Below are 113,155 nucleotides of genomic sequence, written 5' to 3'. Positions count from 1 at the left end.
ACAGGATCCCCACCGTCAACGGCCATGGAACAGGACGGGGCGACGGGGCGTCGAGGAAGCGACGTCTGAAAGCCGGGGCCTTGGGTTTATCCGCCCGGCGGCTTTTTGCCTTACCGTGGGCGGGGCTCCTCCGCAGGGACAGCCCGCCTGTCTCTGCGCGCTATCGCTGGCTTAAGGGAAATCGGTTGACCTAATACTATTCACACCGTTAAATGCAGCGGCGTACGCTATGCGTTTTCCTGTACGTATTCGATGCCCGTATCGCTATCGTGCTCGGTCAGACGTGCCGTCGGCGAGATCTGCCGCCGTGCTTCGCTGCAGCAGGATCGGCGTGATACGGCTACTCAACGTTGGCTTTGATGATGAGTTGGTGATGATGAACACGCGATTATCCTGCACGCTGGCGCTCTCCGCGCTGCTGCTCTCCTCGGGCGCCCAGGCGTCTACGCCGCCGTCGGCAGAGATGCGGGTCGCCGAGGCGGTGAAACAGACGATCCCTGCGCTGATGCAGCAGCAGCAGATCCCCGGCATGGCCGTGGCCGTAATCTATCAGGGAACCCCTTACTACTTCAACTATGGCGTCGCCGATAAGGCCACCCGGCGGGCAGTGACGCCACAAACGCTGTTTGAGCTGGGGTCCGTGAGCAAGACCTTTACCGGCGTGCTGGGTGGCTATGCGCTGCAGCGTGGCGATATTCGCCTGCAGGACACGGTCGCGTCCCAATGGCCGGCGTTAAATGGACCGCAGTGGCGGGCGATAACCCTACAGCAGCTGGCGACCTACACCGCGGGCGGCCTGCCGCTGCAGGTGCCCGACGCCGTTACCGATACGGCACAGCTGCTCGACTTTTATCAACGCTGGCAGCCGCGCTGGGCTCCGGGAACGATGCGCAGCTACTCCAACGCCAGTATTGGCCTTTTTGGCATGCTGGCGGTACGGCCCAGCGGCATGGATTTTAGCCAGGCGATGACACGCTGGGTGCTGCAGCCGCTGGGATTGAAGCATACCTATTTCCGCGTACCGCCTGCCGCGGAGGGAGAATATGCCTGGGGATACCGCGAGGGTAAGGCCCTGCGCGTGAGCCCGGGTATGCTGGAGCAGGAGGCCTATGGAATTAAATCCAGCGCGCAGGATATGGCCACCTGGCTACAGGCTAATCTGGATCCCGCCGCGGTGCCACAGGCGACGCTGCGTCAGGCCTTGCTGCGGGCGCAGACGCGCTACTACCAATCCGGTGAGATGTATCAAGGGCTCGGCTGGGAGATGCTCAGCTGGCCTCTGCAGGCGCAGACCTTGATAGACGGTAGCGATAATCGGGTCGCTCTGCAGCCGCAGCCAGTCCATCTCATCGAGCCGCCGACGCCGCCGCAGCCGGCTTCCTGGGTACATAAGACCGGTTCAACCAATGGATTTGGCGCCTATATTGCCTTTATTCCCGGATCTCGGCTGGGGATCGTGATGTTGGCCAATAAAAACTACCCGAACCCGGCGCGGGTTCAGGCCGCCTATACCATCCTGCAGCAGCTGCAGTAACGTCCGCTGCGTGCGGCGCCGCGGTGCCGCACGCACTCTAGATGAAAATTTCTCAACGCTCCGGCGCTGTACAAACGGCGTAAAACTGATTAATTTAGCTATCTAGATGTCCAAATGGACAAGGATCGCCTTTGATCGCCGCAGGAGAGCGTTTATGCCAATCAGGATCCCCGACGCGTTGCCCGCCGTTAATTTTTTGCGTAATGAAAATGTCTTTGTTATGACCGACTCTCGGGCCGCGGTGCAGGAGATTCGTCCGCTGAAGGTGCTGCTGCTGAATCTGATGCCAAAGAAAATCGAGACTGAAAATCAGTTTCTGCGTCTGCTGTCGAACTCGCCGCTGCAGATCGATATTCAGCTGCTGCGCATCGATCGGCGCGAGTCAAAAAATACGCCGACGGAGCATCTGAATAACTTTTACTGCCATTTTGAGGATATTCAGCAGGAAAACTTTGATGGTCTTATCGTGACCGGCGCACCGCTGGGGCAGGTGGACTTTGGCGATGTTGCCTATTGGTCGCAGATCGTACGGGTTATTACCTGGGCGCGGGCGCACGTGACATCCACCCTGTTCGTCTGCTGGGCCGCCCAGGCGGCGCTCAATGTACTGTATGGGCTACCTAAGATGACGCGGACGCAGAAGCTCTCCGGGGTGTATGAGCATCAGACGCTCGATCCGCTGGCGCTGCTGACCCGCGGCTTTGACGACGGCTTTTTGGCGCCGCACTCGCGCTATGCCGACTTTCCGTCGCAGGCGATCCGCACGCATACCGATCTGCAGATTTTTGCCGAGTCTGTGCAGGCCGGCGCCTACCTGTTTGCCAGCGCCGATAAGCGGACGGTGTTTGTGACGGGCCATCCGGAGTATGACGCCCACACGCTGGGCGCGGAATATTGGCGCGATCTGCACGCGGGCCTGGCGCCGGCGCTGCCGTTCAACTATTTTCCCCGCGACAACCCAGACGGTGCGCCGTCGGCGACCTGGCGCAGTCACGGTCACCTGCTGTTCAGTAACTGGTTGAACTACTGCGTTTACCAGATAACCCCTTACGATCTGCGTCAGATGAATCCCACCCTGGAGTAAGCTCTGCGCGCCATTCCCCCGGGCGGAGTAGTAGACGGGGGAATGACAAATAACCCTCACATTTCTCCGCTGTAATGCGTATAATCGCCGCCCTGATCCTGATGATTTGTTCACCAGACCTGCCTGTCTTATCAATACAAGAGTACCGTCATGAGTAGTGTCAGCCTGATCCAACCGGAGCGCGATCTGTTCTCCTATACCCCTTATTGGGCCGAATGTTTCGGCACCGCGCCTTTTTTACCGATGTCGCGTGCAGAGATGGATAAGCTAGGCTGGGACAGCTGCGACATTATCATCGTGACCGGGGATGCCTATGTGGATCATCCCAGCTTTGGTATGGCGATTGTTGGCCGCATGCTGGAGGCGCAGGGTTTCCGGGTCGGCATCATCGCTCAGCCGGACTGGACCAGCAAAGACGACTTTATGCGTCTGGGTAAGCCGAACCTGTTTTTTGGCGTCACCGCCGGGAACATGGATTCGATGATTAACCGCTATACGGCCGATCGTAAGCTGCGCCACGATGACGCCTATACGCCGAACAACGAGGGCGGCAAGCGCCCGGATCGCGCCACGCTGGTCTACAGCCAGCGCTGTAAAGAGGCTTTCAGCGATGTCCCAGTGATCCTTGGGGGTATCGAGGCCAGCCTGCGCCGCGTGGCGCACTATGACTATTGGTCGGATACGGTGCGCCGCTCTGTGTTGGTGGATGCCAAGGCGGATATGCTGATGTATGGCAACGGCGAGCGCCCGCTGGTCGAGGTCGCGCACCGTTTAGCGGCGGGCGAGCCCATCGCCTCTATCTGCGACGTGCGCAATACCGCCATCATGCGCAAAGAGGCCCTGCCGGGCTGGAGCGGGGTAGATTCGACCCGTATCGACATGCCGGGGCGGATTGATCCCATTCCAAACCCCTACGGCGACGATTTGGCCTGCTCGCCCAAGGCCGCGGATGAGGCGACGCCGATCAGCGTACGCGCGCCTAAGCCAAAGCCGTGGGAGAAGACCTATGTGCTGCTGCCGTCGTTTGAGAAGGTGAAGGGCGATAAGGTGATGTATGCCCACGCCTCGCGTATTTTGCACCATGAGACGAACCCCGGCTGTGCCCGAGCCCTGATGCAGAAGCACGGCGATCGCTACGTGTGGGTCAACCCGCCGGCGATCCCGCTGAGCACCGAGGAGATGGACAGCGTCTATGCGCTGCCGTTCCAGCGCGTGCCGCATCCCGCTTACGGCAAGGCCCGCCTGCCAGCCTATGACATGATCCGCTTCTCCGTCAACATTATGCGCGGCTGCTACGGCGGCTGCGCCTTCTGCTCGATCACTGAGCACGAGGGCCGCATCATCCAGAGCCGCTCCGAGGACTCCATCATTCGTGAGATCGAAGAGATCCGCGATAAGGTCCCCGGATTTACCGGTATCATCTCCGATCTGGGCGGCCCGACCGCCAATATGTATATGCTGCGCTGCCAGTCGCCGCGCGCGGAGCAGACCTGCCGCCGCGCCTCCTGCGTCTATCCGGATATCTGTCGTCATATGGACACCAACCATGAGCCGACCATTAATCTCTACCGGCGCGCCCGCGATCTGCAGGGGGTGAAGAAGATCCTGATCGCCTCCGGGGTGCGCTACGATCTGGCGGTACAGGATCCGCGCTATATCAAAGAGCTGGCCACGCACCACGTCGGCGGCTATCTGAAGATCGCGCCGGAGCATACGGAAGAAGGGCCGCTGTCCAAGATGATGAAGCCGGGGATGGGCAGCTACTATCGCTTTAAGGAGCTGTTTGACGCCTATTCGAAACAGGCCGGGAAAGAGCAGTACCTTATCCCCTACTTTATCTCCGCGCACCCGGGAACCCGGGATGAGGATATGGTCAATCTGGCGCTGTGGCTAAAGCAGCACCGCTTCCGCCTCGATCAGGTGCAGAACTTCTATCCGTCACCGCTGGCCAACTCGACCACCATGTATTACACCGGCAAGAACCCGCTGGCCAAGGTGGACTATAAGAGCGAGGATGTGGTGGTGCCGAAGGGCGAGCGCCAGCGCAGGCTGCATAAGGCGCTGCTGCGCTATCACGATCCGGCTAACTGGCCGATGATCCGCGCCGCGCTGGAGGAGATGGGGCTACAGCACCTGATCGGCAATCGTCGCGAGTGTCTGGTGCCTGCGCCGACGCTGGAGGAGCAGCGCGCCGCGCGCCGCGGCTATCAGCGCAACATGACGCCGGCCATGACCAAGCATACCGGCGCTCATCCTCAGGGGACGGGACGACCGGCAACGCGCGGGGCCGCGAAGGGCGCCGCGCAGCCCGCGCCCCGCTCGGGCGGAAAGGGAAATAATGGCCGTCCTGCTCGCCCCGAAGGGCGTAACGCCCGTCCGGCGCGTCCTGCCGGGCAGGCGAAAAAGCCGCGCTAATGCCCCAGCCCAAATAGCCCTGATGCCTTAGCATCAGGGCTGTGCTCACCGCCTACAGGCGCATATAGGTGGCGGGATCGGAGCCTAAGCGCTTGCCACACTCTAGGCGAGCGATCTGCGCCCGTTCAGCCGCCTCCAGCGTAAAGTCAAATACGTCGATATTTTCCTTCAGACGCATGGCCGAGACCGTTTTGGGGATCACGATCCTCCCGCTGTCCAGATGCCAGCGGATCACGATCTGCGCCGGTGTCTTGCCATATTTGGCCGCCAAACGACGGATCGGCTCCGCGTCAAATACGCCCTCTCCCCCCTGCGCCAGTGGGCTCCAGGCCTCCGTGGCAATACCGTGGTGACTATTCCATGACTGCAGCTCCCGCTGCTGCATCAGCGGGTGTAGCTCAATTTGGTTGATGGTCGGCACCACGCCGGTTTCGTCCAGCAGGCGCTGGAGATGGGCAATGTTGAAGTTGCACACCCCGATGCTTTTAACCACGCCCTGACGCCGCAGGTCGATCAGCCGACGCCAGGCGTGAACAAAGGTATCCTGCAGCGCCATTGGCCAGTGGATCAGGTACAGATCAACATACTCAAGGCGCAGCTTATGCAGGCTGGCGTGGAACGCCTTATCGACCGCCATGTGGTCCGCGTTCCACAGCTTAGTGGTGATAAACAGCGACTCTCGTGCCAGACCGCTTTGCTGCAGCGCCTGGCCGACGCCGCTCTCATTGCCATAGATCGCGGCGGTATCAATGGCGCGATAGCCGACGCGCAGCGCCTCGCTGACCACGTCACGGGCCAGCGTATCGCTGACCTGCCAGACGCCGAGTCCCAGCTGGGGAATGCGGTTACCGTCATTCAGCGTAATAAAAGGAGGGGTGGACATGGGGCATCTCCGTTGCGGATGGGTGGGGAATATATCGTCAGATTTTCACCTTAGCATATTCATCTCAGCTATGGATCTCCGCGCAGAGGCGGCGCAGCGAGAGCGTGACCCCGCTGGTGTTTTCCCTTCGGTTAAGGGTATGTTATGACGTGGAGCGCACCGAGGTGCTGCCCCGGTACGCCGCCACGGCCGGTGCCGGGCTGCCGTCGGTGACGGATCCCTTACCCTAGGACCGCGCCAACAAGGAGCCCCCGTGTTTGAACATGTAGATGACTATGCCGGCGATCCGATCCTCTCCCTGATGGAGAGCTATCAGCGGGACGCCCGCGCGCACAAAGTGAATCTGAGCATCGGCCTGTACTATGACCAGCGGGGCGAGGTGCCGATGCTGGCCTCTGTCGCGACGGCGCTGGCCCGGCTGAACGCCGCGGCGCCGGCGGCACCGCTCTATCTACCGATGGAGGGGATGGCAGACTACCGCAGCGCGGTGCAGTCGCTGCTGCTGGGGGACGATCATCCCGCGCTGCGCGCGCGGCGAGTGGCGACCATCCAGACCCTGGGGGGCTCAGGCGCGCTCAAGGTGGGCGCGGACTTTCTGCGGCGATATTTTCCCCGGGCCGAGGTCTGGGTCAGCGATCCGACCTGGGAGAATCATATCGCGATTTTCGAGGGCGCAGGGTTCCGGGTGCATCGCTATCCCTATTTTGACCCTCAGACGCTGGGCGTCTGCTTCGATGCCATGCTGGCGACGCTGGAACAGCTGCCGCCCCACAGCATCGTGCTGCTTCACCCCTGCTGTCATAATCCCACCGGTTCGGATCTGACGCCGGCGCAGTGGGATAGTCTGGTGTCGCTGCTGCGACGTCGGGCGCTGATCCCGTTTCTGGATATCGCCTATCAGGGGTTCGGCGGCGGCATGGAGCAGGATGCCTATGCTATCAGGACGATGGCCGCCGCAGGGCTGCCCTGCTTGGTCAGCAACTCGTTCTCTAAAATTTTCTCGCTGTACGGCGAGCGCGTCGGTGGTCTATCGGTCATGTGCAGCGATGAGGCCGAGGCCGGGCGGGTGCTGGGGCAACTGAAGGCGACGGTGCGGCGCAACTACTCCAGCCCGCCGCTGCACGGCGCCGCCTTGGTGGCCGCCGTGCTGAATGACGCCGCGTTACAGCGTCAGTGGCGCGAAGAGGTCGAGGCGATGCGCCTGCGCATCATCGCCATGCGCGAGCGGCTGGCGTCGCACCTCAACCTGGCGCTGCCGTCGCGCCGCTTTGACTACCTGTGTCAGCAGCGAGGCATGTTCAGCTATACCGGACTCAGTGCGCAGCAGGTCGGCGATCTGCGCCGGCGCGATGGCGTTTACCTGGTCGGCAGCGGGCGCATGTGCATGGCGGGACTCAACGAGGGCAACCTCGATCGCGTGGCCGCCGCGCTGGTTCGCGTCATGGCGTCGCAGGAATAGCGGCCGCGCGGGCGGACGCTGCGTAGATTCTGCGTTTAGTAACGCGTATCTCCCCTTGTCTACGCGTTACTGACGCGGCGTCTGGCTATCTTTACAGAACTTTCCGCTGCGTTTTCTTGCTGCCGGCTGTACAAAGAATATACTTATTGAGGACGTCGCAAGATGTGGTATCAGCATACCCTGGTTCTGCGGGCGAGACCGCGTGGTTTCCACCTGATTACTGCCGAGATTATTGCCGGCCTGCCCGCGCTGCGTCAGGTGCGGGTCGGGTTGTTGCACCTGCTGTTACAGCACACCTCTGCGTCGCTTACCCTCAATGAAAACTGTGATCCCACAGTGCGCTATGACATGGAAGGTTATTTTTCGCGCACGGTGCCGGACGGCGCTCCCTATGCGCACGACGATGAAGGCGCGGACGATATGCCCGCCCATATTGCGTCGTCTCTGCTGGGCGTCTCGCTGACGGTGCCGGTGCGTCAGGGCGCGTTACAGCTTGGAACCTGGCAGGGTATTTGGCTTGGCGAACACCGCATACAGGGCGGCGCGCGCCGTATTGTAGCAACCATACAAGGGGATAGGATTGATGAATGATTCGGCTTTTATGCAATACTGCCTGTCAAAGCCCGGCGCGCAGCAGAGCCTGCAAAATCGCTGGCGGACGCATCAGGCGCGCGTCGGCGGTGTTTTGTTTGCCATGGTTGAGAACGGCGAAGGGCGTCCGGCGGTCGCGGTGAAAACCAGCTGCGAACAGGCCACCCGCCTACGCAGCCTGCATAAAGACATCGTGCCGAGCCGTCGGCTGAACAAGGCGCACTGGAGCACCGTGTTTCTGGACGGCGCGATCAACGACTCGCTGCTGTATCAGCTGGTGGATAGCTCCTATCAGCTGGCGCTGCACCAGGCCAGCGACGTACACCCGCTACAGTAGCCCCTCCGTCGGCGCACCTATCGCCGGTGCGTGGCATCCGGCGTAGGGGCGGATGACGGCGTGTTTTTCCACGCCGTCAGGTTCCCTTAGGCATTGTCCAGGATCGGACGCAGGAAGCGGGCCGTATGGGAGGCTTCACAGCGGGCGACGGTTTCCGGCGTGCCGGCGACCAAGATCTCGCCGCCGCCGCTGCCGCCTTCCGGCCCCAGATCCACGATCCAGTCCGCCGTTTTGATCACGTCCAGATTGTGCTCGATAACCACGATGGTATTGCCCTGATCGCGCAGCTGGTGCAGTACCGCCAGCAGCTGCTGAATGTCGGCAAAGTGCAGACCGGTGGTCGGTTCATCCAGGATATACAGCGTTTGTCCGGTGCCGCGTTTGGAGAGCTCGCGTGAGAGTTTGACCCGCTGAGCCTCGCCGCCGGAGAGGGTGGTGGCCGACTGCCCTAGGCGAATATAGCCCAGGCCGACGTCCATCAGGGTCTGCAGCTTACGCGCCAGCGCAGGAACGGCGTCAAAAAAGCTGCGCGCCTCCTCAATGGTCATTTCCAGCACCTCGTGGATGCTTTTGCCCTTGTACTTGATCTCCAGCGTTTCACGGTTGTAGCGCTTGCCCTTGCACTGGTCGCACGGCACATAGATGTCCGGCAGGAAGTGCATCTCCACCTTGATGACTCCATCGCCCTGACAGGCCTCACAGCGCCCGCCGCGCACGTTAAAGCTGAAGCGTCCCGGGGTATAGCCGCGCGCCCGCGACTCCGGCACCCCGGAAAATAGCTCGCGGATCGGGGTAAAGATGCCGGTATAGGTCGCCGGATTGGAGCGCGGGGTTCGCCCGATGGGGCTCTGATCGATGTCGATCACCTTATCGAAATGCTCCAGCCCCTCGATGCTGCGGTAGGGGGCCGGTTCGCCCAGCGTGGCGCCGTTTAGCTGGCGCTGGGCGATGGGGAACAGCGTATCGTTGATCAGGGTGGACTTGCCGGAGCCGGAGACGCCGGTGATGCAGGTGAACAGCCCGACCGGCAGGGTCAGGGTCACCTCTTTCAGGTTATTGCCGCGTGCGCCGCTCAGCTTGAGCACCCGCGTTGGATCGGCGGCGACCCGCTGACGGGGCACGGCGATCTTCCGTTGACCGCTGAGGTACTGTCCGGTCAGGGAGCCCGGCGTCGCCATGATCTGATCCACGTTACCCTGGGCGACGATCTCGCCGCCGTGAACCCCGGCGCCCGGGCCGATATCGATGATGTGATCGGCGGCGCGGATGGCGTCCTCGTCGTGTTCGACCACGATCACCGTGTTGCCCAGGTTGCGCAGGTGCATCAGCGTATCGAGCAGGCGCTCGTTATCGCGCTGATGCAGGCCGATGGAGGGTTCATCGAGCACGTACATCACCCCGACCAGCCCGGCGCCGATCTGGCTGGCCAGACGAATGCGCTGCGCCTCGCCGCCGGACAGGGTCTCGGCGGAGCGGGAGAGACTCAGGTAGTTCAGGCCGACGTTGACCAAAAACTGCAGGCGCTCGCCGATCTCTTTCAGCACCTTCTCGGCGATTTTGGCGCGCTGTCCCTCGAGCGCCAGTCCGTGGAAGAAGCGCAGCGCAGCGCCGATGCTGAGATCGGCTATCTGCGGCAGCGTGGTGTCTTCAATGAAGACGTTGCGCGCCTCTTCACGCAGGCGCGTCCCGCCGCAGGCGGCGCAGGGACGGTTGCTGATGAATTTGGCCAGCTCCTCGCGCACCGCGCTGGACTCGGTCTCTTTGTAGCGGCGCTCCATATTGTGCAGCACCCCTTCGAAGGGGTGACGACGTACGGTGGTATCGCCGCGATCGTTAATGTACTTGAATTCGATCTCGTCTTTGCCGGAGCCGTACAGCACCACGTGGCGCACCGTTTCATCCAGAGAGTCGAAGGGTGCCTCAATATCAAAATGATAATGGTCGGCCAGCGAGCGCAGCATCTGGAAATAGTAGAAGTTGCGGCGATCCCAGCCGCGAATGGCGCCGCCCGCCAGCGACAGCTCGCCGTTTTGTACCACCCGCTCCGGATCGAAATACTGCTGTACCCCGAGGCCGTCGCAGGTGGGGCAGGCGCCCGCCGGGTTATTGAAGGAGAACAGCCGTGGCTCCAGCTCCCGCATGCTGTAGCCGCACAGCGGGCAGGCGAAGTTGGCGGAAAATAGCATCTCTTCCGCCTGGGGATCGTCCATATCGGCGACCACCGCGCTACCGCCGGAGAGCTCCAGGGTGGTTTCAAACGACTCCGCCAGGCGCTGGGCCATATCGGCCTTCACTCGGAAGCGATCGACGACCACGTCGATGCTGTGTTTTTTCTGCAGCTCCAGCTTCGGCGGATCGGAGAGATCGCACACCTCGCCGTCGATCCGGGCGCGGATGTAGCCCTGCGCCGCTAGATTTTCCAGCGTCTTGCTGTGCTCCCCTTTGCGATCCTTGATGATCGGGGCCAGCAGCATCAGGCGTTTGCCCTCCGGCTGGGCCAGAACGTTGTCCACCATCTGGCTGACGGTCTGCGCCGCCAGCGGCGTGCCGTGCTGTGGACAGCGCGGCTCACCGACGCGGGCGAACAGCAGGCGCAGGTAGTCATGAATTTCAGTGATGGTTCCCACGGTGGATCTTGGATTGTGGGAGGTGGATTTCTGCTCGATGGAGATGGCCGGAGATAGCCCCTCGATATGGTCGACGTCCGGTTTTTCCATCAGCGACAGGAACTGGCGGGCGTAGGCAGAAAGGGATTCGACGTAGCGCCGCTGCCCTTCGGCATACAGGGTATCGAATGCCAGAGAGGATTTGCCGGATCCGGACAGACCGGTGATGACCACCAGTTTGTCGCGGGGGATAATCAGATTGATATTCTTGAGATTATGGGTGCGAGCACCGCGTATTTCTATTTTATCCATTGCCTACTTCCCGGATTAACAGTTACCGATCTCACCGTGCACACGCTGGATCAATGATTATGACATATCCGAAACTGAATGGATATCCAGTATTCGATAACCGATGTGGCGCGCCCTAAACCGGATCTCGAACGCCTGCACAAAACGATGATGAGTGCTCAAGCGTCGCTGGCGTGTTAGAATTTACGGTTTAGACTGAATAAATTTACTTCATCAGGAGAGTCGACATGGCCAGCAGAGGCGTAAATAAAGTGATTCTTATCGGGAATCTGGGTCAGGACCCGGAAGTCCGCTATATGCCGAACGGCGGCGCCGTTGCCAATTTGACGCTGGCAACTTCTGACAGCTGGCGTGACAAGCAGACCGGTGAGCAGAAAGAGCGCACCGAATGGCACCGTGTTGCGCTGTACGGCAAGCTGGCGGAGATCGCCGGTGAGTACCTGCGCAAAGGCTCTCAGGTGTACATCGAAGGTCAGCTGCGTACCCGTAAGTGGCAGGATCAGAGCGGCCAGGATCGCTACACCACGGAAGTCGTGGTCGATATCAGCGGCTCCATGCAGATGCTGGGTGGTCGCCAGGGCGGCGGCGCACCGATGGGCAACCAGGGGCAGCAGGGTGGCTGGGGTCAGCCGCAGCAGCCGCAGCCGTCGCAGGGTGCCGCGTTCAGCGGTGGCCAGTCGGCACCGCGTCAGCAGTCACAGCAGGGCGGCTATTCCGCGCCGGCCCAGCCGGCCGCGCCGCAGAGCAGCGAACCGCCGATGGACTTTGATGACGATATCCCGTTCTGATAACGCGCGGGTATTCCCCCTTAAAGCCCCGCAGCGCGGGGCTTTTTACTATTTTTGCCGCCAGAGAGCGGACACCACCCAGCATAACCGTTCCGTAGAGACGGGCGTCATGGGATAAGGGAGAACATATGGTATTACGACGGCTTTCCTGGATGGTCGGTAGCGGCGCCTGGCTGATGCCCTGGGTACTGCTGCTGTGGCAGTGGCTGGAGACCGGGCAGCATCAGGCGGCGATCTCGCCGCAGGCCTACAGCGGCTGGAAGATGACGGTACTGCTGGCCGATGCCGCCTTCGCCGGCGCGCTCTCGCTGCTGGCGCTGCTGGTCGGCGCCGTCGCGCTGGCGCGAACCCCGCAGGAGGCGCTGCGCCCGCTGCAGCGAATGGCGGAGCTGCTGGTGCTGGCGCTACCGCTGCTGTTTTGCCTGTTTGTCCTTGGGCTGTTCTGGGTGCACGGCTAAGCGGCGGGCGGCCCGGGCAAACGGGCCGCGCGGCGTATCAACCGGCCGTTAGCTCGTACTTCTTTATCTTGCGATAGAGGGTGGCAATGCCGATGCCCAGCTCCTCCGCCGCCTGCTTCTTGTTGCTGTAGCGCGCCAGCGCCTCGCGGATCATCTGTTTTTCCATCTCCTCCAGCGCCGTGCTGCCGTGATCGTCGCCGCAGGCTACGCTGCTCTGATAGGCGCTGTTATCTTCCCGATAGTTCAGGGTGACCTGCCCGTTGATCAGGTTGGGCGGCAGCAGCGCGGTGTCGATCACCTCGCCGCTGGGCACGACGTTGATCAGGTACTCCATCAGGTTACTCAGCTCGCGTACGTTGCCCGGCCAGCGGTAGCGCTTGAGCAGCATCATGACCTCCGGCGAAATGCCGGGATAGACCAGGCCGATGCGCTTGGTGTGCAGGTTAAGGAAGTAGTGGATCAGCAGCTCGATGTCGCCCTGCCGCTCGCGCAGCGGCGGCAGCGCCATCGGGATCACATTCAGGCGGTAGTAGAGGTCTTCGCGAAACTTACCGTCGGCGATGTACTGTTCCAAGTTTTGGTTGGTGGCGGAGATAATGCGAATATCGACGGCGATGGGGCTGCTGGAGCCGATGGGCTGTACCTCACGCGACTCGATGGCGCGCAGCAGTTTGGCCTGTAGGGTCAGCGGCATGTCGCCGATTTCGTCCAGAAACAGCGTTCCGTGGTTGGCGGCCTGGATCAGCCCCATTTTGCCGTTGGCGGAGGCGCCGGTGAAGGCGCCTTTCACGTAGCCGAACAGCTCGCTCTCCAGCAGCTGATCCGGAATGGCGGCGCAGTTGATGGCGATAAACGGCTTGTTATTGCGATCGCTGAGCTGGTGGATGGCGCGTGCCACCACCTCTTTACCGGTGCCGCTCTCGCCCACGATCAGTACGCTCGATGGGCTGGGCGCGATGCGGCTGATCAGCCGCTTCAGGTTGCGCATTGGGCGGCACTCTCCGACCAAGTGCTCGATGCGCGGATCGTCGGGGTTCAGTTCGACGTTCATCGGCGAGTGGGACTGATGGAACGCCATCAAAAATAGCTGGTGGTCCTGAATATCGTGCAGCTGGCCGATAATCAGCTCTTGGTGCTGATCGAAAGCGACAATATGCTGCAGATGACCGCTGAGATAGTTCTGTTGATAGGTCAGCGGCCGAATATTAAATGTCTTACCAATAACTTGCTCATTAATGGCATTCAGCTGTTTTAATGCCGTGGCATTGGCAAACTGCGCCTGGTTATTTTCATCCAGAACCAAGACGCCCTGATCCATATTCTCGATCAGGCTGAGTAATATTTTGCTGGCGCCATCGTTTCCGCCCTGGCTTTCCAAGAGTTTAGAAACAAATATGTTGGATATATGCCGGACATAATCGGAGAACTCATGCAAATTATCCTTTATTCTCTCCTGCTGCTCCTGGGTAAAGGCCACCAGGCTGATAACGCCGATGCAGTTCCCCTGGAACAGGATCGGCGTCCCGAGAAAGGCCTTTTCCTTACAGTTGTCCTTACTGCTGCATCCCTCGCAGACCGGATCGAAGCGGGAGCGGATCACCACCTTTTCCTGCTTGGTATCGAGCACATAGCGCAGCAGACGTGAGTTGCTGTTGAGCTTGCGGCCAAAGAATTTACCGTAGGGGCCGGTGCCGGCGACGCGCGTCATGGTGGCATCGACGATCTCGACCTCCAGCTGCAGTACGCTGGAGAGCATTTTGGTAAAGCGCAGGATAGTGGGTTGGATCTGCATTAAAACGGATTGAGTGTTTGCGGGTGTCATAATTGAACCTTTCTTTAGCACTTAACCAGTTACCCTGCATTACGGGTATGTTGGCTGATGTTAGAACCTATTCCATTAGGCCATAAGCGTGTTCTTTTATCGCATGATACTAACTCAGCAATATTGAAGTTTGATAAAGAAGCGTTTCTTTTCGCCCGCGATACGACAAATATGTAAGAGCCATCACACTTTATTATCAAAATGAGAGATACACCCTTAACGTTATCAATATGGGTTGAGGATTACGGGGAAAGGGGGCGGAAATATTCCCGCTGCGGCCGGTCTTCTGCGTATTTACTCTGCTGATAATATGCATTCAATAGATAAAAACCGCCGTTTTCCGCTGCCGATGAGCACTATTTTGTGATGGCTCTCGCACAATGTTATGGGATCTCCGTTGGCCCCTCTGCAGAAAACAAATTTGGCACAGTTATTGTTTAAGTATTGCCAGTCGCTGTTATCGACTGTTTGCAGGTTGGACTCTCACCGCCTGTGCGGCGTAGCAGGTTAGTCAGGTAGCCAGTCATTTAATCATTAGGGCCATACGATGAAAACTGTTAATGAAATTATCAAGGATATCAACGCGCTCAAGTCTAATCTTCATGACAAGGACTTTCTGCTGACCTGGGAGCAGAGTCCGGAGGAGCTGAAGCTGGTGCTGGATGTCGCCGAGGCGCTGAAGACCATGCGCGCTGAAAATATCGCGACCAAAATCTTTAACAGCGGGCTGGGTATCTCCGTGTTCCGCGATAACTCGACCCGTACCCGTTTCTCCTATGCGTCCGCTCTGAACCTGCTGGGTCTGGCCCAGCAGGATCTGGATGAGGGTAAATCCCAAATCGCCCACGGCGAGACCGTGCGTGAAACCGCCAACATGATCTCCTTCTGCGCCGATGCCATCGGCATCCGTGACGATATGTTCCTGGGCGCCGGTAACGCCTACATGCGTGAGGTCGGCGCGGCGTTGGATGAGGGCTACGAGCAGGGCGTTCTTCCGCAGCGTCCGGCGCTGGTCAACCTGCAGTGCGACATCGACCACCCGACGCAGTCCATGGCCGATCTGGCCTGGCTGCGTGAGCACTTCGGCAGCCTGGAAAACCTGAAGGGCAAGAAGATCGCCATGACCTGGGCCTATTCTCCGAGCTATGGCAAGCCGCTGTCCGTGCCACAGGGCATCATCGGCCTGATGACCCGCTTCGGGATGGACGTCACGCTGGCCCACCCGGAGGGCTATGACCTGATCCCGGACGTGGTGGAGGTCGCCCATAATAACGCCAAGGCGTCCGGCGGTAGCTTCCGTCAGGTGAGCTCCATGGAAGAGGCCTTCAAGGATGCGGATATCGTGTATCCCAAGTCCTGGGCGCCTTACAAGGTGATGGAGCAGCGCACCGAGCTGCTGCGCGCCAATGATCACGATGGCCTGAAGGCGCTGGAGAAACAGTGCCTGGCGCAGAACGCTAACCATAAAGATTGGCACTGCACCGAAGAGATGATGAAGCTGACCCGCGGCGGCGAAGCGCTGTATATGCACTGTCTGCCGGCCGATATCTCCGGCGTCTCCTGTGAGGAGGGCGAGGTGACTGAAGGGGTATTCGAGAAATACCGCATCGCCACCTATAAAGAGGCCAGCTGGAAGCCGTACATCATCGCCGCGATGATCGTCGCCCGTAAATTCCCCAAACCGGGCCTGGTGCTGGAGCAGCTGCTCAAGGAAGCCCAGAAGCGTATTAAGTAACACCGTCGGCCGGCCGAGTCGGCCGGCCTCTCCGCCAGCGCGGATTTCTTATTCGATGGATGAGGTTGGGTTATGTCTGTTTTCTCGCTGAAGGTGGATATTGCGCAAAACCGTTTCTTCAATGGTGAAACGTCGCCACTGTTCTCCCGCGCAGAAGCGCAGAAAGCGCGGGCCTTTCATAAAAAAATCACCGGCTACCGTCCAACGCCGCTGTATGCCCTGGATGAACTGTCGCACCTGTTTGGCATCGGCAAGATCCTGGTGAAGGATGAGTCGCAGCGCTTTGGCCTGAACGCCTTCAAGATGTTGGGGGGCGCTTACGCCATTGCACGCCTGCTGTGCGAAAAGTATCACATGGATATCAATGACTTCTCCTTCGAGAAGCTCAAGTCCACCCTGACCGAGCGGATGACCTTTGCCACCACCACCGACGGCAACCACGGCCGCGGCGTGGCTTGGGCGGCGCAGCAGCTGGGGCAGCATGCCGTGGTGTACATGCCCAAGGGATCGGCGCGCGAACGCGTGGAGCATATCCGTAACCTGGGTGCTGAGTGCATCGTCACGGACATGAACTATGACGACACCGTGCGTCTGACCATGAAGACGGCGCAGGAGCGCGGCTGGGAGGTGGTACAGGATACCGCCTGGGAGGGCTACACCAAGATCCCAACCTGGATCATGCAGGGGTATGCCACGCTGGCGGATGAAGCGGTAGAGCAGATGACGCAGATGGGCATTGCCCGTCCGACCCACGTCTTCCTGCAGGCCGGCGTGGGCGCCATGGCCGGCGGGGTGCTGGGCTACCTGGTCGACGTCTACGGTGCGCAGAACCTGCACTCGGTGATCGTCGAGCCGGATCTGGCGGACTGCGTGTTCCGCTCCGGCGTGAAGGGCGAGATCGTCAACGTCGGCGGCGACATGGCCACCATCATGGCCGGCCTGGCCTGCGGCGAACCTAACCCGCTGGGCTGGCCGCTGCTGCGTAATTGCGCCACCCAGTTTATCTCCTGCCAGGATAAGGTGGCGGCGCTGGGCATGCGTGTGCTGGGCAACCCGCTGGGTCAGGATGCCCGCATTATCTCCGGCGAGTCGGGCGCCGTCGGCCTGGGGGTTCTGGCCGCCGTCCATCACCATCCGCGCCGCGAAGAGCTTATGAAGACGCTGGGGCTGAACCGTGACTCCGTGGTGCTGCTGATCAGCACCGAAGGGGACACCGATGTGAAGCACTACCGTGAAGTGGTTTGGGAAGGGAAATACCCGGCGTGTGAATAAGCGCGGGGGCATCGTTGAATTCATGCTCCCCGCCCGGCGGGGGGATCACCACTGGAGAAGAATATAATGGCTAAGCAAGTTCCGTTCGATATGATTCTGGAGAAGGCGCATCAGTATAAAGACGACATGTCCCGTTTCCTGCGCGACATGATTGCCATCCCCAGTGAAAGCTGTGATGAAAAGCGCGTCGTGCAGCGCATCAAAGAAGAGATGGAGAAGGTGGGCTTCGATCGGGTTGAGATCGACCCGATGGGCAACGTGCTGGGCTATGTGGGCCACGGTCCGCACCTGATCGCCATGGATGCCCACATCGACACCGTCGGCATCGGCAACATCAAAAACTGGACCTTCGACCCCTATGAGGGGATGGAGACCGACGATCTGATCGGCGGGCGCGGCGCGTCGGATCAGGAAGGCGGCATGGCCTCCATGGTGTATGCCGGTAAGATCATCAAGGATCTGGGGCTGGAGGATCAGTATACCCTGCTGGTGACCGGTACCGTTCAAGAGGAGGACTGCGACGGCCTGTGCTGGCAGTACATCATCGAGCAGTCCAAGATCCGTCCGGAGTTCGTGGTCAGCACTGAGCCGACCGACTGCCAGATCTACCGCGGCCAGCGCGGACGCATGGAGATCCGCATCGACGTGCAGGGCGTCAGCTGCCATGGCTCCGCGCCGGAGCGCGGCGACAACGCCATCTTCAAGATGGGGCCGATCCTCAACGAACTGCAGGAGCTGTCGCAGAGTCTGGGGTACGACGAATTCCTTGGTAAGGGAACCCTGACGGTATCCGAGATCTTCTTTACCTCACCGAGCCGCTGCGCCGTGGCCGATAGCTGCGCCGTCTCCATCGACCGTCGCCTGACCTGGGGCGAGACCTGGGAAGGGGCGCTGGAGGAGATCCGTGCGCTGCCGGCGGTGCAGGCGGCTAACGCCACCGTCTCCATGTATAACTACGATCGACCCTCCTACACCGGGCTGGTCTACCCGACCGAGTGCTACTTCCCCACCTGGAAGGTTGAAGAGGATCATGTCACGGTGAAAACCCTGAGCCAGGCCTACCAGGGGCTGTTCCATAAGCAGCCGGTGGTCGATAAGTGGACCTTCTCTACCAACGGCGTTTCCATCATGGGCCGCCACGGTATCCCGGTGATCGGCTTTGGTCCGGGCAAAGAGCCGGAGGCGCATGCGCCGAACGAGAAAACCTGGAAGGATCACCTGGTGACCTGCGCGGCGATGTATGCCGCCATCCCGCTGACCTATCTTGAGCAGCTGAAGAAGTAATCCTGACGCTATCTTCCCCGGCACCGTGCGTGCCGGGGTCTCTTTGCGGAGTCACGACGATGAAAAGCCTGATCAAAAACGGCACGGTGGTGAATCACGACGGCGAACGGCGCGCGGACGTGCTGATCGAACACGGCATTATCAGCCGCCTGGATCCCGGCCTGTCGGAGGATGAGGCGGACGAAGTGATCGACGCCGAAGGTTGCTACGTGATGCCCGGCGGGGTGGACGTACACACCCACTTTAATATCGATGTCGGCCTGGCCCGCAGCTGTGATGATTTTTTTACCGGTACCCGCGCGGCGGCGTGTGGCGGTACAACAACCATTATCGACCATATGGGCTTTGGCCCGAAGGGCTGCTCTCTGCATCACCAGCTGGCGGCCTATCACGGCTACGCCGCGGACAAGGCGGTGATCGACTACGGCTTTCACGGCGTAATCCAGCATATTGATGCGGCGATCCTCGACGAAATGGCCTCGATGGTGCAGGAGGAGGGGATCAGCAGCTTTAAGCTCTATCTGACCTACGGCTTTAAGCTGGACGACGATGCGGTGCTGCGCGCGCTGCGCCGTCTGCATCAGGTCGGCGCGCTGACCACGGTGCACCCGGAAAACGATGCCGCCATCGCCCAGCGGCGCGCCCATTATCTGGCCAACGGTCAGGTCGCGCCGATCTTCCATGCCCGCAGCCGTCCGCTGGAGTGCGAGGCGGAGGCCATTGCGCGCATGATCAATCTGGCGCAGCTGGCGGGGAACGCGCCGCTGTATATCGTTCACCTGTCCAACGGACTGGGGCTGGACTATCTGCGTCTGGCCCGCGCGCGCCATCAGCCGGTGTGGGTCGAGACCTGCCCGCAGTACCTGCTGCTGGATGAACGCAGCTATCTGCGCGAAGACGGCCTGAAGTTTATTCTCAGCCCACCGCTGCGCAACCTGCGCGAACAGGATGCGCTGTGGTGTGGCATCAGCGACGGCGCCATCGACGTGGTGGCCACCGACCACTGCACCTTCCCCTACCGCCAGCGGCTGGCGCTCTCCGGCGGTAACTTTAGCCGCTGCCCCAACGGCCTGCCGGGCGTTGAAAACCGGATGCTGCTGCTGTTTTCCGCCGGGGTCATGACCGGACGTATCTCGCTACCGCATTTCGTGTCGCTGACCAGCGCGACCCCGGCGCGCCTGTTTGGGCTGTGGCCGCAGAAGGGGGCGATCGCGCCGGGCGCCGACGCCGATGTGGTGATAATCGATCCGCGCCGGACGACGACGGTGCGTCACTGCGACTTACATGACAACGCCGACTACAGCCCCTATGAGGGCATGGTATGCCGGGGGGCTATTCGCCATACCCTGGCGCGCGGCGAGCGTATTTTTAGTGAGGGCGAGTTTAGCGCCGAGCCGGGGCGCGGGCGTTTCCTGAAGCGAAAGGCGTTTCAGGCACCGGTATAAGCAGTACGGCTGCGCCCGCATACCGCCGGGAAGCTTGCGCGACGGGATGCAGTCCGGTCCAACAACATACGAGTGAGGATATGATGAAGAAAAAAATCGTGCTCGCGCTGGGGGGAAACGCACTGGGCGAGGGGCTGGCCGAGCAGATGAAGGCGGTGAAGACCACGGCGCGGGCGATTGTCGATTTGATAGCGCAGGGGCACCAGGTGGTGGTCACCCACGGTAACGGTCCGCAGGTGGGGATGATCAACCAGGCGTTTGAGGCGGCGGCGAAAACCGAGGCCCATACGCCGATGCTGCCGATGTCGGTCTGCGTCGCGCTCAGTCAGGGGTACATCGGCTACGATCTGCAGAACGCGCTGCGCGAGGAGCTGCGGGATCGCGGCATGCAGACGCCGGTGGCGACGCTGATCACCCAGGTGGAGGTCGATGGAAACGATCCGGCCTTCCTCAATCCGACCAAGCCGATCGGCTCCTTCTTTACGCAGCAGGAGGCGGAGCTGCTGACGCGCAATGGCTACAACATGAAAGAGGACGCTGGGCGCGGCTATCGCCGCGTTGTCGCCTCGCCGAAGCCGGTGGACATTATTGAGAAAGAGACCGTTAAGGCGATGATCAACGCCGGCCAGGTGGTGATCACCGTCGGCGGCGGCGGGATCCCGGTGATCCGCGAGGGCAATCACCTGCGCGGCGCCAGCGCGGTGATCGACAAGGACTGGGCCAGCGCCAAGCTGGCGGAGATGATCGACGCCGACATGCTGATCATCTTGACGGCGGTGGAGAAGGTCGCCATCAACTTTGGTAAGCCGAACCAGCAGTGGCTCGATCGCCTGAGCCTGACGGACGCCCAGCGCTTTATCGATGAGGGGCACTTTGCCAAGGGCTCCATGCTGCCGAAGGTGGAGGCTGCGCTCTCCTTTGCGCGCACCCGTCCGGGGCGCGAGGCGCTGATCACCGTACTGGATAAAGCCAAAGAGGGGATCGAGGGGAAAACCGGCACCGTGGTGTGTCAGTAACCGCAGGGAAAATCTAAAGGGGCGCTTGGCGCCCCTTTTTACTGTCTGACGGTCCGAACGCACACTAGGGGCGCGGGCTCAGCTTCATCATCGCCTCTAGCACCGCGCCGCCGATGGCGCGCGCCTTATCGGAGACGGTGGTGTAGTCGGCCTGCGCTCCGCGCGGATCGACGTCGCCGATTTTAAACCCGGCGCTGACCTCCAGCCCCTCGCTCAGCAGGCCGCGTACCATCCCCTGCAGCGGGGAGACCACCGGCGTCGTATCGATATGGGCGATGATATCGCCCTCGTTGACCAGATCGCCCAGCTTAACGCAGCAGTGCATGATGCCAGCGTGCGGGGCGCGGATCACCCGGCGGGTGGTGTGGCCATTAATGTTGCCCGGGATCCCGGTATTGGCCTGGGCAAAGCCGCGGTAGATCACCCGCCCAAGGTGGTGTCCACGGTTGGTTTCGATCACCGCGTCGCAGTCTTGGCCCGCCTCGAAGCCGGGGCCGAGGGCGACGGTCACCGGGGCCATATCGCGGCGGGTGCCCAGGTTTTGCTTGGCCAGAATGGCATCGACCAGATAGTGGGGCTGCAGCGCCGCCAGCGTGAGGCACTGCGGATCGACCAGCACCGGGATGATCCCCTGCTCGATTAGGCTGAAGGCCTGCTCGGCGCCGTCGGCGCGGCGGGCGGTGACGCCTTCGACCGTGCTCTCCCCGTCGAAGACGGCCTGGGCAAAGGCGACGCTGCGGCGGATCACCGTCGGCTTGGCGACCTCCAGCATCAGTACCTGAAACCCGGCGTGGTACAGCCTCAGCGCGACGCCGGTGGCGATATCGCCGGCGCCGCGGATCGCCACCAGGCGATTGCGCTGCAGACGGATATTCTGTTTCATCAGGCCGCCGGCGGCGCGGTTTTTGATCTGCAGCACCTCGGCCAGAATGCTGATGGCGATCTCCTCCGGCGTTTCGGCGCCGATGTTATAGCCGATGGGGGCATGCAGACGCGCCAGCTGCGCTTCGTCCGTGCCGCTCTGGCGCAGCTGCTGGCAGAAGGTCTGTACCTTGCGACGGCTTCCCAGCAGGCCGAGGTAGTTCAGGGGTTTATCGATCAGGCAGTCGAGCGCCTCTTTGTCCTGACTGTTGGTGGCGATGATGACAAAGCTCTCTTCTTCTATCTGCATTTCATTGATAAGTTTAGTGAAATTATCACCGTGGTGCAGGCGGGTGCCGGCGGGAAACAGCGCGGGATCCAGGCTGTCTTGGTAGGTATCGGCGACGTGGATGTCAAAGCCCAGCGAGGCGGCGGCGTGGGCGATGGCGCGGTTGACGTGGCCGGCGCCGATCAGCACCAGGCGCGGGCGCAGGCCGTGAACGTCGATATAGACCGACATGGCGCCGCCGCAGTCGGAGCCGACGGCGTCCTGGCCGCTGCGCGCCATGCGGCCGTGGAATACGCGCGGCTTGCGCTCGGCCAGCGCCAGCATGGCCTGCTCAATGACCAGCCGTTCGATCATGCCTCCGCCGATGGTGCCGATGATGCCGCCGTCTTTCAGTACCAGCATCTGTGCCGAATGACGCGGCGTGGAGCCACGGCTCTCGATGATTTGAGCCATGGCAAACGGGCGGTTTTGTTCCTCGAGTTTCGCAGCTTGTGCAAAGATATTCATAACGACCTCAATGTCGACTGCCTTGTTGTTATTCCCGGCGCGGCGGCGGGCCGGCGCGGGTATCGTTGTTGTCATGGCGCTGCAGAATGCGCGTAATCGGGGGCTGTTCACGGACGGCGCCGAGCCAGATGGCGTCCAGCGTCCCGTCGTTCAGCAGGGCATACAGGCTGGCGTCCGTGACGTTATCAGATTGATAAAATCGGTTGATCAGCCAGACCCTGCGCGCCGTGGCCGGGGTGCCTTTGAACATCCCCTGCGGGTGGCGGATAAAGCGGCCCATCGCCGTCATATCCAGGCACTCGCCCTCTGTCAGGCCGCTGTGGGCGGCGAACAGCGGCCAACGGTGTACACAGCGCTCGCCGACCGGATGCCCTAACGTTTGTCCCCCGCTGACGGCAATCACGCAGTGGCTACGCTCAGGGATGCAAGGTTCGTGCCCCGCCGGCGCCTTCAGCGGCAGGCGGTGGGCGCCATCGGCCTCGACCAGGATCACATCGACCAGGCTGCGCTGGGACAGGGTATCGATCTGGGCCGGGGTAAAGCCTTGCACCTTACCCAGAGCAGGGTCCCAGGCGGCGAAGCAGGCGGTGATCGCCGAGCGCAGCGCCGCGGCGGGGAGGGCGGCCGGATGGCGGCAAAACAGCGTGGGGAGGGTATCCGGCAGATACATGCGGGTGGTGGTGGTGACCATCACCCGCAGGCCGCGCTCGGCAAAGGCGTGCGCCAGCCAGCGCAGGGCGCTGGTTTTTCCGCCGGCGCCGATCAGGCTTATCAGCAGTGGGCCGGGCTTCGCATGGCGGTCCCTTAGCACCTCCTGCAGTTCGGGTATCATGGTGTTCGGCATATGTGCTATTAATAGAACCGGTGCCCCGCGGCCATTTTTATTCATCGCGTTGTATCCGCGCGCCGTGTCCGGCGGCGGAGCTCGGCGTCGATGTCAACGGGCTGCAATTGCCATCATGATGCCGACAGGGCGCAGCGCTAATGCTCCTAATCCAGTGGAAAAATAGAATGATGCAGCTAACAGAGAATATTATTCCCGAGGCGGTAGAGGGGATCATTACCGCCGCGGGGCTCTCTTCGCGGATGGGACAGTGGAAAATGATGCTGCCCTATCGCGGTGGCACCCTTCTGGATGCCAGTATTAATAACGCATTGGGGTTTTGTCAGCAAATTATATTGGTCGTTGGCTTTCGCGCAGACGAATTGCTGCAACGCTACGGAGATCATCCAAGAATTCGCACGGTGGTTAATCCCGATTATCGCAGTGGGTTATTTTCCTCCGTTCGCTGCGGCGCGGCGGCGGTGCGAAGCGACTACTGTTTTATTAGCCACGGCGATATTCCCTGTCTGACGCCGGCGCTGTTTTCCCGCCTGTGGCAGCGGCGCGGCCCCTATGCCCTGATGCCGCGCTATCGGGGGACGCCCGGCCATCCTGTGCTGTTGCCGCGTGCGCTGCTGCCGCAGGCTGGACAGCGTTATCCCCAGCGCAGCATGCGTGAATATTTGTTAGCAAAGGATTATCGTTATCTTGATATAAATACGCCTGAAATTATTCTGGATGTCGATACGCCGCAGGCCTATCAATTGCTATTGGGTAAGTAAGGTATTTGCTTTTTATATTTAAGCGATTGCGTTCACAGTTAAAATAATTATCGCAAAATTCGCATATCAAAGTGATACGGCCTCTCTTTTTTTGATAATCTCACCGTCGCTGAATAAGCGGCGCGGAGGCCGCTGTGGTTTATTGATTTATATTCTCATTTGGCTCGTGTGAGCTATTTCACAAATAGATAAAACAATTAGATATTACTCACGATTTTTATCATCCAAGGAATAGGAATAAATATCTGGCGTGATTGTTGCTGATATCTGGGTAGCCGCCGGTGTGCGCGGGACGTACCCCGGTAAATCGATATCAGCGTTATGTCGCAGCAAGGAGAGAGTCATGGGTGATATTATGCGTCCCGTTCCGTTTGAGGAGCTTCTGACGCGCATTTTTGATGAATACCATCAAAGCCGCTCTATCTTTGGTATTCCCGAGCAGCAGTTTTACCGTAAGGATAATCAGCGCCTGATCAAGGTGTTCGGTGAAACCTGTGAGACCCCCATCGGCCCTGCCGCCGGCCCCCATACCCAGCTGGCGCAAAACATCATCGTCTCCTGGCTGACCGGCGGTCGTTTTATTGAGCTGAAAACCGTACAGATCCTCGATCGTCTGGAGCTGGATAAGCCCTGTATCGATGCGGAAGACGAGTGCTTCAACACCGAATGGTCCACCGAGTTCACGCTGCTGAAGGCGCACGATGAGTATCTGAAAGCCTGGTTCGCCCTGCATCTGCTGGAGGAGATCTTCGATCCGCGCACCCAGGGTGAGGCCAAATCCTTCATTTTCAACATGAGCGTGGGGTATAACCTCGACGGCATCAAGCAGCCGCCGATGCAGCAGTTTATTCACGACATGATGGACTCTGCCTCGCATCCCAAGTTTGCCGAGTACCGCCGCATCCTGGCGCGCTGGGTCGGCGACGAGGCCTTCCTGTCCCGGCTGGGGCTGGCTGAGCGGCGCGATCGTCTGACGGCGCTGGCCGCGGGTATTCCCGCGGACATGGCGCACGGCGTTACCCTGTCGACCATGCACGGCTGTCCGCCGGACGAGATTGAAGCTATCTGCCGCTACATGCTGGAAGAGAAGCACCTGAACACCTTTGTGAAGCTGAATCCGACCCTGTTGGGCTATGCGCGGGTGCGCGAGATCCTTGATACCTGTGGCTTTGACTACATCGGGCTGAAAGAGGAGTCCTTCGATCACGATCTGAAGCTGGCGCAGGCGCTGGAGATGCTGAAGCGCCTGATGACGCTGGGTCGGGAGAAGCAGCTGAGCTTTGGCGTTAAGCTGACCAATACCCTGGGCACCATCAACAATAAAGGGGCGCTGCCCGGCGGAGAGATGTACATGTCCGGTCGCGCGCTGTTCCCGCTCTCCATCAACGTGGCGGCGGTGCTGTCGCGCGCCTTTAACGGCGAGCTGCCGATCTCCTACTCCGGCGGCGCCAGTAAATTCAACATCCGCGATATCTTTGAGACCGGTATCCGGCCGATCACCATGGCGACCGACCTGCTGAAGCCGGGTGGTTACCTGCGGCTGACCGAGTGCATGCGCGAGCTGGATCGCTCTGAATACTGGGATATGCCGAAGGTGGACGTCGCACGGCTGGAGGCGCTGGCCGCCCGCGCCGTCAGCATGGAGTACACCCAGAAGCAGTGGAAGTCCGACGATCGCATCGACGCCGGCGGTCCGCTGCCGCAGACCGACTGCTATGTGGCGCCCTGCGTCACCGCCTGCGCCATTAAGCAGGACATTCCGGAATATATCCGTCTGATGGGCGAAGGGCGCTACGCCGACGCGCTGGCGGTGATCTATCAGCGTAACGCGCTGCCGGCGATTACCGGCCATATCTGCGATCACCAGTGCCAGTACAACTGTACCCGCTTGGACTATGACAGTGCGCTGAATATCCGCGAGCTGAAGAAGGTGGCGCTGGAGCGCGGCTGGCAGGAGTACAAGCAGCGCTGGCACAAGCCGGCCGGCTCTGGGAACAAACACCCGGTGGCGGTGATCGGCGCCGGCCCCGCCGGGCTCTCCGCCGGTTACTTCCTGGCCCGCGCCGGGCACCCGGTGACCCTGTTTGAGCGCGAGGCCAACGCCGGTGGGGTGGTGAAGAACATCATTCCGCAGTTCCGCATCCCGGGCGAACTGATCGCCCACGATATCGAGTTTGTCGCCGATCACGGCGTGAAGTTTGCGTTCGGCTGCGATCCGCAGCTGACGGTAGAGCAGCTGCAGCAGCAGGGCTTCGCCTATGTGCTGGTCGGGGTTGGGGCCGATAAGAACAGCGGCGTGCGTCTGGAGGGTGACAACCGCAACGTCTATCGCTCTCTGCCGTTCCTGCGCGACTACAACCGCGGCGTTGCGCTGAAGCTGGGCAAACACGTGGCGGTGGTCGGCGCCGGTAACACGGCGATGGACTGCGCCCGCGCCGCCCTGCGCGTGCCGGGGGTCGACGATGTCACGGTGCTCTACCGCCGTACCCTAAATGAGATGCCGGCCTACCGCGAGGAGTATCAAGAGGCGCTGGAGGACGGGGTGAAATTCATGTTCCTGACCAACCCTGAGCGCTTCGAGCAGGACGGCACCCTGGTGGCGCGCGTCATGGCGCTCGGCGAGCCGGATGCGCAGGGGCGTCGCCGTCCGGTCGCGACGGAGCGCACCGTGACGCTGCAGATGGACGCCCTGATCACCGCGATCGGCGAGCAGGCCGACTGCGAGCGCCTGGCGGCGATGGGGGTTCCGTTGGACGACAGCGGCTGGCCGGCGGTACGCGATGCCAGCGGTGAAACGACGCGTGAGAACGTGTTCCTGATCGGTGACGTGCAAAGTGGCCCCTCGTCCATCGTGGCCGCCATCGGCACCGCCCGCCGGGCGACGGATGCGATTCTGGCGCGGGAGAGCATTGCGAGCAGCTACGGCGATAAGTACTGGAACAACGTCGATCCGGCGCGCATCTACCAGCGTAAAGGGGCGATCTCCGTCACGCTGGTGGACAAAGATGACCGCGACGCCTTCGTGGCGCAGGAGGCGCAGCGCTGCCTGGAGTGTAACTACGTGTGCAGCAAGTGCGTGGATGTCTGCCCGAACCGTGCCAACGTCTCTATCGCGGTGCCGGGATTCCAGAACCGTTTCCAGACCCTGCATATTGACGCCTACTGCAACGAATGCGGCAACTGCGCCCAGTTCTGTCCGTGGCAGGGAAAACCCTACAAAGACAAGATCACCATCTTCAGCCTGGCGCAGGATTTTACTAACAGCACCAACCCCGGCTTCCTGGTTGAGGGATCTCAGGTGAGCGTGCGTCAGGACGCGCAGATCTGGCAGCTGCGCATCGACGAGGTGGGCGAATTCGCCGAGGTGCCGCCGGCGCTCAGCGACATGTGCCGCATCATCAGCCACGTTCATCGCCATCATCACTATCTGCTGGGCCGGGTGGAGGAATAACCATGCTGATTCTGAAGAACGTCACCGCCGTACAGTTTGAGCCGGCGCGGGTCCTGGAAGGGGTCGATATCGCCATCGACGGCGCGGAGATCCGCGCCGTGGGTGACAACCTGCGTGCGCAGTACCCCGAGGCCAGAGTTAAGGAGATGCACGGGCGTCTGGTGATGCCGGGCATCGTCTGCGCTCACAACCATTTTTACTCCGGTCTGTCGCGCGGCATCATGGCCAACATCGCGCCGTGCCCGGACTTTATCTCTACGCTGAAGAACCTGTGGTGGCGCCTGGATCGGGCGCTGGATGAGGAGTCGCTGTACTACAGCGGGCTGATCTGTTCGCTGGAGGCGATTAAGAGCGGCTGTACCGCGGTGATCGACCATCACGCCTCGCCCAACTATATCGCCGGCTCTCTGGCGACCCTGCGCCAGGGATTTCTGAAGGCCGGTCTGCGCGGCATGACCTGTTTTGAGACCACCGATCGCAACGGTGGCACCCGAGAGCTGCAGGCGGGAGTAGAGGAGAATATCCGCTTCGCTCACCTGATCGACGACGCCAAGGCGAAGGGGAGCGAGCCCTACCTGGTGGAGGCGCACATCGGTGCCCACGCGCCCTTTACCGTCTCCAACGCCGGTCTGGATATGCTGCGAGAGGCCCTGCGCGCCACCGGGCGCGGGCTGCATATTCACGCGGCGGAGGATCGCTATGATGTTTCCCACGGCCACGACAAATATGGGCAGGATCTGGTGGTTCGCCTGGCCGAGTATGATCTGATTAACGATAAGACCCTGTTGGCCCACGGGCTGTATCTCTCCGATGAGGACATTCGCATCCTCAACGCGCAGGATGCCTTCCTGGTGCACAACGCCCGCTCCAATATGAATAACCACGTCGGCTACAACCAGCGTCTGGCGCAGTATCGCAATCTGGCGCTCGGCACCGACGGCATCGGCGCGGATATGTTTGAAGAGCTGAAGTTTGCCTTCTTTAAACACCGCGACGCCGGTGGCCCGCTGTGGCCGGATAGCTTTACTCGCTTCTTGTACAACGGCAACCAGCTGCTTGACCGTAACTTTGGCGCCCGCTTTGGCCGTCTGGAGGCGGGCTATAAGGCGGATCTGACCATCTGCGACTACCCGTCACCGACGCCGCTGGCGGCGCAGAACATCGGTGGGCATCTGGCCTTCGGCCTGGGCGCATCCAGCGTGCACAGCGTGATGGTCGAAGGGGTGATGGTGTATGAGGATCGCGCGTTCCCGTTTGACGTCGAGCCGATTTACGCCGAAGCCCGCAGGGTCGCCGCCAAGATGTGGCAGCGTATGGATGCACTGAACTGAGACCATAAAACCGCGCGGGCTTTGGCCCGTGCGGTTTTGCACAAAGAGGGTGGAACATGATTGAGCAATTTTTCCGGCCGGACTCCGTAGAGCAGGCGTTGGAGCTTAAGCGCCGCTTTCAGGATCAGGCTGTTTACTTCGCCGGAGGAAGTAAATTAAACGCCACGCCCACGCGCACCGAGAAGACGGTGGCTATCTCCCTGAAAGGGCTGGGGTTGGATCGGGTCACCTGGCATGACGGGGCGCTGCACCTCGGCGCCCTGATGACGCTGCAGCAGCTGCGCGATACGGCGCGGCTGCCCCAGGCGCTGCAGGATGCGCTGGGCTTTGTCTATTCACGCCATCTGCGCAACCAGTCGACGCTGGGCGGCGAGCTGGCGGCCCGCCAGGCCGAATCGGTGCTGGCGCCGGTGCTGATGGCGCTGGACGCCCGTCTGCAGAGCGCCGACGGCGCGGCGATCGCGCTGGAGGAGTATCTGGCTGCGCCGGACGATCGTCTGTTAACGGCGGTGATCATCGACGATCCCCTGCGCTGCTGCGCGACCCGTAAGGTGAGCCGTTCGGCGGCGGGCTGGTCGGTGGTGACGGCGGCCGTCGCGTTTCCGAGCGACGGGGGGCGGCGTATCGCCCTGGACGGCGTCGCCTCTCGCCCGCAGCGTCTGCGCGACGTGGAGGGGCTGGCCCTTGAGGGTGAGCCGCTGGCGCAGGCGGTCAGCGCTGCGATCGCGCCGAGCGCAGATCTGGGCGGCAGCGAAGCGTATAAGCGCTATATCGCGGGCGTAGTGGTGGCTGAACTGTTGGCGGACTGCCAGCAGATGAGGGAGGAAGCAAAATGACAATTCGCTTTACGCTGAACGGCACCCCGCGCACGCTGGCGTGTCAGCCGGGCGACAATGTGCAGCAGCTCTTGTTTGGACTCGGCATGCACTCTGTTCGCAACAGCGACGATGGATTCGGCTTTGCCGGCTCCGATGCCATTATCTTCGACGGGGTGGTGATCAACGCCTCCCTGCTGATCGCCGCCCAGCTGGAAGGGGCGGTGGTACGCACCGCCGAATCGCTCGGTGCCTGGAATCAGCTGAGCCCGGTGCAGCAGGCGATGGTCGACGTGGGCGTGGTGCAGTCCGGCTATAACGATCCGGCGGCGGCGCTGATCCTGACCGATCTGCTGGAGCGTATTCCGGCGCCGAGCCGTCAGGATATCGATGACGCCCTCTCCGGGCTGTTTAGCCGCGACGCCGGCTACCAGCAGTTTTACCAGGTGGTGGCGCTGGCGGCGGCGCGGATGCGCGATCCGCTGTATCAGATGGAGGTGGCGCCCGAGTTTCGCGACGATCTGAGCGTGGTCGGTAAAAACTGTCCGAAGGTGGATGCGGCCAAGATGGTGCAGGCCAAGCCCTGCTACGTCGAGGATCGCATCGCGGCGGACGCCTGCGTGATCAAGATGCTGCGCTGTCCCCATCCCCATGCGCTGATCGCCCGTCTGGACGTTAGCCGGGCCGAGGCGCTGCCGGGCGTGGTGCACGTCATCACCCATCTGAACTGCCCGGATGTTTATTACACCCCCGGCGGACAGAGTGCGCCGGAGCCGTCGCCGCTCGATCGCCGCATGTTTGGCAAGAAGATGCGCCACGTTGGCGACCGCGTCGCCGCCGTGGTGGCGGAGAGCGAGGCGATCGCCCTGGAAGCGTTGAAGCTGATCGAGGTGGAATACCAGATCCTGCGGCCGGTGATGTCCATCGACGAGGCGATGGCCGACGATGCGCCGCTGATCCACGACGAACCCATCGTGTACGTCAACGGGGCCCCGAGCGATCTGGAGGTGCAGAATCGGGGCTCGGCGCAGCGCGGCGAGCACATGATCATCAACTTCCCGATCGGGGCGCGCCCGCACGACAATATCGCCGCCAGCGTTCACGGCCGCATTGGGGACGTGGAGCAGGGCTTCGCGCAGGCGGATGTCGTCATCGAGCGCACCTACGAGTCAACCCAGGCTCAGCAGTGTCCGACCGAGCCGCACGTCTGCTACACCTATATGGACGGCGATCGTCTGGTGGTACATGCCTCGACCCAGGTGCCGTGGCACGTGCGTCGCCAGGTGGCGCGCATCGTCGGGATGAAGCAGAACAAGGTCCACATCATCAAGGAGCGCGTCGGCGGCGGCTTCGGCTCCAAGCAGGATATCCTGCTGGAAGAGGTGTGCGCCTGGGCGACCTGCGTCACCGGGCGTCCGGTCTACTTCCGCTATACCCGTGAAGAGGAGTTTATCGCCAACACCTCGCGCCACGTAGCCAAGGTGAAGGTGAAGATCGGCGCGACCAAAGAGGGGCGTTTGACCGCCATCGACATGGACTTCCGCGCCAACACCGGCCCCTACGGCAACCATTCCCTGACGGTGCCGAGTAACGGTCCGGCGCTGTCGCTGCCGCTCTATCCCTGCGATAACGTCAATTTCCAGGTCACCACCTATTACAGCAACATCTGCCCGACCGGAGCCTATCAGGGCTACGGGGCGCCGAAGGGGAACTTTGCCCTGACCATGGCGCTGGCCGAGCTGGCCGATCAGCTGGATATCGACCTGCTGGATATCATCGAGCTCAACCGGGTACATGAGGGACAGGAGCTGAAGATCCTGGGCGCCATCGGCGAAGGCAAGATGCCGACCTCGGTCCCCTCTGCCGCCAGCTGTGCGCTGGAGCCGATCCTGCGCAAGGGGCGTGAGCTGATCGACTGGGACGCACCGAAGCCGGCCGAGGGTGACTGGCGCATCGGGCGCGGGGTGGCGATCATCATGCAGAAGTCGGGCATTCCGGACATCGATCAGGCCAACTGCATGATTAAACTGGAGTCTGATGGCACCTTTATCGTGCACTCCGGCGGCGCCGACATCGGTACCGGCCTGGATACGGTGGTTAACAAGCTGGCGGCCGAGGTGCTGATGTGCCCGATGTCAGAGATCCATGTTATCTCCGGCGATACCGACCATGCGCTGTTTGATAAGGGGGCCTACGCGTCATCCGGCACCTGCTTCTCCGGCAACGCGGCCAAAAAGGCGGCGGAGAATTTGCGCGAGAAGATCCTGTTCCACGGCGCGCAGATGATCGGCGAGCCGCGGCAGGATGTCACCCTGGTCGCGCCGGGGATCGTGCGCGGCAAGCGTGGCGAGGTGAGCTATGCCGATATCGCCCACAAGGCGGAAACCGGCACCGGCTTCGGTACGCTGGTGGCAACGGCCAGCTATATTACGCCGGACTTTGCCTTCCCCTATGGAGCCAACTTTGCCGAGGTGGCGGTGAACGTGCGCACCGGCGAGATCCGGCTGGACAAGTTCTATGCCCTGCTGGACTGCGGCACCCCGGTGAACCCCGAGCTGGCGCTGGGTCAGATCTATGGCGCCACCATGCGCGCCATCGGCCACAGCATGAGCGAGGCGATCCGCTATGACCGCGAGGGGCGTCCGATCACCCGCGATCTGCGCACCTACGGCGCGCCGATGATCGGCGATATCCCGCGCGACTTCCGCGCCTTCCTGGTGCCGAGCGACGATCAGGTCGGCCCGTACGGCGCCAAGTCGATCTCTGAAATCGGGGTGAACGGCGCAGCACCGGCCATCGCGACTGCGATTCACGACGCCTGTGGGGTTTGGCTGCGCGAATGGCACTTTACACCGGAGAAAATACTGAACGCGTTAGGAAAACTGTAAGACCGCGTGCGGGCCGCTCCGGCGGGGCGGCCCTGCGCCAACGATTCAATTAGCCGTTGGATAATGAATATCTGAACTGCACAGCCACAGACGGAGTTAGGGGGAACACACCCTCAGGGGCGCCCCTTGCCGCGCGGCGGGAAAACCGGTAGGCGGATATTTATTAATTGGATCAGATGATCAAATTTACCAAGGAGTAAAGGGATGTCTGATATACCGCGTGCTGGATCCGATCTTATTTATCAGCTAGAGGATAAACCGCCCTTTCACCAGCTCATGGTGGGTGCGGTGACTCACCTGCTGGCGATTTTTGTCCCCATGGTGGCACCGGCGCTGATCGTCGGTACCGCGCTGGGCCTCTCCACCGAAATCACCGCCTATCTGGTCTCCATGGCGATGATCGCCTCCGGCGTCGGCACCTGGCTGCAGGTGAACCGCTATGGCTGCGTCGGCTCCGGCCTGCTGTCGATTCAGTCGGTGAACTTCTCCTTTGTTACCGTGATGATTGCCCTGGGCGGCGCCATGAAACACGATGGCCTGCATGAGGAGCTGATCATATCGACCCTGCTGGGGGTCTCCTTTGTCGGCGCCTTCCTGGTCGTGGGGGCCTCGTTTATCCTGCCCTACCTGCGCCGGGTGATCACCCCGACGGTGAGTGGGGTGGTGGTGCTGATGATCGGCCTGAGCCTGATCAAGGTCGGCATCATCGACTTCGGCGGCGGCTTCGCCGCCAAGAGCAGCGGCACGTTCGGCAACTATGAAAACATCGGCGTCGGCCTGCTGGTGCTGCTGGTGGTTATCGGCTTTAACTGTGCGCGTCACCCCTTGCTGCGCATGGGCGGCATCGCCATCGGGCTTATCGTTGGCTATATCGTGGCGCTGTGCCTGGGGATGGTGGACTTCAGCGCCCTGCGCGACCTGCCGCTGGTGACCGTGCCGGTTCCCTTTAAGTATGGTTTTACCTTTGATATGCACGCCTTCCTGGTGGCCGGCACCATCTATCTGCTCAGCGTGCTGGAGGCGGTGGGGGATATCACCGCGACGGCGATGGTCTCGAATCGCCCCATCGAAGGGCCGGAGTATCAGTCGCGTCTGAGCGGCGGCGTGCTGGCCGATGGGCTGGTGTCGGTCATCGCCTCTGCCCTGGGGTCGCTGCCGCTGACCACCTTTGCCCAGAATAACGGGGTGATCCAGATGACCGGCGTGGCCTCGCGCTATGTCGGTCGGGCGATCGCCGTGATGCTGGTGCTGCTGGGGCTGTTTCCGGTCATCGGGCGCTTTTTTACCACCATTCCGGCCCCGGTGCTGGGCGGCGCGATGACGCTGATGTTCTCGATGATCGCCATCGCCGGGATCCGCATCATTATTTCCAACGGCCTGCGTCGTCGCGAGACCATCATCGTCGCCACCTCCCTTGGGCTGGGGCTAGGCGTCTCGTACGATCCGGCCGTATTCCGGGTCTTGCCGGATTCGCTGTATGTCCTGGTAGAGAACCCCATTTGCGCCGGCGGTCTGACGGCTATCATCCTGAATTTGTTGATCCCGATGCGGAAAAAGGCCGAGGTTCGCGAAGAGAGGGATACGGTGGCCGAGCCGTTACGCGGCGAAGAAGAGATGGATTGAGTCGATGTCTTGGCTGATTAGGAGCTAATCATGGTTTGTGAACATACCCTCAAGGCAGTACGCGGCAGCATTCTGGATGTCACCCGGACGGTAACCGATCCGCAGGAGGTCGAGTCCGCGCTGCGCTTTATTGAGGACGGGCTACTGTTGATCCGTAACGGCAAAGTGGACTGGTGCGGCAGCTGGGAAGAGGGGCGGGAGCGTATTCCCGAATCGATCCGGGTGCGGGACTACCGCGGCAAGCTGATCGTGCCCGGCTTTGTCGATACCCATATTCACTATCCGCAGAGCGAGATGGTCGGGGCCTATGGCGAACAGCTGTTGGAGTGGCTGAACAAGCACACCTTCCCCACCGAGCGGCGCTATAACGATCTCGATTACGCCCGCGAAATGTCTAACTTTTTCCTGAAGCAGCTGCTGCGTAACGGCACGACCACCGCCCTGGTGTTCGGCACCGTGCATCCGGAGTCGGTGGATGCACTGTTTGAGGCCGCCAGCCATATCAACATGCGCATGATCGCCGGCAAGGTGATGATGGATCGCAATGCGCCGGACTATCTGTTGGACGATGCACAGAGCAGCTACGAACAGAGCAAGGCGCTGATCGAGCGCTGGCACAAGAATGGCCGCCTGCTGTACGCGGTGACGCCGCGCTTTGCGCCGACCTCCAGCCCGGAGCAGCTGGCGATGGCCCAGCGCCTGCGCGAAGAGTACCCCGACACCTATCTGCATACCCACCTATGTGAAAACCGCGACGAGATCGCCTGGGTCAAGTCGCTGTACCCGCACCATGACGGCTATCTGGATGTGTATCACCAGTACGGCTTGACCGGTAAGAACTGCGTGTTCGCCCACTGTATCCACCTGGAGGAAAAAGAGTGGGATTGCCTGAGCGATACCGGTTCCTCGATCGCCTTCTGCCCAACCTCTAACCTGTACCTCGGCAGCGGCCTGTTTAACCTGCAGAAGGCCTGGCGTAAGCGGGTGAAGGTGGGGATGGGCACCGACATCGGCGCCGGAACTACCTTTAACATGCTGCAGACGCTGAACGAGGCCTACAAGGTGATGCAGCTGCAGGGCTGCCGCCTGTCCGCCTATGAGGCGTTCTACCTGGCAACCCTGGGCGGCGCGGCCTCTCTGGGGCTGGACGATCGCATCGGTAACTTCCTGGTCGGTAAAGAGGCCGACTTTGTGGTGCTGGAGCCGACGGCGACGCCGCTGCAACAGCTGCGCTATGACAACTCGGTCTCTTTGGTGGATAAGCTGTTTGTCACCATGACACTGGGCGACGATCGCACCATATATCGTACCTATGTCGATGGTCGTTTAGTGTACGAACGAACGTAAAATGTCGCGTTTGTGGGTTGAAATGACGAGGTATTAGGCCAGATAATCGTTTGCCTTTTACTCCCGGCCCATTTTTACCCGAATTTGGTCGCAGGATGTAGTGGCAGGGAGTAGCGGCTGCCCACGGGGGCAGCCGAATGGGGCGGAGGGCAGACACAGCATTATTGGCCGCTCTGCAATAACAGACGTAATCGATTACGTTACAGAAAAGTTTTTTAAATCACTCAGAGGACATCATCATGTCTAGCGATTCTTCTCAGGTATCAGCGGCAGGGAAGTCACGGGGATCACTCGATACATTTTTTAAGATCTCGGTGCGTGGTAGCAGCGTGCGCCAGGAAGTGCTCGCCGGTTTAACGACGTTTTTGGCGATGGTTTATTCGGTGATCGTGGTACCGGGCATGCTGGGTAAGGCTGGGTTTCCGCCGAGCGCGGTGTTTGTAGCGACCTGTCTGGTGGCCGGCTGCGGCTCTTTACTGATGGGGCTGTGGGCCAACCTGCCGATGGCGATTGGCTGCGCTATCTCCCTCACCGCGTTTACCGCCTTCAGCCTGGTGCTGGGGCAGCAGATCAGCGTGCCGGTGGCGCTGGGCGCCGTATTCCTGATGGGTATTCTGTTTACCGCCATCTCGGTGACCGGGATTCGAACCTGGATCCTGCGTAATCTGCCGATGGGGATCGCCCACGGTACCGGTATCGGTATCGGCCTGTTCCTGCTGCTGATCGCCGCCAACGGCGTCGGCCTGGTGGTGAAAAACCCGCTGGAGGGGCTGCCGGTAGCGTTGGGCGCCTTTACCTCGTTCCCTGTGATGATGTCCCTGCTGGGGCTGGCGGTGATCTTCGGTCTGGAAAAGCTGAAGGTGCCGGGCGGCATTCTGCTGGTGATTATCGGTATCTCCATCGTCGGCCTGATCTTTGATCCCAGCGTGAAGTACCACGGTCTGGTGGCGATGCCGAGCCTGGCCGGCGCCGACGGCCAGTCCCTGATCTTTAGCCTGGACATCATGGGCGCCCTGCAGCCGGTGGTGCTGCCCAGCGTGCTGGCTCTGGTGATGACTGCCGTGTTTGACGCCACCGGGACCATCCGCGCGGTCGCTGGTCAGGCGAACCTGCTGGACAAAGATGGTCAGATCATCAGCGGCGGCAAGGCGCTGACCGCGGACTCCGTCAGCTCGATCTTCTCCGGTCTGGTCGGTGCGGCGCCGGCGGCGGTGTATATCGAGTCTGCCGCCGGTACCGCGGCCGGTGGGAAAACCGGTCTGACCGCCGTGGTGGTCGGGGTCCTGTTCCTGCTGATCCTGTTCCTCTCGCCGCTCTCTTATCTGGTTCCGGGCTACGCGACGGCGCCGGCGCTGATGTATGTCGGTCTGCTGATGCTGAGCAACGTCGCCAAGCTGGACTTCGACGACTTCGTCGATGCGATGTCCGGTCTGGTGTGCGCGGTGTTTATCGTGCTGACCTGTAACATCGTGACCGGCATCATGCTCGGCTTTAGCACCCTGGTGATCGGCCGCGTGTGCTCCAAAGAGTGGAACCGTCTGAACATCGGTACCGTGGTGATCGCGGTGGTGCTGGTGGCGTTTTACGCCGGTGGCTGGGCGATTTAAGCGACGTTACTCTCCCCCTGTGGAAAAGCGCCTGCGGGCGCTTTTCTGCTGTCTGGGCGACGCGAATATCAACGGCGGCGCTACCGCAGTGCATTTTCAGTGTTATCTCTGTCCTCCAGGGTAGATTTCTCTTCGGCTCAAAATTCATAAGATGATATTTTGTAAAGCGTTGCGTTAGTCCTGTTGGCCCTGTTGGCATTGAGTCTGAAAGAACATGGAAATATTCTTCACAATCCTGATCCTGATTTTGGTGGTATCGCTCTCCGGCGTGGTAACTCGCCTGCTGCCGTTTCAAATCCCGCTGCCGCTGATGCAGATCGCCATCGGGGCGCTGCTGGCCTGGCCCCACTTTGGCCTGCACGTGGATTTTGACCCCGAACTGTTCCTGGTGCTGTTTATTCCGCCGCTGCTGTTTGCCGACGGTTGGAAAACCCCGACGCGGGAGTTTTTGCACCACGGTAGGGAGATCCTGGGGCTGGCGCTGGTGCTGGTGCTGATCACCGTGGTTGGCGTCGGCTACTTTCTGCACCTGCTGCTGCCGGAGGTCCCGCTGGTGGCGGCCTTTGCGCTGGCCGCCGTGCTGTCGCCCACCGACGCCGTAGCGCTCGGCGGTATCGTCGGCCAGGGGCGGATCCCCAAGAGCATCATGGGGGTGCTGGAGGGGGAGGCGCTGATGAACGACGCCTCCGGCCTGGTCTCCCTGAAGTTTGCTATCGCGGTGGCGATGGGCACTATGGTGTTTACCGTCTCCGGCGCGACGCTGGAGTTTCTGAAGGTGGCGCTGGGCGGCCTGTTGACCGGCGCGGCGGTCACCTGGCTGTACAGTAAGTCCCTGCGGGTGATGAGTCGCTGGGCGGGAGATGATCCGGCGACCCAGATCGTCCTTCTGATGCTGCTGCCGTTCGCCAGCTATTTGATCGCGGAGCATATCGGCGTCTCCGGTATTCTGGCGGCGGTGGCGGCGGGGATGACCATCAGTCAGTCCGGGGTGATCCGCAACGCGCCGCTGACGATGCGCCTGCGCGCCAACAGCGTGTGGGCGATGCTGGAGTTCGTGTTCAACGGCATGGTGTTTATCATGCTGGGTCTGCAGCTGCCGGGGATCCTGGAGAACTCGATTATCCAGGCCGATCGCGATCCCAATATCGAAACCTGGTATCTGTTCGCCGACGTGGTGCTGGTGTATGCGCTGCTGCTGGCGCTGCGTTTCCTGTGGCTATGGGGGATGAAGCGCATCAGCCTGCGCTTTTTTAAGCACAATCCGCTGCAGTTCGCCGCCTACGGCATGCGCGATCTGTGGATTGCCTCGTTTGCCGGGGTCCGCGGAGCCATCACGCTGGCCGGTGTGCTCTCTATCCCCCTGTTTCTGACCGACGGTACGCCGTTCCCCGGTCGCTATCAGTTGGTGTTTCTGGCCGCCGGGGTGATTCTGTTCTCCCTGCTGGTGGGGGTGGTGGCGCTGCCGCTGCTGCTGCGCGGCGTCGAGATCACCGACGGCGTGGCCTACCGCGATGAGGAGCTGATGGCGAAGTCCGTCAGCGCCGAGGTGGCCATTGAGAGCCTGAAGAAGATGCAGGAGCGCCTTGAGGCCGACACCGAGGAGAACATCGATCCGCAGCTGCTGACCGAGGTCAGCTCGCGGGTCATCGGCAGTCTGCGGCGGCGGGTGATGACCAAGGAGAACGCCGACGAAATCCTTGAGGTGGAGAATCTGGAGCGTCGTTTCCGTCTGACGGCGCTGCGCGCCGAACGCGGCGAGCTGTATCACCTGCGCGCCACCCAGAAGATCAGTAACGAGACGCTGCAGAAGATGCTGCACGATTTGGATCTGCTGGAGGCGCTGCTGGTCGAAAAAAACTAAGGGCTAGCGCTGAGTCTTCCCGCCCTGGACGCCGTGCGTCCGGGGCTAATGAGATGGTCACCCCCACCCTGTGAGCGGTACGCTGACAGGGTGTTTTTTGTCTCTCGTCCCCGGTGAGCGCGGGGGGCCTTGATGCTATGACGTCGCCGGCGGCTCTTTGTCGCGCAGGGTCAGACGTTCGGGGTGCATTTCTCCCTCTGGCCAGAACGCGCGGCAGCGGGCGATCCACGCCTGAGCGCTGTGCGACAGATAGCGGCCATGGCACCAGATAAGCCCCAGCCGCCACATGAGCGCCGGCGCGAGCGGCAGCCACAGCAGGCTGTGTGGATCCAGTCGCTGACAGATCGGCTGCGGCAGGATGGCGATACCCACCCCGGCCTGTACCATGGCGGCCAGAAAGTCCCACTGGCCGCTGCGCACCGCGATTTGCGGCTTCACGCCGGCGGCAGAAAAGGCCTGCATTAGCTGCTGATAGAGGGCAAAGTCCTCGTTGTACAGCAGGATGTTTTGCTGGGCCAGATCGGCCATGCTTAGGGTAGAGCGGGTCAGCCAGGGCGCCTGGCGCGGCAGCAGCACATACAGCGGGTGGCTGAACAGCGGCAGCGAGGCGATGGCCGGATCGGGCTGGGCAGAGAGGGCGGTGAGCGCCAGATCCAGCTCGCCGGAGAGCACCGCCTGCTCGACGGTCAGCCCGCCGAACTCGGCGATGTGCAGCTCAATCCCCGGGTAGCGCTGGCGAAATTCGCCGATCAGGCCGGCCATTTGAGTACCGACCATCGGCGGAATGCCCAGCTTTAGGCTCCCCTTTTTCAGGGTGCCCAGGTCATCCAGCTCGGTTCTCAGCTGGCCAAACTGATCGAGGATCGTTTGCGCTCGCTGATAGACCACGCCGCCGCTGTCGGTCAAGCGCAGGCCGCGCCCCTCGCGGATCAGCAGGGTGCACCCCAGCTCCTCCTCCAGATTACGCAGCATTTTGCTGATGGTCGGCTGGGTGACAAACAGCTTCTCCGCCGCGCGGGTGAAGCTCTGTTGGCGCACCACCTCAACAAAGTAACGTAACGTTCTCACGTCCATGCAGGACTCCGCTTTACAGGGTAGGTATGCCATTTATCAATGATGGCAATAATTTTAATTCATTTTAGTCCTGGGATCCTCTTTGCCTATACTGTGCTCCCTATCACATTAATCCCCTTCTGAGGTTTGTATGTCTCTGGCGTTGCGCCCCGTTATGGCGCACCTGCGCACCCACGCCCGGGTGCCGATGCAGGTGGCGCTGTATGCGCTGCTGTTTCTCTTTTCCCAATGGCTGGTCAGCCGTTTTTCCCTGCCGCTACCGGCCAATATCGTCGGTATGCTGCTGCTGTTGGCGCTGATCGCGCTGCGCATTTTGCCGCTGGCGTGGGTGAAGGCGGGTTCCCGCTGGCTGCTGGCCGAGATGCTGCTGTTTTTTGTCCCGGCGGTGGTGGCGGTGGTGAACTACGCCTCGCTGCTGATGGTGGAGGGGTGGCGTATCGTGGCGGTGATCGCCCTGAGCACCCTGTTAACGCTGGGGATGACGGCGCTGGTGGTGGATAGGATCTACCGGCTGGAGCTGTGGCTACAGCGGCGTCGCGCTGGGATGGTGCGCTGATGAGCGGTCTGTGGATCGGCATGCTGTGTCTGGCGGTGACGCTGGCGCTCTACTTCGCCAATAAACGGCTGTACCGCCGGGTTCACCGTATCTGGCTGATGCCGCTGGTGCTGACGCCGCTGCTGTTGGTCGCGCTGCTGCTGATCGGGCATATCTCCTACCGTGAGTACATGGGAGAGAACCACTGGCTACTGTGGCTGCTGGGACCGGCGACCATCGCCTTTGCCGTGCCGGTGTATGAGAACCTGGCGATTATCCGCCGTCACTGGCTGTCGCTGACGGCCGGCGTATTGACCTCGACGTTGGTGGCGGTGCTCAGCTCGGTGTGGCTGGCGCGGCTGCTGACCCTGCCAGAAAGCATTCAGCGCAGTCTGGCGGTGCGCTCGATTACCACGCCGTTCGCCATTGAGGCGGCCAAGCGCCTGGGGGGACAGCCGGATCTGGTGGCGCTGTTTGTGGTGCTGACCGGGGTATTTGGTATGGCGGTGGGAGACATGCTGCTGCTGCGTCTCTCCGTGCGCAGCGGCATGGCCAAGGGCGCCGGACTCGGCGCATCGTCCCACGGCGCCGGGACGGCCAAGGCCTATGAGATGGGACAGACCGAAGGCGTCGTCTCCAGCCTGGTCATGATGCTGGCCGGCGTGGTGACGGTACTGCTTTCGCCGCTGATCGGCCGCCTGCTGTGGTAGGGGCGGCGGACCCCGTCAGCGGGGCGGCGCTCAGGGAAACATCTGCGCCAGATAGTGATTCAAACGTTCGCGCGAGGTAAAGCCGTGGGGAACGCCGATAAAAGCCGGTGACGCGGCGTCGGGATCGGGCGGAAAGCGGACGTAGGCCGGGCTGCTGCGCTGGGCGGCAGAGGGCTGGGCAAAGCGTAGGCTGCGCTGAGCCAGCGCCGGGTGGATCAGCAGCGCGGTTCGCCCGAGCCGCACCTCGCGATTGACGTACACATAGTGCTCTCCCTTGTGAAAACCATAGGCCTGATCGCTGACTGAATCGCGGGTAAATCCGGCGTGCTGCAGAACCTGCGCGACCTCATCGGGACGTAAATACATCGTTATTCTCCCTGTTTATTGCTGTCCTATGACCTTAACGGATAGGCCGTACGTCACAAGCGGACTTTTCTGGAACGCCTGCGATCCACGGCGATCGCCGGTAAGACACGGAGCACTGAGCCAGCGATCGGGCGCTGAGCGGTGACGGGTGGGGCGCGGGGCTATGCGGGCGCGCGGCGGCGCCCGCGCCCACGTAGGCTCAGGGGAAGATGGTGAACGGTGAGCAGACGAACTGCTGGTTGCCGATGGTCATGTTATAGCGATCGGTGCCCGGTACGCCGGTCTGCATCTTGATCCCAAAACGGATGGTAATGTGCGCCGGATCCGGCGTGAAGCGGCCGCTGGCCTCGTCATAGCGCGACAGGGTATAGGCCACCTTGTCGGACATATCCTCGGTGCGCTTGGCCAAATAGATCTGGGTCAGGTTATTTGACGGATCGGTGATTTTCAGCGCCATCATGTTATCGCTGTTGATGGCGGTAGAGAGCACTTTCAGCCCGCCGCAGTTCGTTTCACCCACGGCCGGATAGGGGCCGATCATCTCCGTCGCCTGCGCGATACCTGAAAAGGAAGCCACCGTCAGTAAAGCCATACAAGTTTTTTTCATCATCGTCATGTTTGCCTGATGTGATAAAGGACGTCATGTCGTCAAAATGCAGCCGGGGCAGCGACGCCCCATGGCAGCCGAAAAGCGCCGCCAACGTCATCCGTGGCGAAGCAAAAAGCATCTCCTAGTGTATAAATACGCGCCGTGGCGTCTACGGGGGCAATGCAAAAATTTATGACAACGGCGGGCGGCGGTGGTTCCGTCTATCCGCCGCGCCGGGCGGTGAGTGTCAAGCAGGGTCAGGGCGAGAAATATTTATTTGCCAAAAAAGGGCGTTGGGGGCGGCGCGTTGGCGTAGGATCGCGCTATTGCGCCGGCGGAGGCCGATCGCCGGTCGGGCTACAGAGGAGTATATGATGCCTGATGCCATGAATATTCGCCGCCTGACGTTCGACGTCGATAAAGCGATGTCGCAGCCCACGATCCTGGAGATAGCCCAGGCCATTCACGGCTGTCCGGGCGTGAGCGCCTTTAATATTACGGTGAGCGATATCGATATCGAAACCGTTGGTATGGACATAACCATCGTCGGGAACTACCTCGATCACGATCGGTTGGTCGAGGCGATGGAGAATACCGGCGCCGCGGTGCACAGCGTCGATCAGATCGTCTGCGGCAGCGATATCGTTGAGCGTATCGCGCGGGTGCGTTGAGTATGCGCCTGCTGCGGCGGGAGAATCGGAACTACAACCTGGTCGCCCTGCTGGGCGGCGCGGTCTCCGGCACCCTGACGGCCGCGCTGCTCTCCCTGGGTACCCTGTGCGCCGGACGGGCGTTGCCCGCCTGGCCGACGCTGATGGCCATCGGGATCATCAGCGCCCTTTCCAGCGCCTTTGCCTTTTTGCTGTCGCACTATGCCGGTCTGCGCGACAGTCTGCTGCACGCCGAGCACCAGCTAAACCTGACGGTCTCCGGGCGGCTGGCCAGCGGCGTCCTGGGGCGCAAGATCCTGCGCCAGACCCTGCTGGCCACCCTGTATGCCGCGGTGTGCTACCTGCTGTTTTTCAGCCTGCCGTTCCTGATCGCCAGGCCGTTCCCGGCGCTGACGTGGCTGCCGGGCGCCGTGACCCTGCTGCTGATCGCGGTGATCTCCGCGGCGCTATCGCGGGTGATGCAGTCGCGTCTGTCGGCCACGCTGGGGCTGGTGCTGTCCGGCTTTGCCCTGTGCGTCCTGATTGGGACGCTGCTGCGCTACCGCTAGGGCGCGCGGCGCCGTCAACGATACCGCCGCCACCGTCGTTTCCGCGCAGCGGCTCAGCGCCAGTCTACCGGCGTCGGCGTTTCAGCGCGGGCGCGCATGACCGCATCCTGTTCGATGCTGCCTCGATAGTCGCCCAGCGCGCGCTGCCGGCGGGCCTTGAGCGGCGGCTGTTTTCCACGCGGGTTATCGCTCTCCAGGGATCGCGTTGCCGGGTGTACGGGTATTTGGCCTGCGACTCTCGCGGTGCCGAAAAGAGAAAAGGCGCCCCATCTTGCGATAGAGGCGCCTTTTTTCAATGCATCAACCGACCGAAATCAGTTCATGCCGTATTTTTTCAGCTTCTTGCGCAGCGTGCCGCGGTTGATCCCCATCATCAGGGCCGCACGGGTCTGGTTGCCGCGGGTGTACTGCATCACCATGTCTAACAGAGGCTGTTCCACTTCAGCCAGTACCAGCTCATACAGGTCGTTGACGTCCTGACCGTTCAGTTGAGCAAAATAGTTCTTCAGTGCCTGTTTAACCGAGTCACGCAGGGGTTTTTGAGTAACCTGATCCTGAGAGTTAACGGTAGAAACGGTCAGTACGTCAGAATTTACGCGTTGTTCGAACATAGTTCTGTCAGCTCTTTTTTTACGCTAAGTTTTTCGAAGTATGCCTCCAACGCCTCCAGCTGCTCGCTGGCGTCCTCAATGGCGTTGAATGTGCGCCGAAACTGGTCATTCGGGGCGTGCGCCTGGAGATACCAGGACACGTGTTTACGGGCGATGCGCAGTCCTTTTCCCGAGCCGTAAAAATCATGCAGCTCTTTGACATGCCCGGCCAATAGCCGCTTTATCTCACCCAATGGCATGGGCGGCAGCAGCTCCCCTGTGTCCAGATAATGCTGGATTTCCCGGAAGATCCAGGGTCTTCCCTGAGCGGCGCGACCAATCATCAGAGCATCGGCTCCGGTGTAGTCGAGTACCGCCCTGGCTTTATGCGGGTCAGTTATGTCTCCGTTCGCGATGATCGGAATGGAAACATGCTGCTTAACTGTCCGAATGCTGTCGTACTCGGCCTCGCCGTTAAACAGGCAGGCTCGAGTTCGGCCATGAATGGTCAGGGCCTGAATGCCACAGCGTTCAGCCAATTGGGCAATCTCGACACAGTTACGGTGCGCAGGATCCCAGCCGGTGCGTATCTTGAGCGTCACCGGAACATCCACCGCGTCCACGACGGCACGCAGGATCTGTTCCACCAGACCGGGGTACTGCAGCAGGGCAGAACCGGCCAGCTTGCGATTCACTTTCTTTGCCGGACAACCCATATTGATATCGATGATCTGCGCGCCGTTATCAGCATTGATGCGGGCTGCCGCGGCCATCTCATCGGGGTCGTTACCGGCGATCTGCACGGCTCGGATACCTGGCTCATCCATATGTACCATGCGCAGACGTGACTTATCCGTCCGCCATACTTCCGGGTTGGAAGAGAGCATCTCAGAAACCGCCATGCCGACGCCCATCTCATAGCACAGGGTGCGAAAGGGCCGATCGGTAATGCCCGCCATGGGCGCGGCGATCAGACGATTTTTAAGTTGGATATTTCCGATGCGCATAGACAAAGAGTGACCATACTGTGTCCGCAAGGGCGCGTATATTACGCATTTTTGCACGGATATGAAAGGCCAAACTTTGAACAATCGACTGTTGCAGATCAATGAAATCCGTGCGTCTTGTGCACTTTTTAAAATTATTCTTTTATAATCAATATGTTGAATAAAAAAGGTTAAAAAGTGCGCCGGCGTATTTTCTGCAAAGTTATTGCGACTGTCACGCAGGGAAAACAGTGTGTCCGAGTGAAAACGCTGCTTTTATCCGCAATTATTCGCTATTTTATGCGAGCTGAGTCTCATTTTTCTGCTTAATCTGCCGCGAAACCGCGCGGCGATTAACGGACGGCGGCGCATCGCTACGGGGGGCGGCCGCGTTGGAGCCGGCGTGGACGACGGGAGGGCGTTGGCGCGGGTATCGGCGCATCGCCGGGGGCGTCTCGGGCGTCAACGGGGCGCTGTGCGTCCGGCGGCCGCAGGAGGGCCATGGCCGCAGGCGGGCGCGGTGAGGCTGAGAGGGCGCGCTACAGGGCGTATGACGGCGGTGGTAGCGTCGATGTCGGTGCCCGGCGGCGTAGGGGGATGCTCTGCACGCCAGCGGGCGTCGTCGCCGTTGGCCTGCGGACTCTGCCGGCGGCGGTATCGCGCGCTGGCGGGGCGGATTGCCTCCGCGACGGGGTCATTGGCGGGCTGACGGCGCCGCTGCGCCGTCAGCGTGGCATCAGCGGCGCACGCCGGTGATGCGGCACCACTCCTCGCGTTCGGCCACCGGGTCCAGGGCGAACTTCTCGCGGTAGGCTTCGCAGACGCTCTCGGCCTGGCTTGCCAGAATGCCGGACAGGCCCAGCAGACCGTCCTGACGCGGCAGGCAGCCGATCAGCGGCGCCAGCTCGCGCAGCGGGCCGGCCAGGATATTGGCGACCACCACATCGGCGCTGAGGTCGGCGGGCTGATCCTTGGGCAGATAGAGCTCCAGGCGCTCGGAGACGCCGTTACGTTCGGCGTTGTCGCGGCTGGCCTGGATCGCCTGCGGATCGATGTCGATGCCGATGGCGCGCGCGGCGCCCAGCTTCAGGGCGGCGATGGCTAAAATGCCGGAGCCGCAGCCGAAGTCGATCACCGTCTTCCCGGCCAGATCCAGACCGTCCAGCCACTGCAGGCACAGGGCGGTGGTCGGGTGAGTACCGGTACCGAAGGCCAGCCCTGGATCCAGCATCACGTTCACGGCGTCGGGCTCGGGGATCTCGCGCCAGCTCGGGCAGATCCACAGGCGACGGCCAAACTGCATCGGGTGGAAGTTATCCATCCACTCGCGCTCCCAGTCTTTGTCCTCGATCTGCTCGATCTTGTGGCGGAAGCCTGCGCCCAGCGCCGGATGGTTTTCCAGCTCGGCGATCACCGCAGACATCTCGGTTTCGGCATCGAACAGGCCGATGACGTCGGTATCGCCCCACAGCAGGGTTTCGCCCGGCAGCGGCTCAAAGACCGGGTTGTCGTGGCTGTCCTGAAAGGTGACGGAGACGGCGCCGCTCTCCATCAGCGCATCGCTCAGGGTCTCCGCCTGGCTGCCGGTTGAGTTGATTTTAATTTGGATCCAAGGCATGGCATGTCTCTTTCTAGTCAGTTGATTCGCTGGCAGCGACCGCGGTATTCGGACGGCTGCCAAAATGGTTGCCTGCCCAGAAGGCCAGCAGGCCCAGCAGCAGGGAAGGCACGATCGGGTGCAGGTGGAACAGCTGGATCTTCAGGCTGGCCAGCAGCGCGTAGCTGGCGGCGCCGACGATCATGGAGCTCAGGGCGCCGTGCGCATTGGCCCGCTCCCAGTATAGTCCCAGCACCAGCGGCCACAGGAACACGGCCTCCAGGCCGCCGAAGGCCAGCAGGTTAAGCCAAATGATCATCTCCGGTGGGCGCCAGGCCGCCAGCAGCAGCAGGGCGCCGAGGATCAGGGTTGAGGCGGCCGAGAGGCGAGCCAGACGACGCTCATTGTGCAGCGCCTGAGGGCGCAGCCCCAGATAGAGATCTTTGACGATGGTCGCCGAAGATTGCAGCAGTTGGGCGTTGATCGTCGACATGATCGCCGCCATCGGCGCCGCCAGAAAGATCCCGGCGGCGAAGGGGGGCAGCACCCGCACCATCAGCGTGGGGATCACCATATCCGGCACCGTCAGATCCGGCAGCACCGCCCGGCCAAGGGCGCCGGCCAGGTGCATGCCGAGCATCAGCAGCGCCACCACGATGGTGCCGATGATGATGGCGCGGTGAACCGCCTTGCTGTCCTTGTAGGAGATGCAGCGGACGGCGGTATGCGGCAGACCGATGACGCCAAAGCAGACCAAGATCCAGAACGACGCCATAAACGGCAGGCTCAGGATATCGTCGGCCCCGTGGGGAGAGACCAGCTTGGGATCGATGCGCTGCAGGGTCTCTACGGCGGCGTGCATGCCGCCGGCGGCGTGGATGATACCGATCAACAGCAGCAGGGTGCCCAGTAGCATTACCACGCCCTGCATGGCATCGTTGAGCACGCTGGCGCGAAAGCCGCCGAAGGCAGTGTACAGGGCGATGGTGACCCCAAAGATCAGCAGCCCGGCGTCATAGGGAATACCGGCGGCGCTCTCCAGCAGGCGCGCGCCGCCGATAAACTGCACCGTCATCGCCCCGATAAAGGCGACCAGCAGGCTGAGGCTGGCGACCCACACCAGCAGACGGCTGCCGTAGCGCGCGTACAGCATGTCATTGAGGGTGACCGCCTGGTAACGGCGCGCCAGAATGGCGAACTTCTTGCCCAATACGCCCAGCGAGAGCCAGACGGCGGGCAGCTGGATCATCGCCAGCAGCACCCAGCCAAGGCCATATTTATAGGCCGCCCCCGGGCCGCCTATAAAGGAGCTGGCGCTGATGTAGGTGGCGGTTAGGGTCATCGCCAGGACAAACCCGCCCATCGAGCGGTCGCCCAGAAAATAGTCGTTGAGGAAGTTGCCTTTCTGGCGGCGGCGATAGGCATAAATCGACAGGCCGAACACCAAGGCGAGGTAGCCTACCAGCGGCAGGATTACGTCAGTCTGCATCATCGCTCCCCAGCGGTATGGACTTGAATATCAGGCGGACCATGGTCCAGCACAGCAGAATAAATAGCAGCGGCAGCAGCAGGCAGGCCATTTCGAACCAGTGCGGCAGACCGGTGACGCCCAGCAGGCTGTTGGGCAGGTAGCCTGCGGCAATCCAGGCGAACAGATAGACCAGCGTCAGCCCTAAGGCCCAGCGGGCTTCACGGTGCGCCTGCGCGAAACGTGCATCCATGGGATCTCCCAGTGTCGGTAAGCAAACAAGCAAAAAGCAGGGAATTGTACGGCAATGCGCACACAGATGCAGCGTCGGGTTTACGCAGGAAGACAAAAGGCCGGTTACCCGGCCTTTGAGGAACGGAGCCTAACGGAGCGTTACTTCTCCTGCAGGCCCAGCTTTTTCTCCAGGTAGTGAATGTTGCTACCGCCGGCCTGGAAGTTGGCATCGTTCATGATCGACTGCTGCAGCTCGATGTTGGTCTTGATGCCGTCGATGATCAGCTCCGCCAGCGCATTCTTCATGCGGGCGATGGCCACGTCACGGTTTTCACCGTAGCAGATAAGCTTGCCGATCATGGAGTCATAGTACGGCGGTACGGTATAACCGGCGTAGATATGGGACTCCCAGCGAACGCCGAAGCCGCCCGGCGCATGGAAGCGGGTGATCTTACCCGGGCTGGGCAGGAAGCTCTTCGGATCTTCGGCGTTGATGCGGCATTCGATCGCGTGACCGCGCACCTGCACCTCGTGCTGTTTGATGGACAGCGGCTGACCGGCGGCGATACGCAGCTGCTCTTTGATCAGATCCACCCCGGTGATCATCTCGGTCACCGGATGCTCAACCTGGATACGGGTGTTCATTTCAATGAAATAGAACTCGCCGTTCTCAAACAGGAATTCAAAGGTACCCGCGCCGCGGTAGCCGATATCGACGCAGGCCTTGGCGCAGCGTTCGCCGATGTAGCGACGCAGCTCCGGCGTAATGCCCGGTGCCGGCGCCTCTTCCACCACTTTCTGGTGGCGGCGCTGCATGGAGCAGTCGCGCTCGGCCAGATAGATGGCGTTGCCCTGGCCGTCGGCCAGTACCTGGATCTCGATGTGGCGCGGATTCTCCAGGTACTTCTCCATGTAGACCATGTCGTTGTTGAACGCCGCTTTGGCTTCCGCCTTGGTCATCAGGATCGACTGGGCCAGATCCTTATCGCTGCGTACGACGCGCATGCCGCGACCGCCGCCGCCGCCGGAGGCCTTGATGATCACCGGATAGCCGATGCGCTTGGCGAAGGCACGGTTTTTATCCATGTCGTCGTCCAGCGGGCCATCGGAGCCGGGAACGCACGGCACGCCGGCTTTCTTCATTGCGCTGATGGCAGAGACTTTGTCCCCCATCAGACGGATGGTCTCCGCTTTGGGGCCGATGAAGATAAAACCGGAACGCTCCACCTGTTCGGCGAAGTCGGCGTTTTCAGACAGGAACCCGTATCCCGGATGGATCGCCACCGCGCCGGTGATTTCCGCCGCAGAGATGATGGCCGGGATATTGAGGTAACTTTTAACGGACTGCGCCGGGCCGATACAGATGGTTTCGTCCGCCAGCAGTACGTGTTTTAGATCGCGATCCGCCGTGGAGTGCACCGCTACGGTTTTGATCCCCAGCTCCTTACAGGCGCGCAGGATCCGCAGGGCGATTTCACCACGGTTAGCGATAACAATTTTATCTAGCATGTTCGCCCCGTTATTCGATGACCACCAACGGCTCGTCAAACTCAACCGGTTGACCGTTTTCTACCAGGATCGCCTTAACGACGCCGGACTTATCGGCTTCGATCTGGTTCATCATTTTCATCGCTTCAACGATGCACAGCGGATCGCCGGCGTTGACCTTCTGGCCCACTTCGACGAACGCTTTGGCCTCCGGGCTCGGGGTGCGGTAGAAAGTACCGACCATCGGAGAACGGACGACATGGCCGCTCAGGGCCGCGCTGCCGTTGTCGGCGGCGGCCGGGGCTGCCGCGGCGGGTGCGGCGGCGACCGGGGCAGCAACCGGAGCCGGGGCTGCGGCGTAGAACGGTTGCATGGCCGGCATGGCGGCCGGGGCACGACTGATGCGTACTGATTCTTCACCTTCAGAGATTTCCAGCTCGGCGATGCCGGATTCTTCAACCAGTTCGATCAGTTTCTTGATTTTACGAATATCCATGTGTGATTCCGTACTCGTTGTTGTTACGAAGATTGTGGACGCGCGCCGCGCACAGCGGCGGACGGGCGTACGTCCCGGTTTATCATGATACGTTCAGGCGATTAACCGCCGCCTGCAGGGCATAGTCATACCCCTCGGCGCCCAGACCGCAAATGACCCCCACAGCGATATCGGACAGATAGGAGTGGTGGCGGAACGGCTCTCGGGCGTGCACGTTGGACAGATGGATCTCGATAAACGGGATCTGCACCGCCAACAGGGCATCGCGCAGCGCTACGCTGGTATGGGTAAACGCTGCCGGGTTAATCAGAATAAAATCGGTATTGCCAAACGCGGCATGGATCTGGGCGATCAGCTCATGCTCTGCATTGGACTGAATATGGCGCAGCGAAACGCCGAGCGTCTGCGCGCGCCGATCCAGGCGCGCGACAATCTGCGCCAGCGTCAGGGTGCCGTATTTTTCCGGCTCGCGGACGCCCAGCATATTCAGATTGGGACCGTTAAGAAGCAAAATGTTGAACTTATCTGCCATTGTGCTGCTATCTCCGGCAATCAGACGAATTTTGCCAAAATAACCCGATGTCGCCGCGTTGTCACTCTTTCTCTACCAATTTGTGGCATCGATCGGCGTATAAAGTCGGGCATTATAATGATTTCGGATCAATTCGCAGCTGAATACTGGTCGAATCAGCGAAGATATGCAACCCGCCGCCGCGACGATCGCGACGGCACGTTAAAGGTTAGATTCTAAAAATGGCTGCAAGTTCCACTGGTTATCGCCACCATTGGCGGATTTTTTGATAACGCAATGCTAACAAGATGAGGGCGCCGAGTGCGTAAAAAAACGGCAGCGGAGAGAGTGTCTTGACTGACCACAGGTAGTGCAGCGGAGCGATAATCGCCGCCAGGTAGACCAGGTTATGCAGCTTTTGCCAGCGGGGTCCCAGGGCGGACATGGCGCGCCGGGTCGAGGTCAGGGTCAGGGCCAGCAGGATCAGCCAGGCCGCCAGCCCCAGCGTGAGGTAGGGACGGCGCAGCAGTTCGCTGCCCAGCAGCGCGACGTTGCCGCCCAGCTCCAGCAGCAGGTAGCTCAGCAGGTGCAGCGAGGCCCAGACAAAGCACCATATCCCCAGCAGGCGGCGGGTTCGCATCAGCAGGCTTTGACGGGTCAGCCGCGCCAGCGGCGATACCAGCAGGGTCGCCAGCAGCAGCTTGAGCGCCATCAGTCCGGTTATGTGCTGAATGTCCTTGGCCGGATCGGCGCTGAGCCATCCCTGGCTTGCCGCCAGCGGCAGCCACAGCAGCGGCAGACCCGCCGCCAGCCAAATCAACCACTTCAGCGCGGTAATCTGGGCAGGGCTCAGGCGTTTCATCAGTAGTATTTCCTCAGATCCATCCCCTGATACAGCGAGGCAACCTGATCGGCATAGCCGTTAAACGGCAGCGTCGGCTGTCGCTTGACGTCCAGAATCCCGCCGCTGCCGATCAGCCGCTCGCTGGCCTGGGACCAGCGCGGGTGGTCAACCTGCGGATTGACGTTGGCATAAAAGCCGTACTCTTTGGGGGCGAGCAGATTCCAGGTGGTGGGGGGCGCATTTTCCACCAGGCGGATATGCACGATCGACTTGATGCCCTTAAAACCGTATTTCCACGGCACCGTCAGGCGGATCGGCGCCCCGTTCTGCGGCGGCAGCCCCTTGCCGTAGACCCCAACGCTGAGCAGGGTCAGCGGGTGCATGGCCTCGTCGATCCGCAGCCCTTCGACGTAGGGGTACTTCAGGCCGCCGCCGATAAAGCGATCCTTTTGACCCGGCATTTGCTCGGGATCGTACAGGGTGGTAAAGGCGACATAGCGCGCCCGGCTGGTGGGCTCGGCCTGGCGCAGCAGCTGTCCCAGCTCGAAGCCGACCCAGGGGATCACCATAGACCAGGCTTCTACGCAGCGCATGCGGTAGATGCGCTCCTCCAGCGGGAAGCGGCGCAGGATATCGTCCATATCCAGGGTCATCGGTTTGGCCACCTCACCGTCGAGGGTGATTTTCCAGCCGTCGGTGCGCAGGGTGCCGGCGTTGGCGGCCGGATCGGCCTTGTCCAGGCCAAATTCGTAGAAGTTATTGTAGCCGCTGACCTTATCTTCCGGGGTCAGCGGCAGATCGGCCTGCCAGGCGGCGGGACGGGTGAACTCCAGCGGCTTGCCCGGCGGGGCCGGCGGACGATCGTGTCCTTTAAACCAGCTGAGCAGATCGGCGTGGGCCGACGGGGTGATGGCCAGCGCCGCGGCGCTGATGCCGAGCGCTTTGAGTACGCGGCGCCGCTGGTAGAACAGATCCTCCGGGGTGACATCGGCTTCGCGCAGTGTCGGGTATCGGGCCATGGTCGCACTCCTTGATAATGGGTCTTATATTCATCATGGCAGGAAAGGGCGCGGCGGTGGCGAGTATCACAAAATTGTTATACTTGGCGGCGGGTGCACCCCGCCGCGCGGTGGGGCTAGCGCAGGCGCACCAGCGTGCGGCCGGTGATGCGGTTCGCCATCAGATCGGCCGCGGCCGGGATCGCCTGCTCCAGGGTGATCTCGTTGGCGCAGCGACGGTAGAAGTCGGCCGGCAGCAGCTCGGCCAGGCGCTGCCAGGCCAGAGAGCGCCGGGCCGGGGAGGCCATGACCGAGTCCACCCCCTGCAGCCGCACGTTGCGCAGAATGAACGGCATGACGGTGGTCGGCAGGGTAAAGCCGCCCGCCAGTCCGCAGGCGGCGACCGTGCCGTTGCTGTCCATCTGCGCCAGCGTCTTGGCCAGCACCTCGCCGCCGACGGTGTCAACGGCGCCGGTCCAGCGCTGTTTTTCCAGCGGACGGGCCGGGGTCTGGAAATCGGCCCGCGGCAGCACCTGCTGCGCGCCGAGCGCCAGCAGATAGTCGTGGTTCTCCTCCCGCCCGCTGACGGCCGTCACCCGGTAGCCCAGGCGGCTGAGCAGCGCGACGGCGGTGCTGCCGACGCCGCCGCTGGCGCCGGTGACCAGCACGTCGCCCTGTTCAGGGGTCACGCCTCCCTCCTCCAGCGCCATCACGCACAGCATGGCGGTCAGGCCGGCGGTGCCGATAATCATCGCCCGGCGGCCGTCCAGCCCCTGCGGCATCGGCAGCAGCCAGTCGGCGGCGACCCGCGCCTGCTGCGCCAGCCCGCCCCAGTGCTGCTCCCCAACGCCCCAGCCGGTCAGCAATACCGCTTGGCCGGGGACAAAGCGCGCATCGGTGCTCTGGTTCACGACCCCGGCAAAATCGATACCCGGCACCATGGGAAACTGGCGCACGATCTTGCCCTTGCCGGTGATGGCCAGCGCATCCTTATAGTTAAGACCGGACCAGTGGACGTCGACCAGAACCTCCCCGGCGGGCAGGTCGTCGCTGTTCAGCTGTTGAATGTGGGCATGGGTCTGACCGTCACGGTTGTCGAGTAGCAGCGCTTTCATGATGGGATCCTGTTGATTGAGTGGCTGAATGCCGACGCGTTTCTGCTTTCTGCGGCGGCGATGCCTATTCTATAACAGGAATAGGGCTCCGCCCGCTACGGCAACCATCCCACCGGTGAGCGGCGTCAGATAATGTACCCCGCGCCGCTCTATGCGCCCGAACAGCAGCCCCAGCGTCAGCCCGGCCCCGTGCAGCAGGGCGGTCACCAGGGCAAACCCCAGGCTGTAGCTCAGCCCGCCGGCGTCCGCCGGCATCTCCATGCCGTGGGCGTAGCCGTGGAACAGGGCGAACAGCCCGACCAGCAGACAACTGGGCAGCAGGGGCAGGCGTACCCGGGCGGCGACCAGCAGCCCCATCACCAGCACCGAGGCGGTGATGCCGAATTCGACGGTCTGCCCGGGCACCCGATCGGTCACCAGGGCCAGGGCACCGCCGGCGATCATGGTGAGAACGAAGGCGGCGGGCACCCGCCAGCGCGCCTTACCGCCGCGCTGGGCGGCCCATAGCCCCACCGTCAGCATCGCCAGCAGGTGATCGAGACCGGACAGCGGGTGGTAGATGCCCGCCCAGAAGCCGTGGGTCGCTCCGGCGCCGGTGTGCGCCAGCGCTGGGGCCGCGGCGCACAGCAGCAGGCTGCCGGCGAAAGATAATTTTTTCATAATATATCCCTGTCAGTTAATCATTGTGTTTATATGTAACGCATTGTATTTCAACTGGATTTTTGGTGAATCTCTCCGGCGCTGTAAAGCGCGGTGGCGATGGGCCCGGCGGATAAATGTCAAAACTGTGGCGTATCCGACACTTTGCGCGTCCTCTGGGGTCGTTTGTATTAATGGGGAAAATTCGATCTGAAAAAATAATTTATATAAATGATGATATGGTCGGCGTCGGAATTGTTTACTATTGAGGCAGACGCTCTCTCCGGGCGGCGGCGCGCGTAGAGGGCGCCTTTATTTTCACGGCGATGACGCTTAACGGAATGGGCAGGGTCAGGGATGCGTATTACAACCAAATTCTTTGCCTTCATTACCTTACTGGTTGCGTTAGGGATGTTTCTGATGCTGCTGGGCAGCACCTATAGCTTTTACAGCCAGACCCATCAGCGCGCGGAGACCCAGCTTAATATCCTGACGGCGATGATCGACCAGCAGCTGTTGACCGAGTCCCGCGACAGCGTAAAGCGCTGGCTTCCGGTGATGATGCGATCGGCCGGCGCCGTTGAGCTGTCGGTGTATCACGACGATCGCCAGGTCTATTACCACCACCTGCCCGCGCTGTATAACCCGTGGCGTACCAACGATAACCTGCGCAGCTTCGAGTCGCCGCTGCTGCAGCACCCGGGCTATCGTCTGAAGATGGTCTACATTGAGCCGACGGCCAGCTACAGCCACTCGCTGGAGCGCATGTTCCCGCTCTCGCTCTCCATTGGCGTTATGGTGATCATGCTGTTTTTCGCCTACCGCTGGCTGCGTGGACAGACCCAGGGGATCGAGCGGCTGGAGCGCCGGGCGCGCCGCATTCTGTCCGGCGATCGCGATCTGCGCGCGGGGGGCATCGGCGAGTTTCCCGCCAGCGCCAGCAGCGCGCTCGACTGCCTGCTCGCCGAGCTGTCCGATGCGCGCGAAGAGCGCAGCCGGATAGACTCGCTGATCCGCGCTTTTGCCGCGCAGGACTCGCGCACCGGGTTAAACAACCGCCTGTTTTTCGATAATCAGCTGACCACCCTGCTGGAGGATGAGGGGGCCCACGGCGTGGTGATGATCCTGCGCCTGCCGGATCTGGAGGCGCTGGCCAGCCAGCCGGGGCGGCGCCAGCGCGAAGAGTTTCGCTATGCGCTGACCAATATGCTGTCGACCTATGTCATGCGCTACCCCTCTGGCCTGCTGGCCCACTATTTTCAGAATAACTTTGCCGTGCTGCTGCCGCATCGCTCGCTGAAAGAGGCGGAGGGCTTCGCCGCCCAGCTGCTGGCCTCGCTGGCGGCCATCCCCTCGGCGCCGGGGGTGATCGCCGATGAGGTGCTGCATATCGGGATCACCCTGTACCGCGCCGGCGAGCAGGTGGAGTCGGTGATGGATCGCGCCGAGCAGGCGGCACGCAGCGCGACCCTGCAGGGCGGCAACGGATGGTTTGTCGATCCGATTCCGCAGCCGGAGATGGTGCGCGGCAGCGTGCGCTGGCGTACCCTGCTGGAGCAGACCCTGGCGCGCGGCGGGGCGCGGCTGTTCCACAAGCCCGCGGTGACGGTGGACGGGCGGGTGCATCACCATTACATCCTGCCGTACATCTATGACGGCAATCAGCCGATCCCCAGCGCCGAATTTATGCCGCTGGTGCAGCAGCTGGGGCTGGCGGAGCGCTTCGATCGTCAGATGGTCAGTCAGATTATTCCGTTGTTGCGTCGCCTGCCGGGACAAAGGCTGGCCTTTCCGCTGACGGTTGACTCATTATTACAGCGTAGCTTTCAGCGCTGGCTGCGCGACACCCTGCTGCAGAGTGAGCGCCCGCTGCGCCGACGCATCCTGATCGAGCTGAGCGAGGCGGACGTCTGCGCCCACCAGGCGCGGCTGGGCCCGATCCTGCGCCTGCTGCGCGGGCTGGAGTGTCAGGTGGTGGTCTCTCAGGCCGGGCTGCGTATCGTCAGCACCACCTATATCAAGCAGCTGCAGGTGGCGCTGGTGAAGCTGCATCCGGCGCTGGTGCGCAATATTGACCGGCGTATCGAAAACCAGCTGTTTGTGCAGAGTATCACCGGCGCCTGCGAGGGCACCGTCGCGCAGGTCTTCGCCACCGGGGTGCGCAGCAAAGAGGAGTGGCGAGTTCTCAAAGAAAAAGGGATCGCCGGCGGGCAGGGGGATTTTTTTGCAAAATCACGACCGGTTCTCTAGTCGGAAAAAATATTGTGACGGATAATGAATTGCGCTTTTTGTCAGGGAAAATTCACGTAGAATAGCGTGTAATCTGCGCTTATACGGTTGGTGGGCGCTTACGCGCCGCCCGGCGCGTGTCGTCGGAGTCCTCCCGAAGCGCGGGAAAACGGCGCAGGTTTCCCGCACGCTGTGCCGTTGAAATATGAGTTATCTGAATTATTGATGCGCTGTGTTGCGGCCGGTAACGGATGCGTGGTGCGGTAACGTGGCGATGTGGGGCGTGCTATCGTCATCGGGGCAGCGTTTCCCCGTTTGCGTCGGCGTTCCAGCGTGGTGTCATGATAAATACCACCCTAATCTGTTGAATGGTAAACGCGGTGTAATTTTTCACCGGAGCAGGACGTTTTTGCGCCTTGTCGCTGTTCCGCGTGGTTGGTAAAGTAAGCGGATTTTATTTTTCGCCTCCAGCTTTCAGGATTATCCTTCAGTTATGTTTAAAAAATTTCGTGGCATGTTTTCCAATGACTTGTCCATCGACCTGGGTACTGCCAATACCCTGATTTATGTTAAAGGACAAGGCATTGTTTTGAATGAGCCTTCCGTGGTCGCTATTCGCCAGGACCGCGCCGGTTCTCCGAAAAGCGTTGCCGCCGTGGGGCATGAAGCGAAGCAGATGCTCGGCCGTACGCCGGGCAATATCGCCGCTATCCGCCCGATGAAAGACGGCGTTATTGCCGACTTCTTTGTCACCGAGAAGATGCTGCAGTACTTCATCAAGCAGGTGCACAGCAATAGCTTCATGCGCCCGAGCCCGCGCGTGCTGGTGTGCGTGCCGGTCGGTGCCACGCAGGTTGAGCGCCGCGCCATTCGTGAATCTGCTCAGGGCGCCGGCGCCCGCGAGGTATTCCTGATCGAAGAGCCGATGGCGGCCGCGATCGGCGCCGGCCTGCCGGTTTCCGAAGCGACGGGCTCCATGGTGGTAGATATCGGCGGCGGTACTACGGAAGTGGCGGTGATCTCCCTCAACGGCGTGGTGTACTCCTCCTCCGTTCGTATCGGCGGCGACCGCTTTGACGAAGCGATCATTAATTATGTGCGCCGTAACTACGGCTCTCTGATCGGTGAGGCGACCGCGGAGCGCATCAAGCATGAGATCGGCTCAGCCTATCCGGGCGATGAGGTGCGTGAGATCGAGGTGCGCGGCCGTAACCTGGCTGAAGGGGTTCCGCGCGGCTTTACTCTCAACTCCAATGAGATCCTGGAGGCGCTGCAGGAGCCGCTGACCGGCATCGTTAGCGCGGTGATGGTGGCGCTGGAGCAGTGCCCGCCGGAGCTGGCGTCCGATATCTCCGAGCGCGGCATGGTGCTGACCGGCGGCGGCGCGCTGCTGCGTAACCTGGACCGTCTGCTGATGGAAGAGACCGGGATCCCGGTCGTGGTGGCCGAAGATCCGCTGACCTGCGTGGCGCGCGGCGGCGGCAAGGCGTTGGAAATGATCGACATGCATGGCGGTGATCTGTTCAGCGAAGAGTAATCCCTCTGCGGCGGGCGCGGGCGTCCGCCGGGGATGATACGAATGCCGGACACCGGGCGGGGAGATCTCCCTGTCCGGTGTTCGTGTATCGCGCGATCGCTACATGCACGGGGCTGCGCGCGGCGCAGCGCCGACGTCGAGGATAACGCAATTTTATGAAGCCGATATTCAGCAGGGGCCCCTCCCTGCAACTGCGACTTTTTTTGGCGGTGGTGGCGGCGGTAGGACTGGTGGTGGCTGACAGCCGTTTGGGCATGTTTCAGCAGATCCGCACCTACCTCGATACCTCCGTGAGTCCGTTCTATTATCTGTCCAACGGTCCCCGTCAGTTCCTGGATACCCTCTCTAACACCTTCGCCACCCGCGATCGGCTGGAGCTGGAAAACCGGGCGCTTCGTCAAGAACTCTTATTAAAAAACAGCGATCTGCTGCTACAGGGACAATTGAAGCAGGAAAACGCGCGCCTGCGCGAACTGTTGGGTTCGCCGCTGCGTCAGGATGAACACAAGATGGTGACCCAGGTCATCTCTACGCTGCCCGATCCCTACAGCGATCAGGTGGTGATCGATAAGGGCAGCAGCAGCGGCGTTTACTTTGGCCAGCCGGTGATCAGCGACAAAGGCGTGGTCGGCCAGGTGGTGGCGGTCGGTAAAGCGACCAGCCGGGTGCTGCTGATCTGCAACGCCTCCCACGCGCTGCCGATTCAGGTGCTGCGCAACGATATCCGCGTGCTGGCCGCCGGCAACGGCTGCAGCGACGATCTGCAGCTGGAGCACCTGCCGGCGAACACCGATATTCGCGTCGGCGATGTGCTGGTGACCTCCGGCCTGGGCGGCCGTTTCCCAGAGGGCTACCCGGTGGCGGTGGTCTCGTCGGTGAAGGTGGATAACCAGCGAGCCTATACGGTGATCAAGGCGCGGCCGACCGCCGGTCTGCAGCGTCTGCGCTACCTGCTGCTGCTGTGGAGCGGCGATCGCGACGGCACTCTGCCGCTGCCGCCGGATGCGGTGCAGCGGGTGGCCAACGAGCGCCTGATGCAGATGATGCCGCAGGTGCTACCGCCGCCGTCGGCGATGGGGCCGCCGGCGCCGCCTCCTGCCTCGGGTGCCGGATCTGCGCCGACGCCGCCCGCCGCGCCGGGAAACGCGAAGCCGGCCACCGCGTCGGGCACGGCGACGCCGCAGGGCCGTAAACAGGAGGTGCGCTGATGTCGGGATACCGTAGCCATGGACGCTGGATTATCTGGCTGTTCTTCCTGCTGGCCTATGTGCTGCAGATCATGCCCTGGCCGGATGATATCGCCATGTTTCGCCCCAACTGGCTGGCGCTGTTTCTGATTTACTGGACCATGGCGCTGCCGCACCGGGTGAACGTCGGCACCGGTTTTCTGCTGGGGCTGGGGTGGGATCTGATCCTGGGGTCAACCCTGGGGATCCGCGCGCTGGCCTTTAGTCTGCTGGCCTATCTGGTGGCCTTTAAGTTTCAGCTGCTGCGCAATATGGCGCTGTGGCAGCAGGCCCTGATGGTCATGGTGCTGACGGCGGCGATGGACATCGTGATTTTCTGGGGGGAGTTTGTGGTCACGAGCGCCGCATTCCGCCCGGAAGTATTCTGGAGTAGTGTAGTGAACGGGCTGCTATGGCCGTGGCTGTTCCTGCTGATGCGTAAGGTGCGTCGCCAGTTTGCCGTGCAGTAACGGCGCGCGGCGGCGCAGAATACAGGGTTATCGAAAGTGTATGTGTGAAATCTATCTGGCCTCTGGCTCCCCGCGTCGGCGTGAACTGCTGACGCTGATGGCGATTCCCTTTGAGCGTTTAACGCTGAGCGTGGAGGAGCAGCGTCGCCCGAACGAGGCGCCGCTGGCGTATGTCTGTCGTCTGTCGCGCGACAAGGCGCAGGCCGGCGTGGCCGCCGCGGCGCAGGATCGCCCGGTGCTGGGGGCGGATACCATCGTGGTGCTCGACGGCGAGGTGTTGGAAAAGCCGCAGGATCCGGCGCAGGCGGCGCAGATGCTGCGGCGCCTGTCCGGGCGCAGCCATCAGGTGATCACGGCGCTGACCCTGGCCGATCGGCGAGGCTGCCTCAGCTGCCACGTGGCGACCGAGGTGACCTTCTGTACCCTGAGCGAGGCGCAGATCGCCGACTATGTGGCCAGCGGCGAGCCGCTGGACAAGGCCGGCGCCTACGGCATTCAGGGCAAAGGGGGCTGTTTCGTCCGCGCGATCAACGGCAGCTACCATGCGGTGATGGGACTGCCGCTGGTGGAGACCCGCGAGCTGCTGGCACGCTTTATGGCGTTAAGGGATGTGAGGAGAGAGCATGACAACTGAACTGTTGGTTAACGTTACCCCATCGGAAACGCGCGTCGCCTATATCGATGGCGGTATCCTGCAGGAGATCCATATTGAGCGCGAGTCCAAGCGCGGCATCGTCGGCAATATATACAAAGGGCGCGTGAGCCGGGTTCTGCCCGGAATGCAGGCGGCCTTTGTAGATATTGGTCTGGAGAAGGCGGCGTTTCTGCACGCCTCCGACATTATGCCGCACACCGAGTGCGTTGCCGGTGACGAGCAGAAGAACTTTCACGTGCGCGATATCGCCGAGCTGGTGCGTCAGGGACAGGATCTGATGGTGCAGGTGGTGAAGGATCCGCTGGGCACCAAGGGGGCGCGGCTGACCACCGATATTACCCTGCCGTCGCGCTATCTGGTGTTTATGCCGGGCGCCAGCCACGTCGGGGTCTCGCAGCGCATCGACAGCGAGGCGGAGCGCGAGCGCCTGAAGGCGATCGTCGCCCCGCACTGCGACGAGCTGGGCGGCTTTATTATCCGCACGGCGGCGGAGGGGGCCGACGACGAGGAGCTGGCGCAGGACGCCGCGTTTCTCAAGCGCCTGTGGATCAAGGTGATGGAGCGCAAGCGGCGCAATAAGACCAAGTGCATGCTGTACGGTGAGCTGGCGCTGGCGCAGCGGGTGCTGCGCGACTTTGCCGGGGCCTCGCTGGATCGTATCCGGGTGGATTCGCGCCTGACCTACGATCTGCTGCAGGACTTCACCAGCGAATACATGCCGGAGATGACCCCCTGCCTGGAGCTGTACAGCGGTAAGCAGCCGATCTTTGACATGTACGACGTGGAGAATGAGATCCAGCGGGCGCTGGAGCGCCGGGTGGAGCTGAAGTCGGGCGGCTATCTGATCATCGATCAGACCGAGGCGATGACCACCATCGACATTAACACCGGCGCCTTCGTCGGCCACCGCAATCTGGATGAGACCATCTTCAATACCAACGTCGAGGCGACCCAAGCCATTGCCCGTCAGCTGCGTCTGCGTAACCTGGGCGGCATCATCATCATCGACTTTATCGACATGAGCTGCGAGGATCACCGGCGTCGGGTGCTGCACTCCCTGGAGCAGGCCCTCAGCAAGGATCGGGCAAAAACCAGCATCAATGGCTTTTCGCAGCTAGGCTTGGTAGAGATGACCCGTAAGCGCACCCGTGAGAGCATCGAGCACGTGCTGTGCGGCGAGTGCCCAACCTGTCATGGCCGCGGCACGGTGAAAACCGTGGAGACGGTGTGCTACGAGATCCTGCGCGAGATCGTGCGGGTGCACCATGCCTATGACAGCGATCGCTTCCTGGTGTATGCCTCTCCGGCGGTGGGCGAGGCGCTGAAGAGCGAAGAGTCCCACGCCCTGGCGGAGGTCGAGCTGTTTGTCGGCAAACAGGTTAAAGTACAGATAGAGACGCTCTACAGTCAGGAGCAGTTCGACGTAGTGATGATGTAACGGCGTTGACGCCGGGGACGGGATCGATCCGCTGGGTCATGTTTGAACGATAGGAGAACGGCGTGAGGCGACTGCCCGGTTACCTGCTGGCAACGCTGGCGACCCTGATAGTGCTGGTCGCTTTGCTGGTGAGCGGGCTGCGTTTACTGCTGCCGCACATTGACAGCGTACGTCCGCAGATCGCGGCGCGCCTCGGCCAGTTTATCGGCGCGCCGCTGACCATCGGCGCGCTGAGCGCCAGCTGGCAATCCTTTGGCCCCACGCTGGAGGCGCGCGACATCGCCCTGCGGGGGGCGCAGGGGCAGCTGCAGGTGCGGCGCATGACGCTGGGGCTGGATGTCTGGCAGTCGCTGCTGCACGCGCGTCCGCAGTTCCGCGATCTGACGTTTTATCAGCTGCAGGCCAGCACCGATCGCCCGCTGGCGCGCGAAGAGGGCCACGGCGGCCTGAAGCGCGACGAGCTAAGCAATATCTTCCTGCGCCAGTTTGACCACTTTACCCTGCGCGACAGCCGTCTGCGCTTTCCCTCTCCCTCCGGCGTTCCGCTGCAGCTGACCGTTTCCCAACTGACCTGGCTCAACGGCCCGGATCGCCACCGCGCAGAGGGAGAGGTCAGCTTCTCCACTCCGCAGGGGCAGCACGGCAATCTGCAGCTGCGCATGGATCTGCGCGATAAGAACGGCCTGCTCAGCGACGGGGAGATCTACCTGCAGGCGGACCAAATCGACCTGCGCCCCTGGCTGAGCCGCTGGATCAACCACAATACCGGACTGAACGCGGCCGATTTTAGCCTGGCCTCCTGGCTCAGCGTCCGCAACGGCGAGATGGCGGGGGCGCTGGTCCGCCTGCGCGATGGACAGGCGGGATGGCGCGCCGACGATCGGCCGCACCGGCTGACGGTGCGCGATCTGACGCTCCAGGCGACGCGTCGCGACGGCGGGTGGCAGCTGGATGTCCCCCGGCTCAATCTGGCGACGGATGGGCAGCCGTGGCCCGCGGGGCATCTGAGCCTGCTCTATCTGCCCCGGCAGGGGACGGTGCAGGAGGAAGCGCTGCGGCTGCGGGCTACCGATCTGCAGCTGGCGCGCATTACGCCGCTGCTGCCGACCCTGAGCTTCCTGTCGCCGGCGCTGGTGGAGTCGCTGCAGCGCCTGCAGCCGCAGGGGTACATCCGCCGGGTAGGCGTCGATATTCCGCTGCAGCAGCCCGAGCGCAGCCGGGTGCTGGCCGATTGGCACGACGTCAGCTGGCAGCCCTGGAAGCTGCTGCCCGGCATCGATCGCTTCAGCGGCTCCCTGAGCGGCAGCGGGCAGGATGCTCGGCTGCGTTTCACCCTGAAAGACAGCACGCTGCCCTACGCCGCAATGTTCCGGGCGCCGCTGTTGGTGCAGCGCGCCAGCGGCGTGGTCAACGTGACCCGCGATGCGCAGGGGTGGACGCTGAGCGGACAGGATATGGATGTGCAGGCGCGCGCCCTGTGGAGCCACGGCGGCTTCCGCTACCATCAGCCGACGGCGGGGCCGGCGCTGCTCAGTATTCTGGCCGGTATTCGCCTGACGGACGCCCGCGAGGCCTGGCGCTATTTCCCTGAACCGCTGATGGGAACGGCGCTGACGGACTACCTGAGCGGGGCGCTGGAGGGGGGCGCGGTGGAGAACGCCACGCTGCTGTATGACGGCGATCCGCAGCGGTTCCCCTATCAGCATCACGACGGTCAGTTTCAGGTCTATGTGCCGCTGCGCCAGGCCACCTTCCGCTTTCAGCCGGACTGGGCCCCGCTGACCGATCTGTCCATCGACCTCAATTTCCTTAACGACGGACTGTGGATGTTTGCCCCGTCGGCGCATCTGGGCGCGGCGCGCGGCAGCGCTATTCACGCGGATATCCCGCAGTATGGCGCCGAGCGTCTGCTGATCCGCGCCGGGGTGGCCGGCAGCGGCAAGGCGGTGCGCGACTACTTTATGCTGTCGCCGCTGAAAAGCTCCGTGGGCGCGACGCTGGATGAGCTGCAGGTGGGCGGCGACGTGACGGGGCGTCTGGATCTGGATATTCCGCTCGACGGCGGCGATACCCGCGCCCGCGGCGAGGTGCGCCTAGACAATAACACGCTGTTTATCAAGCCGCTCGGCAGCCAGATGCAGGGGGTTAGCGGCGCGTTTCGCTTCGACGATGGCCGCCTGCAGAGCGATCGGCTGAGCGCCCACTGGCTGGGGCAGCCGCTGGCGCTGCAGTTTGCCACCGTTCCCCAGGCCGATCGGTATCAGGTCGCGGTCGATCTGAACGGCGACTGGCTGCCGGCCCGTCTGCCGTGGCTGCCGCCGGGAATGGATACGCACCTGCAGGGGAGCGCCCCCTGGCAGGGCAAGGTGACGATCGATCTGCCCGATCGCGGCGCCAGCCGCTATCAGGTCGACGTCGAGGCCGACCTGCGCGCTGTGGCCAGCTCGCTGCCCGCGCCGCTGACGAAAGCGGCCGGTGCGGCCCAGCGGCTGAAGGTTAACGCCGACGGCGATATGGCGGGCTTTACGCTCAGCGGCAGCCTAGGCCGCGACAGCCATTTCGCCGCGAACGTGGCGCTCGGCCCGCGCGGCGTGGCGCTGGACAGCCTGAGCTGGGACAGCCAGAGCAGCGCGGTGCCGCAGACGCAGCCCGGTCAGGCCACGCTGCGTCTGCCGCCGCTGGACGGCGCCGGGTGGCTGGCCCTGCTGGCGGCGCCGCTGTCGTCGCAGCTGGACAGCCGCAGCGTGCTGCGCCTGCCGGCGCAGATAACCCTTTCTACGCCGCAGCTGCTGCTGGGTGGGCAGGCCTGGCACCAGCTGAGCCTGGCGCTGACGCGACAGGGCGAGACGACCCAGCTGCGCGCCGATGGCCGTGAAATCCGCGGCGCTGCGCGTCTGGGCGCCGGGCAGCTGAGCGCCGCGCTGGACTTTCTGTACTACGATCCCCAGCCGATGACGCCGGGGAGCGCGGCGGCGGCCCCCATCGATCGACCGGTCGCCGGTCAGCCGCCCCTGTTTCGCCGCTGGCCGGCCATGCAGCTGCGCTGTCAGTCGTGCTGGTTTATGGGGCAAAACCTGGGGAAAGTGGCCGCCGATATGCGGGTGGAGGGGGATACCCTGCTGCTGACGGATGGCCTGCTGGACAGCGGCAACACCCGCCTGACGCTGACTGGCCGCTGGCAGCAGCAGGATGGCATCAGCCGGACGCAGATCAGCGGCGGGCTGCAGGGGGCGAACTTGACGGACAGCGCGGACTTTTTTGGCCTGACCCTGCCGCTGAAGCAGTCCGCCTTTAAGGGCGACTACGATCTCCGCTGGCAGGGGGAGCCCTGGCAGCCGCGCATAGAGACGCTGGATGGCGCGCTGCAGGTGCGTCTGGGCAAGGGGGTGCTCGAAAGCATGGATACCGGGCGCGCCGGTCAGCTGCTGCGCCTGGTGAGCTTTGATGCCCTGCTGCGCAAGCTGCGGCTGGACTTTAGCGACACCTTCGGCGAAGGCTTCTACTTCGATGGCATCAAGGGGCATATCGCCCTGCATAACGGGGTGATGTCGACGGACGATCTGCTGATCGACGGCCTCTCTGCGGACGTGGCGATGAACGGCACGGTGAACCTGGTGACCCAGCGGATCGATATGCAGGCGGTGATCGCGCCGGAGCTGTCGGCGACGGTCGGCGTGGCCACCGCCTTTGCCGTTAACCCGGTGGTGGGGGCCGCGGTCTTTGCCGCGTCAAAAGTGCTGGCGCCATTGTGGAATAAAATATCGCTGATACGCTACAACATAAGCGGCGGGCTCGACAGCCCGGCGATCCATGAAGTGTTACGTCAGCCGAAGAAGGAGAAGGCACAATGAGGAATGCCAACGTCGCCTTACTGCAACTGTGTAGCGGTGAAAACAGCCGCGCTAACCTGGCACAGATTGAGCAGCAGCTGAAGCAGCTCAACGGCGCTATCAGGCTGGCGCTGACCCCGGAGAATGCGCTGCTGTTCAGCGACGCCGCGGGGTACCGCCAGCACGCCGAGCGGGAGGGTGACGGGCCGCTTCAGTCGGCGGTGCGCGAGCTGGCGCGCCGCTACGGGGTATGGCTGTTGATCGGTTCGATGCCGCTGTACAGCCGCGAGGATGCCGGCGGCATTACCTCCAGTAGCCTGCTGTTTGACGACGGCGGCGCGCTGCGCGCCCGCTACGACAAGCTGCACATGTTCGACGTCGAGGTGCGTGACGCGCATGGCCACTACCGCGAGTCTGACGTTTACCGCCACGGCGATATGCTGACGGTGGTGGATACGCCGGTGGGGCGTCTGGGGATGACCATCTGCTACGATCTGCGCTTTCCCGGCCTGTTCCAGGCGCTGCGCGCGCAGGGGGCGGAGCTTATCTCGGTGCCGGCCGCCTTTACTCGGGTGACGGGCGAGGCACACTGGGAGGTGCTGCTGCGTGCCCGGGCGATTGAAAACCAGTGCTATATTCTGGCGCCGGCCCAGGTCGGCAGCCACGGCGCGACCCGGCGCACCTGGGGCCACAGCATGGCGGTGGACGGCTGGGGCCGCGTGCTGCAGCAGAACGCCGACGCTGTACGGCCGATAAAGATTAAAGTGAACACCAACTCACTGAGCGTGCTGCGCGGGCAGATGCCGCTGGCACAGCACAACCGATTCCAGCCTGAGCTGATCCATCTTCACCAAGGGTAAATACACCATGAGTCTGACGTTTGTCAGTGAGCAGTTACTGGCTGCCAACAACCTGAATCATCAGGATTTATATAATGTCTTGGGGCAGTTGAACGCACGCCGCCTGGACTATGCCGACCTCTATTTTCAGTCCAGCGTGCACGAGTCCTGGGTATTGGAAGATCGCATCATTAAAGAGGGCTCTTACCATATCGATCAGGGGGTGGGCGTGCGGGCGATCCACGGTGAAAAGACCGGATTCGCCTATGCCGACCAGATAACCCTGCAGGCGCTGACCCAGAGTGCCCACGCCGCGCGCAGCATCGTGCGCGAGCAGGGCGATGGGCGGGCGCACACGCTGGGAGGGCTCAAGGCGGTCTCCCGCTACGGTATGCACTCCCCGCTCGATAGCCTGCCGCGCGAGGAGAAGATCGCGCTATTGGCACAGGTCGATCGGGTGGCGCGGGCGGCCGATGCCCGGGTTCAGGAGGTGAACGCCAGCCTGACCGGAGTGTATGAGCTGGTGCTGGTGGCCGCCAGCGACGGCACGCTGGCGGCGGACGTACGGCCGCTGGTGCGACTCTCCGTCAGCGTGCTGGTAGAGCAGGATGGCCGTCGCGAGCGCGGCAGCTGCGGCGGCGGCGGTCGCTTTGGCTATGACTACTTCCTGACCCTCCACGACGGCGAGGTGTGCGCCGATGCCTATGCGCGTGAGGCGGTACGCATGGCGCTGGTCAACCTGCACGCCAAGGCAGCGCCGGCCGGCACCATGCCGGTGGTGCTCGGCGCCGGCTGGCCGGGGGTACTGCTGCACGAGGCGGTCGGCCACGGGCTGGAGGGGGACTTTAACCGGCGCGGCACCTCCGTATTCAGCGGTCAGCTGGGTCAGCAGGTGGCCTCGCCGCTGTGTACCGTGGTAGACGACGGTACGCTGGAGGAGCGGCGCGGTTCGCTGGCGGTGGACGACGAAGGGGTGCCCGGCCAGTACAACGTACTGATTGAGAACGGGGTGCTGCGTGGCTATATGCAGGATAAGCTCAACGCCCGCCTGATGGGAATGGCGCCGACCGGCAACGGCCGCCGCGAATCCTATGCTCACCTGCCGATGCCGCGGATGACCAACACCTATATGCTGGCGGGAGAGAGTACGCCGCAGGCGATTATCGAGAGCGTGGAGTATGGGCTGTATGCGCCTAACTTCGCCGGCGGTCAGGTCGATATCACCTCCGGTAAGTTTGTCTTCTCCACCTCGGAAGCCTATCTGATCGAGAAGGGACGGATTACCCATCCGGTGAAGGGGGCGACCCTGATCGGCTCCGGCATGGAGGCGATGCAGCAGATCTCGATGGTGGGCAACGATCTGGCGCTGGATAAGGGCGTCGGGGTCTGCGGTAAAGAGGGGCAGAGCGTGCCGGTCGGCGTCGGACAGCCGACGCTGAAGCTGGATGCGATGACCGTCGGCGGCACCGCCTGAGTTCGGCGCGACTCGCCACGGTATGTCCCGCGGGCCGGCTTTTGCCGGCCCGCGCTATTTCTCCTGACGGGTATCGCGGAAGGTGTCCGCCATCTGGGCAAAGTAGTCGCTCAGGTACTCTAGGCAGAGACGCAGCTTGATGGGCAGGTGCGCCTTCTGGGCATACAGCGCATACACCGGGCGCGGGGTGGACTGGTACTGGGGGAACAGGATCTCGACCTCTTTACGCCGCACCGCGTCGATCACCCACATCAGCGGCAGATAGGTGATCCCGGCCCCGGCGTTCAGCCAGCTTAGCAGGGTCTGGGCATCATTGGTGTGAAAGCGTCCGCTGGGCATCAGCCGCAGCGACTCTCCCTCTGGGGCGATCAGCGTCAGGTCATGGGCGGGCTGGCCGCTAAAGTTGAGCCAGCTATAGCTGCCCAGCTCGGCGGGGCTCTCTGGGGTTCCGTGGCGCTGCAGGTAGCATTTGGCGGCGCAGATCACCATGGGCATGGCCCCCAGGGCGCGACAGAACAGGCGAGAGTCCTGTAGATCGCCGGCGCGGACCACCAGATCCAGACCGTCGGCGATCAGATCGGGCGCCGGGACGCCGGTGACCAGGTTGACCGACAGGCCAGGATATTCGGCCAGCATTCGGGCGCTGATCGGCGCCAGAACGTTTTGCGCCATGGTGGCCGAGCAGCCGATGCGCAGGGTTCCGCTGGGGGTATTGTTGTAGGCGTACAGCTGCTCGTGTACCTCTTGGGCCTCCTGCAGCATCTTGCGACAGCCCTGATAATAGATGCGTCCGGCCTCGGTCAGACTGATGCGGCGGGTGCTGCGGTTGAGCAGCCTGATCTGCAGGGCGTGCTCCAGCTTGGTAATGGTCTGGCTGATGGATGAGACGCTCATCGCCAGCTGCGCTGCGGCGCCGGTAAACGAGCCGCATTCGACCACCCGAGCGAAGATGGCCATATGCTTTAATCGTTCCATTTTTCATCCTGTCTTAATGGTGGTGGCTGAGTTCAGAACCATCTGTTTGTTTTATGCGCATTTTTTCTTATCGACAATAGATAATCAGCGCTGATTGTTTATTTACAATAAAAAGTGATTTGCGTCACAGATTATATATCCCCGCGGCGCATTAGGCTAACATGTCCCCGCGCCGCCGATGTCGGGGCGCATCCGTTCCGCCCTGCGCCTGTGGCGCACACCGCGTAACCGCCACCCCTTTTTCTCTGTCCGCCGTTTTTCGCCGTCAGCCGCGTGCGGGCATGCGTCGTTAAGTAAGGATTTTGCCATGGGAACGCTGCCCGTGATGGTGCTGTTTGGCCTCTCTTTCCCGCCGGCCTTTTTTGCGCTGCTGGCGGCGCTGCCCCTGTTCTGGCTGCTGCGGCGTCTGCTGCAGCCCTGCGGGCTGTACGACATGATTTGGCACCCCGCGCTGTTTAACTGCGCGCTGTACGGGTGTCTGTTTTATCTGGTGAGCTGGCTTTTTATCTGAAGGGGGTTCTGTGAAGCGTTGGATTGGACGCATGACGCGGGTGGCCGCTACGCTGGCCTTACTGGCGCTGGCCGCGCTGGCGGTCTCCAAGGCCTGGGTGTTCTATACCGCTTCTCCCTGGACGCGGGACGCGCGTTTTAGCGCCGACGTGGTGGCTATCGCCCCCGACGTCAGCGGGCTGGTGGAGCGCGTGCAGGTTCAGGATAACCAGCGGGTGGCGCAGGGGGCGGTGCTGTTCCGCATCGATCCACAGCGCTACCGCGCGGCGCTGGCGCAGGCCGAGGCGGATGCGCGCTACTATCAGGCGCTGGTGACGGAGAAGCGACGAGAGTCGCAGCGTCGGGCCGACCTGGGCGGGCGTATCGTCGCCCAGGAGAGCATCGATCGCGCCTACAGCGCGCTGGCGGCGGCCGAGCAACAGTTGGCCCGAGCACAGGCGACCCGAACCCTGGCGCAGCTGGATCTGGATCGCACGGTGGTGCGGGCGCCGGCCAGCGGCTGGGTGACCAACCTGCAGGTCCACGGCGGCGAGTTTATCAACCGCGGGGTTAACGCCGTGGCGCTGATTAAGCAGAATAGCTTCTACGTGCAGGCCTATATGGAAGAGACCAAGCTGGCCGGAGTGCGCCGCGGCTCGCCGGCGCAGATCACGCCGCTGGGCAGCGATCGTATTCTGTACGGCACGGTGGACAGCATCTCCGCCGGGGTCAACGACAGCAGCGCGACGCCGGGGCGCAAAGGGCTGGCGACGGTGGACTCCAATCTGGAGTGGGTGCGCCTGGCGCAGCGGGTGCCGGTGCGAATTCGCCTGGACGCGGCGACCCAGGCTCACCCCTATCCGGCGGGCACCACGGCGACGGTGGTGATCGGCACCGGCGGAGAGGCGCAGGCCGCGCGCCCGGCGCCGTATCGGCGCCTGCTGCAGCGTCTGCGCGAGTTCGGCTGAGCAGGGGGCGAAGATGCTGCATCCACGCGTGATCCGCCTGCGCTTCGCCTGCAAGCTGACGCTGGCGATCGTTCTGTCGCTGCTGCTCGGGTTCTATTTCGGCCTGCAGACGCCGCGCTGGTCGGCGCTGACCGCCGCGCTGGTGGCCGCCGGACCGGCCTTTGCCGCCGGTGGTGAGCCCTTTGCCGGCGCCATTCGCTACCGCGGCTGGCTGCGTATCATCGGCACGGTGCTGGGCTCCCTGTGCGCGCTGCTGCTGATGATGCTGTTGATCCGCGCGCCGTTGCTGATGATCTTGCTGTGCTGCCTGTGGGCGGGCGTCTGCACCTGGCTGTCGTCGCTGGTGCGTATGGAGAACGCCTATGCGCTGGGGCTGTCCGGCTATACGGCGCTGATCATCGTCGTCTCCTGCCTCGGCGAGCCGCAGTTTATCCTGCAGCTGGCCCTGGAGCGCTGTGGCGAGATCGTGCTGGGGATCGCCTGCGCGGTGCTGGCCGATACGCTGCTGGCGCCGCGCTCGGTCAAGGGCGAGGTGGATCGCGTCGTCGGTGGCATGCTGCTCGGTCAGCTATGCCTGCTGCAGCGCTGCGTCGACGGGCGCGACAGCGACGCCGTCGATCGAAGCTGGCATGGGCTGATCCGGGAGAGCCATACGCTGGAGGGGATGCGCGCCAGCCTGGCGCTGGAGTCATCTCGCTGGCCGCGCGCCTGCCGCCGGCTGGCGGCGCTGCACACCCTGTCGCTGACCCTGATCACCCGGGCCTGTGAAATTTTTCTGACCCAGCGCCAGACGCCGACGGCGCTGCCGGCGCCGTTTTTGACCCTGATAGCCGCCCCGGTAAAGACGCCTACGGAGGCCTATCAGCGCTTAAAACAGCTGCGTCGCCTGCTGGCGGCGCACGGGGGACATCAGCTGCCGCCCGCGCTGATCGGCTGGATCGACGGCGCCAGCCAGCTGCAGCTATTGGCCAAAGGCGTGGCGAGCAACGTCCGTATCGGGCGGCATGAGGCGGCGATCCTCGCGCATGACGCCGCGCCGCGCCAGATCTACTCCGCCCAGGGGCACCATGCGCTGATCAATGGCCTGCGCACCTGGCTGGCCACCTCGCTGGGCGCGCTATTTTGGCTATGGAGCGGCTGGAACGCGGGCAGCGGCTGCATGATCATGATCGCGGTAGTGACCTCGCTGGCGGTGCGCACCCCCAATCCGCGGATGGCGGCGATCGACTTCTTGATGGGCTCACTGGTGGCGTTGCCGGTCGGTGCGCTGTATTACACGGTGATCCTCCCCGCCACCCAGCAAAGCCTGGTGCTGCTGTGCCTGAGCCTGGGCGCGCTGACCTTTATCTGCGGGATGGAGGTACAAAAGCGCCGTTTGGGATCGCTGGGAACGCTGGCCTCGACCCTGAATATTCTGGTGCTCAGCAACCCGATGCGTTTTCCGATCGAGAGCTTTGTCGACAGCGCCATCGGCCAGGTGATCGGCTGCCTGTTGGCGCTGGTGGTGCTGCTGGCGGTGCGCGATCGGTCGCGCGCCCGCACCGGTCGAACGCTGATGCGGCGTCTGGCGTTCGGCGCGGTGGCGGCCCTGCGGGGAGAGGGGACGCGCGGCAATCTGCTGCCGGCCCTCTACCGCCAGCTGTTCTTGCTGCTGACGCTGTTTCCCGATGATATCGGGCGTTACCGCCTGGCGCTGACGCTGATCGTCCTGCAGCAGCGTTTGGCGCACTCGGCGCTGCCGTGCGACGCCGAGCGGCTGCGCGCGATCGATGCGGCGGCAACCCGGCTGTTGACCGGGCGCGGTGCGGCGCGACGCCGCGGCGCCCTGCTACAGCTGACGACGGGGCTGAGCGACTATGCCGATGCGCTGGTGCGGCAGGGGGCCGCCGGTGCCGCGCTGCAGCCGCTGTATCAGCTTGCCGATGTGCTGCACCGATACCGCGGCGTGCTGCTGGGATAGCGTCGGCGTTAACCTGAGCGGCGCTCGCGCCGGTGCGAGGATTACTCAAATGGGCGCTTTATTAATCGGGTAACCGTTTGCGCTAAATCAATCTCCGGGGAAGAATGTGCTTGCGGCGAGGCGATCGCTGAGTATAATGCCGGACAATTTGCCGGGAGACAGCATGAGAAACAGCGTTGGCTATTGTGGTTTATCGGTCGTGATGCGACCGAAGACTCTGCCCCATCAGGGCAGCCAGCGGCCGTTTTTCTCCCGTCGCATTCTCGATCGTAGAAAACCCCTCATTTGAGGGGTTTTTTTTGCCCGTAATACGGCAAGTTGAAAAATTAACCCGAGTGAACCGTATGCCCGCGCCGTGCGACGTCGGCGCCAGAACAGGAGAACACCAATGGCCAATCCCTTGTATCTAAAAGACATTATCTCCATCAACGATCTGAGTCGCCGCGAGCTTGAGCTGGTGCTGGACACCGCCGCTCGCCTGAAGGCCACGCCGCAGCCGGAGCTGCTGCGCCACAAGGTGATCGCCAGCCTGTTCTTTGAGGCCTCCACCCGTACCCGCCTCTCTTTTGAAACCGCGATGCACCGCCTGGGCGCCTCGGTGGTCGGCTTTGCCGACAGCAGCAACACCTCTCTGGGCAAGAAGGGGGAGACGCTGGCGGATACCATCTCGGTGATCGGCACCTACGTCGACGCCATCGTGATGCGCCACCCGCAGGAGGGGGCCGCCCGTCTGGCCACGGAGTTCTGCGGTCGCATTCCGGTGGTCAACGCCGGCGACGGTGCCAACCAGCACCCGACCCAGACGCTGCTGGATCTGTTTACTATCCAGGAGACCCAGGGGCGCCTGAACAACATCAACATCGCCATGGTTGGCGACCTGAAGTATGGCCGCACCGTGCACTCCCTGACCCAGGCGCTGGCCAAGTTTGAGGGTAACCGCTTCTTCTTCATCGCCCCGCAGGCGCTGGCGATGCCGGACTATATCCTGACCATGCTGGAGGAGAAGGGGATCGCCTACAGCCTGCATGAAACCCTTGAAGAGGTGATGCCACAGCTGGATATTCTGTACATGACCCGAGTACAGAAAGAGCGTCTGGACTCCTCCGAGTACGCCAACGTGAAGTCGCAGTTCATTCTGCGCGCCGCGATGCTGGAGGGAGCGCGCGATAACCTGAAGGTGCTGCATCCGCTGCCGCGTATCGACGAGATCACCCCCGACGTCGACGCTACCCCCTATGCCTACTATTTCCAGCAGGCGGGCAACGGTATCTTTGCCCGTCAGGCGCTGCTGGCCCTGATCCTCAACGCTGAACTGAATTTCTAAGGGAGAAACGAAATGACTCACGACAACAAACTGCAGGTTGAAGCGATTAAATGCGGCACCGTCATTGACCATATCCCGGCGCACGTCGGCTTTAAGCTGCTGACCCTGTTCAAGCTGACGGAGACCGATCGGCGGGTCACCATCGGCCTGAATCTGCCCTCTAACGCGCAGGGCAGCAAGGATCTGATCAAGATTGAGGATGTCTTTCTCAGCGAGGAGCAGGTGAACCAGCTGGCGATTTACGCCCCGCGCGCCACGGTCAACTGCATTGAGAACTACAGCGTGGTGCGCAAGATGGTGCCGAGCCTGCCGGAGCGTATCGACAGCGTGCTGACCTGCCCCAACAGCAACTGCATCAGCCGCAGCGAGCCGGTGTGCTCCAGCTTCAGCGTGCGCGCCCGCGCCGGCGAGGTGCTGCTTAAGTGTAAGTATTGTGAGAAAGAGTTTGAGCATCACGCCGTGATGGAACAGTGATCCGGCAGGGTGGGATTTGCCGTGCGGGCTCCTTATAATGGGGCCTGGTTACCGTAGTCCCGCGGTAACGTCACATCCTACCATCCTTAAGGAGCAGATATGTCTGGTACCATCAGCACTGAGCACGCACCGGCCGCCATTGGGCCTTATGTACAGGGCGTTGATCTGGGCAACATGATCATCACCTCCGGCCAGATCCCGGTTGACCCGAAAACCGGTCTGGTTGCGGACGATGTGGCCGCCCAGGCCCGTCAGTCGCTGGAAAACGTGAAAGCGATCGTTGAAGCCGCCGGCCTGAGCGTGGCCAGCATCGTGAAGACGACCGTATTCGTTAAAGATCTGAATGACTTTGCGACGGTGAACGCCACCTATGAAGCATTCTTTAATGAGCACAGCGCGCCGTTCCCGGCCCGCTCCTGCGTTGAAGTGGCCCGCCTGCCGAAAGATGTGAAGATCGAAATCGAAGCTATCGCGCTGCGTCGCTGATGCTTATCGGTCAGCCCGGATGGGCTGACCGCTGCGTTATTTTCCCCATCGCTTTCCCCCGCCGATTGGCGGTCTCCCGCAGCGGCGATGGCGCCGTGACGGGGTGGGGGGGTCAGTCCTGCTCTCCTGCTACCTCGGCATTGCCAAAGAACAGCTGCGTAATCAGCTTGTTGTCGATGGCCTCGCCGCTCAGCGTACGTACCAGCAGCTCGCTGCCCAGCAGCTGCAGCGAGAACACCATATCCGGCTGTACCCGCTTGATCTTTTGCAGATGCTTACTGGCGTTGACCAGCGAAATGGTCTTGGTGGCGCCGCCGGCCACCTCCTTGGCGGCCAGGACGATAAAGGCGTTTTCCGCATCGTCCTCGCGCAGCGCCAGAATGTACAGCGCGCGCGGGGCGCCGGCCTCCGTCAGCACCTGCGCGCTGGAGGGATCGCCGACCACCACGTCGGCATCCTGCGGATACTCGTGGGCGATGCCCATCGGGACGATGGCGGTGATCGCATCGCCGCGCTCCTTCAGCCCGTTGTAAATACTGAGCGCCAGCGGCGACGCGCCGGCGATAATAAAGTGGTTTTTCCGCATCACGTGAGAGATCCTGCCTTTAACCATGCGTTTAAGGTTGCCGCCGATCACCGGACCGATGATGGCGCTGATTGACGTGGCGAAGACCGTAATCCCCATCACGATCACCGAGATGGTGAACAGCCGCGCGGTGGCGGTATAGGGAACGATATCGCCAAAGCCGACGGTGGACATGCTGACGACCGAAAAGTAGAACGCGGTGACCACGTCCAGGATCGGCGGCTTGAACTCGTCGCCCAGATACAGCGCGCCAAAGATGGCGTAGATCAGCAACGAGGCAAAGCTGACCAGGGCAAACAGGCTACCGGCGGCCAGGCTGGCCCGGTCAAAGCGCTCCCAGTAGCGGATCAGCAGGGCGATCAGAACCAGGGTATACAGCGTCAGGTTATGGCTGTAGTCCTCCAGGTTGGTCAGCGAGATATCCTGCCAGTTCCACGCCCGGAGATCGTGCCACAGCAGGCGCACCAGATCCTGCGCCTGCCAGATGGGCAGACTGGGATCCTGGATCAGCGACAGCACGGCGATGGCGATCAGCAGCAGCAGGGTAAACGCCCAGGCGACGCGCGCCCGCAGCAGCAGGCCGATGGACATCAGGATCAGCGCGACGCCGAGCATGACCCGCGGGATCTCCAGCAGGTTAACTACGGAGAGCGCCTCTTTCCAGCTGTGGAATGTCTGTAGGGCGCCGGGAACATAGCGGAATGCCTGAATGACGACCGGTTCGGCAAACAGGTAGCCCTCCAGGGCGACCAGCAGCGCTAGGCACCACGAGGGCTTGAACAGGCTATACACGCGGTGGAACAGTTTTTTCATAGCAATGCGCGGTAGAGGAATAATAAAAAAGTGTAACGCGAATGGGCGAAGATGGATAGGGAGAGCGGGCGGCGCCGCGCGCCCCCGCCCCCGCCATGCTCAGCGGCAATCCTCCGGCGCCGACGCGCGCTCATCGCGACAGAACAGAGCGCTATCGCGCAGCAGATGGTCGTTGGCGCGCCGCCGGGTGAAGCCGCAGCGGTCGAAGAACTCCAGGATCTGCACCGCCAGCTTACGGCCAACGCCGAGCTGATCGCGGAAGTCGGCCGCGCTGGTGCTGCCCTGGCTGCGATCCAGTCGGCGGATCAGCTCGGCAAACTGGTAGAGCCGTTCGCTGCGGTAGTAGCGATCGCGCACCACGGCGGTGATGTGTCCGAGCAGCGCCGCCTGGCGCAGCGTTTGGCGCATCTCATCCTCGTCGGCGTTTAGGGCATTGGCCAGATCGCGCACCCACCACGGATCGTCGGCGAACAGCGGCTGCGCCCGCTGCCACAGCGCCTGCTGCGGCGGCGTCATGGCCAGGCTGTGCTGCGGCAGGTGCAGCCAGCCGCGGCTGTTGCACAGCGCGCCCTCGGCCAGCAGCTCGCCAATCAGATGAAATACCAGCGTCTCTGCCTCGGTCGGCAGCGCCATGCGCCGCAGGCGGGCGCGCCCGACGCCCAGCTGATCGCCGTGCTGCTCATGGTAGTGCGCTAGGGTTTCCAGCAGCCGCTGGCGCAGCCGCGCCGCCGTCGCGCGGGAGAGCAGGTGATCGCCGACCACCAGCAGATCGTCCTGCGCCAGCAGCGCTCGGCAGGCGTCTTCCGTTAGCTGGCGCGCCCAGGCCAGGCTGGCGATGCTCAGGGTGCCTGAGGGCAGGCGTAGGCTGAGCGCCTCGCGATCGCCGCGGGCCTGCGCCAGGTGACGCAGGGTCGCCAAAAAGGCGGGCTGACGCTTGCCGCGGCGCGGCGCCTCCAGCTGAAGCACCCGCGCCGCGCCCAGGGTGTGGCGCGCGGCGATGTCGCGCAGGATCAGGGTGTCACCCTCGGCCAGCCAGAGGGGCGCGTCGAGCACCAGTTCGGCCAGGATCGGCACCTGCGGCGCGGCGGCGGTTTCCAGCAGCGAGAGGCGCCCGGTGATATGGCGCGCGGCGTGGTGGAGATGCAGCGGCTGCCAGTGCTGCAGCGGGGCGATGCCGTCGACGGCGACCAGCACCCGCTGGGCCGCCGGTACGGCGGGCCGCTGCGCCAGCAGCCAGTCGCCGCGCTGGATCTGGCTTTTCTCTACGTCGCCGCTGAGGTTCAGCGCCACGCGCTGACCGGCCTGCGCCTGCTGCGCCTCTCGGTTTTGGGCGTGCAGGGTGCGTACCCGCACCGCCTTATCGCAGCCGGTCAGCCACAGCGTATCGCCGCAGCGTACCGTTCCGGCCAGCGCCGTGCCGGTGACCACCAGACCGCTGCCCTTGACGCTGAAGGCGCGATCGATGGCCAGACGGAAGCGCCGATCGGCCTGCGGCGGGGCCGCGCTCAGCGCCAGCAGATGGCGGCGCAGCGCCTCGATCCCCTGACCGCTCAGGGCGTCGGTTTCGAACAGCGCCGCGTCGGGCCAGCCCTGCTCCGCCAGCAGCGCCTGCACCTGCTCGCGCACCTGGGCCCGCCGCGGCGCATCGGCCCGATCGGATTTGGTCAGCGCTACGGTCAAACCGGGGCGTCCGGCCAGGCGCAGCAGCAGCAGGTGTTCGCGGGTCTGGGCCATCACGCCGTCGTCGCAGGCGACCACCAGCAGCGCCTGTGGAATGCCGCCGATGCCGGCCAGCATATTGGCCAGAAATTTTTCATGTCCCGGAACGTCAATAAACCCCAGCACCCGCCCATCCGCCAGCGGCAGATAGGCATAGCCGAGATCGATGGTCATGCCGCGGCGCTTCTCTTCCGGCAGGCGATCGGTGTCGATGCCGGTCAGGGCGCGCAGCAGGGTGGTCTTGCCGTGGTCAACGTGTCCTGCGGTGGCGATGATCATTGGCACAGCTCCTGGAGCAGCGCCTGCTCATCGTCCAGACAGCGAAGATCGAGCCACAGTTTGCCCTCTTGCAGGCGTCCGATAACCGGGCGAGGCAGCGCGCGCCAGCGCTCGGCCAGCGCCGTCAGGGTGCCGCCGCGACCGTCGCGGGGGGTCAGGGTGAGCGCATGGCTCGGTAGGCGATCCACCGGCAGCGAGCCGCTGCCGATCTGTGACAGGCAGGGCTCCAGCGTCAGGATGAACGCCGCCTCATAGCGCGGGCGCAGGCGGGCCAGCAGCCGCTCGCCGCAGGCGGCGATTTCGCTCGCCTCTCGCGTCAGGTGGCGCAGGGTGGGCAGCGCCTGGCGCAGCTTCTCCGGCTGCTGGTACAGCTGCAGCGTGGCGTCCAGCGCCGCCAGCGTCATCTTGCCGCAGCGCAGGGCGCGCTTGAGCGGATGGCGCTGCAGGCGGCGGATCAGCTCTCGGCGGCCAACGATGATCCCCGCCTGGGGGCCGCCGAGCAGCTTGTCGCCGGAGAAGCTGACCAGATCGACGCCGTCGGCCAGCATGCGCTGTGGCATCGGCTCGGCCGGCAGGCCGTAGCTGGCCATGTCCAGCAGCGATCCGCTGCCGAGGTCGCTGATGACCGGCAGGCCATATTCGTGGCCCAGGGCGGCCAGCTCGGCCTCGCTGACGGCGGCGGTGAAGCCCGCGATCGCGTAGTTGCTGGTGTGCACCTTCATCAATAGCGCGCTGTGCTCGTCGATGGCCTGGCGGTAGTCGTGCAGGTGGGTGCGGTTGGTGGTGCCGACCTCGCGCAGACGGCATCCCGCCTGGGTCATGACGTCGGGAATACGGAACGCGCCGCCGATTTCCACCAGCTCGCCGCGCGAGACGATCACGTCGCGCCCCGGTGCCAGGGTCGCCAGCATCAGCAGCACCGCCGCCGCGTTGTTGTTAACGATACAGGCGTCTTCGGCGCCGGTCAGGGCGCACAGCCGATCGGCGATCGCGCGATCGCGGTGGCCGCGCCCCGCGTCGTCCAGATCGTACTCCAGGGTGACCGGGGCGCTCATCGCCTCGGCCGCCGCCGCGATCGCCGGATCGGGCAGTAGCGCCCGGCCCAGGTTGGTGTGCAGGACGGTGCCGGTCAGGTTAAAGACCCGGCGCAGGGCCGGTCGCAGCGTCTCGGCCAGGCGCTGGGCGCAGGCCTGTCCCCAGTCGGTGCACCAGTCGGGCAGCGCCTGCTGCCGCTGGACGGCGTGACGGGCCTGCTGCTGCAGCGAGCGCAGGGTCTGGGTTACCAGCTGACTGCCATACTGCGCCTGTAGGGCTGCGCACGCGGGCGTGCGCAGCAGGGTATCGATCGCGGGGATTTGGCTGTAAAGCGCCTGATGATCTGAACTCATTGAACTGTTCCGTACCTTTATCTGCGCGGGGCGAAGGAGTCCCATGATAAAGGCTGACGGGACAGGAATACAGCCTAGTCGGCCGGCGGCACGGTGCGCAGAAAGCTGTCGCGCTGAAACAGGCGCTCCGCCAGGCGTACCAGCGCCGGGCGGCCAACGCACCAGTTGGGGCAGACGCGGCGGAAGTTGAGATAGCTCAGGCAGCAGCCGGCGGCGATATCGGCCAGGCTCAGCGTCTCGCCGCCGATCCAGCGGCCCGCGGCGACGCTGCGCTCCAGCGCATCCAGCCCGCGCAGGATCTTGTCGCGCTGACGCTGCAGCTCATGCTCATCCCGGCGTTCGGCGGGACGGCGCAGCTCTTTCACAATGGTGACCGCGGCGTCGCAGATGCCGTCGGCCAGCGCCTCGGTCTGGCGCACCCGCAGCGCCCGCTCCCCGTCGAGGGGCAGAAAGCGGGGCGTCTGCGTTAGCCTGTCGATATAGTCGGCAACGATCGGCGAGTCGAAGAAGATCTCGCCGTCGTCCGCCACCAGCGCGGGCACTTTGCCCAGCGGATTCACGTCGGGCACCCGGGAGCTGTCCAGATTGGGATTGTCGTTGACGAACTCGAAGGTCAGCTGCTTTTCCAGCAGCAGAATAAAGATTTTGCGCACGAAGGGACTGGTATAACTGCCGATCAGTTTCATACGGGCCTCCTGTTGGCTGGCTATGACGCTCCATGGCCGGATTGGCGGGGAGAACCGCCGCGACACTCAAGTATGACAGAATTTCAGCATGCTACCGGGCGCACTGCGCAATCCTTGCACAGAAAAAGCCGTTTTCAGAGGATTACCGTTTTATCAGAGCGAGTGCAGGGCGCGCGCCTGTTGTCGCCGCGGACGCCACCGTATGCTGGAGGGATCGGCGTGCGGCCACCGCGGACCCGCGCTACGGCTCAAGGAGAAGATCATGGGATATCGGGTAGTGTGCTGTCTCTGTTTCTGCTGGCTGCTGTCCGGCTGCGCCCAGGCGGGCGACGCCGACGCGCGGACGCTGATCGTGCGCGGCACCCTGAGCGCCGTTTCACCCGGCGCGCTGCAGCTGCGCGAGCGTCACGGCGGCGAGCTGGCGCTGAGGCTGACCCCCGCGACGCGTCTGTTCGGGGTGTTCAGCGCATCGCTGGACGATATCCGCCCCGGCGCATTTCTGGGGGCGGCGGCGCTGCCGCTGGCGGATGGTACGCTGGAGGCTCAGACGCTTCACCTGTTCTCCGATCGTCTGCGCGGGGCGGGCGAGGGGCATACCCCCTGGCGGCTGGTCAACGGTGAACAGGGCAGCATGACCAACGGCACCGTCGATGTCGGGGGAACCTGGCGCGGCGACGGCGACGTGGCGGGGCAGCCGTTGGTATTACGCTATGGCGGGGGGACGCAGCAGATTAGGGTCGGCCTACAGACGCCGGTGGTCTTTGTGGATTCGCTCACGCGCGGCGCGCTGCGGCCGGGGCAGGCCGCGGTGCTGATCCTGACGGCGCGCGACGGACGCGCGACGGCGGAGGTGCAGCGCGCCTTTATCGGCATTAACGGGGCGATTCCGCCCTTTTAGACGTCGTTCCCGCCGTGGAGACCGGGGCCGAGGGGCCCCGGTTCGCTGAGCTTACTGATGCTGCCCCTGCTTTTGCAGGAACTGTACGCCCTTGTCCGGGAAGTCGGTGAACACGCCGTCGACGTCGGCCTGGTTGTAGATCACGTCGTACAGCTGATTAACGTCGGTGACGTAGTCCGGCAGCTTATCGGCGCGAATGGTGTAGGGGTGGACGGCCATGTTGTTGGCGTGCGCCTCTTTCACCATCGAGGTCAGCTTGACGTTGCCCTTACGGGAGTCTTCGCTGACCAGCATGTGGTAGTCCGGGCCGATGCCGTCGGCATACTGGGCAATCTGCTTCATGGCGCCGGGCTTGAACATCCAGTCATAGCTGTAGTTGACCCAGGTGCCGTCCGGCTTCTTCTCCTGGGTTTCGTTCCAGTCGGTATAGGCGATCAGCTGCACCAGCTTGAGGTTCTGCCCCATCTTCGGCATCAGCTCGTTTTTAATTCGCTTGAGTTCGTTGGCATCGAAGCACTGTACGTAGACGTTGGCGTCTTTATTGGTATAGCCGTACTGCTTGAGCACCTGCAGCACCTTAGCGGAGATGTCCTTGCCCTCCTGCTGGTGGAACCAGGGTGCCTTGATCTCTGGGTAGATACCGATGTTCTTGCCAGTGGAGTGGTTTAGCCCCTGAACGAACTCGATCTCCTCTGCAAAGGTATGTACCCGGAAGTCCGATTTCCCCATCGGGAAGCGGCCCGGATAGCTCTGTACCTTCTTGCCGTTATCGATATCAAACCCTTCGGTGAACTTCAGGGATTTGATCTCATCCAGAGTAAAGTCGATAGCGTAGTAGCGGCCATCCTTGCGCGCACGGTCCGGGAAGCGGTCGGCGACGTCGGTGACCCGATCCAGATAGTGGTCATGCAGCACCACCAGCTGGTCGTCCTTGGTCATCACCAGATCCTGCTCCAGAAAATCGGCGCCCTGGGCGTAGGCCATGGCCTTGGCGGGCAGGGTATGCTCCGGCAGGTAGCCGCTGGCGCCGCGGTGAGCAATCACCACTTTATCGTCAGCCGCCTGGGCGCTCATTGCCAGCGTTCCGCCGAGAAGAAGCCCGGCGACAATCGCATTCATTTTGATTTTCATAGGATTATCCTTGTTTTTGGTGTTTTTTTACGCTGCGTAGGGGTAAAGAAAAGGCCGCACCCCGGGTGAGCGGCACAGCCTTGGTTCAACGGCGGCAGCGCGCAGGGCGCCGCCGCAATCGCGTGCTATCAGCCTCTCTTGGCTTCCAGATCGCGGTGGTGTTTGGTTTCGTTGATCATCACGACCAACAGCAGAACCACGGCGAGGATGCTGCCGCCGATCATCACCATAAAGCCGCCGTCCCAGCCAAAGTAGTCAACGGTGTAGCCGACGATGGCGCTGGCCGCCACGGAGCCGCCCAGGTAACCGAACAGGCCGGTGAAGCCCGCCGCGGTACCGGCCGCTTTCTTCGGCGCCAGCTCCAGGGCGTGCAGGCCGATCAGCATGACCGGACCGTAGATCAGGAAGCCGATGATGATCATACAGGCCATATCGACGTTGGGGTTGCCCGCCGGGTTGAGCCAGTAAACGATGGTGGCAATGGTCACCAGGGTCATGAAGAACACGCCGGTGGCGCCGCGGTTGCCGCGGAAGACCTTGTCAGACATCCAGCCGCAGATCAGGGTGCCGGGGATACCCGCGTACTCATACAGGAAGTAGGCCCAGGAGGACTTATCCAGCGCGAAGTGCTTCACCTCTTTCAGGTAGGTCGGTGACCAGTCCAGGATGCCATAGCGCAGCAGATAGACGAACACGTTGGCGATGGCGATGTACCACAGCAGCTTGTTGGGGAAGACATACTGCATGAAAATCTGCTTGGCGGTCAGCTCTTGCTCTGCCTTGTCGGAGTAGTCGTCTGGATAGTCGTTCTTATACTCTTCGATAGGCGGCAGGCCGCAGGACTGCGGGGTATCGCGCATCATGCCAAAGGCGAACAGGGCGACCAGAATGGCGGCGAAGGCCGGCATGTACAGCGCGGCGTGCCAGTCGTTGAACCAGGCCATCCCCAGCAGGAACAGCAGCGGCGGCAGCCCCCCGCCCACGTTATGGGCGCAGTTCCATACCGATACGATACTGCCGCGCTCCTTCTGCGACCACCAGTGCACCATGGTACGGCCACACGGCGGCCACCCCATGCCCTGGAACCAGCCGCACAGGAACAGCAGCACGAACATGGTCATGATGCTGGAGGTTGCCCACGGCACGAAGCCCATCACCAGCATGACGACGGCGGCCAGGATCAGACCGGCCGGCAGGAAGACGCGCGGGTTGGAGCGGTCAGAGACGGAGCCCATGATGAACTTGGAGAAGCCGTAGGCGATGGAGATGCCGGAGAGGGCAAAGCCGAGATCGCCGCGCGAGAACCCTTGCTCGACCAGATAAGGCATCGCGAGGGTGAAGTTTTTACGCACCAGATAGTAAGCGGCATAGCCAAAGAAAATCCCCATAAAAATCTGCCAGCGCAGGCGGCGGTAGGTCGGGTCTACCTGCGCATCCGGCAGCCGCGGTTTATGCGCCGCGGGCTTAAACATGCTTAACATAAATATCTCCGATGACTGTTATTGTTTGTACTGTCTCAATCCGCTTCCCCAGTGAATGCGGTTAAGGCACACCCTATGCTTATCAAGAGAAAAGACGCACATCCACCGGCGTAGGGGGCGAGTGGATATACCGTCTGTTTTCATTTTCGAGCGCAGGATAGGCAATTGCGAGCGTCGATACTGTGAGAGATCGCTCATATTGTTACAGTTTTATGAATTTGATATACAAATTAACCGATTGAGTAAAAAACAACGGTTATTTGTATGATTAAAGCGTGTCTGTAGAGTGATTTTGATCACATTGATGAGCTTTTGTGGTCTGGTTATTTTCGTTTTGTGCGCGTATTTGCTCCTTATCAAACATTTTATCGCCGCACTATGGCCTACTAGCGTCATTACTACTCATTTGGCTTGGGAGCCACTCATGTTACAGAGCCCCGCATCACAGGAAACTGACGTCGTCATTATCGGCGGCGGCGCCACCGGCGCCGGCATCGCCCGTGACTGCGCGCGCCGCGGCCTGCGTTGCATTCTGCTGGAGCGCCACGACATCGCCACCGGCGCGACCGGCCGTAACCATGGTTTGCTGCACAGCGGCGCCCGTTATGCGGTGACCGACGGTGAGTCCGCGCGCGAATGTATTGAAGAGAACCGTATTCTTAAGCGCATCGCCCGCCACTGCGTCGAGCGCACCGACGGACTGTTCATCACGCTGCCGGAAGACGATCTGGCCTATCAGCCGCGCTTTATTGAAGCCTGCCGCGCCGCGGGTATCGATGCCGAAGCCATCGACCCGGCCGAGGCGCTGCGCCTGGAGCCTGCCGCCAACCCGGCTCTACTGGGCGCGGTGCGCGTGCCGGACGGCACCGTCGATCCTTTCCGTCTGACGGCGGCCAACATGCTGGATGCGCGTGAGCACGGCGCCCAGGCGCTGACCTATCATGAGGTGTGCGGACTGCTGCGCCAGGGCGATCGGGTGACCGGCGTGCGCGTTCTCGACCATAAATCGCGCCAGCGCTACGACATTCACGCACAGATCGTGGTAAACGCTGCCGGGATCTGGGGGCAGCACATCGCCGAGTATGCCGATCTGCGTATCAAGATGTTCCCGGCCAAAGGGGCGCTGCTGATCCTGGGCCACCGTATCAACAACATGGTGATCAACCGCTGCCGCAAGCCGGCGGACGCCGATATTCTGGTGCCGGGCGATACCATCTCGCTGATCGGCACCACCTCGACCCACGTCGATTATGATCAGATAGACAACATGATCGTCACGCCGCAGGAGGTGGATGTCCTGATCCGTGAAGGGGAGAAGCTGGCGCCCAAGCTGGCGGCGACCCGTATTCTGCGCGCCTACGCCGGGGTGCGTCCGCTGGTGGCCAGCGACGACGATCCGAGCGGGCGTAACGTCAGCCGCGGTATCGTGCTGCTGGATCACGCGGCGCGCGACGGGCTGGAGGGCTTTATCACCATTACCGGCGGTAAGCTGATGACCTATCGCCTGATGGCCGAGTGGGCCACCGATAAGGTCTGTGAAAAGCTGGGCGTCTCCACCCCCTGTACCACCGCCAGCGAGCCGCTGCCCGGCTCTGAGCAGTCGGCTGAAGAGACGCTGCGCAAGGTGGTTTCGCTGCCGGCGCCGATCCGCGGCTCGGCGGTTTACCGCCACGGCGATCGCGCCGATCGCCTGCTGAACGGCGATCGCCTCAATAGTAGCCTGGTGTGCGAATGCGAGGCGGTGACCGCCGGCGAGGTGCGCTATGCGGTGGATTCGCTGACGGTGAATAACCTGGTGGATCTGCGCCGTCGCACCCGCGTGGGGATGGGCACCTGTCAGGGCGAGCTGTGCGCCTGCCGCGCGGCCGGATTGCTGAACCGATTTAAGGTCACCACGCCGCAGCAGTCTATCGATCAGCTGTCCCACTTCTTGAACGAACGCTGGAAGGGGATCCGTCCGATCGCCTGGGGCGATGCACTGCGCGAAAGCGAATTTACCAGTTGGGTTTACCAAGGGCTGTGCGGGATGGACGCCGCGCTGCCGCAGCGCGGGGAGAGCGACGATGAAATTTGATACCCTCATGATCGGCGGCGGCCTGGCCGGACTGGCCTGCGGCATTCGCCTGGCCGAGGCCGGGCAGCGCTGCGCTATCGTCAGCGCCGGGCAGAGTGCGCTGCACTTCTCCTCCGGCTCCTTTGATCTGCTGTCGCGCCTGCCGGACGGAACGCCGGTTACCGCGCCGCGCGCGGCGATTGATGAGCTGCAGCGCCAGGCGCCGCAGCACCCCTATAGCCTGATGGGCACCGAGCGATTTTCCCGCTACGCCGTTGAGGCCGAGCGCCTGCTGGAGCGCAGCGGACTCGCGCTGGTGGGCGACCATCAGCGTAACCACCTGCGGGTCACCCCCCTGGGCACCCGCCGTCTGACCTGGCTGAGCCCGCATGAGGTGCCGGTGAGCGACGTGGACGCCGCGCTGCCGTGGCGGCGTATCCTGGTGGCCGGTATCGAAGGGTTTCTCGATTTTCAGCCGCAGCTGGTGGCCAGCTCTCTGCAGGAGCAGGGAGCCGAGTGCGAGGTGGTCGAGCTGACGCTGCCGGCGCTGGATCGCCTGCGCGGCAACCCCAGCGAGTTCCGCGCGGTCAACATTGCGCGGGTGCTCGACGTGGCGGAGAACCGCCGCCTGCTGGCCGAGGAGCTGAATCGTCATGGGGCGCAGGCGGATGCCATCCTGATGCCCGCCTGCGTCGGCGTGGACTGCGACGATGCGCTGGCGCAGCTGCGTGCGGCGGTCGCTCGCCCGCTGATGCTGCTGCCGACCCTGCCGCCGTCGGTGCTGGGGATCCATATTCACCAGCAGCTGCGCCGTCGTTTTCAGGCGCTGGGCGGCCTGATCATGCCGGGGGATACGGTGCTGCGCGCGGAGTATGAGAATAACCGCGTGGCCCGTGTGTACACCCGCAATCACGGCGATATTCCGCTGCGTCCGCGTCATGTGGTGTTGGCCAGCGGCAGCTTCTTCAGCAACGGGCTGCGCGCCGACTTCGGCGGCGTGCGTGAGCCGGTGTTCGGGCTGGACGTCATCTCGGCCGCCGATCGCAGTGACTGGTGCAGCGAGTCGATGTTCGCGCCGCAGCCGTACCTGCAGTTCGGGGTGCGCGGCGACGCCGAGCAGCGTGCCGCCGTCAACGGCGCCGTCGTTAATAACCTGTATGCCGCCGGCGCCGTGCTGGGCGGCTATGATCCGATCCATCAGGGCTGCGGCGCCGGGGTTTCCCTGCTCACCGCCCTGCACGCCGCGCAACAGATTCTGGCGGAGGACGCGTAATGAGCCTGCCTGCTGATAACAGCTTTGAACAATGTATCAAGTGCACCGTGTGCACCACCTATTGCCCGGTCGCCAAGGTGAATCCGGCCTATCCCGGTCCAAAACAGGCGGGCCCGGACGGGGAGCGTCTGCGCCTGAAGGATCCACAGCTGTACGATGAGGCGCTGAAGTACTGTACCAACTGCAAGCGCTGCGAAGTGGCCTGTCCGTCCGACGTGAAGATCGGCGACATCATTCTGCGCGCCAAGAATCAGTACGGTAACCATAAGCCCAAGCTGCGCGACGCCATCCTCAGCCATACCGATCTGATGGGCACCCTCTCTACGCCGTTTGCGCCGCTGATCAACGCCACCACCGGCCTGAAGCCGGTGCGTCAGCTGCTGGATAAGGCGCTGAAGATCGACCACCGCCGCGAACTGCCTAAATACTCTCATGGCACCTTCCGCAGCTGGATGCGCAAGCAGAGCGCGGAGCAGGCGCGCTTTAGTGAGCAGGTGGCGTTCTTCCACGGCTGCTACGTGAACTACAACCATCCGCAGCTGGGTAAGGATCTGGTACGGGTGTTTAACGCCATGGATATCGGGGTACAGCTGCTGTCGCGTGAGAAGTGCTGCGGCGTACCGCTGGTGGCCAACGGCTTTATCGATCAGGCCAAGAAACAGGCGCGGGTGAACGCCGACTCCCTGAGCGAGGCGGTGCTGGAGAAGGGGCTGCCGGTGGTGGCGACCTCCTCAAGCTGCACCTTTATGCTGCGCGACGAGTACCCGCACGTGCTGGATATCGATACCACGCCGGTGCGCGATCGGGTCGAGCTGGCGACCCGCCATCTCTACCGTTTGCTCGACGGCGGACGCACGCTGCCCCTGAAGCCGCTGAACCTGAAGATCGCCTACCATACGCCGTGCCATATGGAGCGGATGGGTTGGGCGCCCTATACCCTGGCGCTGCTGCAGATGATCCCGGGCGTAGAGCTTATTATTCTGGACTCGCAGTGCTGCGGTATCGCCGGGACCTACGGTTTCAAGAAGGAGAACTATGAGACCGCACAGGGCATCGGCGCCGGGCTGTTCCGCCAGATCGAAGCCAGCGGCGTGGATCTGGTGGTCACCGACTGTGAAACCTGTAAATGGCAGATCGAAATGTCCACCAGCAAGCGCTGCGAACATCCGATCTCCCTGCTGGCCCAGGCGCTGGCGTAGCCTATCGGCGCCCCGTCGGTGACGGGGCCGCTCTGTATCATCGTGCTTTTCTTGTTATTACTGCCTGTTAGAGTGAGTGTCCCTGTTGGGTCCCGGCCTGCGCCGGGACCTTTTTTTCTTTCTGACGCCCCTGCCATAAATGTGGCGAACGGCGCAGTTACGTCGTCGTCTCCTGGTTAAAATAAAACGCAGTTTTATAAACAAGGGAATGACGAGTCATGTTAACCGGTAACGTTCACTATCTGGATCAAATGCCGTATCTGCCGGCCGCGCTGCGCCAGGCGATTGAGTATGTGATGGCCAACTTCAGCGCCGAAACGCCGGCGGGACGCTATGAAATTGATGCGCAGCGCCAGTTCGTGCTGATCGCCCACGACGATACGGCGCCGGCCGAAACGCGCCGCGCCGAATACCACGCCCGCTACCTGGATATCCAGATCGTGCTGGAGGGGCAAGAGGGCATGGGCTTTAGCAATCTGGCGCCGGGCGTAGCCGGGGAAGATCTGCTGGCGGAGAAGGATATCGCTTTCCTGCCGGTGGGCGCGGGCGGTCTGCAGGAGAAGCAGCTGGCGCTGTGCGCGGGCGATTTTGTGGTGTTCTATCCCGGCGAGGTGCACAAGCCGCTGTGCGCGCTGGGTGAGCCGGCGCGAGTGCGCAAGGCGGTGATCAAGTTGGACGCGCAGGCGCTCGGCCTGCTGTAGCGGTCACGGCGGCCAGCGGCGGTGACCGCTGGCTCGCGCGGCGCACGGTCTCTGACGCCGCGCGCCGTTATTCGCCCAGGGTCGCCACCATCACCGCCTTGATGGTATGCAGGCGGTTTTCCGCCTGATCGAAGACGATGCTGTGGGGCGATTCAAACACCTCATCGGTCACCTCAATCCCGCCGTGCAGCCCATATTGCTCGGCCATCTGCTGGCCTACGCCGGTCATCTCGTCGTGGAAGGCGGGCAGGCAGTGCAGGAATTTTACCTGCGGGTTGCCGCTCAGCTGTAGCGTTTGCATGTTGACCTGATACGGCAGCAGCTGGGTAATGCGCTCTTGCCAGACCGATTTGGGCTCGCCCATGGAGACCCACACATCGGTATACAGGAAGTCGGCGCCCTGTACCCCTTCGGCGACGTCCTCCGTCAGCACCAGCTTCGCTCCGGTCTGCTGCGCGATGGCCTGGCACTGGGCGATCAGCTCGGCCTCCGGCCAGTAGGCCTTGGGCGCGACCAGGCGCAGCTCCATCCCCATCAGCGCGGCGCCCTCCAGCAGTGAGTTGCCCATGTTATTGCGCGCATCGCCCAGATAGGCCAGCTTCATGGCGGAAAGGGGCTTGGCGCAGTGTTCGCCCATGGTGAGGAAGTCCGCCAAGATCTGCGTGGGGTGAAACTCATCGGTCAGGCCGTTCCACACCGGGACACCGGCGTAGTGCGCCAGGGTTTCCACCACCTGCTGACCAAAGCCGCGGTATTGGATGGCGTCATACAGCCTGCCGAGCACCCGCGCGCTGTCCTTGATCGACTCTTTATGGCCTATCTGGCTGCCGCTGGGGCCGAGGTAGGTGACGTGGGCGCCCTGATCGTAGGCGGCCACCTCAAAGGAGCAGCGGGTGCGGGTGGAGTCCTTTTCAAAGATCAGCGCGATGTTTTTTCCCCGCAGACGAGGGCGTTCGCATCCCTGTTTTTTGGCCTGCTTCAGCTCGGTAGCCAGATTGAGTAGATATGCAATTTGCTGCGGGGTGAAATCCAGTAACCTCAGGAAGTGCTGCTGATTAAGCTGATCCATATGGCTCATCTCCGTCTGTGGGGGTATGTTGTGATGAATTTGTATTCACATTATGTGTATTAAAATTCATTTTCAACCCCCGAGCGTGAAATATTGTATTTTCTTGAGTGGTGAGGCGCCGTCGCCTGTGGGAGAATGCGCCAAAGGCTTAGCGATTGAGGATCAGTGAAATGGCAAACCGAGAGCTGCTGGAAGAACAGCGTGAAGAAACCCGCATGATTATTGAGGAGCTGCTGGACGACGGCAGCGATCCGGACGCGCTGTACACCATTGAGCACCACCTGTCGGCGGAGAGCTTTGAGGTGCTGGAGCAGGCCGCCGTAGAGGCGTTCAAGCTGGGCTACGAAGTGACCGACGCCGAGGAGCTGGAGGTTGAAGAGGGCATCCTGCTGATGTGCTGCGATGTGATCAGTGAAGTGGGTCTGAACGCCGAGACCATCGATGCTCAGGTCGAGCAGCTGATCGCCCTGGCGGAAAAACACGGCGTCAGCTACGACGGCTGGGGAACCTATTTTGAGGATCCGGACGGCGAAGAGGGTGACGACGGCGAGGAGTACGACGAAGAGGCGATCGATGAGGACGACGACGGTCGTCGCCATTGAGATCGACGCCGATCGCGATCGGACTAACGGGAGCCTGCGGGCTCCCGCTTTTTTTTGTCTGTAGCCTCCCCCGGCGAGGCAGGGCGCGTCCCGCGAGGCGCCCGCGGTAACCTCCCTTTTGCGTTAGCCTAGCGTCTCAATGACCCCCAGATGGATCGCGTATTTGTGCACCTTGTACTGCAGGGTAGTGCGTGAGAGCCCCAGGCTGCGCGCCGCCTGGGCGATGCAGCCGTTGCTGTGGTTGAGGGCCTGGACTATCTGGTCGCGCTCATAGCGTGCGATCCGCTGGGCCAGATTGCCCGCTTCCTGGGCGGTCGGATACGCGCCGGGCGGCGGCTCGACGGGGGGCGGTGGACATGCGCCGCGCGACGGGATCATGCTCTGCGCCTCTTCATAGTAGGCGATGCAGTCGAGGGGGCCGTCGTGATCCTGCATGATCATGCTGCGCACGATGGTGTTTTCCAGCATGCGTACGTTGCCGGGCCAGCGCCGGCGCAGCAGGGTATCCTGGGCTGCCTTGGCGATGCCGTGGATGCGGTGCACCACGTCGTTGCGGTATTTCGTGAGGAAGTGGTTCGCCAGCAGCAGAATGTCGGACGGCCTCGCGGAGAGCGGCGGCAGCGCGAGCATACCGACGCTCAGGCGATAGAACAGATCGGCCCGCAGCCTTCCCTGCTCTATCAGGGCGGCGGGCGCCTCGTTCATCGCCGCCACAATGCGCACGTCCGACTGTTTCTGCTGGCTGCCGCCCAGCTTCCAGTAGGTTTTATCCTGGAGAAAGCGCAACAGCTTGCTCTGCATCTCCAGCGGCATGGCGTTGAGCTCATCCAGGAACAGGGTGCCGCCGTCGGCCAGCTCCAGATACCCCTTGCTGTTCTCCGCGCCGGTAAAGGCGCCTTTGACGGTGCCGAACAGCGTGCTCTCGATCAGGGTCGACGGCAGGGCGCCGCAGTTCAGGGCGATAAAGGGGCGCTCCGCCCGCGGGCTGCAGCGGTGGATCAGTCGGGAAAACAGCTCCTTACCGGTTCCTGTCTCGCCGACGATGATCACCGGCACGTTGCTCTGCGCCAGGCGTTTTCCTTTGTCGATCAGCGCCAGCGTCGCCGGATCCTGGGTAATGATGGCATGGCTGTCCTCGTCGGGTGCGGCGTAAAGACGCTGGTTCAGCTCGACGACCTGCTCCTGCAGGCGGCGTACGCCCGACATATCGCGGCCAATCTCGATGGCACCCACCATGCTGCCGTCGCGGGCGTACAGCGGCGCCGTCGTATGCTGATAGTCGACCGCTCGCCCACGGGCGTTGTAGTACACCTGGTAGTTCCCCACGTACTCAACGCCGCTTTTCAGTGAGCACAGCATGGTGCTCTGACTCTCTTTCATTCGCGGGTAGACGGCCAGTATATGGCGGCCCAGGGCACACTCTGCGCTGCAGCCGTCCAGCTCTGCGCTTTCCTGGTTGTAGTACACGTAGCGGCCCTGCTCATCGATGATGGCGAGGGGCTGATGAATCAGGTCGAAAAATCGCGCAAACATGCTGAGTGCGCTGCGGAGATCCGGGTTGACTGACGGCATGGTGCATTTTCCTTGGGTTGACTGCCGGGCGCCTGCGTACGGGGCGCCGAATTTTCGGCGCTACGACGAAAAACAGACCGACCGACCAATGTTTGGCAAGGCGATTTTATTTTATCTATTTGATTTTTAATGATTTAAAAACTGGCACGTGCGTTGCTATAGCATTGCTATCGATACGATATCAATCAATATTATCCACAGCAATCAGAGGTTTTTATGTCAGATAATGTTATTAAAAACTATAACCAGTTGCGTCATAACGTAATTGAACACGACCGTCGCTTTAGCGCCCGCGGCGGTAAGCTGTGCTTTGAGGGACAGGATGTCACCGCGCTGGCGAAGAAGTATGGCACCCCCTTCTACGTATTCTCCGAGGCGGAGATCGTGCGCAATATCCGCGAGATCGAGCAGGCCTTTTCCGCCCATCCAAACACCAAAACCTTCTTCGCCTCCAAAACCTGCTCCGTGATGGGAGTGCTGCAGGCGATCCGCGACGCCGGGATCTGCGCCGAGGCCAACTCGCAGTATGAGGTGCGCAAGTGCCTCGAGGTCGGCTTTCGCGGCGATCAGATCGTGTTTAACGGGGTGGTGAAAAAGCCGGAGGATCTGGAGTACGCCATCGCCAACGATCTGTACCTGATCAACGTCGACAGCCTGTATGAGCTGGACCATATCGATGCGATTTCCCGCCGCCTGAAGAAGACCGCCAACGTGTGCGTACGCGTCGAGCCGAACGTGCCGTCCGCCACCCACGCCGAGCTGGTCACCGCATTCCACGCCAAGTCGGGCCTGGATCTGGAGCAGGCCGAAGAGACCTGCCGCCGTATCCTGGCGATGCCCTACGTGCATCTGCGCGGCCTGCACATGCACGTGGGCGATCAGGTGCCGGAGGCGGAGCCGTTTGCCAAAGCGACCCGCGTGCTGGTGGACGAATCCCGCCGTCTGGAGCAGGTGCTGGGGATCACGTTCGATCTGATCAACGTCGGCGGCGGCATCCCGGTGCCGTACAAGTACGATGAAGAGAACGGCGATCCGCTCAAGGACAACATGTACGCCGGGATCACCGCGCAGGACTTTGCCGATGCCGTCATCAGCGAGGTGCACAAGTGGCGCACCGACGTGCAGATCTGTATCGAGCCGGGGCGCAAGGTGACCGGTTCGGCGGCGGTTCTGCTGACGGAGGTGGCCTGCGAGAAGCGTAAGACCAACTACGATGTGGACGGTAACGTGGAGTGCCACGTGGAGTGGAAGTTTGTCGACGCCGGCTACAGCGTCCTTTCCGACAGCCAGCACTTTGACTGGTTCTTCTATGTCTATAACGCCTCGCGCATCACCGAAGCGCACGATCGCTACATCAAGCTGGCGGGTCCGCTGTGCGACGGCGGTGACTACTTCCACGTCGGCGTGAAGGGCGAGGAGTTTCTGATGCCGCACGACACGGCGATCGGCGACGTCGTCGCATTCCTGGACGCCGGCGCCTACTCGATCGAAAGCCAGACGGTCTATAACAACCGTCCGCGCACCGCGGTGGTGATGATCGATCGTCAGGGCAATGATCGCCTGATCCGTCGTGAGGACAGCTACGAAGACATGGTCAAGTACGACATTTATTAATCTGCACGGGGGGCCGCGGCTCCCCTTTTCTGTTTTCTCTGGCTCTGGAGATGTCCATGAGTACTCAAGACACCAGTAAGCTCGGCATCAAAGACATTGTTTTTATGAATGTCATTGCCATTCTGAGCCTGCGGCAGATCCCCAACGTCGCCCCCTATGGCGCCTCGGCCATGCTGCTGTGGGTGATCGCCGCATTTTGCCTGTTTTTCCCGTTAGCCATGGTCTGCGGCGAGCTGTCGACCGGCTGGCCGAAGGATGGCGGTATCTTCGTCTGGATCAAGGAGGCCTTTGGTAAACGCATCGCCTGGATTGTCGTGGTCTGTTTCCTGTTCTCCTGCGTGCTGTTTTTCCCCCTGATGCTGCAGTTTGGCTTCACGGCCCTCGGCTATATGTTCAGCGCTTCGCTGGCGGAGAATAAGATCTTCATCGGCGTCGGATCGATGGTGATCTTCTGGCTGCTGACCCTGATGAATATCCGCGGTATGCAGTGGACCAAGATCATCAACAGCGTCAGCGCCTGGTGCGGGGTCTTTATCCCGTCGGCGATCCTTATCCTGCTGGCGATCGTCTGGCTGGCGACCGGCCACCCGATGCAGACCGACTACGCCACGCCCGCCAACTGGGTGCCGGATCTGAGCCACTGGGACACCATCGTCTTTCTCTCCAGCATGATGTTTGCCTTTGCCGGTCTGGAGGTGGCGCCGATGATCGCCGGGCGCACCCGCAACCCGCAGCGTGACTTCCCGCGCGCCATGGCGTTTTCTGCCGCGGTGATCGTCGGCATCTACATGGTGGGCACCTGGGCGCTGAATACCCTGCTGCCGGCCGGGCAGACCGATATCGTCGCCGGCGTGATGCAGGCCATGCGCTCCGCCGCCAATACCCTGCATATGCCGTGGCTGCTGCCGGTCATGGCCATCTGTATGTTCTTTGGCGCCCTGGGGCAAATCAACTCCTGGCTGGTCGGGCCCATCTACATGCTGCAGGAGGCCTCGCGTGAGGATAACCTGCTGGGCGAGCGCATCGGGCGTCTGCACCCCAAATACCAGACGCCGGCGTTTGCCTTAGTCTGGCAGGCCATCATCGTGACGGTGCTGTGCTTCTCGACCTTTGTTTCGCCGAGCGTCGCCGCCGCCTACTGGATGCTGACCGCGCTGACGACCATCACCTACTTTATCCCCTATCTGGTGATGTTCCCGGCCTTTTATCGCCTGCGCATCACCCAGCCGGATACCCCGCGCAGCTTCCGTATTCCGGGACGCGTCCTGCCGATCGTGCTGCCGGCGCTGGGCTTTATCTCTATCGCCTTTGCCGTATGCCTGCTGTTTATCCCGCCGTCACAGATTGACATGGGCGGCTATATGCAGTACGCCGGCAAGATTATTGGCGGCGCGGTGCTGGCCGTGGTCGTGGCGGAGCTGATTTATCACCGCGCGCAGCGGCGCAATGCGAAGTTACTGAGTGAGGGAGCAAAATAAGATGTATATGCCAACGCTAGAGATAGATCTGCGCAAGCTGCGCGACAATGCCCGCACCGAGGTGACGCTGCTGGGCGAGCAGGGGATCGAGGTCATGGCGGTCAACAAAGTGTTTGACGGCTGCCCGGAGACCGCCCGCGCCGTCGTGGAGGGGGGGATTCGCGTGGTCGCCGAGTCGCGCACCTATAACCTGAAGAAGATCCGCGCAACCGGCTGCACCACCTGCCTGCTGCGCAGCCCCTGCCTGAGCGAGATAGAAGAGGTCGTACGCTACGCCGATATCAGCTTAAACAGCGAGCCCGCGGTGCTGCAGGCTCTCTCCGCCGAGGCGCTGCGTCAGGACAAGGTGCATCAGGTGCTGCTGATGGTGGATATGGGCGATCTGCGCGAGGGGATCTGGTTTGAGCACTATGCGCAGATCCTGGAGACGGTGCGGCTGATAGCGTCGCTGCCGGGGCTGGCGCTGTACGGGCTGGGCACCAACTTCAACTGCTATGGCACGGTGCTGCCGACGGTGGAAAACGGCGAGCGTTTCCAGGCCATCGCTCGGCGTCTGGAGAGCGACTGCGGCATCGCCGTACGCCGTCTGTCGGCCGGCAACTGCACCAGCGTCCATCTGCTGGACAAGGGCATTTGGCCGCAGGGGCTGAACCACCTGCGCATCGGCGGGCTGCATGAGTTCGGCATCGAATATGTCGACATGAAGTATCTGGCGGCGTTTCACCACTCGACCAAACCGGTGGCGCGGGCCTGCTCGGATATGTATCTGCTGCACGCCGAGATCATCGAGCTGAACAGCAAGCCGACGGTGCCGGTTGGCGAGCTGGGGGTCGATGCCTTCCTGCAGAGCAAGACCTTTGTCGATAAGGGCACCCGCCGCCGCGCGCTGCTGGCCTTTGGCCGTCAGGATGTGCCGGCGGAAAACTGTACGCCCTGCAACGACGCCATCACGCTGCTGGGACAGACCAGCGACCATACGCTGGTGGATATCGAGGATTGCGATGAGGCGCTGAAGGTCGGGGACAGCATCAGCTTTGAGCTGGACTATACCGGGCTGTTGATGGCCTGTCAGACCACGGGCGTGCAGCGCCGTTTTAAAGGATGAGCCAGAGGCCATAAACGCGCGCCGGCGTACCCGCGTCGGCGCGCAGAATGCACCTTACACAGGGGGATACCATGGCTTGTCAGATGGAGACGCCTTCACCCTCAACCGGTCCGGCGCTCCAGCGCACGCTGAAAAAGCGCCACCTGCTGATGATGTCGCTGGGGGGGACCATCGGTACCGGTCTGTTTATCGGCATTGCCGAGCCGCTGCACAGCGTCGGACCGCTCGGCACCCTGCTGGCCTATCTGCTGGGCGGCGGGGTGATGCTGATCACCATGATGTGCCTGGGGGAGCTGGCCTGCGCGTTTCCCCACTCCGGTTCGTTTCAGCACTATGCGCTGATGTTTCTCCCCCACCCGCTGTGGAGCTACAGCATCGGCTGGCTGTACTGGCTGAGCTGGGTATTTTCGCTGGCCGCCGACCTGACCGCCGCCGGACTTATCGCCCACCAGTGCTTCCCCGCCGTACCCATCTACCTGTTTTGTCTCGCTATCCTGATCTCACTGCTGCTGTTGAACCTGCTGTCCGCCGCCAGCTTTGGCGAGTGTGAATATTGGCTGTCGGCGATCAAAGTGTTCGCCATCGTTCTGTTTATCGCCGCCGGGGTCGTGATGATGTTGCGCCTGCAGGGGAGCGGCGCGTGGCAGCCGACGCTGCGCACCGCCAGCGGCTGGTTCCCGCACGGCACCTGGAGCCTCTTTCTGTGCATGACCGTGGTGGTGTACTCCTTTCAGGGGGTCGAGCTGGTGGGCAGCGCCGCCGGGGAGACCGCGGCGCCGGAAAAGGTGCTGCCGCGGGTGATAATGGGGATCGGTGGGCGCATCATTCTGTTTTATGTGCTGGCTATCGCGGTACTGGCGCTGATCTACCCCTATGAGCGGGCGGTGAGCGGCGATAGCCCGTTCGTCTGGGTCTTTGCCCACGCCGGTCTGCCGGGCGCTGATACCCTGATGCTGCTGGTGATCTTCTCCGCCGCGGTGTCGGCGGCCAACTCGGCGATTTACGCCAGCTCGCGGATGCTGTGGTCGATGGCGCAGGATGGCTTTGCCCCGCGCTTCTGCGGTCGGGTCAATCGGCGCGGCGCGCCGGCGAACGGGATCGCGCTGACCTGCCTGATCTCGCTGGTGTGCCTGCTGAGCAAATACATTCCGGCCCAGTCGCTGTACCTGTATCTGATCGCCAGCACCGGGCAGGTCGGCTGCCTGGCGTGGATGGTGATCGCCTGGTGTCAGTATTGCTTTCGCCGTCGTCAGCAGGCGGGGCACTATCCCGATATCCGCGCGGGCTACCGCTCCCCGTGGTTTCCCTGGCTGCCGTGGGCCTGCATCGTGCTTAACGGGCTGGTGATCGTCGGCACCTGGCTGAGCGAGCAGGGGGGCAGCATGCTCTTGGCCGAGCTCACGCTGTTGGCGCTGGTGATCGCCAGCTATTTTCTGCGCCGCCGCCCTGCGAAGGGGGCGGCGGCGGTTTCGTCGGCCGATAACCTATAGCGGGCGCAGCATGCGGACTTCACAGTCCACGTGGCGGGTGGCGCCCAGCGCCGCGTCGATAGGCTCAAAGCCGAGATGACGGTACAGGGCGATGGCGTTGTGCAGGGTGGCGGTGGTCTCCAGGTAGCAGTGGGTAAACCCCTGCGCACGGGCGAAGTCCAGCGCCAGCAGGGCCAGGCGCTTGGCCAGGCCGCGTCCGCGCAGCGCGGGCAGAAAGTACATCTTTTGCAGCTCGCACAGGTGCGGCGCGGCCCCCTCCAGCGGCGCGACGCCGCCGCCGCCCGCCACCTCACCGTCCAGCTCCACGATCCAATAGGCGCAGCGCGGCGCCGCATAGGTCTGCGCCAGGCGATCCAGATTGGGATCGGACACCGTGAACCCCTTGTCGGCGCTCAGGCCGCATTCGGCGGAGACGCGGCGGATCACGTCGGCAATCGCGCCATTGTCGGCGGCGGTCAGTGGGCGAATGCGGATGTCGGGGGCGCGTTGGTCGGTCATCTGGGAATCCCTGGTCAGTGTGCGGATATGCAGTTTCTTAAATAGCACCGTCGCCCCCCACAATGCAAGATGCCGCCGGGGAAAGCGGCCCCGGGCGGGTTAAAACTCGACGTCCTCCAGGCTAAAGGAGCCGCTCTGATCGTTATAGGAGAAGATCTCGGCATAGCGCCCCCAGTTGATCACGGTATCCAGGGTTTCGCGCGCGGCATCATCGGATAGCACGTCCTCCAGCTCCTGCTCAAAGCGTACCCGCGGCGCCCGGTGGCCGGGGCGCTCGTCGAGCACGCTCTTGATCAGCGTGGCCAGCGGTACGTGGCGCAGCAGGTGGGTGGCGAACAGCGCCTTGCGCGGCTGGGTGTCCATGACGGCGAACTGCTGCCCCGCGGGGGTGAGGAAAATATCCCCTTGATGAACCTCGGCAAAGTCCAGCTGCTGCAGCACCTCGGCGACGGAGAGCAGACGATCGGCCTCTATGTGTAGCGCCAGCGCCAGATCGGGCATGTCGGCGCGGCCGTGGTAAGGGGCGGCCGCCAAGGTTTCCAGCAGCCCGGCGATCAGGTTGGTGGAGACATGGGGCAGCCAGGAGCCCAGCTTCAGCTCGTGACGCAGCGTATTGTCGCCGCTGCGCGCCGTCATTTGGGCGTAAATCTCATCGACCAGGTGGCGAAACGGTGGATCGAGGCGGCTGCGCGGGTGGTGGAAGGGTACCGCTATCTCGGCGATGATCTTGCCGGGGTGCGAAGAGAGCAGCAGGATGCGATCGCACATGAAGACCGCCTCCTCGATGTTATGGGTGACGATCAGCATCGACTTAATCGGCAGCTTGCCTGCGCTCCACAGGTCGAGCAGGTCGGTGCGCAGGGTTTCGGCGGTCAGGACGTCAAGGGCTGAAAACGGCTCATCCATCAGCAGCAGCGTGGGGTCAACCACCAAGGCGCGGGCAAAGCCGACGCGCTGGCGCATCCCGCCGGAGAGCTCGCGCGGGTAGGCGTTCTCAAAACCGTCCAGGCCGATCAGGTCGATGGCCGCCAGCGCCCGGGTACGCCGCTCGGCGGCCGCCATGCCCTGCGCCTCCAGACCGGCCTCCACGTTTTGCAGCACCGTCAGCCACGGAAACAGGGCGAAGGTCTGGAACACCATCGCCACCCCCTTGGCCGGGCCATGCACCGGCGCGCCAAGGTAGTTCACCTGGCCCGCGCTGGGGGTGATCAGGCCCGAGATGATACGCAGCAGCGTGGATTTTCCCGAGCCGGAGCGGCCGAGCAGGGCCACTATTTCGCCCTCGCGCAGGGTCAGGTTAACGCCCTGCAGGATGGTCTGGACGCCGTGCGCCTGCTCATAGCCGTGATCAACGTTCTGCACGCTCAGAATCGGCGCCGGCGTGACGCCGGGCGGCGGCGGGGAAAGGGGATCGGTCATGGCGCGGCTCCTCGGTTAGTGTTCAGGATCAGTTGGCGCGAAAGCGGGATTCTGCATAGGCGTACAGCGGGCGCCACAGCAGGCGGTTAAACAGGGTAACGAACAGCGACATGATGGCGATGCCCAGGATGATTTTGGGAAAGTTGCCGCTGGCGGTGTTTTCGGCGATATAGGCCCCCAGACCGTGCGCCGCCACCCGGGTATCGCCCCACTGCACATATTCGGCCACGATGCTGGCGTTCCAGGCCCCGCCGGCGGCGGTGACGGCGCCGGTGACATAGTAGGGAAAGATGGCCGGTAGCATGATCTGGCGCCACCACTGCCAGCCGCGAATATGCAGATTGGCCGTGACCTCGCGGTAGTCATTGGGAAAATTCATGGTGCCGGCCACGACGTTGAACAAAATATACCACTGGGTGCCCAGCACGATCAGCGGCGACAGCCAGATGTCCGGGTTGAGCTGAAAGTGCATGATGGCGATGACGAAGGCGGGAAACAGCAGGTTGGCCGGGAAGGCGGCCAAAAACTGGGCCAGCGGCTGGATCTTACCGGCCAGGGCCGGACGCAGGCCGATCAGCACCCCCAGCGGCACCCAGATGAGCGAGGAGATCAGGATCAGTAGGCTGACGCGCAGCAGGGTCACCAGCCCCATCAGCAGAACATTGCCGACCTCGTGCAGCGAAACGCCGCTGCGGACATACAGGACGACCCGGGTGCAGAGATACAGGGTCAGCACGAGGACCGCCGCACCCCAGAGCAGATCGAGATAGCGTGATGAGCGCCCCGGCGTCGTCGGCGCGGGGCGGTAGCGCGCCGGTCCGGGCCAGCGCAGCGGCAGGCGCGCCAGCCAGCCCAGCAGATGCCCCAGCGGGGCGAGCAGGCGGTGGAACAGGCGGGTGCGCCGCAGCAGGTTGAGCAGCCAGGAGGTGGGGGGATTGGCGGTGCGGGTATTCTCCATGCGAAACTTGTCGGCCCAGGCGACCAGCGGGCGGAACAGCAGCTGATCGTAGATAAGGATCACCGCCACCATGGTCAGCAGCACCCAGCCGATGGCGTGGAGATCGCGCTGCAGGATCGCCTCGGCCAGGTAGGCGCCGATGCCCGGCAGGGTAAAATGGGTATTGCCGACGGTAATCGCCTCCGAGGCCACAATAAAGAACCAGCCGCCGGACATCGACATCATCATGTTCCAGATAAGCCCGGGCATGGCGAAGGGGACATCCAGTTTCCAGAAACGCTGCCAGCCGGTGAAGTGCAGGCCGCGGGCGACCTCATCCAGATCGCCGGGGACGGTGCGTAGGGACTGGTAAAAGCTGAAGGTCATATTCCAGGCCTGGCTGGTAAAGATGGCGAAGATGGCCGCCAGCTCGACCCCCAGCACCCGTCCGGGGAACAGGGCGATAAAGAAGGTGACGGTAAACGAGATATAGCCGAGCACCGGCACCGACTGCAGGATATCCAGCATCGGCACCAATACCTTGGCCGCCCGCCGACTTTTGGCCGCCAGCGTGCCGTAGATCAGGGTGAACAGCAGCGAGGCCAGCATGGCGACCAGCATGCGCAGGGTGGTGCGCAGGGCATAGTCCGGCAGGGCGCTCGGCGCCAGAGAGATCGTCTGCTTTTCCAGGCTGGCGAGGGGCTGCAGCGCCTGATGAAAACCGATGGCCATCATGGCGATAAGGCTGATGATCAGCGGAAAGGCGACGATATCCCAGCGATTGGGGTTCAGACTCAGCGGCCCGTGGCTGCCGGGGGGACGAATATCCATCGGGCTCCTCGTATCAGGGGGCGGTGCGATCCGGCATGGCGATGACCGGAGTGCGCGCGTAGATGGCCCCCAACGTCGGTAGGTGATTGATTGTGCTGTCTGTGATTATAGCCGCTGCGGTAGGATTGGCATCGGTATCGCGCATTTGCGGGCCGACGCGGGCGTACACTAAAAAAAACGGGAGCCGTTTGGCTCCCGCTGTCGTGCTGGCTCGCTGGGGCGATTACAGCGCGGCGATCACCGCCTGCTGTTCGATCAGCTTGGCCTTAGCATCGGCGTAGCCGTCCCGCTTTTCGCGCTCCTTGGCGACCACCGCCTCCGGGGCACGCGCCACAAAGCCTTCGTTGGAGAGCTTGGCTTCGATGCGGGCGATCTCGCCGTCGATCTTGGCCACCTCTTTGGTCAGGCGATCCAGCTCGGCGGCTTTATCGACCAGACCGGCCATCGGGATCAGCAGCTCGGCGCCCTCCACCAGCTTGGTGACGGAGACCGGGCCCTTGTCGCCGGCCGGCAGCAGGGTGATGCTCTGCAGGCGCGCCAGCGACTGGATAAAGCTGCTGTTCTGCTCCACGCGACGCTGGGCGTCAGCGCTGGCGTCGCGCAGCAGCAGATCCAGCGGCTTGCTCGGGGCGATGTTCATTTCGGCGCGGATGTTACGCACCGCGATGATGGCCTGCTTGATCCACTCCAGATCGGAGAGCGCCTGCGCGTCGTCCAGCGCCGCGTCATACTGCGGGTAGGGCTGCAGCATGATGGTATCGGCGTCGATGCCGACCAGCGGCTTGACCCGCTGCCAGATGGTCTCGGTGATGAACGGAATGATCGGGTGCGCCAGGCGCAGCAGGCCTTCCAGCACGGTGACCAGGGTGTGGCGGGTGCCGCGCAGCTCGGCGTCGCTGCCGCCGTTGATCGCCGGCTTGGCCAGCTCCAGATACCAGTCGCAGAACTGGTTCCAGGTGAACTCGTACAGGATATTGGCCGCGATATCAAAGCGATAGCTATCCAGCGCCTCACGCATGGCCTTCACCGTGCGGTTGAACTCCGCCAGGATCCAGCGATCGGCCAGCGAGTAGACCTTTTCGCCGTCGTTAAAGCCGCAGTCGTGGCCTTCGGTGTTCATCAGCACAAAGCGGCTGGCGTTCCACAGCTTGTTACAGAAGTTGCGGTAGCCTTCCAGGCGCTTCATGTCCCAGTTGATGTCGCGGCCGGTGGAGGCCAGGGCCGACAGGGTGAAGCGCAGGGCGTCGGTGCCGTGCGGCTCGATGCCGTCCGGGAACTGCTTCTCGGTGCGCTTGGCGATCTTCTCGGCCAGCTGCGGCTGCATCATGTTGCCGGTGCGTTTCTCCAGCAGCGCCGGCAGGCTGATGCCGTCGATCATATCCAGCGGATCGATGACGTTGCCCTTGGACTTGGACATCTTCTGCCCTTCGTCGTCGCGGATCAGACCGGTGATATACACGGTCTTGAACGGCACCTGCGGCTTGCCGTCGTCATCCTTGATGAAGTGCATGGTCATCATGATCATGCGGGCGATCCAGAAGAAGATGATGTCGAAGCCGCTGGTCAGCACGTTGGTCGGGTGGAAGGTCTTCAGCGCGTCGGTGTTCTCCGGCCAGCCCAGGGTGGAGAAGGTCCACAGGGCAGAGGAGAACCAGGTGTCCAGCACGTCGTTGTCCTGGGTCAGCGTCACCTCGGCGCCCAGGCCGTTTTCGCTGCGTACCTCTTCTTCGCTGCGGCCGACGTAGACGCGGCCGTCGGCGTCGTACCAGGCCGGGATGCGGTGGCCCCACCACAGCTGACGGGAGATACACCAGTCCTGAATGTCGCGCATCCAGGAGAAGTACATGTTTTCGTACTGCTTAGGCACAAACTGAATGTCGCCGTTTTCGACCGCTTCAATGGCCGGCTTGGCCAGCGGGGCGGCGCGCACGTACCACTGGTCGGTCAGCATCGGCTCGATCACCACGCCGCCGCGGTCGCCGTAGGGCACCGTCAGATCGTGCGGTTTGATCTCGACCAGCAGACCGGCCTCGTCGCAGGCCTTGACGATGGCCTTACGGGCGGCAAAGCGCTCCATGCCGCGGAATTCGGCCGGCAGCTCATCGCTGTAGGCATCGCACTCGACGCCGTTGGTGTCCAGCACCTGCGCCTGATCGCGAATGTTGGCGTCGAAGGTGAGGATGTTGATCATCGGCAGCTGGTGGCGACGACCGACCTCATAGTCGTTGAAATCGTGCGCCGGGGTGATCTTCACGCAGCCGGTGCCTTTCTCCATGTCGGCGTGTTCGTCGCCGACGATGGGAATGCGGCGGTTGACCAGCGGGACGATGACAAACTTGCCGATCAGATCTTTGTAGCGCGGATCCTCCGGGTTGACCGCCACGCCGGTGTCGCCCAGCAGGGTCTCCGGACGGGTGGTGGCGACCACCAGGTGATCCTGACCCTCTGCGGTCTTGGCACCGTCGGCCAGCGGGTAGCGCAGATGCCACATGGAGCCCTTGGTTTCTCGGTTCTCCACTTCCAGATCGGAAATGGCGGTGCGCAGCTTCGGATCCCAGTTGACCAGACGCTTGCCGCGGTAGATCAGATCTTCCTGATACAGACGGACGAAGACTTCTTTCACCGCGTTGGACAGGCCGTCGTCCATGGTAAAGCGCTCGCGCTCCCAGTCGACGGAGTTGCCCAGACGGCGCATCTGGCGGGTAATGGTGCCGCCGGATTCGGCCTTCCACTGCCAGATCTTGTCGATGAAGGCATCACGGCCGTAGTCGTGGCGGGTCTTGCCCTCTTCGGCCGCAATCTTACGCTCAACCACCATCTGGGTGGCGATACCGGCATGGTCGGTCCCCACCTGCCACAGGGTGTTTTTCCCCTGCATGCGCTGGTAGCGGATCATGGTGTCCATGATGGTCTGCTGGAACGCGTGGCCCATGTGCAGGCTGCCGGTCACGTTCGGCGGCGGGATCATGATGCAGAAGCTTTCTTTGCTGGTGTCGCCGTTAGGCTTAAAGTAGCCCTGCTGTTCCCAGTGCGCATACAGCGGCTGTTCGATGTCTTGCGGGTTGTATGTTTTTTCCATTCTTCGTCTGTTTCGTCTGATCGGTCAGTGAGTTGGCGGCGTCGCCGTGGTCAAGTGAAAGCCGACGCTGCGATAGGCTTTATAGCGTTCGCGCGCCAACTGCTTTAATGCGTCTTCGTAAGGCACGAAGTCTATCACTTCATGGAAAGCGGTGGCAAAATCCGCGAACGTCGGCAGCAGGCTGATTAACAGCTCGCGCGGCGCGCTGCCGCGTTTGCCCGGCCAGGACAGCTCCACCGGCGCGCCGAAGCGCGGCCCCTCTCCGGCCAGGCTGTGCGGCACGAACTGCTGCGGATCGCGCGCCCACAGCGCCTCGTCCAGGCGCAGCGCCTGCTCCTGGCTGGCGCAGGCCAGCAGCACCCGTTTACCGGCGCGCCAGTGCTGGCAGGCCAGATCGCAGGCCAGCGTTTCTACATCGTCCGGCGCGTCTGCCGCCTGGGGCTGCTCCAGCAAATAAAAGGTTGCCTGTTTCATCGGGAGTCGGATCTATCCTGCATGGGTGAATGCCCCACCGCCGGGATCAGCGACGGGGCGCGGTCGCCCGCGCGGCGGACGACCCAGTCTTCTATTCTACAGCAATGGCGGGAATATTCATGCCTCCCCGCCCGTGCGGGTGGGGAGAGGCGGGATCACTCCTCGCCGTTCAGCCCTGCGCGGTTGAGCAGGAACTGCGACAGCAGCGCCACCGGGCGGCCCGTGGCGCCCTTGGCCTTGCCGGAGCGCCAGGCGGTACCGGCGATATCCAGGTGCGCCCAGTTGTACTTGCGGGTAAAGCGCGCCAGGAAGCAGGCGGCGGTGATCGCCCCGCCCGGGCGCCCGCCGATGTTGGCCATGTCGGCAAAGTTGGAGTCCAGCTGCTCTTGGAACTCCTCGCCCAGCGGCAGGCGCCAGGCGCGATCGCCCGCCTGTTCGGCGGCGCTCAGCAGCTCGGAAGCCAGCGGGTTATGGTTGGCCATCAGGCCGGTCAGGTGGTGACCCAGGGCGATGACGCAGGCGCCGGTCAGGGTGGCGACGTCCACCACCAGCTCCGGCTCGAAGCGTTCGACGTAGGTCAGCACGTCGCACAGCACCAGGCGCCCTTCGGCGTCGGTGTTGAGCACCTCGACGGTCTGGCCGGACATGGTGGTGAGAATGTCGCCCGGCCGATAGGCGCGCCCGCCCGGCATGTTTTCACAGCCCGCCAGTACCCCGACGATGTTGAGGGGTAGCCGCAGCTCGGCCGCCATGCGCATCACGCCATAGACAGAGGCGGCGCCGCACATGTCGTACTTCATCTCGTCCATGCCTTCCCCCGGCTTCAGGGAGATGCCGCCGGCGTCAAAGGTCAGCCCTTTGCCGACCAGCACGATGGGGCGGGCGTCCGGGTTCGGGCTGCCCTTGTATTCGATCACCGACATCAGCGACTCGTTCTGCGAGCCCTGACCGACGGCCAGATAGGCGTTCATGCCCAGCTCTTTCATCTGCTGCTCGCCGATCACCCGGGTGGTGACGGCGTCGGCGTAGCTGTCGGCCAGCTGACGCGCCTGCGAGGCCAGGTAGCCCGCGTTACAGATGTTGGGCGGCATGTTGCCGAGATCTTTGGCGGCCTTGATCCCGGCGGCGATGGCCAGACCGTGCTGAATGGCGCGTTCGCCGCTGGTCAGCTCGCGGCGGGTCGGCACGTTGAACACCATCTTGCGCAGCGGACGGCGCGGCTCCACCTTGTTGCTCTTCAGCTGATCAAAGGTGTAGAGGGTCTCTTTGGCGGTTTCGACGGCCTGGCGCACCTTCCAGTAGGTGTTGCGGCCCTTGACGTGCAGCTCGGTCAGGAAGCACACCGCCTCCATCGAACCGGTATCGTTGAGGGTGTTGATGGTCTTCTGGACCACCTGCTTATACTGGCGCTCGTCCAGCTCACGCTCTTTGCCGCAGCCGATCAGCAGGATGCGCTCTGAGAGTACGTTGGGGACATGGTGCAGCAACAGGGTTTGACCCACCTTGCCTTCCAGTTCGCCGCGGCGCAGCAGGGCGCTGATATAACCGTCGCTGATCTTGTCGAGCTGTTCGGCAATCGGTGACAGGCGACGCGGTTCGAACACGCCGACCACGATACAGGCGCTACGCTGTTTTTCCGGGCTACCGCTCTTTACACTGAACTCCATGCACTCTCCTGAATCTTAAAGACAGCGGCCGGGGGGGCAGATAAACTATACTCAAACGAGCTGCGGCCCCTGCGCCGTTGAACTGACTAGAAACAATTATTGCCACACGTTTTTTGAGCCAAACGGTAAAATCGTGCCGGCATTGGTCTGATCCGGCCACCGCAGCGGCTTTTGCTGGTTTTTTGCGCTGCTGGCGGCTAAATTTGTCGTTTTCGTGACTAACGATTACGGTACAATCGGTTTACAGTACAATCAGTTTACCTGACAAGCGGTTGGCGTTTTGGGATCTGGTCACGTTCCCAGTGTGCTTTTACGCCGCCCGGACAGCAAAGGCTGTATATCGTGTTCCTGATTGTTGCCGCTGCCATGAACATCATAAAAATGGCGCGTTAGCGTAGAAATTATCTATTTTCCTGCAAAAATACAAGTTTTCACAGGCGTAATAAGCGTGATCATCATTAGATATCTAGTACGGGAAACCTTTAAGAGCCAGGTCGCTATCCTGTTTATTCTGCTACTGATCTTTTTTTGTCAAAAGATGGTGCGAATTTTAGGGGCGGTGGTGAACGGTGATATCCCGACCAATCTGGTATTTTCCCTGCTCGGGCTGGGAATACCGGAGATGGCCCAGCTCATTCTTCCGCTCAGCCTGTTCCTGGGGCTGCTGATGACGCTGGGCAGACTGTACACGGAGAGCGAGATCACGGTGATGCACGCCTGTGGCCTGAGCAAGGCGGTGCTGGTGAAGGCGGCGATGGCGCTGGCCTTTATTACCGGCGCGCTGGCGCTGGTCAACGCCTTCTGGCTGAGCCCGTGGTCCTCGCTGCACTCGGACGAGGTGATGGCCGAGGCGCGGGCCAACCCCGGCCTGGCGTCGCTGGCGGAGGGGCAGTTTCAGCCCTCGCAGGACGGCAACTACGTGCTGTTTGTCGGCAATGTGAAGGACAAAAAATTCCATAACGTCTTCCTGGCCCAGCTGCGCCCCAGCGGCTCCCAGCGCCCGTCGGTGGTGGTGGCCGACAGCGGTCATCTGGTGGAGATGAAGGACGGCGCGCAGAAGGTGGTGCTGGACAGCGGCACCCGCTATGAGGGCACCGCCATGCTGCGCGACTTCCGTATCACCGACTTTGTCGACTATTCGGCGATCATCGGCCATAAATCGGCGATGCTAGACCCCAATAACGCCGATCAGGCCAGCATGTCCGCCCTGTGGCACTCGCAGGAGCCGAGCTTCCGCGCCGAGTTTCACTGGCGCCTGACCCTGGTATTCTCGGTGATCGTGATGGCGCTGATGGTGGTGCCGCTCAGCGTGGTCAACCCGCGCCAGGGGCGGGTGCTGTCGATGCTGCCGGCGATGCTGCTGTACCTTATCTTCTTCCTGCTGCAGAGCTCCCTGCGCTCCAACGGCGGCAAGGACAAGCTGGACCCGATGATCTGGATGTGGGGGGTGAACGGTCTCTACCTGCTGCTGGCCGTCGTGCTTAACCTGTGGGATACCGTCCCGATGCGCCGCCTGCGTGCGCGCCTGAGCGGAAAAGGAGTGGCCTGATGTTTGGCGTTCTCGATCGTTATATTGGCCGCACCATCTTCAACACCATCATGATGACCCTGTTCATGCTGGTGTCGCTGTCGGGCATCATCAAGTTTGTCGATCAGCTGCGCAAGGTGGGTCAGGGCGACTACTCCGTGGCCGGCGCCGGCCTGTTTACCCTGCTGAGTATCCCCAAGGATATCGAAATCTTCTTTCCGATGGCGGCGCTGCTCGGTGCGCTGCTCGGGCTGGGGATGCTGGCGCAGCGCAGCGAGCTGGTGGTGATGCAGGCCGCCGGCTTTACCCGTATGCAGGTGGCATCGGCGGTGATGAAGACCGCCATCCCGCTGGTGCTGCTGACCATGGCCATCGGCGAGTGGGTCGCCCCGCAGGGGGATCAGGCGGCGCGCAACTACCGCGCCCAGCAGATGTACGGCGGCTCGCTGCTGTCGACCCAGGGCGGGCTGTGGGCTAAAGATGGCAACCAGTTTGTCTATATCGCCCAGGTGGTGAACGACCGTACCCTTGGCGGGGTGAGCATTTACACACTGAATGCCCAGCGTAAGCTGACCTCGCTGCGCTACGCGGCGTCGGCCACCTTTGACGGCAAGCAGTGGAAGCTGGCCCAGGTGGAGGAGTCCAACCTGACCGATCCGAAGATGATCACCGGCTCACGCACCCTGAGCGGGGTATGGAAGACCAACCTGACGCCGGACAAGCTGGGGGTGGTGGCGGTCAGCCCCGACTCCCTCTCCATCAGCGGGCTGTACCACTACGTCAAATACCTGAAGCAGAGCGGTCAGGAGTCCAGCCGCTACCAGCTCAACCTGTGGAGCAAGATCTTTGCGCCGCTCTCCGTGGCGGTGATGATGCTGATGGCGCTGTCGTTTATCTTCGGCCCGCTGCGCAGCGTGCCGATGGGGGTACGGGTGCTGACCGGCATCTGCTTTGGCTTCGTCTTCTACGTGCTGGACCAGATCTTCGGCCCGATGAGCCTGGTGTACAACGTGCCGCCGGTGATCGGGGCGGTGCTGCCCAGCGCGCTGTTTCTGGGGCTTAGCGTCTATCTGCTGCTGCGCCGCAGTTAGGCGCAGCGCACAGAGAAAAGGGGCGCCACGGCGCCCCTTTTTTTGCTGTCTCTCCGGCGCCGCACCCCATACGATGCGACGTAAGCGTGTGCTCACTTCGAGCCTCGCGTCCGCCTAGCGCTTCTGCGCCGCCAGCGCGCTGACCAGATCGTTAACCCCGTCGCTCATGTTCTTAAAGCGGGTCAGATCGCTGCGGGTCACCACCACGAAGACCCCGATGTTTTTCTCCGGGATCAGCGCCATATAGGTAATAAAGCCGCCGGCGCCGCCGGTCTTCTGAATGATGGCCGGGTGCCCATCCTGCGGCGCCATCGCCACCCATCCCAGCCCCAAGGCGGAGGCCTTGCCCGGCACATCCATGCCTTTCACCTGATTCAGCTTAGCGCGCGGGTAGTACATCTTCAGCAGACGGGCGGCATAGGGGCTGCGCGGCTGCTGACCACCGGCCAGAAACTGCTGCATCCAGCGGCGCATGTCGTCCGGCGTGGAGTAGACGCCGCCGCTGCCGATGGCCGCCAGCGAGGAGATACAGGGGCTGGCGCTACGCGCCGGGATCATCAGACGCGCGCACTGCGCCGCCGTCGGGGTATAGGTGGTGCTGCTCATCCCCAGCGGGCGGGCGATCAGGCGCTGAAACAGCGCCGGGTAGCTCTGCTTGGTGGCGTGGGCCAGGGCGTCGGCCAGCAGATCGTAGGCCAGGTTAGAGTAGGCGGCGCTGCTGCCCGGGGCCACGCTCAGACGCGCGCGCTGCAGCCACTGCCAGCGCTGGCTATAGGTCGGCCAGGTGAACACCGCCCGATTGGCGGCGCCGCCCGGCTGCTCGCGCGGCAGACCGCTGGTGTGGGAGGCCAGGTGCATCAGGCGGATCGGTCTGCCGGAGGCGTTAGTGGGCACACGCTTACCCGACGGTGCATAGCGCGACAGGGGATCGGTCAGCTTGACCTTGCCCTCGGCGTCCAGCTTGACCAGCACTTCACTGGTCATCAGCTTGGTCAGGGAGGCGATACGGATCAGCGAGTCGGGGCGCGGGCGCTGATGGTTGCCCGGCTTGGTCTCACCGTAGCTGCGGAACAGCTGCTCCCTGCCGTCGATAGCGACCAGCGCCATCCCGGTGGCGCCGCTGTTGTAAAAGATATGCTCGGCGTAGCGATCAACGGTCGCGCGGATCTGGGCATCCGGCGTAGCGGCGCGGGCGGAAACGCCGCTCAGCAGACAGCCGATGGCCAGCGCGGCCAGCGGAAAAAAAGAGCGAAAACGAGTATCCATGTCATTCAAACGCTAGGGAATTAAGAGGGTAAGTATAGTAATGCCAGCCAACGCTGCACGGCAGCGCTTTTCACCGGGAATTTTGTAAAAAATCCCGCCAGAGTGCTGCCGCGGGTAAAAATGAATGTGACGCAGCGCACATGCAAGGGTAATCTTGCTACGCTGTAAAGAGAGAGGCAGAACGGGGGCGGCCACGGTGAAATTTTCTGCCGCAGCGCAGTTATTTTTTCCTCTTTGTCCTCTGTGAACATATAATGCGCAGCGGTCATTTGTGACTGTAACCGAACAACCGCCTGCGCGGCGTTAAGCACCCAACAGGAATAGAAACATGAAAATGAGTATCCGTGCGCTTCTCACGGTACTTCTGGCCGCGACTGCCTGCGTGCAGTCTGCGTTTGCCGTGGTATACCCTCTGCCGGCGAACAACAGCCGAGTGGTTGGCGAGAACCTGCAGATCAAGGTCCCGGAAGACAGTAAGTACCCGCTGGAGCATTTTGCTGCCCAGTACCAGATGGGGCTGAGCAACATGCTGGAAGCCAACCCCGGCGTCGATCCCTACCTGCCGCGCGCAGGTCGTAGCCTGACCATCCCGCAGCAGCTGATCCTGCCGAACACGCCCCACGAGGGGATCGTGATCAACAGCGCTGAAATGCGTCTGTACTACTACCCGAAAGGCAGTAAGACGGTGATCGTACTGCCGATCGGCATCGGCCAGCTGGGCCGCGACACCCCGATGAACTGGGTGACCTCCGTCCAGCGCAAGAAAGCCGGCCCGACCTGGACCCCGACCAAGAAGATGCACGAAGAGTACGCCGCCAACGGCCAGTACCTGCCCGCTGTCTTCCCCGCCGGCCCGGACAACCCGATGGGGCTGTACGCCCTGTATGTCGGCCGCCTGTATGCGGTGCACGGCACCAACGCCAACTTCGGCATCGGCCTGCGCGTCAGCCACGGCTGCGTGCGCCTGCGCGACCCGGACATCAAGTGGCTGTTTGACAACGTCCCGGTCGGCACCCGCGTGCAGTTTATCGACGAACCGGTAAAAGCCACCGTCGAACCGGACGGCTCCCGCTATATCGAGGTGCATAACCCGCTCTCCACCACCGAAGCGGAGTGGCAGTCCCGCGCGCCGGTCCCGATCCAGCTCAACGCCGCGGTGACTAAGATCGTCGCCGACCCCAGCGTCAGCACCCACGCCGTAGACGAAGCCCTGAAGGCCCGCTCCGGCATGCCGGTGAAGATCAACTGAGTCCATGCGCTGGGCCAGATAGCCAGGCGGGTCACTGACCCGCCTTTTTTGTCTCTGTCGATTTGCGGCCTTGCGGGCTACAGCCGCATAGGCCTGGCGCCATCCCTTGCTAACACGCTGAAAAACCAGCGCACCTATCGACTGAGGTGCTTTTTTCAACAGTTGAAAACCGCCGCGGCGGATATCTGTTGCATGGCGATCGCCAGCGGGTATAATGCACGGGTTTCCGCATCCCCTTCCGTGCCGGAGTGGCGAAATCGGTAGACGCAGTTGATTCAAAATCAACCGTAGAAATACGTGCCGGTTCGAGTCCGGCCTTCGGCACCATTAGTACTTCCAAGACCATCCGAGAAAGTCCAATTATCCTTTAAAAATCAATGTTTGCAGCGATTTTTACGTCCTGAGTCGTTCGAGGTTGTCCGTTGAAATCCGGATGTCGTTGGGGGCATAATTGGGGACATCTTAACTTCGATTAGAAATGTGCCCCCAAATGAAGCTCAACGCCAGACAAGTTGAGACTGCAAAGCCAAAAGACAAAAGCTACAAAATGGCCGATGGCGGCGGTTTGTATCTCGAGGTTTCGGCCAAGGGGTCTAAATACTGGCGCATGAAATACCGACGCCCCTCAGACAAAAAAGAGGATCGCCTCGCTTTTGGTGTTTGGCCTACAGTGACGCTTGCTCAGGCAAGAGCAAAGCGCGACGAAGCTAAAAAGCTGTTAGTTCAGGGCATTGACCCAAAAGCCGAACAGAAAGAAGCTCAGGCCGAGAATTCGGGGGCATATACGTTCGAAACCATTGCTCGTGAATGGCATGCAAGTAACAAGCGCTGGAGTGAAGACCATCGATCGCGTGTTCTTCGCTATCTTGAGCTTTATATTTTCCCTCATATCGGTTCGTCCGACATTCGCCAGCTCAAAA

Annotated in this window: 91 protein-coding genes and 1 tRNA gene; 56 read left to right on the top strand and 36 right to left on the bottom strand. The window is 62.4% G+C overall.

Translation table 11 applies throughout. The features are described 5' to 3' along the window. Nucleotides 1–373 precede the first annotated feature (373 nt). The 3 genes from ampC to BRD58_RS16420 all read left to right on the top strand — a co-directional run bounded on the left by ampC (nucleotide 374) and on the right by BRD58_RS16420 (nucleotide 5,033). Entirely contained in the window at nucleotides 374–1,534 is a 1,161-nt protein-coding gene (gene ampC, locus BRD58_RS16430; RefSeq protein WP_015462405.1) for a class C beta-lactamase, read from the top strand. Nucleotides 1,535–1,688: 154 nt separating this feature from the next. Then, the gene (metA, locus tag BRD58_RS16425; RefSeq protein ID WP_015462404.1) at nucleotides 1,689–2,618 is read left to right on the top strand and encodes a homoserine O-acetyltransferase MetA; all 930 of its coding nucleotides are present in this window, start codon (nucleotides 1,689–1,691) and stop codon (nucleotides 2,616–2,618) included. Between the two features lie 150 nt (nucleotides 2,619–2,768). Beyond that, nucleotides 2,769–5,033 (top strand): YgiQ family radical SAM protein, encoded by a 2,265-nt coding sequence (locus BRD58_RS16420; protein WP_012849999.1) that lies wholly within the window; start codon nucleotides 2,769–2,771, stop codon nucleotides 5,031–5,033. Nucleotides 5,034–5,085: 52 nt separating this feature from the next. On the opposite strand, the gene dkgA is transcribed toward BRD58_RS16420, so the two are convergent. Continuing rightward, nucleotides 5,086–5,916: a 2,5-didehydrogluconate reductase DkgA gene (dkgA, locus tag BRD58_RS16415; RefSeq protein ID WP_012849998.1), complete on the bottom strand. Its 831-nt coding sequence runs from the start codon at nucleotides 5,914–5,916 to the stop codon at nucleotides 5,086–5,088. A gap of 253 nt (nucleotides 5,917–6,169) precedes the next feature. Here dkgA and BRD58_RS16410 point away from each other — a divergent pair, with 253 nt between their 5' ends. The 3 genes from BRD58_RS16410 (at nucleotide 6,170) to BRD58_RS16400 (ending at nucleotide 8,303) form a co-directional block, all read left to right on the top strand. After that, a complete protein-coding gene (locus BRD58_RS16410) occupies nucleotides 6,170–7,375 on the top strand; it encodes an amino acid aminotransferase (RefSeq protein WP_015462403.1) in 1,206 nt (401 codons plus the stop codon). A 162-nt stretch (nucleotides 7,376–7,537) separates the two neighbouring features. Continuing rightward, on the top strand, nucleotides 7,538–7,966 hold the full coding sequence (locus BRD58_RS16405; RefSeq protein ID WP_015462402.1) for a secondary thiamine-phosphate synthase enzyme YjbQ: 429 nt from the start codon (nucleotides 7,538–7,540) through the stop codon (nucleotides 7,964–7,966). Further along, entirely contained in the window at nucleotides 7,959–8,303 is a 345-nt protein-coding gene (locus BRD58_RS16400; protein ID WP_015462401.1) for an MmcQ/YjbR family DNA-binding protein, read from the top strand. The genes BRD58_RS16405 and BRD58_RS16400 overlap by 8 nt, the downstream gene beginning before the upstream one ends. Before the next feature lie 86 nt (nucleotides 8,304–8,389). Here BRD58_RS16400 and uvrA read toward each other — a convergent pair whose 3' ends face one another. Beyond that, the gene (gene uvrA / locus BRD58_RS16395; RefSeq protein ID WP_012849994.1) at nucleotides 8,390–11,221 is read right to left on the bottom strand and encodes an excinuclease ABC subunit UvrA; all 2,832 of its coding nucleotides are present in this window, start codon (nucleotides 11,219–11,221) and stop codon (nucleotides 8,390–8,392) included. A 227-nt stretch (nucleotides 11,222–11,448) separates the two neighbouring features. Between uvrA and BRD58_RS16390 the strand changes: the two genes are divergently transcribed. Together BRD58_RS16390 and BRD58_RS16385 are read left to right on the top strand one after the other, a co-directional pair. Beyond that, complete coding sequence (locus BRD58_RS16390) at nucleotides 11,449–12,009, top strand: single-stranded DNA-binding protein (RefSeq protein WP_012849993.1); 561 nt, start codon at nucleotides 11,449–11,451, stop codon at nucleotides 12,007–12,009. A 128-nt stretch (nucleotides 12,010–12,137) separates the two neighbouring features. Next, complete coding sequence (locus BRD58_RS16385; RefSeq protein ID WP_041692810.1) at nucleotides 12,138–12,467, top strand: hypothetical protein; 330 nt, start codon at nucleotides 12,138–12,140, stop codon at nucleotides 12,465–12,467. 37 nt (nucleotides 12,468–12,504) lie between these two features. Here BRD58_RS16385 and BRD58_RS16380 read toward each other — a convergent pair whose 3' ends face one another. Further along, the gene (locus BRD58_RS16380) at nucleotides 12,505–14,289 is read right to left on the bottom strand and encodes a sigma-54 interaction domain-containing protein (protein WP_015462399.1); all 1,785 of its coding nucleotides are present in this window, start codon (nucleotides 14,287–14,289) and stop codon (nucleotides 12,505–12,507) included. A gap of 547 nt (nucleotides 14,290–14,836) precedes the next feature. On the opposite strand from BRD58_RS16380, the gene ygeW reads away from it, so the two are divergent. From ygeW to arcC, 5 genes are all read left to right on the top strand, one after another. Further along, complete coding sequence (gene ygeW, locus BRD58_RS16375) at nucleotides 14,837–16,024, top strand: knotted carbamoyltransferase YgeW (RefSeq protein ID WP_012849988.1); 1,188 nt, start codon at nucleotides 14,837–14,839, stop codon at nucleotides 16,022–16,024. Between the two features lie 72 nt (nucleotides 16,025–16,096). Continuing rightward, nucleotides 16,097–17,296 carry a diaminopropionate ammonia-lyase gene (gene dpaL, locus BRD58_RS16370; RefSeq protein WP_015462398.1) on the top strand — a complete coding sequence of 400 codons (1,200 nt, stop codon included), beginning with the start codon at nucleotides 16,097–16,099 and terminating at the stop codon, nucleotides 17,294–17,296. A 66-nt stretch (nucleotides 17,297–17,362) separates the two neighbouring features. Beyond that, complete coding sequence (locus BRD58_RS16365) at nucleotides 17,363–18,580, top strand: YgeY family selenium metabolism-linked hydrolase (RefSeq protein ID WP_015462397.1); 1,218 nt, start codon at nucleotides 17,363–17,365, stop codon at nucleotides 18,578–18,580. A 59-nt stretch (nucleotides 18,581–18,639) separates the two neighbouring features. After that, entirely contained in the window at nucleotides 18,640–20,025 is a 1,386-nt protein-coding gene (gene hydA / locus BRD58_RS16360) for a dihydropyrimidinase (protein ID WP_034168596.1), read from the top strand. Nucleotides 20,026–20,108: 83 nt separating this feature from the next. After that, nucleotides 20,109–21,041 carry a carbamate kinase gene (arcC, locus tag BRD58_RS16355; RefSeq protein ID WP_012849984.1) on the top strand — a complete coding sequence of 311 codons (933 nt, stop codon included), beginning with the start codon at nucleotides 20,109–20,111 and terminating at the stop codon, nucleotides 21,039–21,041. A 64-nt stretch (nucleotides 21,042–21,105) separates the two neighbouring features. Here arcC and yqeB read toward each other — a convergent pair whose 3' ends face one another. Together yqeB and yqeC are read right to left on the bottom strand one after the other, a co-directional pair. Continuing rightward, a complete protein-coding gene (gene yqeB, locus BRD58_RS16350) occupies nucleotides 21,106–22,698 on the bottom strand; it encodes a selenium-dependent molybdenum cofactor biosynthesis protein YqeB (RefSeq protein ID WP_012849983.1) in 1,593 nt (530 codons plus the stop codon). A 28-nt stretch (nucleotides 22,699–22,726) separates the two neighbouring features. Continuing rightward, nucleotides 22,727–23,530: a selenium cofactor biosynthesis protein YqeC gene (gene yqeC / locus BRD58_RS16345; RefSeq protein ID WP_236721611.1), complete on the bottom strand. Its 804-nt coding sequence runs from the start codon at nucleotides 23,528–23,530 to the stop codon at nucleotides 22,727–22,729. A gap of 179 nt (nucleotides 23,531–23,709) precedes the next feature. On the opposite strand from yqeC, the gene BRD58_RS16340 reads away from it, so the two are divergent. The 9 genes from BRD58_RS16340 (at nucleotide 23,710) to BRD58_RS16300 (ending at nucleotide 39,226) form a co-directional block, all read left to right on the top strand. Continuing rightward, nucleotides 23,710–24,303, top strand: a complete 594-nt coding sequence (locus tag BRD58_RS16340) for an NTP transferase domain-containing protein (RefSeq protein WP_012849980.1) — start codon at nucleotides 23,710–23,712, stop codon at nucleotides 24,301–24,303. Between the two features lie 343 nt (nucleotides 24,304–24,646). Then, on the top strand, nucleotides 24,647–27,754 hold the full coding sequence (gene ygfK, locus BRD58_RS16335) for a putative selenate reductase subunit YgfK (RefSeq protein WP_069579437.1): 3,108 nt from the start codon (nucleotides 24,647–24,649) through the stop codon (nucleotides 27,752–27,754). 2 nt (nucleotides 27,755–27,756) lie between these two features. Next, nucleotides 27,757–29,085, top strand: a complete 1,329-nt coding sequence (gene ssnA, locus BRD58_RS16330) for a putative aminohydrolase SsnA (protein ID WP_012849978.1) — start codon at nucleotides 27,757–27,759, stop codon at nucleotides 29,083–29,085. Between the two features lie 56 nt (nucleotides 29,086–29,141). Beyond that, complete coding sequence (ygfM, locus tag BRD58_RS16325; RefSeq protein ID WP_073383774.1) at nucleotides 29,142–29,921, top strand: molybdopterin-dependent oxidoreductase FAD-binding subunit; 780 nt, start codon at nucleotides 29,142–29,144, stop codon at nucleotides 29,919–29,921. Beyond that, nucleotides 29,918–32,788: a molybdopterin-dependent oxidoreductase Mo/Fe-S-binding subunit gene (locus BRD58_RS16320; RefSeq protein WP_073383769.1), complete on the top strand. Its 2,871-nt coding sequence runs from the start codon at nucleotides 29,918–29,920 to the stop codon at nucleotides 32,786–32,788. Before ygfM ends, BRD58_RS16320 begins: the two co-directional genes overlap by 4 nt. A gap of 204 nt (nucleotides 32,789–32,992) precedes the next feature. Next, nucleotides 32,993–34,411, top strand: a complete 1,419-nt coding sequence (locus BRD58_RS16315) for a nucleobase:cation symporter-2 family protein (RefSeq protein WP_015462391.1) — start codon at nucleotides 32,993–32,995, stop codon at nucleotides 34,409–34,411. Between the two features lie 30 nt (nucleotides 34,412–34,441). Continuing rightward, nucleotides 34,442–35,758, top strand: coding sequence for a guanine deaminase (gene guaD / locus BRD58_RS16310; RefSeq protein WP_012849974.1), 1,317 nt, complete (start codon nucleotides 34,442–34,444; stop codon nucleotides 35,756–35,758). Nucleotides 35,759–35,997: 239 nt separating this feature from the next. Further along, nucleotides 35,998–37,365, top strand: a complete 1,368-nt coding sequence (locus tag BRD58_RS16305; protein ID WP_015462390.1) for an NCS2 family permease — start codon at nucleotides 35,998–36,000, stop codon at nucleotides 37,363–37,365. 214 nt (nucleotides 37,366–37,579) lie between these two features. After that, nucleotides 37,580–39,226, top strand: a complete 1,647-nt coding sequence (locus tag BRD58_RS16300; protein WP_012849972.1) for a Na+/H+ antiporter — start codon at nucleotides 37,580–37,582, stop codon at nucleotides 39,224–39,226. Between the two features lie 135 nt (nucleotides 39,227–39,361). Here BRD58_RS16300 and BRD58_RS16295 read toward each other — a convergent pair whose 3' ends face one another. Beyond that, nucleotides 39,362–40,300 (bottom strand): LysR family transcriptional regulator, encoded by a 939-nt coding sequence (locus BRD58_RS16295; RefSeq protein ID WP_073383765.1) that lies wholly within the window; start codon nucleotides 40,298–40,300, stop codon nucleotides 39,362–39,364. A gap of 130 nt (nucleotides 40,301–40,430) precedes the next feature. Between BRD58_RS16295 and BRD58_RS16290 the strand changes: the two genes are divergently transcribed. Together BRD58_RS16290 and BRD58_RS16285 are read left to right on the top strand one after the other, a co-directional pair. Next, a complete protein-coding gene (locus BRD58_RS16290) occupies nucleotides 40,431–40,856 on the top strand; it encodes a CidA/LrgA family protein (protein WP_015462388.1) in 426 nt (141 codons plus the stop codon). After that, nucleotides 40,856–41,545, top strand: a complete 690-nt coding sequence (locus BRD58_RS16285; protein ID WP_073383760.1) for an LrgB family protein — start codon at nucleotides 40,856–40,858, stop codon at nucleotides 41,543–41,545. The genes BRD58_RS16290 and BRD58_RS16285 overlap by 1 nt, the downstream gene beginning before the upstream one ends. 30 nt (nucleotides 41,546–41,575) lie before the next feature. On the opposite strand, the gene BRD58_RS16280 is transcribed toward BRD58_RS16285, so the two are convergent. Together BRD58_RS16280 and BRD58_RS16275 are read right to left on the bottom strand one after the other, a co-directional pair. After that, nucleotides 41,576–41,911: a DUF2002 family protein gene (locus BRD58_RS16280; protein WP_012849968.1), complete on the bottom strand. Its 336-nt coding sequence runs from the start codon at nucleotides 41,909–41,911 to the stop codon at nucleotides 41,576–41,578. Between the two features lie 199 nt (nucleotides 41,912–42,110). Continuing rightward, nucleotides 42,111–42,503 carry a hypothetical protein gene (locus BRD58_RS16275; RefSeq protein WP_236721610.1) on the bottom strand — a complete coding sequence of 131 codons (393 nt, stop codon included), beginning with the start codon at nucleotides 42,501–42,503 and terminating at the stop codon, nucleotides 42,111–42,113. 371 nt (nucleotides 42,504–42,874) lie between these two features. Here BRD58_RS16275 and BRD58_RS16270 point away from each other — a divergent pair, with 371 nt between their 5' ends. Continuing rightward, on the top strand, nucleotides 42,875–43,171 hold the full coding sequence (locus BRD58_RS16270) for a DUF211 domain-containing protein (RefSeq protein ID WP_012849966.1): 297 nt from the start codon (nucleotides 42,875–42,877) through the stop codon (nucleotides 43,169–43,171). 2 nt (nucleotides 43,172–43,173) lie between these two features. After that, a complete protein-coding gene (locus tag BRD58_RS16265) occupies nucleotides 43,174–43,719 on the top strand; it encodes a hypothetical protein (protein WP_015462385.1) in 546 nt (181 codons plus the stop codon). A gap of 314 nt (nucleotides 43,720–44,033) precedes the next feature. Here BRD58_RS16265 and fis read toward each other — a convergent pair whose 3' ends face one another. The 12 genes from fis to BRD58_RS16200 form a co-directional block, all read right to left on the bottom strand. Further along, nucleotides 44,034–44,330 (bottom strand): DNA-binding transcriptional regulator Fis, encoded by a 297-nt coding sequence (fis, locus tag BRD58_RS16260; protein ID WP_000462905.1) that lies wholly within the window; start codon nucleotides 44,328–44,330, stop codon nucleotides 44,034–44,036. Further along, the gene (gene dusB, locus BRD58_RS16255; protein WP_012849962.1) at nucleotides 44,312–45,316 is read right to left on the bottom strand and encodes a tRNA dihydrouridine synthase DusB; all 1,005 of its coding nucleotides are present in this window, start codon (nucleotides 45,314–45,316) and stop codon (nucleotides 44,312–44,314) included. Before dusB ends, fis begins: the two co-directional genes overlap by 19 nt. Before the next feature lie 715 nt (nucleotides 45,317–46,031). Continuing rightward, a complete protein-coding gene (prmA, locus tag BRD58_RS16245; protein ID WP_015462384.1) occupies nucleotides 46,032–46,913 on the bottom strand; it encodes a 50S ribosomal protein L11 methyltransferase in 882 nt (293 codons plus the stop codon). Between the two features lie 13 nt (nucleotides 46,914–46,926). Further along, nucleotides 46,927–48,381 (bottom strand): sodium/pantothenate symporter, encoded by a 1,455-nt coding sequence (gene panF / locus BRD58_RS16240; protein WP_012849959.1) that lies wholly within the window; start codon nucleotides 48,379–48,381, stop codon nucleotides 46,927–46,929. Next, nucleotides 48,371–48,613, bottom strand: a complete 243-nt coding sequence (locus BRD58_RS16235; protein WP_012849958.1) for a YhdT family protein — start codon at nucleotides 48,611–48,613, stop codon at nucleotides 48,371–48,373. The genes panF and BRD58_RS16235 overlap by 11 nt, the downstream gene beginning before the upstream one ends. A gap of 140 nt (nucleotides 48,614–48,753) precedes the next feature. After that, nucleotides 48,754–50,103 carry an acetyl-CoA carboxylase biotin carboxylase subunit gene (gene accC, locus BRD58_RS16230; RefSeq protein WP_012849957.1) on the bottom strand — a complete coding sequence of 450 codons (1,350 nt, stop codon included), beginning with the start codon at nucleotides 50,101–50,103 and terminating at the stop codon, nucleotides 48,754–48,756. 10 nt (nucleotides 50,104–50,113) lie between these two features. After that, a complete protein-coding gene (gene accB / locus BRD58_RS16225) occupies nucleotides 50,114–50,578 on the bottom strand; it encodes an acetyl-CoA carboxylase biotin carboxyl carrier protein (protein ID WP_012849956.1) in 465 nt (154 codons plus the stop codon). A gap of 82 nt (nucleotides 50,579–50,660) precedes the next feature. Further along, the gene (aroQ, locus tag BRD58_RS16220) at nucleotides 50,661–51,110 is read right to left on the bottom strand and encodes a type II 3-dehydroquinate dehydratase (protein ID WP_015462383.1); all 450 of its coding nucleotides are present in this window, start codon (nucleotides 51,108–51,110) and stop codon (nucleotides 50,661–50,663) included. A 241-nt stretch (nucleotides 51,111–51,351) separates the two neighbouring features. After that, a complete protein-coding gene (msrQ, locus tag BRD58_RS16215) occupies nucleotides 51,352–51,951 on the bottom strand; it encodes a protein-methionine-sulfoxide reductase heme-binding subunit MsrQ (protein WP_069579425.1) in 600 nt (199 codons plus the stop codon). Next, nucleotides 51,951–52,952 carry a protein-methionine-sulfoxide reductase catalytic subunit MsrP gene (msrP, locus tag BRD58_RS16210; protein ID WP_012849953.1) on the bottom strand — a complete coding sequence of 334 codons (1,002 nt, stop codon included), beginning with the start codon at nucleotides 52,950–52,952 and terminating at the stop codon, nucleotides 51,951–51,953. Before msrP ends, msrQ begins: the two co-directional genes overlap by 1 nt. Nucleotides 52,953–53,068: 116 nt before the next feature. Then, a complete protein-coding gene (acuI, locus tag BRD58_RS16205; protein WP_015462382.1) occupies nucleotides 53,069–54,046 on the bottom strand; it encodes an acrylyl-CoA reductase (NADPH) in 978 nt (325 codons plus the stop codon). Between the two features lie 69 nt (nucleotides 54,047–54,115). After that, nucleotides 54,116–54,706 carry a HupE/UreJ family protein gene (locus tag BRD58_RS16200; protein WP_069579423.1) on the bottom strand — a complete coding sequence of 197 codons (591 nt, stop codon included), beginning with the start codon at nucleotides 54,704–54,706 and terminating at the stop codon, nucleotides 54,116–54,118. A 336-nt stretch (nucleotides 54,707–55,042) separates the two neighbouring features. Here BRD58_RS16200 and csrD point away from each other — a divergent pair, with 336 nt between their 5' ends. The 9 genes from csrD (at nucleotide 55,043) to tldD (ending at nucleotide 68,383) form a co-directional block, all read left to right on the top strand. Beyond that, nucleotides 55,043–56,935 carry an RNase E specificity factor CsrD gene (gene csrD / locus BRD58_RS16195; RefSeq protein WP_015462380.1) on the top strand — a complete coding sequence of 631 codons (1,893 nt, stop codon included), beginning with the start codon at nucleotides 55,043–55,045 and terminating at the stop codon, nucleotides 56,933–56,935. A 472-nt stretch (nucleotides 56,936–57,407) separates the two neighbouring features. After that, on the top strand, nucleotides 57,408–58,451 hold the full coding sequence (gene mreB / locus BRD58_RS16190; RefSeq protein WP_005289819.1) for a rod shape-determining protein MreB: 1,044 nt from the start codon (nucleotides 57,408–57,410) through the stop codon (nucleotides 58,449–58,451). A 155-nt stretch (nucleotides 58,452–58,606) separates the two neighbouring features. Further along, entirely contained in the window at nucleotides 58,607–59,659 is a 1,053-nt protein-coding gene (gene mreC / locus BRD58_RS16185; RefSeq protein WP_015462379.1) for a rod shape-determining protein MreC, read from the top strand. Then, nucleotides 59,659–60,147 (top strand): rod shape-determining protein MreD, encoded by a 489-nt coding sequence (gene mreD / locus BRD58_RS16180; protein ID WP_012849947.1) that lies wholly within the window; start codon nucleotides 59,659–59,661, stop codon nucleotides 60,145–60,147. Before mreC ends, mreD begins: the two co-directional genes overlap by 1 nt. Nucleotides 60,148–60,187: 40 nt before the next feature. Continuing rightward, complete coding sequence (locus tag BRD58_RS16175; protein WP_012849946.1) at nucleotides 60,188–60,781, top strand: Maf family protein; 594 nt, start codon at nucleotides 60,188–60,190, stop codon at nucleotides 60,779–60,781. Next, nucleotides 60,771–62,240, top strand: a complete 1,470-nt coding sequence (gene rng, locus BRD58_RS16170; protein WP_012849945.1) for a ribonuclease G — start codon at nucleotides 60,771–60,773, stop codon at nucleotides 62,238–62,240. Before BRD58_RS16175 ends, rng begins: the two co-directional genes overlap by 11 nt. A gap of 62 nt (nucleotides 62,241–62,302) precedes the next feature. Further along, nucleotides 62,303–66,091, top strand: coding sequence for an AsmA2 domain-containing protein YhdP (yhdP, locus tag BRD58_RS16165; RefSeq protein ID WP_069579421.1), 3,789 nt, complete (start codon nucleotides 62,303–62,305; stop codon nucleotides 66,089–66,091). Beyond that, entirely contained in the window at nucleotides 66,088–66,930 is an 843-nt protein-coding gene (nit1, locus tag BRD58_RS16160; protein WP_015462377.1) for a deaminated glutathione amidase, read from the top strand. The genes yhdP and nit1 overlap by 4 nt, the downstream gene beginning before the upstream one ends. A 7-nt stretch (nucleotides 66,931–66,937) precedes the next feature. Then, nucleotides 66,938–68,383, top strand: a complete 1,446-nt coding sequence (gene tldD, locus BRD58_RS16155; RefSeq protein WP_012849942.1) for a metalloprotease TldD — start codon at nucleotides 66,938–66,940, stop codon at nucleotides 68,381–68,383. 54 nt (nucleotides 68,384–68,437) lie between these two features. Here tldD and aaeR read toward each other — a convergent pair whose 3' ends face one another. Further along, entirely contained in the window at nucleotides 68,438–69,358 is a 921-nt protein-coding gene (aaeR, locus tag BRD58_RS16150) for an HTH-type transcriptional activator AaeR (RefSeq protein WP_012849941.1), read from the bottom strand. Between the two features lie 307 nt (nucleotides 69,359–69,665). Between aaeR and aaeX the strand changes: the two genes are divergently transcribed. From aaeX to ridA, 6 genes are all read left to right on the top strand, one after another. Beyond that, entirely contained in the window at nucleotides 69,666–69,869 is a 204-nt protein-coding gene (aaeX, locus tag BRD58_RS16145; RefSeq protein ID WP_069579419.1) for a p-hydroxybenzoic acid efflux pump operon protein AaeX, read from the top strand. A gap of 31 nt (nucleotides 69,870–69,900) precedes the next feature. Further along, on the top strand, nucleotides 69,901–70,815 hold the full coding sequence (gene aaeA, locus BRD58_RS16140) for a p-hydroxybenzoic acid efflux pump subunit AaeA (RefSeq protein ID WP_078057762.1): 915 nt from the start codon (nucleotides 69,901–69,903) through the stop codon (nucleotides 70,813–70,815). A 13-nt stretch (nucleotides 70,816–70,828) separates the two neighbouring features. Beyond that, complete coding sequence (gene aaeB / locus BRD58_RS16135) at nucleotides 70,829–72,775, top strand: p-hydroxybenzoic acid efflux pump subunit AaeB (RefSeq protein ID WP_073383747.1); 1,947 nt, start codon at nucleotides 70,829–70,831, stop codon at nucleotides 72,773–72,775. Between the two features lie 388 nt (nucleotides 72,776–73,163). Beyond that, complete coding sequence (gene pyrB / locus BRD58_RS16130) at nucleotides 73,164–74,099, top strand: aspartate carbamoyltransferase (protein WP_012849937.1); 936 nt, start codon at nucleotides 73,164–73,166, stop codon at nucleotides 74,097–74,099. 12 nt (nucleotides 74,100–74,111) lie between these two features. Next, a complete protein-coding gene (pyrI, locus tag BRD58_RS16125) occupies nucleotides 74,112–74,573 on the top strand; it encodes an aspartate carbamoyltransferase regulatory subunit (RefSeq protein ID WP_012849936.1) in 462 nt (153 codons plus the stop codon). 99 nt (nucleotides 74,574–74,672) lie between these two features. Further along, nucleotides 74,673–75,059, top strand: coding sequence for a 2-iminobutanoate/2-iminopropanoate deaminase (gene ridA, locus BRD58_RS16120; RefSeq protein WP_012849935.1), 387 nt, complete (start codon nucleotides 74,673–74,675; stop codon nucleotides 75,057–75,059). 112 nt (nucleotides 75,060–75,171) lie between these two features. Here the strand turns inward: ridA and kch are convergent, their stop codons facing one another. The 4 genes from kch to BRD58_RS16100 form a co-directional block, all read right to left on the bottom strand. Then, on the bottom strand, nucleotides 75,172–76,458 hold the full coding sequence (kch, locus tag BRD58_RS16115; RefSeq protein WP_015462374.1) for a voltage-gated potassium channel protein: 1,287 nt from the start codon (nucleotides 76,456–76,458) through the stop codon (nucleotides 75,172–75,174). Nucleotides 76,459–76,557: 99 nt separating this feature from the next. Further along, nucleotides 76,558–78,456, bottom strand: a complete 1,899-nt coding sequence (gene selB / locus BRD58_RS16110; protein ID WP_012849933.1) for a selenocysteine-specific translation elongation factor — start codon at nucleotides 78,454–78,456, stop codon at nucleotides 76,558–76,560. Then, nucleotides 78,453–79,844, bottom strand: a complete 1,392-nt coding sequence (gene selA / locus BRD58_RS16105; protein ID WP_015462372.1) for an L-seryl-tRNA(Sec) selenium transferase — start codon at nucleotides 79,842–79,844, stop codon at nucleotides 78,453–78,455. Before selA ends, selB begins: the two co-directional genes overlap by 4 nt. 74 nt (nucleotides 79,845–79,918) lie before the next feature. Further along, complete coding sequence (locus tag BRD58_RS16100) at nucleotides 79,919–80,530, bottom strand: glutathione S-transferase (protein WP_012849931.1); 612 nt, start codon at nucleotides 80,528–80,530, stop codon at nucleotides 79,919–79,921. Between the two features lie 262 nt (nucleotides 80,531–80,792). Between BRD58_RS16100 and BRD58_RS16095 the strand changes: the two genes are divergently transcribed. Continuing rightward, on the top strand, nucleotides 80,793–81,428 hold the full coding sequence (locus tag BRD58_RS16095; protein WP_012849930.1) for a hypothetical protein: 636 nt from the start codon (nucleotides 80,793–80,795) through the stop codon (nucleotides 81,426–81,428). 51 nt (nucleotides 81,429–81,479) lie between these two features. Here BRD58_RS16095 and glpQ read toward each other — a convergent pair whose 3' ends face one another. Together glpQ and glpT are read right to left on the bottom strand one after the other, a co-directional pair. Then, nucleotides 81,480–82,559: a glycerophosphodiester phosphodiesterase gene (gene glpQ, locus BRD58_RS16090; RefSeq protein WP_012849929.1), complete on the bottom strand. Its 1,080-nt coding sequence runs from the start codon at nucleotides 82,557–82,559 to the stop codon at nucleotides 81,480–81,482. A 128-nt stretch (nucleotides 82,560–82,687) separates the two neighbouring features. Then, nucleotides 82,688–84,040 carry a glycerol-3-phosphate transporter gene (glpT, locus tag BRD58_RS16085; protein WP_012849928.1) on the bottom strand — a complete coding sequence of 451 codons (1,353 nt, stop codon included), beginning with the start codon at nucleotides 84,038–84,040 and terminating at the stop codon, nucleotides 82,688–82,690. A 424-nt stretch (nucleotides 84,041–84,464) separates the two neighbouring features. Between glpT and glpA the strand changes: the two genes are divergently transcribed. The 4 genes from glpA to BRD58_RS16065 all read left to right on the top strand — a co-directional run bounded on the left by glpA (nucleotide 84,465) and on the right by BRD58_RS16065 (nucleotide 89,266). Continuing rightward, nucleotides 84,465–86,114, top strand: a complete 1,650-nt coding sequence (gene glpA, locus BRD58_RS16080) for an anaerobic glycerol-3-phosphate dehydrogenase subunit A (RefSeq protein ID WP_012849927.1) — start codon at nucleotides 84,465–84,467, stop codon at nucleotides 86,112–86,114. Beyond that, the gene (glpB, locus tag BRD58_RS16075; RefSeq protein ID WP_012849926.1) at nucleotides 86,104–87,366 is read left to right on the top strand and encodes a glycerol-3-phosphate dehydrogenase subunit GlpB; all 1,263 of its coding nucleotides are present in this window, start codon (nucleotides 86,104–86,106) and stop codon (nucleotides 87,364–87,366) included. The genes glpA and glpB overlap by 11 nt, the downstream gene beginning before the upstream one ends. Beyond that, on the top strand, nucleotides 87,366–88,565 hold the full coding sequence (glpC, locus tag BRD58_RS16070) for an anaerobic glycerol-3-phosphate dehydrogenase subunit GlpC (protein WP_012849925.1): 1,200 nt from the start codon (nucleotides 87,366–87,368) through the stop codon (nucleotides 88,563–88,565). The genes glpB and glpC overlap by 1 nt, the downstream gene beginning before the upstream one ends. A gap of 218 nt (nucleotides 88,566–88,783) precedes the next feature. Further along, nucleotides 88,784–89,266: a YhcH/YjgK/YiaL family protein gene (locus BRD58_RS16065; protein WP_012849924.1), complete on the top strand. Its 483-nt coding sequence runs from the start codon at nucleotides 88,784–88,786 to the stop codon at nucleotides 89,264–89,266. Nucleotides 89,267–89,333: 67 nt separating this feature from the next. Here BRD58_RS16065 and argF read toward each other — a convergent pair whose 3' ends face one another. After that, entirely contained in the window at nucleotides 89,334–90,335 is a 1,002-nt protein-coding gene (argF, locus tag BRD58_RS16060; RefSeq protein WP_073383744.1) for an ornithine carbamoyltransferase, read from the bottom strand. A 170-nt stretch (nucleotides 90,336–90,505) separates the two neighbouring features. Here argF and rraB point away from each other — a divergent pair, with 170 nt between their 5' ends. After that, complete coding sequence (gene rraB, locus BRD58_RS16055; RefSeq protein WP_012849922.1) at nucleotides 90,506–90,937, top strand: ribonuclease E inhibitor RraB; 432 nt, start codon at nucleotides 90,506–90,508, stop codon at nucleotides 90,935–90,937. Between the two features lie 123 nt (nucleotides 90,938–91,060). On the opposite strand, the gene BRD58_RS16050 is transcribed toward rraB, so the two are convergent. Then, nucleotides 91,061–92,509, bottom strand: a complete 1,449-nt coding sequence (locus BRD58_RS16050) for a sigma-54 interaction domain-containing protein (protein ID WP_073383739.1) — start codon at nucleotides 92,507–92,509, stop codon at nucleotides 91,061–91,063. Nucleotides 92,510–92,725: 216 nt separating this feature from the next. On the opposite strand from BRD58_RS16050, the gene BRD58_RS16045 reads away from it, so the two are divergent. The 4 genes from BRD58_RS16045 to BRD58_RS16030 all read left to right on the top strand — a co-directional run bounded on the left by BRD58_RS16045 (nucleotide 92,726) and on the right by BRD58_RS16030 (nucleotide 98,196). Then, nucleotides 92,726–94,123 (top strand): ornithine/lysine decarboxylase DokD, encoded by a 1,398-nt coding sequence (locus BRD58_RS16045; protein WP_012849920.1) that lies wholly within the window; start codon nucleotides 92,726–92,728, stop codon nucleotides 94,121–94,123. A gap of 56 nt (nucleotides 94,124–94,179) precedes the next feature. Further along, nucleotides 94,180–95,601: an APC family permease gene (locus BRD58_RS16040; protein WP_012849919.1), complete on the top strand. Its 1,422-nt coding sequence runs from the start codon at nucleotides 94,180–94,182 to the stop codon at nucleotides 95,599–95,601. 1 nt (nucleotide 95,602) lies between these two features. Then, nucleotides 95,603–96,706 (top strand): alanine/ornithine racemase family PLP-dependent enzyme, encoded by a 1,104-nt coding sequence (locus BRD58_RS16035; RefSeq protein ID WP_073383736.1) that lies wholly within the window; start codon nucleotides 95,603–95,605, stop codon nucleotides 96,704–96,706. 71 nt (nucleotides 96,707–96,777) lie between these two features. Further along, nucleotides 96,778–98,196 (top strand): amino acid permease, encoded by a 1,419-nt coding sequence (locus tag BRD58_RS16030; protein WP_408731672.1) that lies wholly within the window; start codon nucleotides 96,778–96,780, stop codon nucleotides 98,194–98,196. Here BRD58_RS16030 and BRD58_RS16025 read toward each other — a convergent pair. The 6 genes from BRD58_RS16025 to pepA form a co-directional block, all read right to left on the bottom strand. After that, nucleotides 98,191–98,694, bottom strand: a complete 504-nt coding sequence (locus BRD58_RS16025; protein WP_073383730.1) for a GNAT family N-acetyltransferase — start codon at nucleotides 98,692–98,694, stop codon at nucleotides 98,191–98,193. The genes BRD58_RS16030 and BRD58_RS16025 overlap by 6 nt on opposite strands. 99 nt (nucleotides 98,695–98,793) lie before the next feature. After that, nucleotides 98,794–100,113: an ABC transporter ATP-binding protein gene (locus BRD58_RS16020; RefSeq protein ID WP_073383727.1), complete on the bottom strand. Its 1,320-nt coding sequence runs from the start codon at nucleotides 100,111–100,113 to the stop codon at nucleotides 98,794–98,796. Nucleotides 100,114–100,141: 28 nt separating this feature from the next. Further along, a complete protein-coding gene (locus BRD58_RS16015; protein WP_073383723.1) occupies nucleotides 100,142–101,881 on the bottom strand; it encodes an ABC transporter permease in 1,740 nt (579 codons plus the stop codon). Between the two features lie 223 nt (nucleotides 101,882–102,104). Further along, entirely contained in the window at nucleotides 102,105–104,960 is a 2,856-nt protein-coding gene (locus tag BRD58_RS16010; protein ID WP_012849912.1) for a valine--tRNA ligase, read from the bottom strand. 24 nt (nucleotides 104,961–104,984) lie between these two features. Further along, a complete protein-coding gene (locus BRD58_RS16005) occupies nucleotides 104,985–105,434 on the bottom strand; it encodes a DNA polymerase III subunit chi (protein WP_012849911.1) in 450 nt (149 codons plus the stop codon). 155 nt (nucleotides 105,435–105,589) lie between these two features. Continuing rightward, nucleotides 105,590–107,101 (bottom strand): leucyl aminopeptidase, encoded by a 1,512-nt coding sequence (gene pepA / locus BRD58_RS16000; RefSeq protein ID WP_012849910.1) that lies wholly within the window; start codon nucleotides 107,099–107,101, stop codon nucleotides 105,590–105,592. A gap of 448 nt (nucleotides 107,102–107,549) precedes the next feature. Here pepA and lptF point away from each other — a divergent pair, with 448 nt between their 5' ends. Next, nucleotides 107,550–108,650 (top strand): LPS export ABC transporter permease LptF, encoded by a 1,101-nt coding sequence (gene lptF / locus BRD58_RS15995; RefSeq protein WP_012849909.1) that lies wholly within the window; start codon nucleotides 107,550–107,552, stop codon nucleotides 108,648–108,650. Further along, nucleotides 108,650–109,720, top strand: a complete 1,071-nt coding sequence (gene lptG, locus BRD58_RS15990; RefSeq protein ID WP_012849908.1) for an LPS export ABC transporter permease LptG — start codon at nucleotides 108,650–108,652, stop codon at nucleotides 109,718–109,720. Before lptF ends, lptG begins: the two co-directional genes overlap by 1 nt. Before the next feature lie 114 nt (nucleotides 109,721–109,834). Here the strand turns inward: lptG and ampH are convergent, their stop codons facing one another. After that, entirely contained in the window at nucleotides 109,835–110,986 is a 1,152-nt protein-coding gene (gene ampH / locus BRD58_RS15985) for a D-alanyl-D-alanine-carboxypeptidase/endopeptidase AmpH (protein WP_073383718.1), read from the bottom strand. A gap of 328 nt (nucleotides 110,987–111,314) precedes the next feature. Between ampH and BRD58_RS15975 the strand changes: the two genes are divergently transcribed. The 3 genes from BRD58_RS15975 to BRD58_RS15965 all read left to right on the top strand — a co-directional run. After that, nucleotides 111,315–112,235 carry a L,D-transpeptidase family protein gene (locus BRD58_RS15975; protein WP_012849905.1) on the top strand — a complete coding sequence of 307 codons (921 nt, stop codon included), beginning with the start codon at nucleotides 111,315–111,317 and terminating at the stop codon, nucleotides 112,233–112,235. A gap of 242 nt (nucleotides 112,236–112,477) precedes the next feature. Beyond that, nucleotides 112,478–112,562, top strand: a tRNA-Leu gene (locus BRD58_RS15970). Between the two features lie 163 nt (nucleotides 112,563–112,725). Next, on the top strand, nucleotides 112,726–113,155 hold a 430-nt coding region (locus BRD58_RS15965), incomplete at its 3' end, for a tyrosine-type recombinase/integrase (RefSeq protein ID WP_139263918.1).

It is taken from the genome of Edwardsiella piscicida (genome assembly GCF_001896205.1).
GTDB lineage: Bacteria > Pseudomonadota > Gammaproteobacteria > Enterobacterales > Enterobacteriaceae > Edwardsiella > Edwardsiella piscicida.
The sequence above is the reverse complement of the archived record's forward strand: the minus strand, read 5'-3'. Positions and strand labels throughout refer to the sequence as shown.

Coding starts and splice junctions, on each gene's coding strand:
- ampC (WP_015462405.1), top strand. CDS start 374: ATGATGAACACGCGATTATCCTGCACGCTGGCGCTCTCCGCGCTGCTG.
- metA (WP_015462404.1), top strand. CDS start 1,689: ATGCCAATCAGGATCCCCGACGCGTTGCCCGCCGTTAATTTTTTGCGT.
- BRD58_RS16420 (WP_012849999.1), top strand. CDS start 2,769: ATGAGTAGTGTCAGCCTGATCCAACCGGAGCGCGATCTGTTCTCCTAT.
- dkgA (WP_012849998.1), bottom strand. CDS start 5,916: ATGTCCACCCCTCCTTTTATTACGCTGAATGACGGTAACCGCATTCCC.
- BRD58_RS16405 (WP_015462402.1), top strand. CDS start 7,538: ATGTGGTATCAGCATACCCTGGTTCTGCGGGCGAGACCGCGTGGTTTC.
- BRD58_RS16400 (WP_015462401.1), top strand. CDS start 7,959: ATGAATGATTCGGCTTTTATGCAATACTGCCTGTCAAAGCCCGGCGCG.
- uvrA (WP_012849994.1), bottom strand. CDS start 11,221: ATGGATAAAATAGAAATACGCGGTGCTCGCACCCATAATCTCAAGAAT.
- BRD58_RS16390 (WP_012849993.1), top strand. CDS start 11,449: ATGGCCAGCAGAGGCGTAAATAAAGTGATTCTTATCGGGAATCTGGGT.
- BRD58_RS16385 (WP_041692810.1), top strand. CDS start 12,138: ATGGTATTACGACGGCTTTCCTGGATGGTCGGTAGCGGCGCCTGGCTG.
- BRD58_RS16380 (WP_015462399.1), bottom strand. CDS start 14,289: ATGACACCCGCAAACACTCAATCCGTTTTAATGCAGATCCAACCCACT.
- ygeW (WP_012849988.1), top strand. CDS start 14,837: ATGAAAACTGTTAATGAAATTATCAAGGATATCAACGCGCTCAAGTCT.
- dpaL (WP_015462398.1), top strand. CDS start 16,097: ATGTCTGTTTTCTCGCTGAAGGTGGATATTGCGCAAAACCGTTTCTTC.
- BRD58_RS16365 (WP_015462397.1), top strand. CDS start 17,363: ATGGCTAAGCAAGTTCCGTTCGATATGATTCTGGAGAAGGCGCATCAG.
- hydA (WP_034168596.1), top strand. CDS start 18,640: ATGAAAAGCCTGATCAAAAACGGCACGGTGGTGAATCACGACGGCGAA.
- arcC (WP_012849984.1), top strand. CDS start 20,109: ATGAAGAAAAAAATCGTGCTCGCGCTGGGGGGAAACGCACTGGGCGAG.
- yqeB (WP_012849983.1), bottom strand. CDS start 22,698: ATGAATATCTTTGCACAAGCTGCGAAACTCGAGGAACAAAACCGCCCG.
- yqeC (WP_236721611.1), bottom strand. CDS start 23,530: ATGATACCCGAACTGCAGGAGGTGCTAAGGGACCGCCATGCGAAGCCC.
- BRD58_RS16340 (WP_012849980.1), top strand. CDS start 23,710: ATGATGCAGCTAACAGAGAATATTATTCCCGAGGCGGTAGAGGGGATC.
- ygfK (WP_069579437.1), top strand. CDS start 24,647: ATGGGTGATATTATGCGTCCCGTTCCGTTTGAGGAGCTTCTGACGCGC.
- ssnA (WP_012849978.1), top strand. CDS start 27,757: ATGCTGATTCTGAAGAACGTCACCGCCGTACAGTTTGAGCCGGCGCGG.
- ygfM (WP_073383774.1), top strand. CDS start 29,142: ATGATTGAGCAATTTTTCCGGCCGGACTCCGTAGAGCAGGCGTTGGAG.
- BRD58_RS16320 (WP_073383769.1), top strand. CDS start 29,918: ATGACAATTCGCTTTACGCTGAACGGCACCCCGCGCACGCTGGCGTGT.
- BRD58_RS16315 (WP_015462391.1), top strand. CDS start 32,993: ATGTCTGATATACCGCGTGCTGGATCCGATCTTATTTATCAGCTAGAG.
- guaD (WP_012849974.1), top strand. CDS start 34,442: ATGGTTTGTGAACATACCCTCAAGGCAGTACGCGGCAGCATTCTGGAT.
- BRD58_RS16305 (WP_015462390.1), top strand. CDS start 35,998: ATGTCTAGCGATTCTTCTCAGGTATCAGCGGCAGGGAAGTCACGGGGA.
- BRD58_RS16300 (WP_012849972.1), top strand. CDS start 37,580: ATGGAAATATTCTTCACAATCCTGATCCTGATTTTGGTGGTATCGCTC.
- BRD58_RS16295 (WP_073383765.1), bottom strand. CDS start 40,300: ATGGACGTGAGAACGTTACGTTACTTTGTTGAGGTGGTGCGCCAACAG.
- BRD58_RS16290 (WP_015462388.1), top strand. CDS start 40,431: ATGTCTCTGGCGTTGCGCCCCGTTATGGCGCACCTGCGCACCCACGCC.
- BRD58_RS16285 (WP_073383760.1), top strand. CDS start 40,856: ATGAGCGGTCTGTGGATCGGCATGCTGTGTCTGGCGGTGACGCTGGCG.
- BRD58_RS16280 (WP_012849968.1), bottom strand. CDS start 41,911: ATGTATTTACGTCCCGATGAGGTCGCGCAGGTTCTGCAGCACGCCGGA.
- BRD58_RS16275 (WP_236721610.1), bottom strand. CDS start 42,503: ATGGCTTTACTGACGGTGGCTTCCTTTTCAGGTATCGCGCAGGCGACG.
- BRD58_RS16270 (WP_012849966.1), top strand. CDS start 42,875: ATGCCTGATGCCATGAATATTCGCCGCCTGACGTTCGACGTCGATAAA.
- BRD58_RS16265 (WP_015462385.1), top strand. CDS start 43,174: ATGCGCCTGCTGCGGCGGGAGAATCGGAACTACAACCTGGTCGCCCTG.
- fis (WP_000462905.1), bottom strand. CDS start 44,330: ATGTTCGAACAACGCGTAAATTCTGACGTACTGACCGTTTCTACCGTT.
- dusB (WP_012849962.1), bottom strand. CDS start 45,316: ATGCGCATCGGAAATATCCAACTTAAAAATCGTCTGATCGCCGCGCCC.
- prmA (WP_015462384.1), bottom strand. CDS start 46,913: ATGCCTTGGATCCAAATTAAAATCAACTCAACCGGCAGCCAGGCGGAG.
- panF (WP_012849959.1), bottom strand. CDS start 48,381: ATGCAGACTGACGTAATCCTGCCGCTGGTAGGCTACCTCGCCTTGGTG.
- BRD58_RS16235 (WP_012849958.1), bottom strand. CDS start 48,613: ATGGATGCACGTTTCGCGCAGGCGCACCGTGAAGCCCGCTGGGCCTTA.
- accC (WP_012849957.1), bottom strand. CDS start 50,103: ATGCTAGATAAAATTGTTATCGCTAACCGTGGTGAAATCGCCCTGCGG.
- accB (WP_012849956.1), bottom strand. CDS start 50,578: ATGGATATTCGTAAAATCAAGAAACTGATCGAACTGGTTGAAGAATCC.
- aroQ (WP_015462383.1), bottom strand. CDS start 51,110: ATGGCAGATAAGTTCAACATTTTGCTTCTTAACGGTCCCAATCTGAAT.
- msrQ (WP_069579425.1), bottom strand. CDS start 51,951: ATGAAACGCCTGAGCCCTGCCCAGATTACCGCGCTGAAGTGGTTGATT.
- msrP (WP_012849953.1), bottom strand. CDS start 52,952: ATGGCCCGATACCCGACACTGCGCGAAGCCGATGTCACCCCGGAGGAT.
- acuI (WP_015462382.1), bottom strand. CDS start 54,046: ATGAAAGCGCTGCTACTCGACAACCGTGACGGTCAGACCCATGCCCAC.
- BRD58_RS16200 (WP_069579423.1), bottom strand. CDS start 54,706: ATGAAAAAATTATCTTTCGCCGGCAGCCTGCTGCTGTGCGCCGCGGCC.
- csrD (WP_015462380.1), top strand. CDS start 55,043: ATGCGTATTACAACCAAATTCTTTGCCTTCATTACCTTACTGGTTGCG.
- mreB (WP_005289819.1), top strand. CDS start 57,408: ATGTTTAAAAAATTTCGTGGCATGTTTTCCAATGACTTGTCCATCGAC.
- mreC (WP_015462379.1), top strand. CDS start 58,607: ATGAAGCCGATATTCAGCAGGGGCCCCTCCCTGCAACTGCGACTTTTT.
- mreD (WP_012849947.1), top strand. CDS start 59,659: ATGTCGGGATACCGTAGCCATGGACGCTGGATTATCTGGCTGTTCTTC.
- BRD58_RS16175 (WP_012849946.1), top strand. CDS start 60,188: ATGTGTGAAATCTATCTGGCCTCTGGCTCCCCGCGTCGGCGTGAACTG.
- rng (WP_012849945.1), top strand. CDS start 60,771: ATGACAACTGAACTGTTGGTTAACGTTACCCCATCGGAAACGCGCGTC.
- nit1 (WP_015462377.1), top strand. CDS start 66,088: ATGAGGAATGCCAACGTCGCCTTACTGCAACTGTGTAGCGGTGAAAAC.
- tldD (WP_012849942.1), top strand. CDS start 66,938: ATGAGTCTGACGTTTGTCAGTGAGCAGTTACTGGCTGCCAACAACCTG.
- aaeR (WP_012849941.1), bottom strand. CDS start 69,358: ATGGAACGATTAAAGCATATGGCCATCTTCGCTCGGGTGGTCGAATGC.
- aaeX (WP_069579419.1), top strand. CDS start 69,666: ATGGGAACGCTGCCCGTGATGGTGCTGTTTGGCCTCTCTTTCCCGCCG.
- aaeA (WP_078057762.1), top strand. CDS start 69,901: ATGACGCGGGTGGCCGCTACGCTGGCCTTACTGGCGCTGGCCGCGCTG.
- aaeB (WP_073383747.1), top strand. CDS start 70,829: ATGCTGCATCCACGCGTGATCCGCCTGCGCTTCGCCTGCAAGCTGACG.
- pyrB (WP_012849937.1), top strand. CDS start 73,164: ATGGCCAATCCCTTGTATCTAAAAGACATTATCTCCATCAACGATCTG.
- pyrI (WP_012849936.1), top strand. CDS start 74,112: ATGACTCACGACAACAAACTGCAGGTTGAAGCGATTAAATGCGGCACC.
- ridA (WP_012849935.1), top strand. CDS start 74,673: ATGTCTGGTACCATCAGCACTGAGCACGCACCGGCCGCCATTGGGCCT.
- kch (WP_015462374.1), bottom strand. CDS start 76,458: ATGAAAAAACTGTTCCACCGCGTGTATAGCCTGTTCAAGCCCTCGTGG.
- selB (WP_012849933.1), bottom strand. CDS start 78,456: ATGATCATCGCCACCGCAGGACACGTTGACCACGGCAAGACCACCCTG.
- selA (WP_015462372.1), bottom strand. CDS start 79,844: ATGAGTTCAGATCATCAGGCGCTTTACAGCCAAATCCCCGCGATCGAT.
- BRD58_RS16100 (WP_012849931.1), bottom strand. CDS start 80,530: ATGAAACTGATCGGCAGTTATACCAGTCCCTTCGTGCGCAAAATCTTT.
- BRD58_RS16095 (WP_012849930.1), top strand. CDS start 80,793: ATGGGATATCGGGTAGTGTGCTGTCTCTGTTTCTGCTGGCTGCTGTCC.
- glpQ (WP_012849929.1), bottom strand. CDS start 82,559: ATGAAAATCAAAATGAATGCGATTGTCGCCGGGCTTCTTCTCGGCGGA.
- glpT (WP_012849928.1), bottom strand. CDS start 84,040: ATGTTAAGCATGTTTAAGCCCGCGGCGCATAAACCGCGGCTGCCGGAT.
- glpA (WP_012849927.1), top strand. CDS start 84,465: ATGTTACAGAGCCCCGCATCACAGGAAACTGACGTCGTCATTATCGGC.
- glpB (WP_012849926.1), top strand. CDS start 86,104: ATGAAATTTGATACCCTCATGATCGGCGGCGGCCTGGCCGGACTGGCC.
- glpC (WP_012849925.1), top strand. CDS start 87,366: ATGAGCCTGCCTGCTGATAACAGCTTTGAACAATGTATCAAGTGCACC.
- BRD58_RS16065 (WP_012849924.1), top strand. CDS start 88,784: ATGTTAACCGGTAACGTTCACTATCTGGATCAAATGCCGTATCTGCCG.
- argF (WP_073383744.1), bottom strand. CDS start 90,335: ATGGATCAGCTTAATCAGCAGCACTTCCTGAGGTTACTGGATTTCACC.
- rraB (WP_012849922.1), top strand. CDS start 90,506: ATGGCAAACCGAGAGCTGCTGGAAGAACAGCGTGAAGAAACCCGCATG.
- BRD58_RS16050 (WP_073383739.1), bottom strand. CDS start 92,509: ATGCCGTCAGTCAACCCGGATCTCCGCAGCGCACTCAGCATGTTTGCG.
- BRD58_RS16045 (WP_012849920.1), top strand. CDS start 92,726: ATGTCAGATAATGTTATTAAAAACTATAACCAGTTGCGTCATAACGTA.
- BRD58_RS16040 (WP_012849919.1), top strand. CDS start 94,180: ATGAGTACTCAAGACACCAGTAAGCTCGGCATCAAAGACATTGTTTTT.
- BRD58_RS16035 (WP_073383736.1), top strand. CDS start 95,603: ATGTATATGCCAACGCTAGAGATAGATCTGCGCAAGCTGCGCGACAAT.
- BRD58_RS16030 (WP_408731672.1), top strand. CDS start 96,778: ATGGCTTGTCAGATGGAGACGCCTTCACCCTCAACCGGTCCGGCGCTC.
- BRD58_RS16025 (WP_073383730.1), bottom strand. CDS start 98,694: ATGACCGACCAACGCGCCCCCGACATCCGCATTCGCCCACTGACCGCC.
- BRD58_RS16020 (WP_073383727.1), bottom strand. CDS start 100,113: ATGACCGATCCCCTTTCCCCGCCGCCGCCCGGCGTCACGCCGGCGCCG.
- BRD58_RS16015 (WP_073383723.1), bottom strand. CDS start 101,881: ATGGATATTCGTCCCCCCGGCAGCCACGGGCCGCTGAGTCTGAACCCC.
- BRD58_RS16010 (WP_012849912.1), bottom strand. CDS start 104,960: ATGGAAAAAACATACAACCCGCAAGACATCGAACAGCCGCTGTATGCG.
- BRD58_RS16005 (WP_012849911.1), bottom strand. CDS start 105,434: ATGAAACAGGCAACCTTTTATTTGCTGGAGCAGCCCCAGGCGGCAGAC.
- pepA (WP_012849910.1), bottom strand. CDS start 107,101: ATGGAGTTCAGTGTAAAGAGCGGTAGCCCGGAAAAACAGCGTAGCGCC.
- lptG (WP_012849908.1), top strand. CDS start 108,650: ATGTTTGGCGTTCTCGATCGTTATATTGGCCGCACCATCTTCAACACC.
- ampH (WP_073383718.1), bottom strand. CDS start 110,986: ATGGATACTCGTTTTCGCTCTTTTTTTCCGCTGGCCGCGCTGGCCATC.
- BRD58_RS15975 (WP_012849905.1), top strand. CDS start 111,315: ATGAAAATGAGTATCCGTGCGCTTCTCACGGTACTTCTGGCCGCGACT.